Source organism: Pollutibacter soli (genome assembly GCA_029269725.1).
Taxonomy (GTDB): domain Bacteria; phylum Bacteroidota; class Bacteroidia; order Chitinophagales; family Chitinophagaceae; genus Pollutibacter; species Pollutibacter soli.
Genome location: JARJHS010000009.1, coordinates 57,672 through 173,014 on the forward strand (window position 1 = coordinate 57,672; position 115,343 = coordinate 173,014).

At 42.1% G+C, this 115,343-nt stretch carries 85 protein-coding genes, 1 tRNA gene and 1 riboswitch (2 of these 87 cut by a window edge); of the genes, 55 read left to right on the forward strand and 31 right to left on the reverse strand.

Annotated elements, in window-relative coordinates:
- From P2W82_RS19740 to P2W82_RS19755, 4 genes are all read left to right on the forward strand, one after another.
- On the forward strand, nt 1–3,134 hold the 3' portion of the coding sequence (locus P2W82_RS19740; RefSeq protein WP_336517657.1) for a SusC/RagA family TonB-linked outer membrane protein. Its footprint begins 58 nt before the window's first position; the window shows 3,134 of its 3,192 coding nt (coding positions 59–3,192); the start codon falls outside the window, past its left edge; the stop codon is at nt 3,132–3,134.
- Between the two features lie 18 nt (nt 3,135–3,152).
- Nucleotides 3,153–5,015 carry a RagB/SusD family nutrient uptake outer membrane protein gene (locus P2W82_RS19745; protein ID WP_336517658.1) on the forward strand — a complete coding sequence of 621 codons (1,863 nt, stop codon included), beginning with the start codon at nt 3,153–3,155 and terminating at the stop codon, nt 5,013–5,015.
- Between the two features lie 261 nt (nt 5,016–5,276).
- Nucleotides 5,277–5,351, forward strand: a tRNA-Val gene (locus P2W82_RS19750).
- A gap of 396 nt (nt 5,352–5,747) precedes the next feature.
- Complete coding sequence (locus P2W82_RS19755) at nt 5,748–5,969, forward strand: hypothetical protein (RefSeq protein ID WP_336517659.1); 222 nt, start codon at nt 5,748–5,750, stop codon at nt 5,967–5,969.
- Between the two features lie 605 nt (nt 5,970–6,574).
- Here P2W82_RS19755 and P2W82_RS19760 read toward each other — a convergent pair.
- Nucleotides 6,575–7,015 (reverse strand): hypothetical protein, encoded by a 441-nt coding sequence (locus tag P2W82_RS19760; protein WP_336517660.1) that lies wholly within the window; start codon nt 7,013–7,015, stop codon nt 6,575–6,577.
- Nucleotides 7,016–7,154: 139 nt separating this feature from the next.
- Here P2W82_RS19760 and P2W82_RS19765 point away from each other — a divergent pair, with 139 nt between their 5' ends.
- The 12 genes from P2W82_RS19765 to P2W82_RS19820 all read left to right on the forward strand — a co-directional run bounded on the left by P2W82_RS19765 (nt 7,155) and on the right by P2W82_RS19820 (nt 17,727).
- Nucleotides 7,155–7,613, forward strand: coding sequence for a (2Fe-2S)-binding protein (locus P2W82_RS19765; RefSeq protein ID WP_336517661.1), 459 nt, complete (start codon nt 7,155–7,157; stop codon nt 7,611–7,613).
- 5 nt (nt 7,614–7,618) lie between these two features.
- Entirely contained in the window at nt 7,619–9,796 is a 2,178-nt protein-coding gene (locus P2W82_RS19770; protein WP_336517662.1) for a xanthine dehydrogenase family protein molybdopterin-binding subunit, read from the forward strand.
- 344 nt (nt 9,797–10,140) lie between these two features.
- Nucleotides 10,141–10,503: a VOC family protein gene (locus P2W82_RS19775; RefSeq protein ID WP_336517663.1), complete on the forward strand. Its 363-nt coding sequence runs from the start codon at nt 10,141–10,143 to the stop codon at nt 10,501–10,503.
- 111 nt (nt 10,504–10,614) lie between these two features.
- Nucleotides 10,615–11,655 carry a L,D-transpeptidase gene (locus tag P2W82_RS19780; RefSeq protein ID WP_336517664.1) on the forward strand — a complete coding sequence of 347 codons (1,041 nt, stop codon included), beginning with the start codon at nt 10,615–10,617 and terminating at the stop codon, nt 11,653–11,655.
- A gap of 24 nt (nt 11,656–11,679) precedes the next feature.
- Nucleotides 11,680–12,687, forward strand: a complete 1,008-nt coding sequence (locus P2W82_RS19785) for a hypothetical protein (RefSeq protein WP_336517665.1) — start codon at nt 11,680–11,682, stop codon at nt 12,685–12,687.
- Nucleotides 12,688–12,762: 75 nt separating this feature from the next.
- Nucleotides 12,763–13,200, forward strand: a complete 438-nt coding sequence (locus P2W82_RS19790; RefSeq protein ID WP_336517666.1) for a hypothetical protein — start codon at nt 12,763–12,765, stop codon at nt 13,198–13,200.
- Between the two features lie 305 nt (nt 13,201–13,505).
- Nucleotides 13,506–14,066, forward strand: coding sequence for a helix-turn-helix domain-containing protein (locus tag P2W82_RS19795; RefSeq protein WP_336517667.1), 561 nt, complete (start codon nt 13,506–13,508; stop codon nt 14,064–14,066).
- Between the two features lie 75 nt (nt 14,067–14,141).
- Nucleotides 14,142–14,864: a heavy-metal-associated domain-containing protein gene (locus P2W82_RS19800; RefSeq protein WP_336517668.1), complete on the forward strand. Its 723-nt coding sequence runs from the start codon at nt 14,142–14,144 to the stop codon at nt 14,862–14,864.
- Nucleotides 14,865–14,966: 102 nt separating this feature from the next.
- Nucleotides 14,967–15,887: a heparin lyase I family protein gene (locus P2W82_RS19805; RefSeq protein WP_336517669.1), complete on the forward strand. Its 921-nt coding sequence runs from the start codon at nt 14,967–14,969 to the stop codon at nt 15,885–15,887.
- 41 nt (nt 15,888–15,928) lie between these two features.
- Complete coding sequence (locus tag P2W82_RS19810; RefSeq protein WP_336517670.1) at nt 15,929–16,351, forward strand: hypothetical protein; 423 nt, start codon at nt 15,929–15,931, stop codon at nt 16,349–16,351.
- A 100-nt stretch (nt 16,352–16,451) separates the two neighbouring features.
- Nucleotides 16,452–17,312, forward strand: a complete 861-nt coding sequence (locus P2W82_RS19815) for a hypothetical protein (protein WP_336517671.1) — start codon at nt 16,452–16,454, stop codon at nt 17,310–17,312.
- 19 nt (nt 17,313–17,331) lie between these two features.
- Nucleotides 17,332–17,727: a hypothetical protein gene (locus P2W82_RS19820; RefSeq protein WP_336517672.1), complete on the forward strand. Its 396-nt coding sequence runs from the start codon at nt 17,332–17,334 to the stop codon at nt 17,725–17,727.
- 11 nt (nt 17,728–17,738) lie between these two features.
- Here the strand turns inward: P2W82_RS19820 and P2W82_RS19825 are convergent, their stop codons facing one another.
- Nucleotides 17,739–18,104, reverse strand: a complete 366-nt coding sequence (locus tag P2W82_RS19825; protein ID WP_336517673.1) for a winged helix-turn-helix transcriptional regulator — start codon at nt 18,102–18,104, stop codon at nt 17,739–17,741.
- A gap of 119 nt (nt 18,105–18,223) precedes the next feature.
- Between P2W82_RS19825 and P2W82_RS19830 the strand changes: the two genes are divergently transcribed.
- From P2W82_RS19830 to P2W82_RS19865, 8 genes are all read left to right on the forward strand, one after another.
- Nucleotides 18,224–19,099, forward strand: coding sequence for an SDR family oxidoreductase (locus P2W82_RS19830; protein ID WP_336517674.1), 876 nt, complete (start codon nt 18,224–18,226; stop codon nt 19,097–19,099).
- Between the two features lie 92 nt (nt 19,100–19,191).
- Nucleotides 19,192–19,677: a DinB family protein gene (locus P2W82_RS19835; protein WP_336517675.1), complete on the forward strand. Its 486-nt coding sequence runs from the start codon at nt 19,192–19,194 to the stop codon at nt 19,675–19,677.
- 169 nt (nt 19,678–19,846) lie between these two features.
- Nucleotides 19,847–20,116: a hypothetical protein gene (locus tag P2W82_RS19840; protein ID WP_336517676.1), complete on the forward strand. Its 270-nt coding sequence runs from the start codon at nt 19,847–19,849 to the stop codon at nt 20,114–20,116.
- A 115-nt stretch (nt 20,117–20,231) separates the two neighbouring features.
- Nucleotides 20,232–21,074 (forward strand): methylated-DNA--[protein]-cysteine S-methyltransferase, encoded by an 843-nt coding sequence (locus P2W82_RS19845; RefSeq protein ID WP_336517677.1) that lies wholly within the window; start codon nt 20,232–20,234, stop codon nt 21,072–21,074.
- A gap of 60 nt (nt 21,075–21,134) precedes the next feature.
- Entirely contained in the window at nt 21,135–21,338 is a 204-nt protein-coding gene (locus P2W82_RS19850) for an Ada metal-binding domain-containing protein (protein WP_336517781.1), read from the forward strand.
- A complete protein-coding gene (locus P2W82_RS19855; protein ID WP_336517678.1) occupies nt 21,325–21,948 on the forward strand; it encodes an alpha-ketoglutarate-dependent dioxygenase AlkB family protein in 624 nt (207 codons plus the stop codon). The genes P2W82_RS19850 and P2W82_RS19855 overlap by 14 nt, the downstream gene beginning before the upstream one ends.
- Complete coding sequence (locus P2W82_RS19860) at nt 21,941–22,348, forward strand: VOC family protein (RefSeq protein ID WP_336517679.1); 408 nt, start codon at nt 21,941–21,943, stop codon at nt 22,346–22,348. Before P2W82_RS19855 ends, P2W82_RS19860 begins: the two co-directional genes overlap by 8 nt.
- Before the next feature lie 167 nt (nt 22,349–22,515).
- Nucleotides 22,516–23,184, forward strand: coding sequence for a GNAT family N-acetyltransferase (locus tag P2W82_RS19865; protein ID WP_336517680.1), 669 nt, complete (start codon nt 22,516–22,518; stop codon nt 23,182–23,184).
- A 1,098-nt stretch (nt 23,185–24,282) separates the two neighbouring features.
- Here P2W82_RS19865 and P2W82_RS19870 read toward each other — a convergent pair.
- The 4 genes from P2W82_RS19870 to P2W82_RS19885 form a co-directional block, all read right to left on the reverse strand.
- On the reverse strand, nt 24,283–26,088 hold the full coding sequence (locus P2W82_RS19870) for a RagB/SusD family nutrient uptake outer membrane protein (protein ID WP_336517681.1): 1,806 nt from the start codon (nt 26,086–26,088) through the stop codon (nt 24,283–24,285).
- 3 nt (nt 26,089–26,091) lie between these two features.
- Nucleotides 26,092–29,658: a SusC/RagA family TonB-linked outer membrane protein gene (locus P2W82_RS19875; protein ID WP_336517682.1), complete on the reverse strand. Its 3,567-nt coding sequence runs from the start codon at nt 29,656–29,658 to the stop codon at nt 26,092–26,094.
- A 185-nt stretch (nt 29,659–29,843) separates the two neighbouring features.
- Nucleotides 29,844–30,992, reverse strand: a complete 1,149-nt coding sequence (locus tag P2W82_RS19880) for a FecR domain-containing protein (RefSeq protein ID WP_336517683.1) — start codon at nt 30,990–30,992, stop codon at nt 29,844–29,846.
- 81 nt (nt 30,993–31,073) lie between these two features.
- The gene (locus P2W82_RS19885; protein WP_336517684.1) at nt 31,074–31,628 is read right to left on the reverse strand and encodes an RNA polymerase sigma factor; all 555 of its coding nucleotides are present in this window, start codon (nt 31,626–31,628) and stop codon (nt 31,074–31,076) included.
- 606 nt (nt 31,629–32,234) lie between these two features.
- Here P2W82_RS19885 and P2W82_RS19890 point away from each other — a divergent pair.
- The 3 genes from P2W82_RS19890 to P2W82_RS19900 are packed head-to-tail and all read left to right on the forward strand — an operon-like array spanning nt 32,235 to nt 34,957.
- Nucleotides 32,235–33,608: a serine hydrolase domain-containing protein gene (locus P2W82_RS19890; RefSeq protein WP_336517685.1), complete on the forward strand. Its 1,374-nt coding sequence runs from the start codon at nt 32,235–32,237 to the stop codon at nt 33,606–33,608.
- Between the two features lie 11 nt (nt 33,609–33,619).
- Nucleotides 33,620–34,402: a phytanoyl-CoA dioxygenase family protein gene (locus tag P2W82_RS19895; protein WP_336517686.1), complete on the forward strand. Its 783-nt coding sequence runs from the start codon at nt 33,620–33,622 to the stop codon at nt 34,400–34,402.
- Between the two features lie 60 nt (nt 34,403–34,462).
- The gene (locus P2W82_RS19900; RefSeq protein WP_336517687.1) at nt 34,463–34,957 is read left to right on the forward strand and encodes a GyrI-like domain-containing protein; all 495 of its coding nucleotides are present in this window, start codon (nt 34,463–34,465) and stop codon (nt 34,955–34,957) included.
- On the opposite strand, the gene P2W82_RS19905 is transcribed toward P2W82_RS19900, so the two are convergent.
- Nucleotides 34,954–36,075: a T9SS type A sorting domain-containing protein gene (locus tag P2W82_RS19905; RefSeq protein ID WP_336517688.1), complete on the reverse strand. Its 1,122-nt coding sequence runs from the start codon at nt 36,073–36,075 to the stop codon at nt 34,954–34,956. The two genes, P2W82_RS19900 and P2W82_RS19905, sit on opposite strands and share 4 nt — an antisense overlap.
- Nucleotides 36,076–36,084: 9 nt before the next feature.
- Nucleotides 36,085–37,605 carry a hypothetical protein gene (locus P2W82_RS19910; RefSeq protein ID WP_336517689.1) on the reverse strand — a complete coding sequence of 507 codons (1,521 nt, stop codon included), beginning with the start codon at nt 37,603–37,605 and terminating at the stop codon, nt 36,085–36,087.
- Nucleotides 37,606–38,019: 414 nt separating this feature from the next.
- Here P2W82_RS19910 and P2W82_RS19915 point away from each other — a divergent pair, with 414 nt between their 5' ends.
- The 17 genes from P2W82_RS19915 (at nt 38,020) to P2W82_RS19995 (ending at nt 52,974) form a co-directional block, all read left to right on the forward strand.
- The gene (locus P2W82_RS19915) at nt 38,020–38,799 is read left to right on the forward strand and encodes a hypothetical protein (protein WP_336517690.1); all 780 of its coding nucleotides are present in this window, start codon (nt 38,020–38,022) and stop codon (nt 38,797–38,799) included.
- Between the two features lie 16 nt (nt 38,800–38,815).
- Entirely contained in the window at nt 38,816–39,913 is a 1,098-nt protein-coding gene (locus P2W82_RS19920) for a fatty acid desaturase family protein (RefSeq protein WP_336517691.1), read from the forward strand.
- A complete protein-coding gene (locus P2W82_RS19925; protein WP_336517692.1) occupies nt 39,903–40,967 on the forward strand; it encodes a fatty acid desaturase family protein in 1,065 nt (354 codons plus the stop codon). Before P2W82_RS19920 ends, P2W82_RS19925 begins: the two co-directional genes overlap by 11 nt.
- An 84-nt stretch (nt 40,968–41,051) precedes the next feature.
- A complete protein-coding gene (locus P2W82_RS19930; RefSeq protein ID WP_336517693.1) occupies nt 41,052–41,429 on the forward strand; it encodes an iron chaperone in 378 nt (125 codons plus the stop codon).
- A 295-nt stretch (nt 41,430–41,724) separates the two neighbouring features.
- The gene (locus P2W82_RS19935; protein WP_336517694.1) at nt 41,725–42,066 is read left to right on the forward strand and encodes an HD domain-containing protein; all 342 of its coding nucleotides are present in this window, start codon (nt 41,725–41,727) and stop codon (nt 42,064–42,066) included.
- A gap of 339 nt (nt 42,067–42,405) precedes the next feature.
- Nucleotides 42,406–42,858, forward strand: coding sequence for an SRPBCC family protein (locus P2W82_RS19940; RefSeq protein WP_336517695.1), 453 nt, complete (start codon nt 42,406–42,408; stop codon nt 42,856–42,858).
- Nucleotides 42,859–42,927: 69 nt separating this feature from the next.
- Entirely contained in the window at nt 42,928–44,538 is a 1,611-nt protein-coding gene (locus P2W82_RS19945; protein WP_336517696.1) for a M1 family metallopeptidase, read from the forward strand.
- A gap of 229 nt (nt 44,539–44,767) precedes the next feature.
- Nucleotides 44,768–45,283: a GNAT family N-acetyltransferase gene (locus P2W82_RS19950; RefSeq protein WP_336517697.1), complete on the forward strand. Its 516-nt coding sequence runs from the start codon at nt 44,768–44,770 to the stop codon at nt 45,281–45,283.
- Nucleotides 45,280–46,296, forward strand: a complete 1,017-nt coding sequence (locus P2W82_RS19955) for a thioredoxin-like domain-containing protein (RefSeq protein ID WP_336517698.1) — start codon at nt 45,280–45,282, stop codon at nt 46,294–46,296. The genes P2W82_RS19950 and P2W82_RS19955 overlap by 4 nt, the downstream gene beginning before the upstream one ends.
- An 80-nt stretch (nt 46,297–46,376) precedes the next feature.
- Nucleotides 46,377–46,829, forward strand: a complete 453-nt coding sequence (locus P2W82_RS19960; protein WP_336517699.1) for a GNAT family N-acetyltransferase — start codon at nt 46,377–46,379, stop codon at nt 46,827–46,829.
- 25 nt (nt 46,830–46,854) lie between these two features.
- Nucleotides 46,855–47,466, forward strand: coding sequence for a GNAT family N-acetyltransferase (locus P2W82_RS19965; protein WP_336517700.1), 612 nt, complete (start codon nt 46,855–46,857; stop codon nt 47,464–47,466).
- Nucleotides 47,467–47,530: 64 nt separating this feature from the next.
- Entirely contained in the window at nt 47,531–47,986 is a 456-nt protein-coding gene (locus tag P2W82_RS19970; protein WP_336517701.1) for a nuclear transport factor 2 family protein, read from the forward strand.
- A gap of 212 nt (nt 47,987–48,198) precedes the next feature.
- Nucleotides 48,199–48,744, forward strand: a complete 546-nt coding sequence (locus P2W82_RS19975; RefSeq protein WP_336517702.1) for a hypothetical protein — start codon at nt 48,199–48,201, stop codon at nt 48,742–48,744.
- 163 nt (nt 48,745–48,907) lie between these two features.
- The gene (locus tag P2W82_RS19980) at nt 48,908–50,440 is read left to right on the forward strand and encodes a pyridoxal phosphate-dependent decarboxylase family protein (RefSeq protein WP_336517703.1); all 1,533 of its coding nucleotides are present in this window, start codon (nt 48,908–48,910) and stop codon (nt 50,438–50,440) included.
- A gap of 151 nt (nt 50,441–50,591) precedes the next feature.
- On the forward strand, nt 50,592–50,942 hold the full coding sequence (locus P2W82_RS19985) for a nuclear transport factor 2 family protein (RefSeq protein WP_336517704.1): 351 nt from the start codon (nt 50,592–50,594) through the stop codon (nt 50,940–50,942).
- A gap of 184 nt (nt 50,943–51,126) precedes the next feature.
- Nucleotides 51,127–51,480, forward strand: coding sequence for a YciI family protein (locus P2W82_RS19990; protein ID WP_336517705.1), 354 nt, complete (start codon nt 51,127–51,129; stop codon nt 51,478–51,480).
- Between the two features lie 279 nt (nt 51,481–51,759).
- Entirely contained in the window at nt 51,760–52,974 is a 1,215-nt protein-coding gene (locus tag P2W82_RS19995; RefSeq protein ID WP_336517706.1) for an RNA polymerase sigma factor, read from the forward strand.
- 154 nt (nt 52,975–53,128) lie between these two features.
- Here P2W82_RS19995 and P2W82_RS20000 read toward each other — a convergent pair whose 3' ends face one another.
- Nucleotides 53,129–53,527 carry an OsmC family protein gene (locus P2W82_RS20000; RefSeq protein WP_336517707.1) on the reverse strand — a complete coding sequence of 133 codons (399 nt, stop codon included), beginning with the start codon at nt 53,525–53,527 and terminating at the stop codon, nt 53,129–53,131.
- A 524-nt stretch (nt 53,528–54,051) separates the two neighbouring features.
- On the opposite strand from P2W82_RS20000, the gene P2W82_RS20005 reads away from it, so the two are divergent.
- Together P2W82_RS20005 and P2W82_RS20010 are read left to right on the forward strand one after the other, a co-directional pair.
- The gene (locus P2W82_RS20005) at nt 54,052–55,461 is read left to right on the forward strand and encodes a methyltransferase RsmF C-terminal domain-like protein (RefSeq protein ID WP_336517708.1); all 1,410 of its coding nucleotides are present in this window, start codon (nt 54,052–54,054) and stop codon (nt 55,459–55,461) included.
- A 135-nt stretch (nt 55,462–55,596) separates the two neighbouring features.
- Complete coding sequence (locus tag P2W82_RS20010) at nt 55,597–56,634, forward strand: LysM peptidoglycan-binding domain-containing protein (protein ID WP_336517709.1); 1,038 nt, start codon at nt 55,597–55,599, stop codon at nt 56,632–56,634.
- Between the two features lie 427 nt (nt 56,635–57,061).
- Here the strand turns inward: P2W82_RS20010 and P2W82_RS20015 are convergent, their stop codons facing one another.
- From P2W82_RS20015 to P2W82_RS20045, 7 genes are all read right to left on the reverse strand, one after another.
- A complete protein-coding gene (locus tag P2W82_RS20015) occupies nt 57,062–58,498 on the reverse strand; it encodes a TolC family protein (protein ID WP_336517710.1) in 1,437 nt (478 codons plus the stop codon).
- 19 nt (nt 58,499–58,517) lie between these two features.
- Nucleotides 58,518–59,183, reverse strand: coding sequence for an ABC transporter ATP-binding protein (locus tag P2W82_RS20020; RefSeq protein WP_336517711.1), 666 nt, complete (start codon nt 59,181–59,183; stop codon nt 58,518–58,520).
- 14 nt (nt 59,184–59,197) lie between these two features.
- Complete coding sequence (locus P2W82_RS20025; protein ID WP_336517712.1) at nt 59,198–61,663, reverse strand: FtsX-like permease family protein; 2,466 nt, start codon at nt 61,661–61,663, stop codon at nt 59,198–59,200.
- A 445-nt stretch (nt 61,664–62,108) separates the two neighbouring features.
- Nucleotides 62,109–63,143 (reverse strand): DUF4097 family beta strand repeat-containing protein, encoded by a 1,035-nt coding sequence (locus tag P2W82_RS20030; protein ID WP_336517713.1) that lies wholly within the window; start codon nt 63,141–63,143, stop codon nt 62,109–62,111.
- Between the two features lie 387 nt (nt 63,144–63,530).
- On the reverse strand, nt 63,531–65,918 hold the full coding sequence (locus P2W82_RS20035) for an ABC transporter permease (RefSeq protein WP_336517714.1): 2,388 nt from the start codon (nt 65,916–65,918) through the stop codon (nt 63,531–63,533).
- Nucleotides 65,919–66,093: 175 nt separating this feature from the next.
- A complete protein-coding gene (locus P2W82_RS20040; RefSeq protein WP_336517715.1) occupies nt 66,094–68,463 on the reverse strand; it encodes an ABC transporter permease in 2,370 nt (789 codons plus the stop codon).
- A 110-nt stretch (nt 68,464–68,573) separates the two neighbouring features.
- Complete coding sequence (locus tag P2W82_RS20045; RefSeq protein WP_336517716.1) at nt 68,574–70,937, reverse strand: ABC transporter permease; 2,364 nt, start codon at nt 70,935–70,937, stop codon at nt 68,574–68,576.
- A 479-nt stretch (nt 70,938–71,416) separates the two neighbouring features.
- Here P2W82_RS20045 and P2W82_RS20050 point away from each other — a divergent pair, with 479 nt between their 5' ends.
- From P2W82_RS20050 to P2W82_RS20070, 5 genes are all read left to right on the forward strand, one after another.
- A complete protein-coding gene (locus P2W82_RS20050; protein WP_336517717.1) occupies nt 71,417–72,211 on the forward strand; it encodes a helix-turn-helix domain-containing protein in 795 nt (264 codons plus the stop codon).
- A 74-nt stretch (nt 72,212–72,285) separates the two neighbouring features.
- Complete coding sequence (locus P2W82_RS20055) at nt 72,286–72,669, forward strand: VOC family protein (RefSeq protein ID WP_336517718.1); 384 nt, start codon at nt 72,286–72,288, stop codon at nt 72,667–72,669.
- Between the two features lie 596 nt (nt 72,670–73,265).
- Nucleotides 73,266–73,949 carry a DUF2306 domain-containing protein gene (locus tag P2W82_RS20060; protein ID WP_336517719.1) on the forward strand — a complete coding sequence of 228 codons (684 nt, stop codon included), beginning with the start codon at nt 73,266–73,268 and terminating at the stop codon, nt 73,947–73,949.
- Nucleotides 73,950–74,230: 281 nt separating this feature from the next.
- Nucleotides 74,231–74,428: riboswitch (cobalamin riboswitch) on the forward strand.
- A 106-nt stretch (nt 74,429–74,534) separates the two neighbouring features.
- On the forward strand, nt 74,535–75,506 hold the full coding sequence (locus tag P2W82_RS20065) for a ribonucleoside-diphosphate reductase small subunit (protein WP_336517720.1): 972 nt from the start codon (nt 74,535–74,537) through the stop codon (nt 75,504–75,506).
- 17 nt (nt 75,507–75,523) lie between these two features.
- On the forward strand, nt 75,524–77,917 hold the full coding sequence (locus P2W82_RS20070) for a ribonucleoside-diphosphate reductase subunit alpha (protein ID WP_336517721.1): 2,394 nt from the start codon (nt 75,524–75,526) through the stop codon (nt 77,915–77,917).
- Nucleotides 77,918–78,115: 198 nt separating this feature from the next.
- On the opposite strand, the gene P2W82_RS20075 is transcribed toward P2W82_RS20070, so the two are convergent.
- The 6 genes from P2W82_RS20075 to P2W82_RS20100 all read right to left on the reverse strand — a co-directional run bounded on the left by P2W82_RS20075 (nt 78,116) and on the right by P2W82_RS20100 (nt 89,153).
- Nucleotides 78,116–80,500: an ABC transporter permease gene (locus P2W82_RS20075; RefSeq protein WP_336517722.1), complete on the reverse strand. Its 2,385-nt coding sequence runs from the start codon at nt 80,498–80,500 to the stop codon at nt 78,116–78,118.
- Nucleotides 80,501–80,845: 345 nt separating this feature from the next.
- Nucleotides 80,846–83,269 carry an ABC transporter permease gene (locus P2W82_RS20080; RefSeq protein ID WP_336517723.1) on the reverse strand — a complete coding sequence of 808 codons (2,424 nt, stop codon included), beginning with the start codon at nt 83,267–83,269 and terminating at the stop codon, nt 80,846–80,848.
- Nucleotides 83,270–83,447: 178 nt separating this feature from the next.
- Nucleotides 83,448–85,862, reverse strand: a complete 2,415-nt coding sequence (locus P2W82_RS20085) for an ABC transporter permease (RefSeq protein ID WP_336517724.1) — start codon at nt 85,860–85,862, stop codon at nt 83,448–83,450.
- A gap of 240 nt (nt 85,863–86,102) precedes the next feature.
- Nucleotides 86,103–87,323: a hypothetical protein gene (locus tag P2W82_RS20090; RefSeq protein WP_336517725.1), complete on the reverse strand. Its 1,221-nt coding sequence runs from the start codon at nt 87,321–87,323 to the stop codon at nt 86,103–86,105.
- Between the two features lie 447 nt (nt 87,324–87,770).
- Nucleotides 87,771–88,400 (reverse strand): YceI family protein, encoded by a 630-nt coding sequence (locus P2W82_RS20095; protein ID WP_336517726.1) that lies wholly within the window; start codon nt 88,398–88,400, stop codon nt 87,771–87,773.
- 126 nt (nt 88,401–88,526) lie between these two features.
- A complete protein-coding gene (locus P2W82_RS20100) occupies nt 88,527–89,153 on the reverse strand; it encodes a dioxygenase family protein (protein WP_336517727.1) in 627 nt (208 codons plus the stop codon).
- Nucleotides 89,154–89,288: 135 nt separating this feature from the next.
- On the opposite strand from P2W82_RS20100, the gene P2W82_RS20105 reads away from it, so the two are divergent.
- Both P2W82_RS20105 and P2W82_RS20110 read left to right on the forward strand, forming a co-directional pair.
- Nucleotides 89,289–90,308: a sensor histidine kinase gene (locus tag P2W82_RS20105; RefSeq protein ID WP_336517728.1), complete on the forward strand. Its 1,020-nt coding sequence runs from the start codon at nt 89,289–89,291 to the stop codon at nt 90,306–90,308.
- A gap of 9 nt (nt 90,309–90,317) precedes the next feature.
- Entirely contained in the window at nt 90,318–91,037 is a 720-nt protein-coding gene (locus tag P2W82_RS20110; protein ID WP_336517729.1) for a LytR/AlgR family response regulator transcription factor, read from the forward strand.
- Between the two features lie 148 nt (nt 91,038–91,185).
- Here P2W82_RS20110 and P2W82_RS20115 read toward each other — a convergent pair whose 3' ends face one another.
- A complete protein-coding gene (locus P2W82_RS20115; protein ID WP_336517730.1) occupies nt 91,186–93,564 on the reverse strand; it encodes an ABC transporter permease in 2,379 nt (792 codons plus the stop codon).
- A gap of 318 nt (nt 93,565–93,882) precedes the next feature.
- Complete coding sequence (locus tag P2W82_RS20120; RefSeq protein ID WP_336517731.1) at nt 93,883–96,255, reverse strand: ABC transporter permease; 2,373 nt, start codon at nt 96,253–96,255, stop codon at nt 93,883–93,885.
- A 150-nt stretch (nt 96,256–96,405) separates the two neighbouring features.
- On the opposite strand from P2W82_RS20120, the gene P2W82_RS20125 reads away from it, so the two are divergent.
- Both P2W82_RS20125 and P2W82_RS20130 read left to right on the forward strand, forming a co-directional pair.
- On the forward strand, nt 96,406–96,801 hold the full coding sequence (locus P2W82_RS20125) for a transposase (protein WP_336517732.1): 396 nt from the start codon (nt 96,406–96,408) through the stop codon (nt 96,799–96,801).
- A gap of 5 nt (nt 96,802–96,806) precedes the next feature.
- Complete coding sequence (locus tag P2W82_RS20130; RefSeq protein WP_336517782.1) at nt 96,807–97,610, forward strand: IS3 family transposase; 804 nt, start codon at nt 96,807–96,809, stop codon at nt 97,608–97,610.
- Between the two features lie 360 nt (nt 97,611–97,970).
- On the opposite strand, the gene P2W82_RS20135 is transcribed toward P2W82_RS20130, so the two are convergent.
- The 7 genes from P2W82_RS20135 to P2W82_RS20165 all read right to left on the reverse strand — a co-directional run.
- Nucleotides 97,971–100,337: an ABC transporter permease gene (locus tag P2W82_RS20135; RefSeq protein ID WP_336517733.1), complete on the reverse strand. Its 2,367-nt coding sequence runs from the start codon at nt 100,335–100,337 to the stop codon at nt 97,971–97,973.
- Between the two features lie 290 nt (nt 100,338–100,627).
- Nucleotides 100,628–103,066 carry an ABC transporter permease gene (locus tag P2W82_RS20140; RefSeq protein ID WP_336517734.1) on the reverse strand — a complete coding sequence of 813 codons (2,439 nt, stop codon included), beginning with the start codon at nt 103,064–103,066 and terminating at the stop codon, nt 100,628–100,630.
- Nucleotides 103,067–103,287: 221 nt separating this feature from the next.
- Complete coding sequence (locus P2W82_RS20145) at nt 103,288–105,702, reverse strand: ABC transporter permease (RefSeq protein WP_336517735.1); 2,415 nt, start codon at nt 105,700–105,702, stop codon at nt 103,288–103,290.
- Nucleotides 105,703–105,846: 144 nt separating this feature from the next.
- Nucleotides 105,847–108,303 (reverse strand): ABC transporter permease, encoded by a 2,457-nt coding sequence (locus P2W82_RS20150; protein WP_336517736.1) that lies wholly within the window; start codon nt 108,301–108,303, stop codon nt 105,847–105,849.
- A gap of 69 nt (nt 108,304–108,372) precedes the next feature.
- Nucleotides 108,373–110,769 (reverse strand): ABC transporter permease, encoded by a 2,397-nt coding sequence (locus P2W82_RS20155; RefSeq protein ID WP_336517737.1) that lies wholly within the window; start codon nt 110,767–110,769, stop codon nt 108,373–108,375.
- A 69-nt stretch (nt 110,770–110,838) separates the two neighbouring features.
- On the reverse strand, nt 110,839–113,232 hold the full coding sequence (locus tag P2W82_RS20160) for an ABC transporter permease (RefSeq protein ID WP_336517738.1): 2,394 nt from the start codon (nt 113,230–113,232) through the stop codon (nt 110,839–110,841).
- Nucleotides 113,233–113,550: 318 nt separating this feature from the next.
- Nucleotides 113,551–115,343, reverse strand: partial view of an FtsX-like permease family protein gene (locus P2W82_RS20165; protein ID WP_336517739.1) — the 3' portion only. Its footprint extends 589 nt past the window's final position; the window shows 1,793 of its 2,382 coding nt (coding positions 590–2,382); the start codon falls outside the window, past its right edge; its stop codon occupies nt 113,551–113,553.

Sequence of the window (115,343 nt, forward strand, 5' to 3'; positions counted from 1 at the left end):
TGCTGCTTTTTACTTTGTTCCTTGCAGCAATAGCAATAACGCATGCGCAGAATTTGACCATAACAGGTCGTGTCATCCGTGAAAACGGTCAACCGGTTCAAGGGGGATCCGTACTGGTTAAAGGCTCTACTCATGGGACGACAACAGATGACAATGGAAATTTCCGGATCACCGCGGCAAATGATGCGACCCTGGTATTTTCCGGAGTAGGATTTGAGTCACGGGAAGTTCCCGTAAATGGAAGATCTGTAGTTAACACCACTCTTGCATCTGCTGCTGGCAGCCTCGGAGAAGTTGTGGTAGTTGGATACGGAACACAAAGAAAACGCGATGTGACTGGTGCGGTTGTGCGTGTTGGAGGTGAAAGCCTGAGAGAAATGGCATCGCCGAATTTCGCAGATCAGCTGAAAGGTCGCACTGCCGGAGTAAACATCATCAGCAATGGCGCTACTCCAGGTGCCAGCAACCAGATCAGGATTCGCGGAAATCGTTCACTGGCAAAAACATCCAGCGAAGCTGATGGATTGGATAATCCGCTGATTGTACTTGATGGTATCCCTTATGGTGGAAGTTTAAATGATATTAACCCGGAAGATATTTCCAATCTTGAAATTCTTAAAGATGCATCGGCAACGGCGATATATGGTTCCCGCGGTTCCGGTGGTGTAATTCTTATCACCACTAAAAGAGGACGAACAGGAAAAGCAAGTCTTAGTTATGACGGTTATATCGGATTTTCAGAAATTATGGGGAAGCTGGATGTTTTCAACGGAGAAGAATACGCGCAGTTTAAAAAAGATGCGGCAACGTATAACCGAACCGGCTGGCCCACAAGTGCTGGTACAACTTCTTACCCACTTACAGCAGCTGAGCAGGACGCATTATCAAAAGGAATTTCAACTGATTGGCAGGACCTGATCTACCAAAGAGGATTAATAACAAATCATCAGTTGAGCCTGAGCGGCGGCAATGACGATACTCAATTTGGTCTGGGCGCCGGATACTTTAACGAGGAAGGTATTATCCCTAATCAGAATTTCCAACGCTTTTCGCTGAGAGCAACGATCGATCACCGCATTGGCCGCCGGATCAGGATTGGATTGAATACGCTGAATACATTATCATACACAAATACACCTGGCGGCGCTGGTGTTCCGGGTGGTTTAGTGAGAACAACTCCCCTTGCTGCACCGTACAATGAAGATGGTTCCGTGAACCTTCAGCCACAGGTGGGATCTATTGATGCTGCTGCTATCAGTCCGTTAACACTGATTACCAGGGAAGATGCCATCCTTGCCCGCAACAGGAGACTGAGAACTTTCAACAGTCTTTATGGTGAGCTGATGATTGTTGATGGATTAAAATACAGGTTGAATGTTGGGTTGGATTTCAGGCAGGATAATGGATCTGGATATAACGGTCCGGGAACCTACACCAATAATAATTTATCGCAGGCAGCGTCCAATGCATCTATCAGCAATGCAGAAGCATGGACATATACAATCGAAAATCTGCTGATGTATGACAAAACGTTCAAACAAAAGCATCGCGTTGGCGCAACTGCCTTGTTCAGTGTACAAAAGGATCATTTTCAGAACAGCGGTTTTAATGCGGTAGGAATTCCGGCAGATTATATTCTCAATTCCAATTTTGCTCTTGCAAATGCAGTAACGGCTAATACAACGGCTGGTACCAATTCATTTTTTGAAAGAGGATTGGTATCGTATATGGGTCGCGTGAATTATGCATATGATGATCGCTACCTGTTCACCGCAACCGTGCGCACGGATGGTTCATCAGCATTATCCCCCGGCCACCAGTATTTCACCTATCCTGCTTTTTCAGTCGGATGGAATATGTCAAACGAAACTTTTATGCGTAATGTAGAATTCGTCAGTAATCTTAAATTCCGCGGAGGCTGGGGGAAAACATCTAACCAGGGTGTTCCACCTTATGCAACCCTGGGTTTGCTGACAGCAAGTACGTATAATTTTGGACAGGGATCATCTGGCCAGCAACCTGCATATGTTGTAACAACGCTTGCCAACAGCAGTCTCAAATGGCAATCAACTGATCAATGGAATATCGGTATTGATTTTGGATTGTTTAACAGCAGGATCATGGGTAGTGTAGATATCTATGAGCAGAAAACAAAAGACATCCTCCTTGATTTTAATCTTCCGCAAAGTAACGGGGCCGCAACAACGAGAAGGAATCTCGGAAGAACAAGCGGACATGGTCTTGAAATAAATCTGACCACAGTTAACATTCGTTCTGCCGGCGGATTTACCTGGAGTACTGACCTGAATTTCTTTTTCAACAGGGAGAAAGTTGAACAGTTGCAGAATGAAAATATCAAACAGGATATATCCAATGGATGGTTTGTTGGCGAGCCACTGACTGTTATTTACGATCTTAAAAAAATTGGCATCTGGCAACTGGATGATTCTTCAAAAGGAACTCTTGCGCAGCAGCTGTCACCAGTGCAATATCCGGGTCAGATAAGGATTGAAGATTTGAACGGTGATAATAAAATTGATGCAGCCGATCGCCAGATCCTTGGCAATTTTCAACCAAGATGGGAAGCTGGTATGACCAATCGCTTTTCCTACAAGAACTTTGATCTCTCATTTTTGATTTTCGCGAGAATGGGAATGCAGGTATTGGTGCCTTATGTCACGGCGGATGGTGGTGGCAACGGATTCCCATTTTTTATGCAGGGACGCAACAACCAGGTGAAAGTAAATTACTGGACGAGAACGAATCCTACCAATGGATTCCCTGCTCCTGATGCAGGTACTGATCGTATGATCTATTCTTCAACGCTCGGATATCATGATGGTTCCTTTATTAAAATGAGATACATCAACTTCGGTTATACGTTTCCGTCAAAAACGGTCGGCAAGGCAGTCCGATCACTGCGTTTGTATGTTAACATTACCAATCCTTTTGTTTTGTATTCCCCGTTTGTGCGTGACGGTCTTGGTCCTGATCCCGAGGGAAATGGATATGGAGGTGCCGTTGGTACACCTGCTATTTCAGGAAGTGTGCCGCAGCAGGGAAGACAGATCAGCGTAAACGCCAATAACCCGGCTGTGAAGCAATTTATTTTCGGAGTCAATGTACAATTCTAACCTGATAATTTTTACATAATGAAACGAGTTAATCATATAAACAGATTTCTGCTGATATTTTTCATGGTAATCGGAACAGCCGGATGTAGTAAAATTCTCCAGGAGAAACCGCAATCAGGTATCGTTCCTTCATTTTTCAACAGTCCTGCCGGAGTTCTTGGCGGTATTGCCGGAGTGTACAATGATTTGCGCAGCGTGTGGGGTACAGAAGGTTTTAGTCTGCAATCAGTGGGAGGAACGGATGAAACATTAATGGGGGCGAGCAACAGTACTGCGCCATTTTATACTTATAACAATCTCACTACGGGTGCAATGAATAATGGCTGGTGGAATATCGCTTACCAGGATATCAATACGCTTAATGGTGTGCTTGAGTATGGACAGACAGTTGAGTTGCCTGAAGCCACACGACTTTCTTATCTCGCTCAGGCAAAATTTCTTCGTGCTTTCTGGTACTATCACCTCGTAATCACATTTGGAGATGTTCCGTTACACACAACATTTATAACTGTACCGTCATCGGCCGACTCACGTGCGCCCATAGGCGAAGTCTATGCGCAAATAATAAAAGATCTTACTGAGGCTGCCGCAGATCTTCCAAATACACCAACCGCACCGTTTCTGGGAAAGGCAGCTACAAAACCCACTGCGCTTTATCTACTTGGGAAAACCTATCTCACACGTGGATGGTCTTCTGCGGGACAGGCTGGCGATTTCACACAGGCTTATACCGTGCTGAATGATCTTATCAACAACAGGGCGCAATATAACCTTGATCTATGGCCGGACTATGCTGACGTGTTTAAACCTGGCCCTTTCAGTGTCAATACCAATGATTACGGAAGAGAAACTTTGTTTGTAAGTGACCACAGTAGTGATCAAAGATATGGCCAGTATACTTTGGGAGGTGGTGCTTCAGGAGGCAATGCGCAGAATCTCACACCCTGGTTTAATCGCTGGAATTATCCATCCAACAGCGGCATCAATTCCTATAAAGATGCGAATACCGGGGCACTCGTAAATTCCGGTGCCACGAGTATGACCCGTGATGTTGCGAATGGCCGCCCATATATCAGGATAAGACCCAACAGTACCAATCTCACAACAGGACCCAATACCGGCAAAAACTATTTTTATAGCCAGGCATTTTCTGAAAGAGTTTATGATTCGCGTTACGACAAAACTTTTCAGACCGTATGGATTGTAAACACTGCCAATATCAGCAACACGGCCGGAGCTGCAAACAACAGTCGCGGAATCGGTTATTCGATGACGGTAGGTTCAGATACAGCCATCTGGATGCCTGATCATGAAATTACCGGTGCACCGCAATTTGATGGTTCAAGAGCTTTTAAAGGCATCATTATTCCACCCAGTCTTCACTCTAACTCTTATTTTCCTGTGTTGAAAAAATTTGATGATCCGTTCAGGGCTGCTTCTAATTTTAATGATCCTTCAACAAGGCCTGTGGTTATCTGGCGGTTTTCTGATGTATATCTCCTTGCCGCGGAAGCTGCATTTAAAGCAGGTGACAATGTAAATGCGGCAGCAATGATAAACGTAGTTAGAAAACGTGCAGCATTCAGAACGAGTTACCCGGCTGGTATAACACAGGCAATCGCGGAAGCTGCTATGGTGATCAGTCCCGGCGACGTGACGCTGGATTTTATTCTTGATGAGCGTACACGTGAATTTTATGGCGAATGGCTTCGTTGGTGGGATCTTGTAAGAACCAATTCACTCTTGACCCGGGTTGCTGCCTGGAACCCTGTGGAAGCGGGCACCAATATCAAACCATTTCATGTGTTAAGACCAATACCCCAGGATCAGATCGATCGTGTAACAGAAGGACCGGTATTTCCCCAGAATCCTGGCTATTGAGGAATCATTAAAATAATAACCAGGCCTGCAGGTTCTGTTTCGTTTGTTTAATAGTTGGATTAAGAAAGGGGGCTGCCCCGGGAGGATTAACCCATTGGTTTTTCCTCCTTTTTCATTTCAATTAGGATAGCAGATATATAAACGCATTTCTCATTTCATTACCATTGGCTTATTGGTATCATCAATAAATGATATATCGCCTTCATTGATTGATTCTCTTTGAATACTCCCTGTTCATTTCCTATATTTGAGGTTTCGTCAGGACTGCTAGCTCAGCTGGTTCAGAGCATTACTTTGACAGAGTAGGGGTCACTGGTTCGAATCCAGTGCAGTCCACTTTTTTTCGGCTTCTTCATTTCGTCGTTCAACCTTCCGGATCGTTTTCGGAACTTCACAAATACTACCGCTTCGCGTTTGATTCAATAGGCTATCCTCTTACAGCTCTACCTTTAAATATACTATTCTGCAGTACTGGTCGGCCGGTACTTCGGCAAGTCTCAGATTCATGATCTGTTTTAAAACCCATTTTAATTCATTATCAATCTAATCATTGAGAAAAGTCAACTTTTTAAGCACTTAGGTCGACCTCTGATCGAAAAGCCAAATCAGCAATCAATATTTTTTAAAAATTGGGGTTTAAAAGTTGTTGTCATTCAGGAAGTCAGCCTGTAACATTGAGATAATCCAGGTAAAGGTTATCCGGTATCCTTTAAAAAACTCAAAACCCGATCTATGGGAAATACAGTGCGTCGCATAATGGCGGCGATACTGGTTGTTTCCGTTCCGGTGCTATTGTATGGACAACCGGCAAACGATTTGCGTGTTAACACAAGCGTATTAACACCGGGAATAACCTATACACGCCTGACAGGGCAAACGTTGTTAGCGGCTACCTCCACCGCAGGGCTTCCCGGGAATTGTGGGAATGCATGGTTTGTGGTGACCGCAGCATAGCCCACCGTTGCCGTTGCCAACATGGGAACTGGAACTCCCGGTATCACGATGCAGGTATCCGCATTCAGCTTTTTTCAGGAAGCTGCTGATCAATGGCGAGCATCGCCTGCATTAGTGCATACTCGCTGGTTACTCCTTCCGCTTCTCCTTTGATCATTGCCAATACTTAATGTGTAAGGATTATACAAATGCTGAAACGGCTCCATCCGGAGCGAATTTCGGATTCAGCATTGCGTAACAAATCCGCCTTTAACCGATCTCTGCGCAATTGCAACTGTACTAACGTAGTCGGCTACCTGCGGTGGACTCGCCAATGAAACCTTGTTTATGCAAGCGGCATCACCAACAGCAGTTTCGTGCAATTGAGGTAATACATCAACTGCTGATGTGTGGTACCGGTTTGGATCAAATACTGCTTTGACAGTTATCGGATATGTGTATATCGCGTAATGGTTGCAACAGATGTTCTCATTCCTGGCAATTCTTATTGCAGGGTGAATAAAGGGGATTTGCTAACGGGGAAAATACTTAAAGACAGTCGGTGGAGGCATGCGGCAGACTGTAGGAGAAATACAGTTGATAGTAAATAGTGCTTCAGGTTCGAGTCATTTGACGAGGGCCTGAAGCTTGTTATTGTGAGATTGAATAACCAATACACGATATCCTGTTTGCCAGATGATCAATTTTTCGAAAATTTCATCAGCAGTAAAATCAAGTTTTCCATCCTGATCGCTGATTGCTTCCGATGGCGCAGTTCCATCAGCATAACGAATCATAACTTTTACATTGGCGAGGCCACTATCCGATTTGGAATCGAATATTCTACCAGTATATCTATTGCCCGAATTTTCCAGTTCCAATGAAATTTCTTTTAATATCTCGCATCCATCACGTTTACCTGTACCATACACGGGAATCCTGTTGACGATCCATTCATTCTTCGTTTTTCCGTTGTATGAAAACTCCGATAACGGGATCCCGTTGTGTGATTCTGAACAGGATGCAAAAAACAGCAGCAATAGTATTCCCGTAAGGCGATGCGTCATTACACAAATATAGATTTTCAAAACTTTTAATCCCCGCCTAATCTCTTCCGGCTATATCAGATTTCAACTATTGTTAATCTTTACCAACAGAAGCACCGCAGTGATATTTTAAGTAAATTCAAGGATTAAATTGAAGATTATGCCTTTGTACACATTAAACATCAATGGGGAAAAAATGCAGGCTGATGTGGCGGAAGATACGCCGCTGCTGTGGGTTTTGCGTGATCATTTCCGGTTAACGGGTACGAAGTACGGTTGTGGAATTGGTCAGTGTGGCGCCTGTACCGTACACCTGAATGGTAATGCTGTCCGTTCCTGCCTGATGCCGGTTTCATCAGTACAAACCGGCGCTATTACTACCATCGAAGGATTGTCAGAAAATGGCGATCATCCGGTACAGCAGGCCTGGGAAGAGGTAGATGTACCGCAGTGTGGTTACTGCCAGGCAGGTCAGATCATGACGGCGGCCGCACTTCTGAAAAGAAATGCCAAACCCTCAGTAAATGAAGTGGTGAATACCATGAATGCAAATATCTGCAGGTGCGGTGCCTATCATCGTATACGCGAAGCCGTTATTGTTGCAAGTAAAAAAATCTGAAAAAAATGTCAACAGGATATAAAGCATCGAGGAGAAATTTTCTGAAAATTTCCTCCCTTACCGGTGGTGGATTGATTCTTGGTTTCAGTTGGCTGGAATCAGAAGCGGAAGTCACCGCCATTATCAACACATCCAATTTTGCGGGCAATCTTCAGTTCAATAACTATTTGTCCATAGGAACTGATGGTATAGTAACAATCATGTCGCCGAATCCGGAACTGGGTCAGAATATCATGACGTCATTTCCGATGATCGTCGCGGAAGAGCTGGATGCGGACTGGACGAAAGTCAAAGCTGTTCAGGCGCCGTTGGATACAAAGGCATTCGATCGTCAATTAACCGGTGGTAGCGGAGCCGTGCCTCATTCATGGAAAAGACTTCGCCAGGCAGGAGCAGCAGCAAGGCAAATGCTGATTGATGCTGCCGCTAAAAAGATGAATGTGATGAATAACGAATTCACCACAGAAAATGGATTTGTGATTCATAAAAGCGGAACCAGGTTCAGCTACGGGGAACTTGCTGAAGAAGCATCTAAGTTGCCGGTGCCGACCGATGTGAAACTGAAAGAAGTAAAAGATTTTAAACTGATAGGTACCAGGGTTAAAAATGTTGAGAACAGAAAGATTGTTACCGGAAAAGCTGGGTTCGGACTTGATTTTTATCGTGACGGAATGGTGTTCGCAACGATCCAGCGCCCGCCTGCATTCGGAAGTAAAATAAAATCGGTTGATGATACGGCTGCGAAAGCCATGCCGGGAGTAACCGAAGTCGTGAGGTTTGGAAATAATGTTGCTGTGGTAGGAAAATCAACATGGGAAATTTTCAAAGCCAAAAAAGTTTTGAAAATTGAATATGAGCATGATAGTAAACTGGAAAGTACCGCTGATCACCAGGCAATATTTACTGAAATGATGAGCAGCGACAAGCCTCAGGTAAAGCGTAAAGATGGCAATGTGGATGCGGCATTTGCATCTGCAGCGAAGGTAATCCGCAATGAATATCAATGTCCCTTCATTGCGCACAGTCCGATGGAGCCAATGAATTTCTTTGCGCACGTCCGCGAAGATGGAATCGAACTTGTTGGTCCGCTTCAGTTACCTGCTTCTTCAAGGGCCGCTGTTTCCAAACTGCTGAATGTTCCGGAGGAGAAAATCACTGTTGATATTACCAGGCTTGGTGGTGGTTTCGGCAGGAGGCTCAAATCTGATTATGTTCTTGAAGCGGCAGAATTATCATCCATCATAAAAAAACCGGTAAAGCTGATTTGGAGCAGAGAAGATGATATGATGGGGGGAAGTTACAGGCCAGCTGTTCGCTATCGTTTTGAAGCGGCACTTGATGCTTCGGGTAACCTTATCGGTTATAAGCTTCGCGGAGTGGGTATCAATGTTGGAAACGCTGTACGTGAAGATAATTTTCCTAGTGGTGCAGTTGAAAATCTGCTGATTGAGTCAGTGGATTATCAATCACCGATCACTACAGGTGCATGGCGCGCGCCGATCACCAATTTCCTTGCTTTTGCGGAACAGAGTTTTATTGATGAAGTAGCAAAGGCAGCTGGAAAAGATCCATTTACGTTCAGAAATGAATTGCTTGAAAAAGCAAAAACTTCTCCCGTCGGTGCTGTCAAATACAATCCCAACCGTTTCCAGGCTGTGATGAATGAAGTGAAAAAGAGATCCCAATGGGGTGAGAAGAAAGGCGTACACCAGGGTTTCAGTGTTTATTTCTCCCATGCATCCTATGTTGCGCAGGTGGCTGAAGTGGCCATGGAAGCGGGAAAACCTGTTGTTAAAAAAGTAATTGCTGCCTGCGACTGCGGAGTAGTGATCAATAAATCGGGCGCTGAACAACAGGTGAAAGGTGGCATCGTTGACGGATACGGTCACGCGATGTTCGGTAAACTGAGTTTTAAAGATGGAGTACCACAGGAAAGTAATTTCAATAATTACCGGCTCGTGCGTATGAAGGAAATACCGGAAGTGGAAACCTGGTTTGTAGAAAATGAAATTGATCCAACGGGTCTTGGCGAACCTGCACTACCGCCCACTGGAGGTGCTGTAGCTAATGCTATTTTCAAGGCAACAGGTACAAGGATGAAGAATCAACCTTTCATCGAAGAACCATTGTTTAATAAACCGCCAGTGAAGAGTTCGGTGAAACCCTCAGGGAAGCCGGCGTAAACGTGAAACGTAAAACCTAGGATCAGGTAGAATAGATGATCAATCAATACAGCGTTAAATTGCAGCTGAATGATGATCGTGATTTCCATGTGAGTGAATTTTATTTCCCGCTTCTTACCGCAATTTCCGGCTTCCCGTCTATCTCTGATGAATATCATTGTTACTCGTTTAAAATGAAGTAGACGGTAAGCCGGGAAGTTCGGGAATGAAGAAACGGGAAAAATACAGTATAATTATTATTCAAATCCAGACCTGAACGGGTTTGTCAGTATAACTACCTAATCCTACGGAGAATGTTTAACGAACAACGAACAACGATGAACGAACAACGATGATCTCTCCACATGAAAATAAGATTACCCGAAATTGAATCCGGTGTTATGGACCCTGCCAGAAGCAGGGTCTTTTACAATGAGGTATTGGGTCCGGAGATCGTACATCAGCATGATCACCTTGCAGTGTTCAACAGTGGAGTAGGAGGAGTTGATGTAAATATTGCAGCTCATCTTGCAGCAAAACAAATTGTCACCAGTTACATAACTGACGATCTCGGTGCAATGATTGACATTCTGAATGCTAAATCAATTCCCTTTCGCGGACCCGAGCCTTCGCATCTCGGAATGCGCATGATCGAATTCCGTGATCCCGATGGATTTCTGATTAAGGTTAACGAGGCAACCGATGAATCACCGGAATGGTTGAGATAATACGGAAATGAATTATTCCGAAATCAGGTTATAAGTAGCATCCCGAATCCGCATTATAAAAATTTAGTATTTGTATTTCATCGTTTTGTACATTGGATAAATTTTCTGGCGATGAAAAACATACTGGTTGTTGTTTTGATGATGTGTGCGGGCCTGTGTGAAGGGCAATCGCAACGCGTCCCATTCTGGGGGGCGAAAGGACCTTTACCTTTCGAAACACCATCAAAAGATCTTAAGCCGGGTGAATTTACATGGCAGCCGGATATTGCTCCGCAAGGGCCGATACTGGTGGTAGTGAGCCTGGATGAACAACGCGCATATACTTACCGGAACGGAATACAGATTGGAGAGTCTACTGTAAGCAGTGGCAAACCAGGTCATCTTACGCCTACCGGTGTTTTCATTACACTTCAAAAAGATGCGAACCATCATTCCAGTAAATACAATGATGCTGCTATGCCTTACCAGCAGCGGTTAACTTATGATGGGGTTGCCCTTCACGCGGGAGGTTTACCCGGTTATCCTTCATCGCATGGATGTATCCATTTGCCTTCTGAGTTTGCGCGACTTCTTTTCCAGGCCTCGCCACTGGGCATGACCGTCGTAGTGGCGAATTCGAAAACTGCTCCAAAAGAAGTTGACCATCCGGCTTTTCTCGCACCGGTAAATCAAAAAGGAAAAGTGGCCATGGAACTTAAAATGAATATCAACCAGACGTATTACTGGCAACCTGATTTGTCTCCTGACGGGCCGGTGTCCATCGTCCTCAGCCGTGTAGATCAGCGGCTCATTGTGATGCGCAATGGAATAGAAATAGGCAGGTCGATAATTACCATTCAAAACCCTCAGGACTCGATCGGCACCCATATACTCATAGCCCATCAAACACCAAAATCGGCGGTAAATACACAAGATGGAAACGCCATCAGGGAATGGATTGCAATGAGTTTCACCAGCCTGAATTATGAGAATGACAGGTTTGAAAATCCGTTGAACGATAAGCGCATTAGAATTCCTAAAGATTTTATGAAATTTCTGGTTCCCGCAATCAACGAAGGAACTTCAGTTGTGGTTACTGATGCGCCGATTCTGGAAAATACAACCACTGGTGTTCCGCTTACGGTGCTCACATCATCACCAGAAAGCAACTAAAAAATTCAATCGTTTCCCTTTATTATGAGTGCTTACGAGTTGATTGACAATCCAAATTTTATCGACAAAAATTATATTGCCTGTCTTTTGAACCAGGGTGCAACAGTTACTGTTCAATTTTCGGATGCAATTTATACCAGGCAAATGCTTTCTGATCTGAATGAGATCTGCAATGTAAATGACGAGAGATTCAGCATACGTTTTTATGGACATCGATCATCAACATTTGATTGCCATTTATTCCATGATATTCCGGATGTAAAAAGTCTTGTCGTTGATCCCGAAGCAGTGCTGGTGCATACGGATGCTTTCACCCATCTTTCGTCACTGAAATCTTTCTCACTCGATCCGGATGATCTGGATAATAAAAATTTTTTTTCAAATCCGGTTTTTGCAAAACTCGAGAAACTAAGCATTGGAAATACTGCCAGGAACGATATCAACCTGGAGTATTTGGGATCGATGACGAAGTTAAAAATCCTCATTTTGCACGAGCAAACAAAAAATATTGAAGCCATCGGTGGCACTGTAGTATTAGAGAAACTTACCCTCAACAAAATCAAAAAGGTAAAACTTGATTTTGTTAATAAACTTCGCCATCTCCATACACTCCGGTTGCTTCTCGGCTCCAGGGAAGATATTGGGGAAATTGAAGAAAATAATATTGAATGTCTCGAGATGGTTTTGGTGCGGGGATTTAACAATTTGTCGGGTCTTTCTGCATTTAAAAAACTCAGACAGTTAAGGTTTGAAGACCTTGCTCAATTGCAGTCAATAAGTTTTGGAGAGAGTCAGCAAACTTTGGAAGAACTCAAAATTGCAAATTGCAAATCGCTGGAAGAAATCAATGGACTGGCCCAACTCAAAAATCTGAGCTCACTTTTCATCAATGTCACCAGTATTGATTTTGATGATATGCTGAACAGGGGATTACCCTCTTCTTTGAAGAATTTTTCTTTTTACACGGGCAAATCAAAACGCGATCAGCAAATCAAAACTGAATTGAAAAAATCCGGTTATTCTGTATCCTGACATACATCCATTTACCTCATAACATCATCTAAAAGAATCGTCTCAAAAAAGAGATGCGTTTCAGAAATGATACAGGTGAAAACAATTCTGATCAATGGTTATACGCTTAGCGTTTCTTTCGAAGACGGAGCAATACATCTTATGAGCGATAATGCTCTCTGGAATTTGTTGTCTGACAATGTCAAAACAAATGTGGAAATTGTTTCGAACGCAATACTCAATGAGTACAAGGGAATTTTTGGAAAGGCTCTGGATATCAGTTTGAAGTCTTTGTCCGTTGAGATTCTTGGGCATGTATACGCAGAACATATCCTTGCTCTTGTCGATAGGTTTATTCAGAAATTGAATATTGATGTAGACCTGAAGAAAATTATTCGCAATTGTTCTGTTATCGATTGTGGTGAGACAGATAAAGATGGTAATCGTTGGTTCTGGAATATGCTGACTCCCATTTATGATACGATAGTTGCGATGCTGCCTTCCGGCACGAAATTCAGGCAGGGGGGTGGGTGAATGTCTTTACGGTAGAAATAAAATCTGAATTTGGAAATCCTTCGCGTGATTTGGTTTTTCTTGCACTTCTAGATTTGTAATAGTAATTCTTGATGAGACCAAAATTCTAAACAATACTCAGGACACCGGCATTACAGATTATGAGAAATAACGGATTTACACTTTCCGGGTTGTATCCTGCAGGCAAAATCGCCTGGCAATTACATTGAAAGTAAAGCTTTAGGCAAGAATGTCTTTTATTGCATTCTGTGTATAACTTATAACAACGTTTCTTGCAATACATTTGCCTTTCCATTCCATTCATTATGAAATTGTACATCCGAAATATGGTCTGCAGTCGCTGCAAGATGTCTGTTGAAAAAACTTTGCTGGAATCCGGTTTACATCCGCATAATATCGAACTGGGCGAAGTAGAAGTGGAAGAAGAACTCTCAAAAGAGCAACAGAAAGAACTCAATGACGCATTGAGGAAAAATGGTTTTGAGATCATCGACAGCAAGAAAAGTCAGACTATAGAAAAAATAAAGAATCTCATAGTTACGCTGATTCATCATTCAGACGAAACACCGGGCGTTAATTTATCGGAGTACATATCTTCAAACATTCACCAGGACTATCACTATCTCAGCAACCTGTTTTCCGAAGTAGAAGGCACTACGATTGAGAAGTATTATATCCATCAGCGCATCGAAAAAGTAAAAGAACTTTTAGTGTACGATGAACTTTCGCTTTCCCAGATTGCAGATCAACTGGGGTACAGCAGCGTAGCTTATCTTTCAAATCAATTTAAAAAGATCACCGGTTTTACGCCCAGCTATTACAAATCGCTTAAAGAACACAAGCGCCGCAATATCGAAGAACTGTAAATCCTGTAAAAGTTTCCCAAAATTCTGTAACAGCTTCGCCCCGACAGCAGGGTAATTTTGTATGAAAGATTCCTAATGACACATACATACGAAATTACAGGCATGACCTGCGGAGGTTGTGAGTCCAAAGTAAAAGATACACTTCTGAAAATACCTCATGTACAATCTGTACAGATCTCGAGAGCGGATCAATCGGCAATGATTGAAATGGATAAACATATTCCGCTAAAAGAGTTCCAGGATGTGTTCTTAAAAAATGGTGGCCGGTATACTATCCAGGCAAAAGAAGTTACCTTACCAGTAAGGGAGACTAAAGGCTGGTTGAATACCTATAAGCCTGTACTGATGATTTTTGCTTTTATCACAGGAATAACCGTGATCACAGAATGGGTCGCAGGATCATTTCTCTGGATGCGGTGGATGAATCATTTCATGGTCGGGTTTTTTATCATTTTTTCTTTTTTCAAGATGCTCGATCTGAAAGGCTTTGCAGAGTCTTACTCGACTTATGACATCATTGCGAAAAAATGGACGGGCTGGGGTTATGTCTATGCATTTCTTGAGCTTGGACTTGGCCTGTCTTTTCTGGCAGGGTTTCAACCACTGGCGACAAACATCATTACGTTTGTGGTAATGACAATCAGTTTAATTGGTGTACTTCAATCTGTTTTGAATAAAAAGAAGATCCGCTGTGCCTGTCTCGGCGCTGTCTTTAATCTGCCGATGAGCACCATTACTATAGTTGAAGATGGATTAATGATTGTCATGAGTTTAATCATGATCCTGGCAATGATCTAAAAAAAGATGTGACTTTCAATACGGGAAATTAACAGTTCATAGCGTTGACAGAAAAAATGATTAGTAGTATCTTGAATACGGATAATCTTCCCGAAGCCTGGTATGAAATTCAACCTTTCTTTTATTGCAGTATTCTCTTTATTCAATATTGCGTGCGCTCAGTTTACACCCGATAAAATTGTGCAGGCAGACTATGCCGAACAGGTGCCCAGTTTCAACTGGCCTACGCCAAAAAAGCAGAAATCTGGTAAGCCGCCCGGTTATATGATGGTTACCGGTGGTGCAAATCTGGCCACCTTCGGCAAAACAGACCTTGGCTCTTCGATAACTTTGGTATCGGCTGGTGAATTCGGTGCACCGACACCGTTATTCGGGAAGAAATGTTACCGGATGAATATTACAAAACAACCGGGTTATCCTTCATCAAATGACGGGGTACGCTCAGAATTATATACCGGAGAAGATTGCAAAGAAAATTCCGGTGCTGCCTGGTGGATGGTGGGAATTTTTCTCCCGACAGATTGGTGTGATGACAATCGGCCGATCGGTGTCGCGTATGATTTTAAATTTCCAAACGCACAGGGTCCGCCAAGTTTTTACCTGAAAATAGAAAATGCACAATGGCAGGCTACACGGCAATATCCCCAGGGTGGAAGGGAATATCGCCAGTACCTGAATCCAATTCAGAAGGGAGTCTGGACGTACTGGGTAGTACACAGAAATTTTGCAGATGATGATACCGGTTTCATGGAATTGTATCAATGGGTACAAGGAACTGAAGCTGAGTTCAAACAAGTCTACGAATACAAGGGCGCAAATTTCAGCATGGATTGCGGTCCAAAAACAGAAGGATACTGGTTACAGGGCCTTTACAAATGGAGTTGGATGGACAGCACGGGGCAGGGTGAAGGCACAGGGATCTGCAATACCCAATACACCGCTTATTATGATAACCTGATTGTGCTGAATTCAAAAGCCAGCATTGAGGATTTCAATCGCTTCATATCATCTTCTTCAAAATGAAAACGACACTCCGTCCGGAATTTCCTGGTTAATTTTATTACATGAAATTTTTTCTCTGCGCCATTTGTTTACTTTTCTCAATACAATTATCAGCACAGCCACTCGAAGGCCGTTGGAAAGGGTACTTTGTTGAAGACACAGATAAGCGCCAGGGAAACGCCAAACAATTTCTGACGATCGAATTTATCGGGGTGCCTGATAGCGGATACAAGGTATATAGTTATACCAGGTTATCAGGCTTTGAGGCGCAATGTGAACTTTCATTGGTTGTCGGACCGGAAGATTCAGTCTTTCTGGAAGAAGTAAAATTGCTCAATCCCAGAAAGAGGGAATCAACCTGCTTTCAAAGAATGAAACTGAAATTGATGAAAGCAGATAATAATGCTGGCTTGACGCTGGAAGGCAGCTGGGACAGTGAAAAGCCAGCGTGTGGGCATGGCAGAATGTTCTTTAGGAAACAATAGTTCCGCCCACGCAAATCCATTCTTCAATTAATGCTCAATAAGAAAGCATAATTACTCAAAACCCTTGTGCGGAAAAGTTGTACTGAATTATTTTTGAAGGATGAATTACACGGCAGAACAGATAATATCGTTTACGGATGCTTTTCGAAATAAAACGCTTCCGAAAGAACGCTGGACACACGAGATGCACGTCATTGCTGCTTTCCGTTTTTGTTATGAATTTGAAGAAGAAAAAGGGCTGATTGAAATCAGAGAGGCAATCAGAAATTACAATATTGCTGTCGGTACAGTAAATACTGCTCATTCAGGATATCACGAAACCATTACCGTTTTCTGGATGAAGCTGATTCGTGCATGGCAATATTATTGTAGCCGGAAAGAAATCGCATCAGATGTGAATCGTTTTCTGGCCTCTCCATTATCAGCAAAAGATCTCATGTTCGATTTTTACAGCAGGGGTTTGTTGTTTTCTGTTCAGGCAAGAACATATTTTGTAAAACCGGATGTGAAAGCTTTTTCAAAACTGGATGAATATGTTCTGAAATCGATTGGTGACCATAGTCAATTGAATGACAAAAGTTTTCTTTGGTTATTTGAAATATGCAGACTTGATCCAACACTTTTTACACATGAAGCGCATATACGGTTGGCATGGTTAAAAATCAGGGAAGCTGGTGTTGAAAATGCCAGCGAAGATATTTGCCGGATGCTCATCAATTATACAAATGCTCTAGGTGTGAGGTCGAAGTTCAATAAGACATTGACTGTCGCAGCTGTCCGCGCAGTCTGGCATTTCATGCAAAAGGAAAATATTGATGATTTTGATTTGTTCGTTGAACGATTTCCCCGATTGAAAAATGATTTCAGAAAACTGATAGATTCGCATTACGGGTACGATATTTTCAATAACCCGATGGCAAAAATTGAATACATGCAGCCTGATCTCCTTCCGTTTACCTGATGATTAATGACGATCAATAATGAGTGTAACCGCGCCTTATCATATTTTTTTCGATGAAATTAATGGCTATGTCTGCATGGAATGGAAGGGCTATGCAACTTCGGCTCAGTTCCGGCAGGGAACGGAATTGATGCTGGAATCTGTCATTCAAAATAGAACAGGACGTGTTCTTGCTGATATAAAGGATATGGTGCTGATAGGAAATGAGGATCAGCAGTGGCTGTTGCATAACTTTCTCCCGAGAGCCATAGCAGCCGGTTTTCGGTTGCTATGTATTGTGACGCCGGACAATTATTTCAACAAAGTTGCGGTGGAGACAGTTTCTTACAAAGTTGACAAAGAAAAGTTGTCGATTAACTTTTTCGAAAGTCTTGACGATGCAAAAAAAATGCTTAATGATTTTAAAGAGAATTAATCGAAAATCGATCAGCGTTTTGAATTGAAAGTAGATTTCCGGTGTTGCAATCCCCACTCCAGCATTTTGTCGACAACATCACTGAGTAACAGAGCTGATTCCGTAAGCTCATATTCAACTGACACGGGTATACTATCATAAACTACTCTTCTCACTACGCCATTTGCTTCGAGGTCTTTCAGTTCCTTCGAAAGCATACGCGGGGTAATATTGGGTATGTTTCTTTGAATCTCGGTAAATCTTTTCTTGTCAAATAAGAGCGATCCTATTATCGGCATCTTCCATTTTCCATTGAACACATTGAGGGTGTCATTGATTGCCAGCACGTACTGCATAGGGCAGGATTTAACATCTTTCAGGCTTGGTTTTAACTTCATTTTTTTTGTTTTTAATTCAGTATACAAAAGTATAGCGATATACTTAAGTATACGACTTACAAAAGTATAGTAAGTCGGTATAATTTCGCCTTTACATTCAAAAACTAAATACAAAAGATATGATTTTGATAACAGGTGCAACAGGTCAGCTGGGTCAGGCAATAATTGCTTCTTTACGGGAAAAAGGTGTTTCCGCAGCAAACATAGCTGCATTGGTCAGGGATGAGAAAAAGGCAAATGGTCTGAAAGGTTCAGGTATAAATATTCGCGTTGGGAACTATGACGATACTGGCTCGTTGGTAAAAGCTTTCCATGGCGTTGATAAGCTGATGTTCATTTCCGGAAGTGAAATACCCAAACGCGAGCAGCAGCATCTCAACGTGGTTGAGGCGGCGAAGCAAGCCGACGTAAAATATATTGTATATACCAGCTTCATGCGTAAAAATGAAAAGCCTGATTCTCCGATCGCAGCTGTAGCAGCATCACATATTGTAACGGAAGAAAGTCTGCGGAAAAGTGGAATTCCCTATTCGATCATGAAGAATGCACTGTATGCTGATATGTTGCCTATTTTTTTAGGACAGCAGGTATTGGAGAGTGGTGTTCATTTCCCTGCGGGTGACGGTTCTGCAGCGTATACTTTACGTGAGGATATGGCGGAGGCTGCTGCGGCAATTCTTACCGAGGAAGGGCACGCAAACAAAGAATATGATATTGCGTCCGGGGACAATCATTCATTCTCCGATATTGCTGATATTCTTTCGGAGGTATCTGGTAAGAATATTGTTTATGGTAATCTCACAAAAGAGCAATATGTAGAGAGAGCTACCAGGGCCGGATTGCCTTCTGCATATGCAGATGTATTTGCAGGTTTTGGTGAAGCTATCAAACTGGGTGAATTTGCAACTGAGTCGGGACAGCTGGAAGAAATTATCGGCAGAAAGCCGGTGTCTTTAAAATCTTATTTGAAGAATATATATCAGGCTTCGAATTGATTTTTTGTATGGATAATCCTGGCTCAGCGGATGCTTTCGCTGGGCCTTTTTTGCATTTGATCGTGTTTGGTATTAAGTTTTTATTTTGCATCATGCAAAAGAAACAAATACTCGAACATTTCTGGCGCGCAGCGAGCGAGAAAGAAGGTTGGTATCCGCCATATGCAGATGCATTGAAAGATGTTAGTGCCGAAGTGGCTGACTGGCGCGTGGAAGGGAAAGCTTCCAATACGATCTGGGAAACCGTTGTGCATGTGATCTTTTACAAAGAACGCTTATTGAAAAGGTTGAAAGGTGAGAAAGATGAAAAGATTGAAACCAATGATGATACGTTTGTCATTACAGATCATTCTCCGGAAGCATGGCCATTGACAGTTCATAAACTTTTTTCTGTGCAGAAAGAGTTATTGGACGAGCTGGGTAAATTGAGTGAAGAGGATCTTGACAAGCCACTATACAAAGAGCCCATCGGAGCGCAGTATATGAACCTGATCGTACATGATGCATATCATACCGGACAGATTATTATGATACTAAAATTGAAAGGAGACTGGCCGGATCACAGGAGTTTTGCGTGACGTGAAATGGATCAGCACTTCATGAAAAGGTGATTTCTATTTGTCTTTCTGGTTCGTTTCGGTATTACTCTCACCGATAGTTTTTCTTGGATCCATCAGAATAGACGGATTCGGAATCAATTTTTACGTTTGACTGGGAATGATAATTGCCGTGAACTTTAAAAACTTTATGGCAACAAAAAAAAAGGCACCAGCTAAAAAGGCTCCTGCGGAGAAAGCACCGGGGAAAAATTTTCCTGCAGTAAAAGCCCCTGCAAAAAAGAACGGACCTGCAGTAAAAAAGGCCCCTGATGAAAAGAATAAACTGGGTGTGAAGAATTCCCTTGTCAATAACATCAATGCGAAAAAGAAATCCGGGAAATCAAAACCAAAATCAGAGTCAACAATAAGTAAAAAAGCATATAGAGATATGCAGAATAATTGGGGAAGGGAAAAGTAGTGTGTTTATATTTTTACATTTTCCAGGCTTTTGGACTTTCACGTCGGAATTCAGCAAGATCCGGGTTTTTATTTCATGCGATGGATTTGAAATTTGTGTAGTAAATTTTCAAGACATGAAAGGGAATGACCATTTTAACTATGAGCGGATTGCCAAGGCGATTGAATATATCACCACTAATTACAAAGATCAGCCCAACCTGGATGAGGTTGCCGCAAATGTGTTTTTAAGTCCTGCACATTTTCAACGTTTGTTTTCTGAATGGGCAGGAACCAGTCCGAAAAAATTTCTGCAGTACCTGAGTATTTCTCATGCTAAGAAATTGCTGAAGGAAAACCAGTCTACGATTTTTGACACTGCTATTGAAACCGGATTGTCCGGTACCGGCCGATTACACGACCTTTTTATCAGTATCGAAGGGATGACGCCGGCTGAATATAAATATGGTGGTCGCGATCTGAGTATCAATTACAGCTTTGCTGAAACTCCATTCGGAAATATCATTGTTGCTTCAACTCCGAAAGGAATTTGTCATATGGCATTTGCTGAGAATGAAATGGATGCATTTGCTATGTTGAAAAAACAATTTCCTAATGCTTTTTTTCAGCAGAAACTTGATATTATCCAGCAGCGGGCATTGTTTATTTTTCAATACGACTGGTCGAAATTGCAGGAGGTAAAACTACATTTAAAGGGTACGCCGTTTCAGCTTAAAGTCTGGGAGACACTATTAAAGATTCCTCTCGGGCAATTGACAACTTACGGTGAAATAGCCAATCATATCCATCAGCCGGGTGCTTCAAGGGCGGTGGGCACTGCCATTGGAAGCAATCCCGTTGCTTACCTGATTCCATGTCATCGTGTGATACAATCCTCTGGTCATTTTGGTGGCTACATGTGGGGGCCGGTTCGTAAAGCAGCGATCATCGGCTATGAGGCCGCTAACATGGAACGATAACCGAAAAAAAAATACCCGGTGTATAATCATACAGACATCAACGAAGTGCAATTGTTTCGGATGATAAAAAATGGCATTTTGGTTCTTGGTGGAAATAAAAAATTAAAAATATTTGGAACCTTGCAATGCAGTTCCGGCAAGCGGATGATACGAATGAACCGTGTATTTTTCAGATCGGAGGATGAAGCGAAATTGAATGGTTACCGACCTTGCGGTCACTGCCTGAGGGTTTCATATAATTACTGGAAAAATGGAATTATTTGATAGAGAGGCTGACGAATCTTTCAACCTGTTACCATATGATGGTGTGGTGAACTACTATGGCAGATTATTTCCAAAAGATAGGGCCGATGAGTACTATAGAATATTTTTACAATCAATTGAATGGCGTCATGATGAAGTTGTGATTTTTGGGAAAAAACATATCACCAAACGTGAAGTTGCCTGGTATGGAGATCAGCCATTCAATTATACGTATTCCAATACAACAAAATCTGCACTTCCCTGGACGAAAGAGTTGATGGAACTAAAGTCAGCCGTCGAAGCAAGGACAGGAGAAACATTCAATTCCTGTTTGATGAATTTGTACCATGATGGCAGCGAAGGGATGTCGTGGCATAGCGATTCGGAAAAGGAACTGAAAAAGAATGGCGCAATTGCATCGGTAAGTTTTGGTGCTGAGAGAAAATTTTCATTCAAGCATAAAAAGACAAAGGAAAAGGTATCGGTGTTACTGGAGCATGCGAGCCTGTTGATTATGAAGGCAGAGACACAAGAGTTCTGGTTACACAGTATGCCACCCGCCAAGCAGATAACAACTCCAAGGATTAATCTTACCTTCAGAACCATCATCAATTCAATAAACTATGATTGATCATCATTCAGGTTCTGTTGAGAAAAAAGAAATTTCTATCACGCTTGAACCCTGGATACATGTTTCGGACGGATCGAAAGCATTGCATTTTTATACAGCAGCATTTGATGTGGTTGAGACTTTCAGAATGGAGGAAGGTGGATTGGTACTGAAACTGAATATGGGTAGTGCTGCATTCTGGATCAGCGGGCCGGTAACATCAGAAGGAAATGAGTCTGCAAATGCGGAACAGAAAACTATTCGCATGGTACTCACGGTACCTGACCCCGAAGTTTTCTTTGCAAAAGCAATAAAGGCCGGTGCAAAAGAAATTTTTCCTGTCACAGAAGAATACGGATGGCTGCTGGGAAGAGTAGTTGATCCCTTTGGTATTCATTGGGAGATCGGACATCCGCTGTAGGAATGATTAGGAAAAAATATTCCCGCTGATTAGTGCAGATAGACGCAGAAGAGAATTGTTCTTGCGTTGTTGATCTGCGTGAATCTTCGGAGCAAAAGTGGTGAGTGAAATCCGGAGAGAAATTTTGAGAATAACCTTAGGGAGCCTTTTCATTATTTATTGCTGATATGAGAGATTTTTCGATGCTGGATAACCCGGTGTGGTATGCGCTTGATGGGCCACATAAAAATTTTGCAGTCAGAATGGATGCTTTGATGGGCTACCAGGCTGACTATGGACCTTTTGCTGCGTCAATAAATTGCACAGATCTTACAAAAGGGATGGATGACTATCATTTACATGCGGGAGAATTTTTTGTTGTAGGAGAACGCCCGGACTATCATGGTAAGCTTCGGTTAAAACGGGAACTGGTTTGTTTGCAGATGATTTGCGGGCAAAAAGAAAACATAGAGATTACAGAAGATATTATTTCGCTCAAGCGTTACCGTAAGCAAGTGATTGACCTGGTTAATCTCGTACAACCGGGGTTTTTCAGATTGAAGACGATGGATATGGGGGACTACTCAGGAATTTTCAAAAATGGAAAACTTGTAGCTGTCACCGGAGAACGAATGCAATTGGATGGTTTTTCAGAAGTCAGTGCTGTGGTGACCCATCCTGAATATATTGGTAAAGGATATGCGAAACAATTGGTTGGTCATGTAACGAATAAAGTGCTCGGTGAAGATAAAATTGCATTTCTGCATGTATCCGCCAGCAATCAGAGGGCTATTCGTTTGTATGAAAATGCCGGGTACAGGGTAAGAAGAGAAATCAGCTTCTGGAATTTTCATTAAACCGTTTATAGGGTTAGCGAGTTGAGATCGAGTTATTTGACGGAACTTTCTAATCCGTCGATCTTTCATTTCGTTGCCCATTTTTCAGGTGTTCTCTTTTCAAGTGATTCACATGTAATTTTTTGAAGTTTTTCAAATTCCAATATTCGTTTCTCCGCCACCAACTTGTGGGCCCTCCCTCGCCCTCCCCCGCCTCCACCTCCGTTTGGGGAGAGTGGATATGGCAGATTTTCCCGGGCGCGCCCGGTTCGTCTACCATACCCATCCGCCGCAGCGGATGTTAGCTAACATCTTCCATCAGTAGCTGCTGATGATCAGAAAAAATACATGTATCAGATAATGCAAACATAGGTCAACCGACCAGGCGTATCCAAGTGTAAAGCATCAGAAAATGTGGAGAAAATAACATTGAAAAATGCTTGAGTCTATAAATAACAGACAAAGGATTGATCGGCAGAAGTTTAAAACCTAAGACCGGAAGCACTGAAATCGAAAGCTCCTTGAGCTGTGATTTTTTTGTCGCAATATCCCAAAAAGAGGCCGGAATAGAAATTCCGGCCGTGGCTAAGAATATTTGAAAACCCTTAGCTGTGTTGTGTATGAAAAGTTTAAAAAATCAACCTTAAAAATAGTAATATGAATCCGCTTCATTGTCCTGCACCATCCTGATCGTATTTGTCAGTATTTCCCGGTTAATTATACCTGTCGGAGAAAGAATGTACTGGTTTTGTATTGGCATTAGTCAAATCGGGGTTGCGATTTGTTGTACAAATCCTGGTGGCTATTGAACTACAAAAGAAGTTGATTCAAGAATTTGCATGGATTCAAAGTCAAAGCGTGAAAACCTTTGCATCTGGTTGACCTCCACATCAGATTTGCACTTCGAATTCTTTATTCCACATTTCTGCAAACCACGCCTTTTCAACGAACAACCTGCCTTTGCCGCGTGCCTGTCCGGTAGGCAAGGCAGGCAGGCGAGAAACGAGAAACGAAAAACGCCGCTTGCACTAAGCTGCCCATATTCAATTTTGGAACGATACAATTTGCCGGAGATCAATCATTCAGGATATAGCGGTGAAGCTTTTTCGGATGAGCTTGTCAGGGAGTAATGAAGCCATTGCTCAGATCGATCTGGCTCTGAGGAATGGGGTAATAGTCATCCCCAGGCGATTGATAAGGCGGCATCCGGGTAGGAGAGTTAAGTATTTTCGCGTAGGGCATTTTGGATTCGTAGTTAAAAAATTCGTTGATTTCCTGCTGGGCAATACCCCATCTCACGAGATCAAAAAACCGGAACCCTTCCATCCCTAATTCGAGCAATCTTTCCAGGCGGATGGCTTTTATCGCAACTTCCTTTGAATGGAACACCACTGGATATTCAGCTACTTTATAATCGTCTGCGTCTTCGTTGCTAAATCCGGCTGAAGGATTAGCATCATTGAGGTATTTTTTCACACGTGGTGTTGACGCGGCTCTTGCCCTCACTAGATTCACCAGTTGCCACGCCACTGCCAGGCTTCCTCCGGGATCTTCTGCTTCAGCTTCTGCAGCCATCAGCAATACATCTGCAAACCTGATCAGGTTAACATTAAGCGATACACCTCCCGATACAAACCATATATTAACGTCATGTGAGCCAGCAACCTGTGAGTTCCGGATAGTACCTTTTTTGGGATGAAAAGGTCCTGAAGAGTAGGGAGGTGTTGAGCCTGCATCCGAGCGAACCCAGGAATCATCTACTATGCCCCAATCGTGATACGGAATTCCATTTCTTCCAATCGTCCAGTCGAGACGCGGATCTACATTGCCATTATATTTTGTGAGAGTACTCTGTAAGTAAGGGTCAAATACAATGTTGTTTTGCGGATTGCTCAGCGGAAGTCCGCTATCGTCTGTTTTGAAATGATTCGTGAAATAATAGGTCGGCGTGAAGAAACCCGCGCCGCCACCAGCGTTCGGAGGTATGTTCAGCATATCGCCCCAATTGGAATTGTTGGCCCCGGAGTTATCATTCACGGAAGCCTGGAAAGCAAAAACAGATTCCTTGCTGTTGTCATAATCAGCATTGAAATTATCAGCATAGTTGCTGTTCAGATCATATTTGATACCTAGCGGATTCTTTCCTTTTTCAACAACTTCAATAAGTATTTTTCTCGCCTCAGAAAAGTTCTTCGTATACAACAGCACTTTTCCATAAAATGCACCGGCATTCCACTTATTGATTCGCCCGACTGCAGCCTGCAATTCGGGTACATGCTCCCAGGCGAATTTTGCATCCTGTAATATGTCAGGAAAAATTTCGCGATCATTTTTTACACCCATGATTTCACCGGAAATCAGTTGGTTATCAGTATCAACATCGATATAGGCAAATTTTTTAAAAATAATACGACCGAGGAAATGATACCACGCGCGAAGGAATTTCGCCTGCCCTTCTATGTTAGTCTTTTCATCAGCATTAAGATCCTGTACACCTGGAAGCAATCTCAAAACTTCGTTGGTTCTTTTTATACCTTCATACAATGCGCGCCACTGATTGTTCAACGCTTTATTTGTTGAGTTGACTTCATGCCTTTGAACCGGTGCATACAGTTCATTCTGATCGGAAAACTCGCTGCCTTTATTGGCAATCGTTCCTCCGATATCACCAAACAATGCATTAGAAGCGCTTGCGCCAAACTGATTGTATTCTACGGCAGGATCATAGTTATCTAACAAGGCATATGCTCCGATCAGCAGTTGATTTATTCCCTTTGCATCCACCAGGTCTTCACCATCAATTGTACCTCTCGGCTCCGATTGAAGAAAACTTTTTTTGCAGCCGTTCAGTACCAGCAACGGGCCCGCCAGCAGGCAAGCCGCAACCAGTATATTCAGCAAAAAATGTTTTCTCTTCATTTTCATTCATCAGAATTTTACACTGGCGCCAAAGGAAAATTGACGTACAGTCGGATAAGTCCCAAGGTCAATACCTGCAGCACGATCATCATTGGATATCACTTCAGGATCCAGGCCAGAATATTTTGTTATGGTGAAAATATTTGTACCCTGCAAATAGATTCTCGCTTTTGTAATATGGAATTTCTTCATCCATGCTCCCTGCAACGTATACCCTAATTGAAGGTTGCGTAACCTGAAATAGGATGCATTCTCAACAAAATAGGAATTCACCGTCTGGCTGGTACTGAATGATCCCGTGCTGAGTTGAATCGGCACCCTGGCATCGGGTCGACTGCCATCAGGAAGCCAGCTGTTATACAATGCATCCTTACTTTTTCCTCCGGAAAAATTATTTGTGAAGTCGCGGAACCATTTCGACCAGTTGTAATTTTCTTTTCCTGCAACACAATAAAAAAATGCAACTAGGTCAAATGCTTTGTATTCAAGACTGATGTTCAACCCTACATTGAAATCAGGATTCGGATCTCCGATCACTGTCCTGTCCCAGCTGTCTATAACACCATCGGGTTTTCCTGCCGGTCCGCTGATATCTTCGAATATGAAACTTCCCGGGAAGGCAGTGTTGGTCGTTCCTCCGGAATATTGCGGTGGTGCCGCATCCACCTGCGCCTGGCTTTGAAATATTCCGATCACCTTATAACCGTAATAGGTATTCATTGGATAACCTGCAATATTCCTTGTTATCGTCTGACCATTCAAACGGTTGGATTCGTTGCTTGGGCTGTTAAAATCAAAATAGGGAAGCCCTTCAGTAATGGATAAGATTTTGTTCTTGTAGGTAGTAAATGTAAGAGTGGTTTGCAATGAAAAATTTTTTCCGATGTGCGTGTTGTTGGAAAGCAAAAGATCGATACCACGGTTACGCATACTGCCTACATTTTTAAAAGCAGGATTGTAACCGGCGGCTCCAAGTATGCCCTGGCCGATTGGATTATACAACAGTCCGCGTGTTTCTTTCTGATAAATGTCAAAACAAATGCTTACCGCATTGTTGAAAAGTGTTGCATCAAATCCGGCGTTGATGGTTTGGTTTTGTTCCCATCTGCCCTTCGGATTTCCAACAAAGTTGAGATAGAATCCGGAAGCCGGTGAATTGTTGGTGCCATAGATGTCATAAAAAGAACTGCCAGCCGAACTGATATATGTCGTGTACCCGTTGATGCTGCCTAACGCTGCCTCATTTCCTGATATACCCCAACTTGCCCTGAGCTTAAGATCATTTATCCATTGAATATTTTTCATGAACTTTTCTGCGGAGATGCGCCATCCTCCGGAAAGAGCAGGAAAGGTTGCATAGATCTCGTCACCAACAAATTTCGAAGAACCATCTCTTCTCACCAAAGCAGAAAAAAGATATTTATCGTTAAACTTATAGTTAACAGAAAAAAACATCGATGCAGTAGTCACTTCCGCAAAAGGACCGCTGCCACGAAGATTTGGCGTAGTGCCTGTGCCCAGATTGATATAGGGAATATCAGTATACGAATAAAAATTAGAGGCCGTTCCTATAATTTGTCGCCCGCCAGACTTTGATGCCTCATATCCTGCCAATGCATCGATCTCGTGTTTGCCAATCGATTTTTTGTAGGTTAAATGATTTGTCCAGATCCAGTAATTGGTCTTGATGTAATTTTCCGAATACGTTGGTGAATTCTGATTGAGGCTGTTTTCATATTCATTAATCGGATATGAATATTGTGTTCGATTATTTATAGTGCCACCAAAACTCGTTCTGACATTAAAGTCACGAAACAAATCTACTTCGCCATAAATATTTCCAAATAATCCGTGGCTGTTATCCCTGTTGTCTTTTTTCCTGTACAGCAATGCGAGTGGATTTTTTCCTCCCCAGTCTCCCCGCGAGCCGGCCCAGTCACCACCGGTGTTGTATACGGGTACAATGCTCATCAACGACCAGGTTCCGGAAATATCAGCTTCTTCCTGGTTATTGCTTTTGTTTCCCGACGCGCTGTTGCCCTGTACATTACTTTCGCTGAAGTATACCTGCAGATTTTCTCCGATATGGATCTTATCAAATAAAGTAAACTTACTGTTGATGCGCGCATTATACCTTTTATAAAACTGGTATTCTGTTATCGCCTGTTGATTGAAATAATTTAAGCTGAGCAGATAGAAACTTTTTTCATTTCCTGAACCAAAACTGAGGTTGTGATTTTGAATCGGTGCATTGCGGGTGGACTCTTTCCACCAGTTCGTGCCTTCTTTGTTTGCTGGTACAATGATATAGGCTGAATAACCAGGGTCACCGACGCGTTTTGGATTTAAACTATAGAGAGATGGATCTACTGCAGGATTTCCTTCAAACAAAGGGCCCGGTACACCAGATGCACTCTGATAATTTCCTGCAAAAATATAATCGGGTAAAACCGGTTCCGGACCATTTCCATATATCGAACCATCCAATGATTTTCCCTCGTTTCTTAAAACCAATCTTGCCAGCTGTGCATCTTCCATTGGTGATAAAGTGGTTTTCTCAAAGCCTGATCCTGGAAATTGTATACCATAATTCATGTCGTAACTAACCATTACTCCTTTTGTGTTCCTTTTCGTAGTGATTACGATTACGCCATTCGAGCTTCGTACGCCATAGATTGATGCAGATGCAGGATCTTTCAGCACCTGTAAACTTTCAATATCATTTGGATTCAGATTGGAGATATCAAAAGTCTGAACCCCATCGACCACATACAGGGGATTATTGTTCTGAAACGACCCGAGCCCGCGAATACGTACTTTTGCAGCTACCCCGGGAGTTCCATTTAAGGTAACAGTAACACCAGAAGAACGACCCTGCAATTGCGAAGTTGCATTAGCAGAAGGGACCGCTTTCAGATCTGCAACATTTACTATGGAAACTGCCGCTGTAACATCTTTTCTTTTCTGAGCAGAATAACCGGTAACGATTACTTCATTCAGACTCAGATCCATGATGTTCAGCATCACATCTCCAAGGTCTTTGCCTGCCTGGATATCCATTTCTTTTGTCTGGAAACCAACACCGGTAAAAATCAATACACTTGTTTGCTTAGGGAGATCAATTTTGAATCTTCCATCATCAGAAGATTTGGTGGAGATATTTGTATTCTTTACAGAAACAGTAATAGCCGCAATTGGTTCGCCATTGTCACTTACAATTCTTCCTGTAGAAAAAATTGCAGGATCAATTGTAGGTTTGGCTTCTGAAGGATCGATGATGAGTTTTACTTTCCGGACGGAAATATAATTGCCAACGATGGAATAGGAGAGCGGTCGTTCTTTAAATAACTGGTTGAGAGTTTCAGTAATACCAGCCTGCTCAACATGAAGAGTGACGCGTCCTATTTCAGCGATCTGGTCTTTCCCGTATACAAACGAATAAGCACTCTGTTTTTCAATTGCTCTGAAAACCTTTTGAATAGGAACATTGTCCAGGCTCAACGTAATGTTTTGCGAATAACATTTCGTCGACATCTGAAATAAAATTCCCAACACCAGCAGTATTGAAATTTTCATCCTCACCAACATATTCTTATCATTCACCAGGCAACGCCAGGTGTAAAACAACAATCATTAATTACATAACTTTACCATGTTTTGGGATGAAAAAATCAGACAGTCGTGAAGAGATTGTTTTTTTAAAATTCCCGGAATTTGTCCGTCCTGACTTCCACTCAGGGCGGATTTTTATTACGGTTTATTTATTTTTTTACAAGAATCTTTTTTCCGGTTACTTCAAAATGCATCAGGTCAGTTTTCTCGAGGATTTCGAGGAGTTCAGATACATTAACATCGCGTGAGATATCAGCTACGAGTTTTTCCTTAGGTTTTGATTCGAAAACGACTTCCACATCATACCATTTACTCACCTGCCGCATGATCGTTTCGATATCAGCTCCGTCAAATTGAAATTTCCCATCTTTCCACGCCATCACCTGATCAAGATCGATATTCCCTGCGATATTGATTGAGTTATGATGAACCTGCGCCTGCTGTCCGGGTTTCAGCATCTTTTTTTCTTTATCTTCCTGTACCTGCACTGAACCTTCCAGCAGCGTGATTCTCAGCATTTCTTCATCATCATACGCATTCACATTGAATTGGGTTCCCAACACTTTTATTTCAACATCGCTGCCCTGTTTTTTAACCAGGAACGGTTTCGATTGATTTCTGGCTACTTCAAAATAAGCTTCTCCACTGATTTCCACTTTTCGTTCTTCCCCGGGGAAAGCGACCGGATAAGTGATGGAAGAAGCTACGTTCAGCCACACCTTACTTCCATCGGAAAGCATCAATTGCTGAGGCTTACTGCCGCGTGGGACAGTGATCGTATTGAAGCGGGTTTCTCCATCAGTGCCGGCATATTCGATACTTCCATCTTTTCTCTTCGAAATGATCACTGCGCCCTGCAATGCAAGTGTCCCGTGGTTAACGCTATCGAGATCCAGTTTTGAACCATCGGCCAGCTGCAATACTGCCCGGTTATGCCTGGGTGCGGCAACATCATTTGTTGTGGCTGCAGCTGCGGTAGCTGGAACTGTTTTGTCCTTTGTGCTATTGGTGAACACGAAAAAAACAGCGATGCCCAGGACGATTGCCAGCGAAGCTGCAATCCTGAAAGACGATTTTTTATAGAAAGGAATAGTAATGACAGGCTCTTCAGTTGCTGCGAGAAATCGCTGGAAAGCCTTGTTGCGCATAGCTTCCAGCCTGGCTTTCTCGGGTATGGAAAGTTGAGCGGTATTTTCATCAACCGATTCATACCAGGCTTCCACAGCCTTTCTTTCTTCTTCCGAAGCGTTGCCATCAAGATACTTCTGAAGAATTTTCAGAATTCTTTCATTATTCATCTGGATCAGTTAATGTAACTCCTGCTGCTTTGTTATATACTGACAAGCCGGTGGATGTACTATACATGGGTTGCTGACAGCTCAGAATAAAAAGGTGATAAAAAGAAGGACTTTGGATTTGAGTCTTTTCAAAGTGGCTACCAGCGTGTTCTTAACGGTTTGTTCTGATATACGGAGCATTTGTGCGATCTCACCATTTTTCATGTGCTGAACCCGGCTCAGCTGATATATCTGTCGCATCCTGTCAGGGAGTCCCCCGACCTCCTGTTCGATCCTGTTTTTCATTTCCCGGTATTCCAGAATTTCATGGGATTTATCCATCCGGTCTTCCAGCTCAACCACCGACAAGGGCAGTAAGATGCCTTTTTTGGCTTTCTGATGCACGATCTTGATGATTCCGTATTTCAGTGCTGTAAAAAGATAGGGAGCAATAGAGTCCTGTACTTCGATGGAATGGCGGTTTCTCCATAAACTGATGAAAATTTCCTGGACGACATCTTCTGCATCTTCCTCGTTATTCAGTTTTCTGAAAGCACTCTTGAACAGGTCCTCCCAATAACGCTCATACAACATCTTAAAAGCCAACTGCTCATCAGCGCTTTTAAGGAGAGCTTTATCGGTTAAAAACACAGTCATCGGAAGCAATCAGTTTAGAAACAAAAATATAATTTTTCCAGACCTGGCATAATTTACAAGTAACATTGGTGATGCTATTTATTAACATGAAGTAGAAGACGGGAAGTTAATGGTTGAAAGTTACCGTTTGAGCTGGCTGGAGTGTTTACTGGTGGAAAAATTAGTTATAAAATCTGAATTAAAATTGTGAGTTGCTCTTCAATGGTCCGTCAGGCCCGACCGATTTCAAAATGTTCTTACCGACGAGAGACATTTGCCTTGGATGCTGTTTTACAGAGCCGTTAGGCCCGATGATCTTATAACGGCGGATTTCAATCCGCCGGAGTGAGCAGCCTGTCACTTAAAAGAGCCGTCAGGCATGACCGATTTCAAAGTGTTCTTACCGACGAAAACATTTGCCTTGGATGCTGTTTTACAGAGCCGTTAGGCCCGATGATCTTATAACGGCGGATTTCAATCCGCCGGAACAAGCAGACTGTCACTTACAAGAGCCGTCAGGCCCGACCAATTTTAAAGCATTCTTACCGAAGAAACAAAATGTCGCACCCTCAATTATGCGCTTTCAACTTTTAACCTTAAATTTTAAACTGTCTATCTTAGCACACTATGCGTAAGCTTTTTAAATACGTATCGGTTATCCTAGTCATCATTTTGCTGCTCGCATTTGCTGTGGCACCATTTACGATTTTCCCGGTGATTAGTGGATATGGCGCAAAGAACATGTGTTCGGCTGTTTTTCTGCAACATCGCGACCCCGCCGATGTTGTTCGCGAAGATTTTTTCTTCCCGATCTCCCTGGGGAATTTTAAGGTGGATATGAAAGACTCCTCAGTGACCGGTACGGTATGGGGACTTTCAAAGCGAAAAGCCATTTTCAGATGCAATATCGGAAGTACACTGATCAACGACATTCCTGAAGCGACAGTGAGAAAGCAACAGTTCACTCTGGCGCAACCATCATCAAAAAATACAGATTCTCTCTACTGGCCAATGGGGGATAAGTTACGCGATAGCCTACCCGAAGAAATCAACAAAGCAGAACTCGATAAAGTTGTAGCTTCTGTTTTGAATGAAAAAAACAAAGATGGTAAACCGCTCTATACAAAAGCGGTGCTGGTGGTTTATGATGGACAAATCGTTGCAGAAGCATATGGACCCGGTTTTAACAGCAAATCAGTTCACCTCGGCTGGTCGATGGCAAAAACGGTTACAGCGGCGATAACGGGTATACTTGTCAAACAGGGAAAATTGAAAGTTGATGAGCCTGCGCCGGTGGCTGCCTGGAAGGACACAGATAAATCATCGATCACCATAAAAAATCTGTTGCAGCAGACCAGTGGGCTTGATTTTTCAGAAGTGTATTTCAGACCCAGTAGTGCGAATACTATGCTGTGGAGCAAAGGTGATATGGCTGCATATACGGAGTCATTGTCACTCGGTCATCCCCCCGGTACTGTGTTTAATTACTCCAGTGGTAATGTGAATGTGATGAGCCGGATCATCAGGGATATATTAGGCGATGATTATTATGCCTTCCCAAGGCGTGAGTTGTTTAATAAAATCAATGCCGGTAGTTTTTTAATTGAACCTGATGCGTCTGGTACATTGGTTGGTTCTTCATTTGTATATGCGAGTGCGCGTGACTATGCGCGGTTCGGATTGTTGTATTACAATCACGGCAACTGGAACGGCGAACAGATTTTACCAGACTATTGGGTGAAGGAAAGTATACAACCTTCCTCCGCAGATCCGCGCCAACGTTATGGCTATTTCACCTGGTTGAATGGAAAGGACGAAAACCTGTCCGGCAAATGGTTTCCTGATGCACCTGCAGATATGTATTTCGCAAACGGATTTGCTGGGCAGGACATATTCATCATTCCATCAGAAAAATTGATATTGGTAAGACTTGGCATGCGCCAGATTGATAATAATGCATTTATTCGTGATGTGATTAAAACGATCAGGAAGAGAAATTGAGTTTATTACCAATGATTACAAAAGACGAGATTGAAAGTTTTATTCATGATGGCTATGTGAAAATCGAGAACGCATTTTCAAAAGATTTTGCTGCTGAAGCCCGGCGTATTCTGTGGAAAGCAACTGGTTGTGATCCTGATGATCCATCCACCTGGACAAAGCCGGTTATACGTCTGGGTTATTTTACGGAAAAGCCTTTTCAGGTGGCAGCAAACTCACCAAAACTTATCGAAGCATATGATCAACTGACAGGAGCTGGCAGGTGGATTCCAAGAGATAGTGTCGGCAGTTTTCCTGTTCGTTTTCCTTCTGACGAAGATCCCAGGGATTCGGGCTGGCATATCGATGCGAGTTTTCCCGGTGATGATCCACAGGATTATATGAACTACCGTGTGAATATTTTTTCAAGAGGTCGCGGATTATTAATGCTTTTTCTTTTTTCTGATGTCGGTCATGATGATGCTCCCACAAAGATGCGTAACGGATCACATCTTCAGGCGGCCAGACTCCTGGAACTCTATGGAGAAACGGGATTGTCTTTTATCGAATTAAGTGAAACCGTTGCGAATGCGACGGCATCAGCTGAAGAAGTAGTTGCAACAGGAGAAGCAGGAACTGTGTACTTATGTCATCCTTTTGTTGTTCATGCTGCCCAGCCACATCGCGGCAAAAATCCGCGTTTTCTGGCGCAGCCTCCCTTGCACATCAAAGAAGATTTGCAATTGCTGAGGGAAGACAGTGATTATTCCCCGGTCGAGATTGCCATCAGGAATGCAATTTCGAGTCGATCCTAAAAAAGATGACATACGGGTTGCCTGAAACCGTTTATTCAATGTTATTTGCGAAACAAAACTATGGAATACAGAATAGAAAATATAAAAGGCAGGACGCTCGCAGGCATGAACAGGCAAATGAGTTTTGCGGAAGACCAGACAGCAATCTTATGGAGAAGTTTTATGCCGCGCAGAAAAGAGATAGTGAATGCTATTGGTTCAGATCTGTATTCACTCCAGGTGTACCCTGAAGGTTTTTTTGATGAGTTTTCCCCGCTGGAAACATTCACTAAATGGGCGGCAGTCGAAATACCGGAGAGGAATAAAGTTCCGGATGGTATGGAAACTATGCAATTGCCTGCAGGACTTTACGCTGTTTTTACCTATAGAGGGCCTTCCGGGAAAGGGGCTGAAGCATTTGAATACATATTTACAAAATGGCTGCCGGATTCTGGTTATCAATTGGATGACCGTCCTTATTTCGAATTGCTGGGAGAAAAATATAAAAACAACGATCCTGAATCTGAAGAAGAAATCTTTATCCCTGTTCGTCCTGCTGGTACTTCAACTTTTTAATTTTTTATAAAGCTAATCTGCTTACTTTCTCCATTTTTGAATTTTACAATGGCGATGTAGGAGCCACCGGCAAATCCTTTTGTTGAGATGCTGACTGAATTGATACCGGCCGTTAATATTACTGCTTTTCGAATCATTGTTTTGCCTTCCATGTTTACAACAGCAATTTCAGCGCTTTCATTTTCAGGAATACTAATTTTCAACATACCCTGATCATGCACGGGATTTGGTAACAACTGAAACGAAAATCGTTCTGCGACAGGCGGTATAATTTCCCGCTTAAAGATATCCGGAGTACTCAATGTAAAATATCCTGGCACAATTAAATTGATCATTTCAAGGGAATTGTCGGAGGGATTTCTTGTAGAATAACCACGACGCATCCATACTTTTCCTGAGTCAATGCTATTGTACAACTGAAGATTTGTTTCGGTCAGGGTATTCATTTCGCGGTCAAGATAATTGAACCTGATTTTTGCTCTGAAAACAGTTCCTTTCGAGGGTATGATATTGTAATACCGGTTGATGCTCCTGCCCAGGGTTTTACTATACTGTACCTGGTGTCCTCTTGTAATAGTGGTTGTACCGAGAGAAAACACCGGTGTGATTTGTAATCCTATATTACCAGGATTCACGGTTTGCCCTGCAAGTAACTGAACAGTAATTTCAACCTTTCCACCCAGGGTTCCTGTGATGCCGGCGAGGTTTGATTCACCTGTAATTACTGCATTTTTATCAAGTATAATCGTTTGTTTGTTGAGTTCAATGTTGCCTTGTATAAATTGTAATTCCTGAAGAATAGTTATCGGTTGTGCCAATTGAACTTTGCCATCAGCTTTATTAATGATGATTCTGTTTACTATCCATTTGCCACTTCCATTAATTGTTGATATCGCATTGGTTCCTGTAAAACTTACCGTTGCCGAATCTAAGTTGATGATGCCTCTGTTTATAATGCCGCCATTGTCAATCGCCAAAGAAATATTGCCATAAGCATTTAATCTCGCTCCCGGAGATATATTTATGCTTTGTGCAATGCATCGATTCGCAACAGGCGATAATGTTCCTGCAATTAATAAAAGAAAGCTGAACATAAAAAAAATCGATTTCTTTTTCATGCCCGGTCATTATTCAAAATACCCGAATGAAATCTTTCCCGTGCGACGAATTTCGCCCTGGTGTTTTCCCGGAATCCCGATCACGTAGTGACCATTGACAACCGCAGTGGAGTATCCAAAAAACACGCTGATCCCCTCATTAAATAATATCGATTCATCGTCCAGAAGTACACGATAAAGACGGAAAATACCCGAAGCCTGTTCTTTTTTATATACCAATACTTTGCCCTGTACTCCGGGAATGGAAATCGAACCTAACGTCGGAGTGATTCTTCCTCCAGGAACACTGATAAGCAGAAAATTGTCGTCGTGGTTTACACAAAGCCCAAATAAACTATTCGATGCTATCCCCTGTGAATTACTGCTATATATCGTTTGAACAAACTGCCATCGGTTACTGATATTTCTAAAGTAAACAGTTACAGCTTCTGTTGAACCAGCTGAGTAAGGAGCCCAGGGTGCGCCGACAACAAGTGTGTTGTTCTTTATCGAAAGAGATGTTCCGAATCCCGATCTGGCAATATTCCCTGCAAGCCTTTCCTGTAGTGCCCAGGATGTTCCATTAAATGCATAGACATAGGCGGCACCTGCTCCTTCCAGATTAAGCGTTGTGTTCTTTTTACCAGGTGCTCCGACAACCATATAATCACCATGGGCTTCTATACATTCGCCGAACTTGTCTAAGAATTGAAGGTCTTTATAAACGAGTGTCTGACTGATCGTCCACCTGGTGTTTTGTAAATTGTAGATCTCAGCTATCCCACTCTCTCTTGCTGTAACAGAACTTGAGTACTTAGGTGTACCAGCAAACACAAAAGGTATCCCCCCGGTTGTGGTGGTTATCGCAACCGAAGTTCCGAATTGCTCATCAATCGCAGGTTTAGCTCTTGTTATTGCCGTTTGCTGAGACCATGAATCACCTTTCCCGAAATTAAAGACATAGATTTTGCCTGCATTGTTGATGCCCGGCAGGTCAAATGCCGGAGCCCCTACTACAAAATAATTGTCATTGATCGCAACACTCCAGCCAAAGCTGGCATTGGATTGAGGATCAGCGGCAGTTATTTTTGAAACAAAACTCCATCCATCAATCGTTTTTTTGTACAGATACACCACGCCGCCGACTTCGTTGCCCGGAGCTCCTACCAATGCATATTTTTCGTTCATTGCAACATTGGCTCCTGCAAAATTGCCCGCGGTTTTATTGAGGCTGTCGTTAACAGGAACCTGGATGGCCTCATAAGTTGTCGAATTTGCTGTGGCACTTAATCTCACCCATTGGCTTCCATCAAAAAGGAAAAGTGATTTAATATCGGTATCAAAAACAATAACACCTGCTGCTGGCGCAGGTATCGCTTTACGTTGGGCTGTACTCATACGTGGAGGAAGAAATCCTTTCGTGGAAGATTGCAGATCAAGCACTGCAGAATTGTGTGGCGCATTAGTGGATCCGATGGTAATACCCTGGCTCCAGCCCGAAATATGAACCAACAATAGTCCTCCTAAAAGGATTGTACCTATGAATTTCATACCTGTATTTATTAGTTATCCTGAAAGACAGAGAACGATGTTGAACAGAGCAGGATTAATACGTTTTGTGTCAGGGGGAAGCTCAGATTGGAAATGGAGGAAAGTACTTTTGTAAATATATGAAAATTGCTTTAAAACAGAATTTCCATGGAACGGTAAAGTGAAATCAGCCAACGGTGAACTCAGGCATAGTGGGGCAAAAATCTTAATGTAAATAGCAGTATGGATTTTTTGTTAATGCTTCGGTATTATAATTCCTGTAACATTTGATTTGTTAGTTTTAGTTTCCTGACTTGTTGATATGTCGTTTCAACCCTACTTTTCTAATCCCTTACCAAAGCATTTCGCTAAAATCCTCTGATCCGAATTCTTACAGGCTCGCGTGGTAGCGCGTTTTTTATGAAATCATATCGTATGCGTTATAACTATGCACGGATTTTGGCTTTCCTGATCTCTTTCTTCTCTGTTACCACTGTGCTCGCACAGAAGAATATCGTATTGACTGAAGATCTTGCTAAAAATTCGGAAGAATGGAAAGTGAAAATGGGAACACAGATGCCGGGAAAGCTTTTCAAAATGCACTTCTCTGATTACAGCGTTATATCCAGCAAAACAGGTTGGACTACTACAACCACCCATGGTAATTTATTCAACACGGAAACCGAATCAAAAACCAAACAGAAGTTTTCATTCCGTTTCGCAGGAAAATCAACAGATACAGCAAACGTCAATGCTGCTGTTAATATCAGCACCTCAGTAATACGTGCATTGCCCATGTTCCCCATCGTTGACTGGATCATTGATTCAGAAAATGCCAGGAGCTTGTTTGCTACCATTGTTATTAACCAGGACACTGCCAGCATCTGGGCAATGTATTTGCAAATAACCAGCAAGGCGGGGCAGCCGATGCAAAGCAATGGAGTATTATATAGTGCGGGGAGGAGAATTAATTTTTCACCGATCAATTCCAACCGCCATGGGACTGATACGAGATCAATGCCTGCTGAAGGCTACGAGTTTACAGAAAATGATAGAGCAGTTGGTGCCGTCCAGTATTATGGTGGTGGCCTGATGGGTATGAATAAAAATATCGTCTGGATACACAATAGCCTAGATGCGAAAACCAAACTTACAATTGCCTCTGCAATGACCGCTATCCTTGAATCGATCTATACAAATATTCCAACCGAATAATTTCAACCCCTACTTCATGAATAAATTAAAATTTATCAAAGACGAAGGGTCCGTCTTTTATAAAGAACTCACAGCCGAAATTGATCGATATTTTCTTGAAAAGGGAATTGAAAAGTCCGGCAATAGAAAAATGATTTTTAAGATATGCATGTACTTCAGCCTGGTGATTATTTTTTATAGCCTGATGATGACCAGTACTGACAAAGCTGCATTCTTCATTTTCTATCTTTTCATGGGATTTTTTGTGTTGCTTACAGCGTTTAATGTATCTCATGATGCTGCACATGGAGTAGCAGTAAAAAGTAAATACTGGAATAGAATATTGTTTTCGATCAGTTTTAATCTGCAGGGCAATAACGCTTATGTGTGGGGAAAAAATCACAACGAATCACATCACCTGTATACCAATATTGAAGGCAGCGATATCGATGTACTTAATAATCCTTTGTTTCGAATGACCGAAACCCAGCAGTTGAAATGGTTTCATCGGTATCAACATCTGTATGCGCCCTTTTTATACCTTTTGTATTCGCTCAATTGGTTTTTGTTTCGCGAAACATTGATGTTATTTAATTACTCCAGCCGTACGATAAAGATTGCCATCCCGAAAAAAGAAATTGTCAAACTGATTGCATTCAAATTTATTTATATCGGGTATATGATCGTGCTTCCGGCAATTGTATTACCGTTCGGATGGGGAACAGTACTGCTCGCGTTTCTCCTGAATCATTTTATGGTATCCTGGATATTTGTCGGCGTACTTGGTGTGTCACATTTATCCGATTATGTGTCGCATCCCGTTCCGGATAAAGAAAATCAGTTAAACATGAGCTGGCCTAAACTGCAGATGCTAACCTCTGTTGACTACAATGCCTCCAGTGTGTTCTTCAACTGGACGTTGGGAGGATTTAATGCACACGCACTTCATCACCTGTTGCCCAATATATCTCATGTACACTACCTGGACATTCTGCCGATTTTCAGATCACTGGCTAAGAAACATGGAATCGTCTATATGGAAATGAGTTATTCAGAATCATTGAAATCTCATTTTCGATTTCTGAAAGCCATGGGGTCAAAACAATATATTCAACCCATTTCATTTGCGGGATAAACATATTCATATTGCGGAAGACAGTGCACTTCTCAAGCTCCTTTACAAAAAAGTAGAGGGGAGCATTGTTCCTGATAAAGCAAAATTTACCAGGCAATTGCTGGTGAAGTTTATTTTTTATTTCGGAGCAATGATCGCGGGGTACCGGGCAATCGTTGTTACAAAATCCACCTCGTTATTTCTTCTGGCTTTTGTTTTTTATGGATTTGCTGTATTGCTTTTTGCATTTAATTTTTCTCATGATTTTTCACACAATACTATTTTCCGGAACAAAAAATTAAATCATTTCTGTTTTGTTCTGATCTATGCAATAATCGGTGCGCATGGCGAAGCGTGGAAGCAAAGACATATTCAATCCCATCATTATGCCCCCAATGTGCAGGATTATGATTCTGATCTGAATATTACTACGTTGATTCGCGTAATTCCAGGCAGCAAATATTATTGGTTTCATCGTTTTCAACATTGGTATGCACCATTTGCCTATATGACATATTCATTGTACTGGATTTTTATCAAGGACATTGTGATTCTTTATTCGAAAGATGATTTTGTGAAAGGGAAAAACTTTGGGTACCATTTTTCGTTCTGGATACAGAAAATATTTTATGTTGTTCTCATTCTTGTAATTCCGATTCTTTACTCGCAACAGGAGTGGTACTTTGTGCTTGTAGGTTTTTTACTGATGCATCTTTTGCAGTCAATCTTTCTCCTGTTTACTTTTTTCATGACGCATCATGTTGAGTCTACTGCATATCCGTCAACAGATAAAAACGGATACATAAACGCGTCGTGGCTAATGAATCAGGTGAAGAGTTCAAACGACATGCATCCGTTCAGCAAAACAGCCAACTTTATCCTGGGTGGGTTCAATAATCATATAGCCCATCACCTTTTTCCTCAATACCATCATGTATACTATCCTGAGTTAAATAAAATACTTTACAAGACCCTCAGGGATCACAAGATTATTCCCAATCAAACCAGCTATTGGGGCGGCATAGTCTCTCATTTGCGACTATTAAAAAGAATGAGCAGGCCGGAAGCTGCATGATATAATATTACGGAGGTTTTTTATTTTTCTAACTTTAAGGAAGCGGCATTGTTTGTCGTTTTGTTTTTAATTTTAATATTGAAGATGGCGACAAAAACCAAACCGGCAAATGTGGATGCCTATATTTCTTCCTTTCCTGTCGAAGTGCAGGAAAAATTAATGCAAGTCAGAAGGATTGTGCAAGAAGCAGTACCTGATGCAGAAGAGACGATCAAGTATGAAATGCCCACTTATGTACTGCATGGGAATCTTGTATATTTTGCAGCTTATAAAAAACATATTGGCTTTTATGGCGTTCCGTCCGGAGATCCGGAACTCGTAAAAGCTTTGAAGGTGTATAAACAAGGCAGGGGATCAATTCAATTCCCGTTGGATGAACCAATGCCGCTGAAGCTTATTTCGCGAATTGTCAAACAACGCGTGAAAGAGAATCAATCGAAAGCAAAAGAAATATCAAGATAGCGATAGTTGAATTTCCGATGAGGTTTGAAGAAGTATTTAGAGAGACATTGGCGCCGGTTACGCCAGGTGAGAACGTTATTTCAGAAATGTGGGCTGAAATAGTAACTGCATATTCTTCCAGTGAAAGACGCTATCATAATCTTAAACATCTTGATCAGCTGATATCGCATCTTATTGAGTCAAAACTCATATCCGGGACTGGACTGCTGTCGTATCTGCGGTTGCGTGGCATGATGTGGTGTATAACACATCGAAATCGGATAACGAGGAAAAGAGTGCGGAGTATGCAGGCAGGATGTTGAAGCAGACTTCACTTTCAGAAGATCAGAGACAAAAGTGTGTCCACCTGATCCTGGCTACAAAAAAGCACGAGCCTGATCCGGATGAGGATACCAACCTTTTCACTGATGCTGATCTTGCGATATTGGGAGCAGATGAAGATGCATACCTTCATTATGCAGTGCAAATACGAGAAGAATACCGACAATATCCGGATTTCTTATACAAGCCAGGCCGGAAGAAGGTGCTGAAACATTTCCAGGAGATGAAATCCATTTTTAAAACGACTTATTTCAGCAACAGGTTTGAAAAAAGCGCAAGAAGAAATATCGCCGTTGAATTCGCATCACTTAGATAAGTTATAGAAAAAATTACTCTGCGCAGGCCATATTTCCCGCAGATCACAGATCGAATACACGTTGATTCCGCAGATATTATGTCTGCGTTCTTCTGTATGCATTAAAACAATGTCCATCTGCGGAAAAAAGTGAATGGCAAAGCAAAACCAACTGGTTGATTGCAACTGTCAATAAAATTATTAATTAGTTTTAGAATGATGTCTGTTTATAATTTCGCTTAGCACTTGAATATATAAGCTGCCCGCACAATACTGCAGGGACACGCTGTATCCTGAAAACTATAAACTGTCTGTTCATGACAAACTGCCTGCCGGCAGGCAGGCTGAAAACCAACAACTATGTTCGCAACGAACCCTCATTCTACAGAGACCCAAATGCTAATCCGCAAACCTGCAGAAGAAGTTTACAATGCCTTTGTTGATCCTGCTGTGACAACCAAATTCTGGTTTACAAAAAGTACAGGAAGATTGGAATTAAATAAAGCAGTTGAATGGACCTGGGAGATGTATGGAGCTTCGGCTGGAGTAGTCGCAAAATACATGGAACCGGGAAAGCGATTGGTTTTTGAATGGGGAGAACCAGCAAGAACGGTAAACATAGATTTTTCAGCTCAGCCGGATAGCACAACCTATGTCGTGATTACAGAAAGCGGTTATACGGAGACGGGAGATGAGCTCATCCGGGTGATCAAGGACTCGACAGGAGGTTTTACAACAGTGTTGGATGCCATGAAAGCATGGCTGGAACATGGATTGATGCTCAACCTGGTAGGAGATAAGTTCTTAAAGTAACCGGGTATATTGATACGGTTGCTTCCAGCACACAGGTGAAAAGCTTATATTTAGAGATAACCCTCCCGCATGCGTAAATGCTTCCTGTCCCTTGTGTTCATTTTATCATTGTTATTTGTTCGTGGTCAATATTCGGCAAAAAATATGTCGTCGGGTGGTGCATTGCATCCCCTGCAGGCAAATATGGATATCCGGCATTATACATTGGCTTTGCATGTTGAACCCGATAGCCAGACCATTCGTGGTTATTGCAGTATTGAAATGCGCTTGGAAAAGCCCGCTGATACGATTTTGATCGACCTCGCTCCGTTTTATACCATTACTTCATTAACGGTAAATGATAACCGATCTGAATATCACGTAAAAAGTGACCGGATATTTATTGTGAGACCTGGAGGATTTAATTCCGGTAAGAACATTGTTCGTGTCGACTATCATGGAAAACCTCCAATCGCAGAGCACCCTCCATGGGAAGGCGGTTTTACGTGGAAAAAAGATAAATCCGGCAATCCATGGATTGTAATTAACTGTCAGATGCAGGGAGGTAAAATATATTTTCCCTGCAAGGATCATCCATCCGATGAACCAAATGATGGAGTGGATCTGTACATCACTGTTCCGAAAGGCTTGTCTGTAGCAGGCCCGGGGATGCTTGCTGCTGTAAAACGTGCTACACCTGAAACTTCCACATGGCATTGGAAAACGCTGTATCCGATCAGTAACTATTGTGTCTTGTTCAATATCGGCAAGTACAAAGTGTACAAAAGAAACTATACCACGATCGAGGGCAACACTGTACCGATGGAATATTACATACTTGAAGAAGATACTGCTCATGCGAAACAGGTACTGGATATGCGTGCGAGAGATACCAGGATACTGGAAAAGTATTTTGGTGAATATCCCTGGGTAAAAGAAAAAATAGGCATAGCCGAAGTTCCTAACCCCGGAATGGAACACCAGACCATGATCACTTACGCCAATGATTTTAAGGTCGATACGATCAATGGCCAATTGTACAGCGCGAATTTGTATCACGAATTTGGTCATGAGTGGTGGGCGAATAAAGTCACGAACAGGGATTGGGCACATATGTGGATACAGGAGGGAATTAATACTTACGCTGAATCACTTTTCTTTCTTGAAATGGGGGGTGAGAGAGCATACGATTCCTCAATAGGATTAAATAAAAAGTATATCGACAACGAAACGCCCATTGTTCCGGGAGAGGTGGCAGATACGCGCGCAGTATACAATGGAGATATCTATTCAAAGGGTGCCTATTTCATGCATTCGCTTCGTTTTATGCTGGGTGACAGCGTGTTTTTCCCTGCATTGAAAAAACTCGCCACAGATCCCGCATTTACTTATAACAATAATATCATTACCGATGATGTGGAGAAGCATTTCAGTAAAGCGGCACAGAAAAATCTGAAGCCTTTCTTCGATCAGTTTTTAAGAACAACGAACCTGTTTGAATTTACGATAACAAAACTATCTGCAAATCAATACCAGATCGAAGCTGTAAATATCCCCATGGAGATACCGCTGGAAATCAGCACATCAAACGGAATTCAGAAGATCAATTGCACCGCCGGGAAATTTAGTATCGCAAGCAATGATTTTCCTGTAATTGATCCTCGCGCATGGTACCTGAAAAAGGTGAGAAGTGAGAAGTGAGAGAGCAAATACCGTGTACAGAATGCGGAATACAGAATACAGGAAGAAAAATCGAAACTGAAAACCGGTTGTTCGTAGAGACGCGATGCATCGCGTCTCTACGAACAACGAACAACGAACAACGAACAACGAACAACGAACAACGAACAACGAACAACGAACAACGAACAACTTCTATGAACCTTAAACTGTGAACCTATGAACTGTTTTTCCACCGTATTTTTGCCAGATGACCATCTATACCGACCGCCTGGAACTGCGTCCCACTAATGAAAATGATCTTGATATTTTTTTCACGCTGATCACCAATCCTTATGTGAGAAAATATCTTCTTGATGATGAAATACTAAATATGGACCAGGTAAAGGATTTCCTGGATATCAGTATCAATCAATTCAACAGTTCCCATTACGGATTATGGTTGATCGAATCCCGCGAGACGCATCATGCAATGGGTTTTACGGGACTCTGGCAATTTTTTGATGAAGGCCAACCGCAGCTGCTATATGCTCTGTTACCCCAATATACCGGGTACGGATTCGCAATCGAAGCGGCTTCCGCAATTGTCAATTATGTTTTTACAGAACTGAAATTTGAGCAGTTGATCGCAAGTTGCGATGAACCCAATCAGTCATCACAGAGATTGGCAGAAAAGCTGGGAATGACGCGTGATAAAATAGCGGACAGAAAAGACAAACGTTTATATTATTACCGGCTCAACAAAGAGGAATTTCTTAAAAGATGATTTGGGTTGATCCTGTGAAACGATTGTTAATCATATTACTCCTTTTCCTTGCCCGGTCAGTGCAGTCGCAGCAAAAAGATCTGAATGCAGATTTTGTCGTTGAAGTGGAAAACAAAGGCGCAAAATCTGTCGGGCTGCAGTTCAAAGACTATAGCTATAAAATCCCCGCAGGTCACACGAAAGTTATTAAACGAAGAATTGCGGATAAAGATCGACGATTTGTAGTTTTTATTATCCTGCCTGATAGTTCTGCACGCAATGGTTACCGCCAACAGCTGGTCAGGATTTTTTCAGATAGTCCGATGATACGAAAGATTACCATTGATACTCAAAGCAAAGTACGGTACAACGCTGATCCCGGAGAGGAATTGGTTTTTCAGTATCATTCAGCTCTTACGAGATCCAATTTCTGGAAATTGACAGATAGTGTGATCACCGCAAATCCTGCAAATGCAGGAAGTGCGGAAATTATTATGAGTCAGCTCTGTAACGCCGGCTATCCTTTGGACAGAATCGAAAGCAATTTTGAAAAACTGGATCAAAACATCCGGAAATCGTCTACCGGCAAATCGATTGCGGGATATATTTCCAGCAGAAGAAATTTCATGGTCGGCGCTCCCGTGGCCAATTTTTCTTTGAAGGATTCGACAGGGAAACTGACACAACTGACAGACGTGAAATCTGAATACGTGCTGCTTGATTTCTGGTTCTCGTCATGCAAGCCCTGCATCGAATCTTTCCCCCGATTAAAAGAATTGTATTCAGCAGTCGATCGCAACAGGTTAGAAATTGTTGGACTTTCAGTAGATGCGAAATCAAAAGAATGGAAAGCAGCGATTTCCAAATATAATCTTCCGTGGATCAACCTGCACGATTATGCGGAGTCAATCGCATTTTTCACTTTTGCTATAGAGCATTTTCCCTCACAAATTCTTATAAATGCTCAAAGAAAAATTATCAGTATCAATCCCAGCCTGGAAGAACTCAGCAGGATAGTATCAAAACCTGAGTGATTTTTTCAGCCCGCTCCACCGGTAGTGGCAATATTTCAATCTCTTGAATTATCTTTCACTAAAGACCAGATTTTTAGTTTATGGAATTTCAGAGAACAGATTCTGATAACGAAAATTTTATCGCATTGGTAAGATTGCTCGATGCTGATCTTGCCGAAAAGGATGGCGCTGATCATTCTTTTTATGCGCAGTTTAACAAGATTGACAAGATTAAACATGTAATCGTAGGCTTCTACGGCGATTATGCCGTGGCATGCGGTGCGTTCAAACCATTCGATGAAGATTCGGTTGAAGTAAAAAGGATGTACACGCGCGAAGAATTTCGTGGAAAAGGGATCGCTTCAATGTTATTAAAAAACCTGGAAACCTGGGCCGCAGAATTGGGTTACAGCAAAGCTGTACTCGAGACAGGGAAACGGCAACCGGATGCAATCCGATTGTACGGGAATAACGGATACCAGCTCATTCCGAACTATGGCCAGTATGTTGGAATCCAGAATAGTGTCTGTTTTGAAAAGAAATTAAGTTTTTAATTCATCAATTTAAATTCCACTACAGTTGTCTCCCTGGATTGATTATGATACCACACTAAATGGCGAATTTATTGTCCTTTCGCCTTTGATGCCATATCATTTTGAAGATCTGATTTTGCTTGCAAATGATTCCCGTATTTGGGAACATTATGTTTATGATGGTACAAATCCCGAAAAGATGCAATCAACTCTTGATTCAGCCTTGAAGGATAAAGAAAACGGTACTCAGTTTCCTTTTGTAATTATTGATAAGGCGACCAGCAGAATTGTTGGATCTACGCGATTTATGGATATAGTTTCTGCGCATAGGAAACTGGAGATTGGGTCTACATGGCTGCATCCGGACCACTGGGCGAAAGTTGTTAATCTTGAAGCAAAACTTCTTTTGCTGACACATTGTTTTGAACATCTCAAAACGCTTCGGGTTCAACTGAAGACGGATGAAAGAAATATACGTTCGCGAAAAGCAATAGAAAAAATAGGCGGTGTTTTTGAAGGGATACTACGTAATGATATGCTTCGCGATAACGGTACGCATCGGAATTCTGCCTATTACAGCTTCATCGATACAGAATGGCCGGCAAAGAAAAAAGCGCTGCAGGAACTGTATGATGCAAAAAAAACTTCACTACATTGATCCCGGACCGATTATTGCAGGTTTGCCATACATTTTATAGATTTAAAATCAAATTCTGAGAGACATGGCAAAAATCACCACATTAATTGCAGCCTTCGTTTTTATTTGCATTTTCAACTCTTTCGGACAGGACAATTCGGATAAGGTTTCTGAAACTTTCAAATCATATATCACTGCACAGAATGAGCATGATCTTGCTACGCTGGATAAACTTTTTGTTCAGTCGCCGGATTTCCTGATGATCTATGCCAATAAAGAACATTGGGGAACACAGGATGCGATAGAAGCTGCGGAAGTGTTGCACAAGGCAGCGCTCGTTTTGGAGCCTGCATATGATCAGATGAAACTGATCATGATCAATGACCAGTCTGCACAGATTTTTGTTCCTGCTTTGTATACATTAAAAGAAAGCGGACGCACTGTAAAGAAAAACATGATGCTGAACATGACACTTGGCCTGAAAGGAGAGGAGTGGAAAATATTTTCAATACTTAGTATTTCGACAACAGCGCGCAAATAGATCATGTAGAAGCCAGTCGGATTGTTTCTGAGGAATCAAAATCCCCGATCAACCAAATCGGGTCATTCATTTTTGATGTTGAGGTAAGTGTTAAAAATGCACCTGTACCTTTTCTTTTTTTCGGACATATTTAAGGTATGATCGTCAGAAAGGGCACATTATATAATTAGAAAATTCCAAATTATGGGCCGTCCAAATACGCCGGAATTTAAATGAACGAATGTTATCAGATTAAATCAGCCGGGGAACTATCTGAAAAGGAAATTGAACGGATAGTCGATGCATGGTCGATTCCTGAATACAATGATCTTACTAAAGTTGATTTTGCAGAGCGCTTTTCTTATTCTGAATTTCATCTGTTGTATTATGGTGATTCAATATCAGCTCTTGCGAGGATTAATTTTGATTTTGAATTAGAAATGGAGGGGGTCAAATACAAATTTGCCGAATTGGTGGGTCTTGTTGCAGTAGAAAAACAGAAGGGTCGGGGCACTCAGCTGGTAAAACTGATCATGCAAAATATGGTTGAAAGAAATATCCAGGCTATAGGATTTTGTGAAAAATCGCTTAGGGGTTTTTATATACGATGTGAGCTCCGGATTTTTGAGGGTAAGGCCAAATATCTTCTTGAATATGTTGAAAGCAAATGGATTCCTTCTACAGATGATGATATTCTTGAAATAAATCTTTCTTCGGCAAATAGACTTTTATTTGAAAGCCTTAACCAGAATAATCCGGCTTTTTTGTACCTGGCTTAAGATGATGATGTACAGCTCATCTGACCGGGTGACGGTGACTTCACAGACGTGGATGTTTGAAAATTCTGGATTTTCGATTATCACGATTCTAAAGATATTTGACTTTAATTTATTTTAACTTCAGCAACTGATCACCGATCATCATCCATGTAAAAAAGGACTTATGAAAGAAAATCCTTCTTCTCCCATCGAGATTCCTTCATCCGAATTCAAAAAAATGGGCTATGCTCTTGTGGACCAGGTAGCTGATCTTTTTGAACAGATTCGTGAGCGACCTGTAACCACCGGAGAAGACTCTAAAGCAATCAGGAACGTACTTGGTACTGATTCGCTGCCTGAAAATGGAGCTGCTCCTGCAGAAATATTAGGCAAAGCATCAGATTTGCTGATCAATCATTCTCTTTTTAATGGACATCCGAAGTTCATGGGCTATATAACTTCGTCACCAGCGCCATTAGGAGCTTTAGCGGATTTGCTGGCCTCTGCAGTTAATGCAAATGTCGGTGCGCAGATACTGAGTCCGGTGGCAACACAGGTTGAAAAACAAACGATCCGATGGCTTTCGGAGTTTATCGGGCTTTCACCGGACTATGGAGGTATCCTGGTAAGTGGAGGTAATATGGCCAACTTTACCGGATTTCTGGCGGGGCTTACTGCAAAAGCAGGTACGGCATATCGTGAGTATGGATTTTCTCAGAAGGAACATGCGCAGCTGGTTTATTGTTCAAAGGCAACACATACCTGGGTGGAAAAAGCCGCCATTCTTTTTGGACTTGGTTCAAAGGCAGTAAAATGGATCGCAACTGACGAAAACAATGCAATCGACGTCAGTGCATTGGTGAAGGAAATTGAGGCTGATCTTGCTGCAGGTCATAAACCGTTGATGGTAATAGGAACTGCCGGTGATGTGAGTACAGGTGCACTGGATGATTTTTCACTGCTGGCTTCTGTTGCCGGTAAGTATGATTTGTGGTTTCATATTGACGGTGCCTATGGGATACCCGCTGCAGTCTTACCGGAATTGAAAGTTTTGTTTACGGGAATAGAAAAAGCGGATTCACTTGCGCTCGATCCGCACAAATGGTTGTATAGCCCGCTGGAAGCGGGTTGTACACTGGTGAAAAATCCAAAACACCTCACGGATACTTTCAGTACTCATCCGGTGTATTATAATTTCAGTCATGGTGATACTAACCCTGTACATAATTTCTATGAATATGGATTGCAGAATTCCAGGGGATTTCGCGCATTGAAAGTATGGCTCGTATTGCAACAGCTGGGGAGAAGAGGCTATGAAGAATTGATTCGAAAAGATATTGAGTTATCGAAGTATATGTACAATTGTGCTGAAGCCCATCCTGAGCTCCAAGCCATGTCACAACATCTCAGTATTGCCACATTCAGGTTTGTTCCTGGAGGTGCTGCCGAAAATAATGAACTACTAAATAAGCTCAATGAAGATCTGTTGAATGAGTTGCAGGCGGGTGGTGAGTTGTTTCTCTCCAATGCGGTGATCAGGGGTTGCTATAGTTTGCGCGCATGCATTGTAAATTTCAGAACAACAGAAAAAGATATTGATGAAATGATGAGTATTATTTTGAAAAGGGGAAGGGCTTTGTTTGCGAACATGCAGGCCGCAGGCAGTGCTCTGCCTGCCGGACAGGCAGGGCAACAACCAGCAGGTATTACACGGTGAGTTTTTATTCTTTCTGTTCCCGGTTTCTGTTTTACAGGCAGGAGATTGGAGGCAGGAGATTCGGTAGGTGGAATGTAGTATCAAACAAACGGGTGCAGGTTCTTACTGCATAGTGTATTCTGTATTCTTTGTTTTCTCTGTTTCAATATTTATGAAAATCGACAAATCATACTTCCAGCAAGCCTATCGTTTTTTTAACAGGCGCGATATTGATTCGTTATTAGCCATGATGGCAGAAGATGTTGACTGGCCCAACGGATGGGAAGGTGGCTATGTACATGGGCCCGGTGAAATACGCGACTATTGGACAAGGCAATGGAGTGAAATAGATCCACATGTGGAACCGCTGGAGGTGGAAGAGCTTCCTGATGGCAGGTATTCAGTTCTCGTACAGCAGACGGTAAAAGATCTTGCGGGAAAGGTAATGTTTGACCAGCAGATCAGGCATGTGTATACTTTAAAGGATGGAATGATTGCCTTGATGGAAATCCTGCCCGTGTAGTTGAAAATTCTGGATTTTATCGATATTAACTTCGACACAAGTAGAGATAATTGCCTATTTCATTACTTCAACAACAAGTACATTGGAATTATCCGGAAAATTTTTCAGGATACCCGTCCAAAAAATAGAAGCAGGATTGTTATTGGTATGAGTAATCATTTCAATAATGTTTAAATAGAATTTTATGCAGGAATTTATGTTGATTTTCAGGCACGAAAATGCATCCGGAAAAGTATCTCCTGAACAGATGCAGGAATGGATGAAACAAACCATGGACTGGATTGGCGGCATTGCAGCGCAGAATAAATTTGTATCCGGAACGGGATTGCTTTTTGATGATGCAAAGGTTGTGCATCACAGTAAAAAAGTAACGAATGGCCCTTTTGGTGAAATCAAAGAGACGCTCGGAGGATATATCATCGTGAAAGCTGAATCCGCCGATGAAGCGGCAGAGTTTGCAAAAGGTTCTCCGATTTTGCAGGGCGAAGGCAATACTATTGAAGTAAGAAAGATTGCGAAAGACGACGGTGTGCATTGATAATTGGGAGGCAGGAGTCCGGAGGCAGGAAAAAACAGCCAAAGATCAGTCGGGGTAAATTGCAGAGACGCCATGCATGGCGTCTCGAAAAAAACAAACAGGTAGCCGCAGCGGATACATTATTGCAGAGATAACTGTCTCTGCAATTTTTCGTTCGTGCTTTTAAAACGAACAACGAATAACGAACAACGAACAACGAATAACGAAACAGCAACAGCCCGGAAACAACAAAATGACTGCACCCGTTCTGACAGCCGACAACTGAAAACCGACAACTCAATGGATCTCATCCCACATCTGTTTCGTACTGAATCCGGAAAAATCACTACCGTATTGTGCCGGCTTTTTGGTATGGAATATATGGAACTGGCAGAAGATATCACATCTGATACTTTTCTGACTGCGATGGAAACATGGCCATACCAGGGTGTGCCGCCGAATCCAACAGCATGGCTCTATACAGTTGCAAAAAATAAAGCGATCAATCATTTCACAAGAGATAAAATTTTCAGAGAAAAAATTCTTCCCACCATTCACGCAAACAAAAATTCAGAAGTTGAATTCAATATCGATTTTACGGGTGATCATATCAAAGACAGTCAGCTGCGGATGTTATTTGCGGTTTGTAATCCTGTAATTCCTTCCGAGTCTCAGATAGCCCTTGCGCTGCGGATACTTTGTGGTTTCGGAATTGATGAAATTGCAAATGCATTTCTCACAAACAGGGAACTGATATATAAACGAATTTTCCGGGCGAAAGAAAAGCTGCGCGAAGAAAATATCATTATTGATGAATGGCCTGTATCCGGAATCAGCGAAAGAACCACATCTGTTCTGCATACGCTTTATCTTCTTTTTAATGAAGGTTATTATTCTGAATCTGATGAACAAATAATAAGAGAAGACCTTTGCTTTGAGGCAATGCGTTTGCTGCACCTGCTGATTGATAATGAGAAAACTAATACTGCGGAAGCAAATGCGCTGATGGCGTTGATGTGTTTTCATACTTCACGCTTTGCAGCAAGAAAAGATGCAGCAGGAAATATGGTGCTCTACGCGGACCAGGATGAAAGTCTCTGGAACCAGGAACTGATTGCTAAAGGTGTTTTTTATTTTCAGCAATCCTCCGGTGGTGATCGTTTATCCCCATTTCATTTCGAAGCTGCAATTGCCTGTTGGCATACTAACAAGACAGATTCCAGAGAAAAATGGGAGAGCATACTTGATCTTTACAATCGCTTGCTGAAGATGAAGTATTCGCCGGTGGCTGCACTCAATCGCAGCTATGCTATTTTCAAACTCCGCGGCGCGGAGCAAGCGATCATGGAAACAGAAAAACTCAAGCTCGATACAAATCAATACTATTTTTTATTGCTTGGTGAACTTTACAGGGATATTGACCGTGACACTTCAATACACCATTTCAAAAAAGCTATTTCACTTGCTAAAACAGACGCGGAGAAGAAGAGCATTCAGAGAAGAGTTGAAAGTTGAATAAAAGTTGAAAGTGAGAGCATGCGGATGCAACCATCAATTCTGAATGCATACAGCCAATTTATCTTATTTGGTTTTATACTTTTGCTCAGGCTAACTTATAACTTACCACCTGAAAACCTATAACCAATTACTTGAGCTGGTCTTTACACCTTCAACTTGCCAACGTCACTTCAATTCCCTTCCTCAACGTATTATGTATCTCAGCCATCCGGTCTGTTTGCGTTATGAGTTCCGCGACAAGGGACGGTTCGAGATCAGAATCTACAGTAACCTGGTAGGTAATTTTTGAAGCAGGTTCACCATCAGTTCCGAAAACACTTTCGCAGTTGACTTGAACTCCGTTGATGGTCAGGTTTCTTTTCGCAGCTTCCCGATAGATATCATTACAATAACAGGTGGCAAGCGATAACATCAGCAACTCTGCACCGTTAATTGCAGATCCGAATCCGCCGGGCTTTGACGCGATCTGAAGCGTTTTTTGATTTTCGTTGGTTTCAACGGTAACATCGTGACTGTTGTACTTGTTGTGGATTTTTGCACTGACCCGCATAGCGATATTTTATTGGCGCAAATCTAGGAATTCATCGGCTGAGGGAGAAACTGAAAACAGAAAGAATAATGAATACAGGAAACTGAAAATTAAAAACTGGAAGAAAGTGATGGGCGTCGTTCCTTTGTATTTGTTGCCTGCTGCCCTGCAAAGAACAGAATACAAAATACATGAGGCAGTAATAATTTGCAATTGCACGCTTGGAACTATAAACTGTAAACTACAACTCCTGCAATAAAACTTTCTTTTGCCGGAAAGCCTCGGGGGCTCAAAGGTTGCTCAAAGATCTTCTTCGGGCAACCTTCCCGTCTTTGAGCCTTAGTGGGTAATCCAGGTATGATCTATGTTATTTTTTAAACAAACAGTAATGTGGCGCTAACAATGACACTGCCTGACAACTAATTTTCCTGTCTGAAAACAGAAACCAGAGGACAGAAGCAGAAAACAGAAATTCTCACCATGGTATATCTGCTTTCCGCTGCCCTCCGGAGATTAAGAAATATAGTAAAGACTATCTTCGCCCCGTGAATTTACCCGCCGAACTCATCTCATCACTGACTGGTTTACCAGGGTTCGATCCCGTTTCATTTGAAGCCGTTCATAACAATCATACACAGGTAAATTCGATCAGATTGAATCCTTCGAAATGTCCGACGCTTTCTGTTCCTGCATCTTGTTTATATCAGATAGAACAAAGCTATTGGAAATTATCTGCCAGACCTATTCCTTGGAATTCAAACGGTTGGTACCTGAGCGAGAGACCATTATATACACTCGATCCTCTTTTACACAGCGGTGGTTATTATGTACAGGAAGCATCCAGCATGTTTATCAGTTATGCAATTCAGCAATTGTTGAAGGGAAGAGATTCTCTCAAGGCACTTGATCTGTGTGCCGCGCCCGGAGGTAAAACAACTTTACTTGCATCGGAGGCGTGTTTTAGTCTTGTCGTTGCTAATGAGGTGATTTCATCCCGCGTGAATATTCTTTATGAGAACGTTGTAAAATGGGGTGAATCGCATGTATTGGTGAGCCGGAATGACCCTTCTGCTTTTGGTGACCTTCATCAGTATTTTGATGTAATGCTGGTAGATGCGCCTTGCAGCGGAAGTGGTTTATTTCGCCGCGATCCCGATGCGATGGAGGAGTGGTCTGTTCAGCAGGTCGGTTATTGTAGTACCAGACAGCGACGCATACTCGAAGATGCATTGCCTTCCCTCAAATCCGGTGGCTTACTGATTTATTCTACCTGTTCTTATTCGAAGGAAGAAAACGAAGACATTGTGGATTGGCTTTGCGAAACACATGCTTTTATAACGGAATCTTTTAGCGTTCCTTCGGAATGGGGCGTTGTTGAAACCTTATCTCCTAAAGCGGGAGCCAAAGGATTTCGTTTTTATCCCGACAAAGTTGCCGGCGAAGGATTGTTCATTTGTTGCCTGAGAAAGCCGGAAACAAAGAGCGTTATGGGGTGGCGATCGCAGAAAATTCCTGCGGCACCGATAAATATTAAAGAAATTGTAAAAACAAAAATCACTGATGATTCTTTTGTTTTTGTAAATAAGGATGAGCTGGCTTTTGCTGTCCCGGCCGGACTGGAAGAAGAGCTGGGAATCATTGTTTCCCATCTTCAATTGAGAAAGTCAGGGGTATTGCTGGGTTCCGTTATCCGCAATGAATTGATTCCGGATCACGAGCTGGCACTTAGTAACCTTCTGAATCAGGGTATTGCGTCAGTTGAACTTGACCGTGAGCAGTCTATTCGTTTTCTCAGGAAGGAGAATTTGGATAGCAGCGGATTTCCGAAAGGGTGGGTACTGGCTCGTTTTGGTTCAAGACCATTGGGATGGATGAAAGTACTACCTAACCGAGCCAATAATTATTACCCCGCTGCGTGGCGAATAACCACCTCCAAACAGATTGACAATGAGTAAGATCGGTTGTTGTTTTTCCAAAAATTGTTTTGAAAACACGCTTGGTGCCAGGTTTGGTAATCATCTGATTAATGTCGTATTTTTAACACCTGAAAGTAATATCCAACGGCGGCAACTCGCCGGAAAATGAGCCTCATGAAGAAACTGTACTCCTTTATCCTGTCCTGGTTTATACTGATCAACATATTTGCGCAATCTTCGCCGCTTCAGGCCCACCTGGAAGGCGGTAAACCCTATCTCCTTCATACTGTTGTTGCAAAAGAAAACTGGTACTCCATTGGCCGTCTTTACAATATCAGTCCGAAAGACATTGCTCCGTTCAACGGCACTTCCCTTGATAAAGGTTTGTCGATTGGTCAGACTGTGAAAATCCCGTTAGTTGCTGCTAATTTTATCCAGTCCGGCCAGCCAGGGGCAGATGAAGTTGCTGTACCAGTAGTGCATAATGTAAAAGAGAAGGAAAATCTATACCGCATCGGTCAGCAATACAACAAGGTTGGCATTGATCAATTGCGTGCATGGAACGGCCTTTCCGGCGATGAAGTAAGTAAGGATTTGCCACTTGTGATTGGCTATCTTAAAGTTAAAAAAAGTATTTCGCCCCTGGCCGCCACTGGCAAAAGCAAAATAGGTGGATCTGTGGCAATCGCTGCAACCAAACCTCCTGTTACAAAACCCGCAGTGACCGAAGCGAAAAAAGAAGATAAAGCTGTCGTTACCAAACAGGAGACAGCGGCAATACCTCCACCCGGAGCTACCAGGTCTGAGCCATCGCCTCCTGCAGCAAAAACAGAAGCTGTTCCTGTAAGTCAGCCAACAGTGACTAATATAAATACCGGCGACGGCGGGGTTTTTAAAAGTCTTTTTGATGAACAATCAAAAGCTGCCGCGGAGAAAGAAAACCTGAATGGCCAGGCTGCTGTTTTCAAAAGTACCAGCGGATGGAAGGACAGTAAATATTATGCGCTCATGAATAAAGTGCTGCCAGGCACTATTGTCAAAGTTTATAATCCACAAAACAGCAAATTCGTTTATGCCAAGGTGTTAGGCGAAATCCCGCCGGGTAAAGAAAACGAAGGCCTTTCGGTACGTATCAGTAATGCCGCAGCTGCTGAGCTGGCGCTTGCAGAGACGGGTAGGTATGAGCTTCAGTTGAGTTGGGCAAAGCAGTAAGTAGTCTGCCTGCCGGCAGGTAAGAAGTAAGTAGTAAAAATGAGACTAAAGTTCACAGTTTATAATTTACACAGCGGCAACAGATAATTTAAATACGCAACGATTTTGCCTGAAGCCTGAAACTGGTTTTTGGATCCAGTTTTCAGATCCGAAATTTTCCCGCAGATCGCGCTGATCGAATACACGCAGATATGCGCAGATGTTCTTCTGCGAAATCAGGGTGTATTCGATCTGCGGAAATCTGCGGGAAATTTTAAAAACAATAATGCCGGAATATATCCGGCATTATCTGATTTCAAATGTTCAAATTCTAAAAACCAACTGAGATTAACCGGAAACCGGGAACCTGGCAGGCCAGAACAAAACAGCAAATGCCCTGGATTACGGCTACGTTCCATACCACGCTTCGCGGTATTCCGGAAATAGGTTAACGGTTCCTACCCTGGTAGTAGTCAAGTATTTTTGTACGCAGCACATAGTCGTACCGTGCAATAATCAAATTGATCTCTGATGCATCGCGCCTGTTCTTTACCGTTAGGTAGTCAACTGACGTTACAACACCTTCATTAAAACGGATATCAGCTGCACGAAAAGATTCTTCGAATGCAGCTAACTGCTCAAGCAGGGTTTTATGCCTGCCGGCGGCAGTTGTCATATTCAGATAAGCCTGTTCAATGTTCTGTTGTAATCTTGTGCGGATATTTGTTTCCGTTATCTTCCTGCTTTCCAGCAGAATTTTTGCATTTTTCGTCCGGTTATGTGCAACACCCGCATTGAACAGCGGTATATTCAAATTGATAGAAAACGAAGTCGAAATGTTATTTCTCAACTGATTCCCATAGGAAGGTTTCCAGTTGTAAAAATTATTTTGCTCCTTATACACATAAGAGTTTCCACCATTCACGATTACATAATCCTGGGTTTCAACAATCGTTGAGTTGATGAAATTCTGATTGTTTGCTGAACTGGATATCGGCGATCCCGCCTGCGCGTTAAAGCCAATGGTAGGAAATTTCATTCCGACAGTGGCCTTCACCCATTTTTCTGCACTTTTTTTCCTGAGATAAGCTGCACGTATCATTGCAAATTCCTGGAGCGCTGTTGAATATACCTGTTCCGAAGTTTCAGCATAAGGGACCAGGAATTGTTCAGGGCTTATTTTCTGAATGGTCATGTTTTTTGAATAAGTCACATTCAATAACTGGCATAGATTGATCTTTGCAGTTTCGACGTTATTCCGGCCATTGATAATTGCAATTTCATTTCCTGCCATTGCGCCCTTGAGATCAGAGAGCTCGTAAGGCTTTGCCGCACCGCTCGAATCCAGCGTCTCCAGGCGAATCACCTGTTGTCTGGAAAGCTCATATTGATTCTCCAATGCGAGCAGCTGATCTTCGAGACTTAAAATATCCAAATAACCCAGGATCACATTAAGTGTGAGATTATCCTTTGATTGCTGCAGGTCCAGTCTAGATGCTTCATACGCGAGTGACTGTTGCTTCACCTGGTTATGCAGGGAAAGGCCCGCAAAAATGGGCGTATTACTGCTTGCATTATAGTTTGCATAACGTAGTGTCTGGTTAATATACGAGTTGGTAAACGGGTCAATGCTGCGACCTTGCTGAACACCATGACCTATGAATGCATTCAGATCGGGTAATCTGTTCAGCTGTGCCTGTCTCCACAAAATCTTCGAAGACTGCATGTCCAGTTCGCTCTGCTGAACATCAAAATTATTTTTGATTCCAAGTGCGATAGCATTTTCCAAAGTAAGTTCGCCCGGTGGCAAAGCCTCCTGAGCTGAAATCTTCATACAAAAACTTCCCAGCAACATTACTGTTGCTAATAAAAACCTTTTACACATAGCTGTTCTTTTTTCCTCTTTAATGTTGAATATGTCCGTCCAATAAATTGATTATCCTGGATCCGTAAGTTGCGTTCTTTTCTGAGTGCGTTACCTGAATAACGGTTACGCCATTTTTATTCAATTCTGCAAAAAGTTCCATAATCTCTTCTCCCTGTTTCGAATTAAGATTACCGGTTGGCTCATCAGCGAGTAACAATTCAGGTTTTGCGATCAACGCGCGGGCAATACCCACGAGCTGTTGCTGTCCACCAGAAAGTTGTGTAGGAAACAGATCTTTTTTGCCTACGATATTAAACCGGTCCAGCATATCCGCAACCATCGCCTTTCTTTCAGAACCTTTAATGTCCTGGTAGATCAATGGCGTTTCGATGTTTTCATACACCGTCAGTTCATCAATCAGGTGATAAGCCTGGAATACAAAACCGATATAGCGTTTATATAATGCCGTTTTACTTTTTTCTTTGAGCAGATGAACATTTTCATGGAGGAACTGATAGCTTCCCTCGCTTGCATCATCCAGCATCCCGATCACATTCAGAAGAGTTGATTTTCCGGAACCTGATGGTCCCATGATCGAAATAAATTCTCCTTTCTCAACAGTCAGGTTGATGTCTTTCAGAATAAAATTTCTTCTTCCTCCCTGTTCGATCCATTTAGAAATTCCCTTTAATTCGAGTAACATGTATTATTATTTGTTTATTCACTTCTTAAAGCGTTCACCGGGTTCTCGCTCGCACTTTTAATTGTACGCAAACTTAGCGTGAGCAAAGCAATCACCAGCATTCCGATTATGGTTGCTGCAAACACCCACCAGCTCATATCCGTCCTGTACGAATAATCCTGCAACCAACTGTTCATTACATAAGCTGCAACAGGAGATGCAATCACAAATGCCAGTACAACCAGTAATAACAGGTCTTTTGATAATAGAGTAATGATTTGTACAACTGTTGCACCGAGTACTTTTCGAACGCCAATCTCTTTCACACGCTGATTGGTGGTGAAGATAACGAGACCCAGCAATCCAAGGCAACTGATAAAAATACAAAGTCCGGTTGCCCATCTCAGCAGCCTGGAAATATTCTGTTCAGATTTATAAAAAGCAGCTATCGTTTCGTCGAAGAAGCTGAGATTAAAATCTTCTTCAGGATATACCGCTTTATACTCTTTTTCAATTTTTGCAATCGTATTCTTCCATTTATTGCCGCCCGCTTCATTTTCCGGCAAAAGAATATGAATAACACGACTCATACTTCTTGAAGAAGAAAATGCAAGTGGTTTTATTGCAGACTGGGTAGATCTTGGATGAAAATCTGCAACAACACCTACGATAGGTACTTTCCAGTTTCTCTCGATAAACTGACCCACAGCATCAGCAGGATTTTTAAAGCCGAGAAACTTCGCATAGGTTTCGTTGATTACATATTCCCTGATGGTATCACTTGGAGCCAATGTTCTTCCTGCAATCACTTTAATGCCGTATAGATTGAAGAAATTACTATCTGCGGTTTTTACTTCCACCATTGTTTCAACAAGCTTCTCTGGTGTCTGTACTTTAAATGTAGAAGATGAAGTGCTATTTGACGCCGGCGCATTTCCTGCAAGGCTCACCTGCTGAATTTCAGGAATGGCTCTCAGTTTATCCAGCAGCACAAATCTCCGGTTATCTTCTTTATCAGAGAAGAAATCCCAACGTGTATTGAACAGAACAATAGCGTCTTTGTTGTAACCAAGATCCTTATTCATTGAATAATGAATCTGCTTGCCAACGATCAAAGTGGCAATCACTAAAAATTGTGCGATGGTAAACTGTGCAGTGGTCAGTACTTTACGCAACCACGCTTTGCTTCCCGTATTGCTGTTGATGACCTGGTTCTTTAATACTGCTACCGGCTGAAACCTGGTGAGGAAGAATGCAGGATAAATCCCGGCGATGAACGTCACCGCTATCATCAGGAGAATGATGAATGCAATTACATGCGGCTGTGTCAATGATTCAAAGCCGATACCTTCAGGAATAAAATCTGCAAATATCTTCAGGATAAACGGAGTCAGTGCAACACAAAACAGGGTGGCGATCAACGTTAGTATAAATGATTCGCCAAGAAATTGCCTCATCAATGCCGGTCTTGAACTTCCCATCGTCTTCCTGATCCCGATTTCTTTTGCACGCTTGGAAGCCTGTGCTGTAGTCAGATTGATGAAATTGATACAGCCCAGCAATAGTAAAAATGCTGCTACAGCCAGTAAACCGTATAGTGTTGGTTTATGTGCCAGGCGATTGTTGAATGCATCAAAATCTGCATTGAAATGAATGTCAGCAAGTGGCTGAAGATTATGTTTGGTGTCGTCTTTTTTATTAGGATTTTCCTTGTCTTTTGTTCTGTACCTCTCGCGTATTACTGCCAGTTGTTTTTCCAGTTCAGCAGGCTTGTGTCCCGGCAACAGTTTCACAAACAATTGAGAGGACGAATTAATATTGCCCCATTCATCCCAACCATATTGGTTACTGAAATTTTTTTGCTGGATGGTGGCCAGTGATAAAAATTCCTGGAAAATAAAATCGGTATTCCCTTGTAAACTTGTTACAATTCCGCTAACTGTTGCCGTCACACTATCATCGTAAATAATCGTTCTGCCGGGGAGTTCTGAAACGGGGATATTACCGAAATAAACTTTTGCGCGATCTGCTGTCAGAACGAGCTGGTTTGGATTGCTGAGGGATGATTTTTCAGATCCAGCCAGCCATTTATACTTAAAAATTTTGAAGTAATTGTTGTCGGTAGCAATTCTCTCTTTTTGTTTTTTGAAACTGACGTTTGATTTACCGTCATTTGAAACGACAGTTACTTTCGCCTCATTCAATGTTTCAAAATGCGCTGCTGCCTCGTACCCGGTTGCTTCGTTCAGAACAGCTTTGTAGGTTGGCAGAGGCAGGCCGGAGTTATTGATAGTCAGGTCAGGGAATTTAATAGTAGATGTTACGCGGTAGATCCGGTCGCCATCTTTGTGAAATTTGTCATAGGAAAAATCATGCTGAACGATCAGGTAAATAACCAACGCGGCACTCAGGCCAATGGCCAAACCAGAGATATTGATCAGGGAAAAAATTTTATTCCGCTGAAAACTTCTCAGTCCCGTTTTGAAGAAAGTTCTGAACATGGTTTTAGTTGTTAGTTGTCTGTTGTCATTAGTCAGAACGATCGCTGAATTGCTGACTACATCGGGGTCTGCGTTTTTGGCATAGAGCTTTTGAACTGTGACTTCGTGCCTTTAAAATCCTAATTATCAGTTTTCCTGGCCCTTGACTTCCGAAACCCGAGTACTGACTCCCGACTGCCTCACATGTCCTGAATTATGCCAGATTCTAAATCCTTTACTGGCAAGGGTTTTGGCGGAATGTAAGGGGTATGGGTGTACGAAAACGAACACCTTGTGTACGGTAGTGAGAGACGGAATAAGTTTAATGTCGACAGTGCAAAGTTGCAAGTATTTCCGGCGATAAAAAGATCCGGCCCCAAAACTATACGGGCATAAAAAACCCGGAGTAAGCCTTAGCGTTCTCCGGGTCTGCTAAACTTTAAACTTTATACTTTAAACCGTCAACTTATTTCATAGTTACAGAAACTCTTCCGCTGCTGGCCCTTACCGTAACTGCCACACCGCCGCCATTGATGGTCCCATCAATTTCATCTTCTTCAATATCTCCTTTGAAATTGGCGAAATTTTCAGTCTTGATCTTTGAACCGGACAGACGCAGATCATAGCCTTTACCTGCAGGCAGGCTGAGCGCGATATTTCCGCCTGAATTGCTCAGTTTCACAAATTTTACAGGTTCCACAATCGCGATATCAATACTTCCGCCGCTGGTTGATGCAGAAAGGGCACAAGCCAATCCGTCCAAACGAACACTGCCACCGGAAGTATGGGCTTCGAGTTCACCGCTGATTGAGCCGCCTTTTACGTTGCCACCGCTGGTTGTAGCGTCGATATTTCCTTTGAGCTGATTCAGACTTACATTTCCGCCTGAAGTGGAAAGTTTGATCTCACCACTGCAACTTTCGGCGTCGATATTACCACCGCTGGTAGTAAGATCGAGATAGTCTGTTGCATTTTTTACGTTGATGTTTCCACCTGAAGTACGACCGTTCAGTTTACCACCCACCTGGTCGATATTAAGATTACCGCCGCTGGTGGTGAAGTCCTGTGTTCCGTTGAGGTTGTTTAAAGAAACATTACCACCGCTGGTTGTAAGATTCGTATTGGTCGCTTTTGCAACAGTAATTTTGAAAGAAATGGAAAGAGCGTCGTTCCAATCCATATTTCTTTTTTTAGGTTTCGCTATTGCAATAAGTTTTGATCCCTCCATTTCAACACGTAGGTCGTAGTCATCATTCAGTTTTTTCTGAATTTCATCTTTCGAATAATTCTTTCTGCTGTTTCCGGGCTGGATGTAAATTTCTACGGCAGCCTGTCCTGTAGCAGTTCCGCTAACGGAAATGTTCCCCCCCGAGGTTGTGGATTCCACTGATTTTATAGCCGATGCAGAAAAGTTTCTTGTAGAAAATGGCGTTTTACTGTCTTGCGCTTTCGTTGTTGCGGCTGCTGATAAAATCAGCAGGCTCATCAGGATTTTTTTCATTGTCTTAGTGTTTATAAAAGTTTTAGTCTGACGTGGTATTTCCTACCAGATCAATTAATACGATTCATTTCAAAAAACGTTACAAGACCTGGCAGGTCTTTTAGACCTCGCAGGTTTTTAAGACCTGGCAGGTCTCAAAGACCTCGCAGGTCTAAGAGCTTGAAGGTTTTTAAACCTAGGAGGTTTTAAACCTAGGAGGTTTTAGACCCCCTAGGTTGGGTATTGTCGCGAAAATCAATCTATCTATAATCCGGACTGATTTCTCTTATTCGTTAATTATCAATGGCTACTTATAGTACCTCGCAACTTCTAAGACCTGCCGGGTCTTTTAAACCTCGCAGGTTTTATAGACCTGGGGGGTCTTAGACCTCCCAGGTTGTACCTCTACTACTCACTTCTCAAACTATCCACGGGGTTATTCCTGGACGTCCGAAACGTAAGTACGCCGATGGTTGCGAGGGCAACCAGCAGCGAAATAACACCTGCTAATGGAAAAATGTACCAGCTGATATCAACCCTGTACACATATTGCTGAAGCCACGCATGCATCGCATACCAGGCAAGCGGACTTGCAATCAGAAACGCAATGACCACCGGCCGAAGCTGATCTTCTGACAACAGTTTTGCAATCTGGAGTGATGATGCCCCCAAGACTTTTCTTACTCCAAGTTCTTTCTTCCGCTGTTCCGTACTGAAAGCGGAAAGGCCAAACAGTCCGAGACAGGAAATGATTATTGCAAATACGGAAAGGATCGTAAACAGTTTTCCTGTCCGTTCTTCCGACAAGAAGAGTTGATGATATGCTTCGTCAGTAAAAGAATAATTCAGGGGCATTCCCGGCGCTTTGGCTTTCCAGAGCTTATCGAGCTGCTGAATTACTTTATTAATTGATTTCGGTTCAACTGTAATACTTATAAAGGTGAAAAAAACAGGCTCCATGCGAAATGTCAGCGGCCTGATCTCTTCCTGGAATGAATGGAAATGAAAATCTTTTACTACACCGATGATCAATCCGCTTCGCGACATCTGACTGAACTTTTTTCCGATGGCATCTTTCGGGCTGCTATATCCCAGTGATTTCACTGCCGCTTCATTGATGATCATTGCTTCTGTTGAATCTGATGAAAGATTTTTATCAAAAGCCCGACCGGCAACGATTTCCATTCCATACTGTTGCAAATAATCATCGTCGACGCTGTAAAAATCTGTCTGCGTACTTTGCATGACATTACTACTGTTTTCAATCGTCGTCATCCTTTTTCGGTTGGCCTTTCCAGGTATGCAGTTCGCGTAGCTCACTTTGGTAATGCCAGGTATTTCCAAAAGTTCCAGCTTAAACGAACCCGATTGTCCGTAGAGGCGTTGATCAAAAAAATAATCGATGGAAATCAGGTGATCTTTTTTATATCCCGGGTCGTTGTCGCGCATAAAAAACAGTTGCATATATACAATCAGCGTAGCAATGATCAGCACAATTGAAATTGAAAACTGGGTAACTACAAGAACGCGTCTTAATGAAGTTCCTTTTTTTCCGGAAACCATCTGGCCCTTTAAAGTCTTTGAAGGCAGGAATGATGAAAGGGATAGAGCAGGATAGAGGCCTGCAATGAATCCTGTCACTAAAGAGATTCCCCATAATACCGCAACCAGGTAAGGAATGCTCAATAGTGAATCTGCAACAATTTTTCCTGCAATTGCATTGAAAGCCGGCAATAACATGGCGCAACAAATAATCGCCAACACAAAAGCCACCTGGCTCAGTAAAAGAGCATCAGTCATGAATTGTATGACCAGTTGCTTTTTTGATGCGCCAAGGACTTTTCGTACACCGACCTCACGGGCACGCTTCAACGAATATGCCGTGGTCAGATTAATAAAATTGATTATTGCAATCGCAAGTATAAATGCAGCAATAATACAGCACATGATGATCTCGTTGAGGTTTCCTGTAGACGTTGTGCCTGTACGTGATCCGCGGGCCTTTCCCTGGAGATAAACTGTTTTCAGTGGCTCAAGCTGAAGAGCATATTTGATGCGGGTCTGATCATAGTGCTTGTCAACGAACGCTGGTAAAGTTTTTTGAATCTGATCCGCAGACGACTGATCCTGCAAAAGGAGATAGGTGTAAAAGCCGGTAAAAGTCCAGCTGTTTCCAATGGACGGATTCCAATGCTTTGTCAGTGTTGAAATGGAAATCAGGAAGTCAGTACGGAAATGAGAGTTGTACGGAATGTCTTTCATCACTCCCGTTACTGTAGCTGGTTGTTTATCGATCTTAAGTATCTGACCTACGGGATGCTGATCCTTAAAATATCTTTTCGCTGCTGATTCAGAAATCACCATCGTCATAGGAGTATTCAACACTGAACCAGGATTACCTTCAATCAAAGGGATGCTGAATACTTTAAATAGCGATGAATCGGCATAGGCAATATTTTCCTGCCCGAAAATGGATTCATCTTTTTGAATAATCATGTAATCCATAAACAGGCGTGCTGCTGCTTTCACCTGCGGATATTCAGCTTCTATTGCTGGTGCAAGCGGAGCAGGTGCACTCTGGTAGTCAACACCTGTTTCCGATCTGACATCTGTTACGAGTCGATAAATCTGATCGTAATGTTCGTTGTATTTATCATAGTTAAGTTCAAAAGAACTATACAATAGCGCGAAAAATACAGCAGTCAACGCCATTATCATTCCCATAAGATTCAATGATGTGAAGAATGGCTGACGCTTTAAGTAAGTAATTGTAGTTCTAAGAATATTCCGGATCATCAGTTTTCTCCTGTGCGTTTTACGTTAAACGTTCAACGTTGAATGTTTAACGTTGGCTATTGTGATTTAATCGTTCTTCCCGAAACGTATCGGAAAATCTCAATGCTCAAATATTAAAAAGTATCCTGCCTTATTTTAGGTAAGCGTCCTGCGTTCTACGTTCAACTTTTCACGTTTACTCGCTTCTCAAACTCTTCACCGGATTTGCCACCGCCGCTTTTATTGCCTGGAAACTTACAGTGATCAGTGCTATTAGTACTGCCAGCAATCCGGCAATTGCATATATCCACCAATTTACCGGCGTCCGATAGGCGAAATTCTTCAGCCACCCGGATGTTGCCAGTACCGACAGGGGAGTAGCAATTACAAATGCAATACCCACCAGGATCAGGAACTCACGAGATAACAGGCTGAAAACTTTTGTCGTACTGGCTCCCAGCACTTTTCTTATTCCCATTTCTTTTGTACGTTGTTCAGCTGTGAACATTGCCAGACCAAGAAGTCCGAGACAGGAAATAAATATAGCGAGGAACGCAAATGCGTTGGAAAGACGTCCGATAATCTCTTCACTTTTATATAGTTTCTTATACTCCTGGTCTGAGAAATCATACGTGAACGGAAACTGCGGATTTAGTTCCTTAGAAATGCTTTCAAGGCTTGTCAGGGCCTGTTTTGTTTTGCCTGGCTCGGTGCGAACGAGAATCCAGCCCCAATTGATTTCTTCGCCGAGGCGAATAACTAAAGGCCTGATAGGTTCATGCAAAGAAGTAAAATGAAAATCTTTCAACACTCCAACGATCGTTCCTTTCTTCTGCCAGAACGTGAGCCATTTTCCAACAGGCTGATCATACTTAATAATTTTTGCTGCGGCTTCATTGATAATATACCCAACGGAATCTGTTGCAAAATCTGCAGAAAAATCACGACCATCAATCATTTTCAGTTTCATCGCTTTTACAAAATCGTAGCCTGTTGCAGCCTGTACAAACTGGTGCATCGCATTGGGATCTTTTCCTTCCCATTGTACACCGCCGGTGCCGTTATTGATGCTTGTTGGATTTTGCGTAATGCGTGTCACCATCTGAATTCCCGGTGATGCCAGTGCTTTTGTCTTGAAGGTTTTATACTTCGCCGCCAGATCACCTTCTACAGGGATATAGATCAGGTTTTCACGATCATAGCCAAGGTTGATATTCTGAACATAGTTGATTTGCATGCTGACTACAATGGTTCCGATGATCAAAAGAATGGAAAGCATAAACTGGAAAACAACCAGTCCCTTTCTGAACCATGTAGCACCCGAACTGAATTTCAATGTGCCTTTTAAAACACGTATAGGTTCAAAATTCGAGAGGAACAATGCAGGATAACTACCGGAAACCAGTCCGGTTATTGCTGTTAGCACAATCAATATTATCCAGAAACCCGGTTGTGAATACGGCAATGAAATCTCTTTGCCTGTCACATTATTGAATGCAGGTAACAGCAGCAGTACAATTCCTAACGCAAGTATAACGCTAAATGCAGTGATCAGTAAAGCCTCGCCCATGAATTGCCTGATCAACAACGCCCGAAAAGCACCGGCAACTTTTCTGATCCCGATTTCTTTTGCACGTTTCACAGAGCGCGCTGTTGTCAGGTTCATGAAATTGATACACGCGATCAGCAGGATGAAAATGGCTACAATACTGAACATTCGCACATATTCTATACGACCACCAACAATTTTTCCATCTTTGAAAGTTCCATGCAGATAAGTTTGTGCAACAGGTTGCATACCGAGTTCGATGTAAAAATTCTTGTTCATGTCGGTGTTCAATCCCTCAAGAAATTTTGTGAGTTTGAGCTCAACTTTTTCCGGATCAGCATCTTTCCTGATCTTAAAATAGGTTGCCGGGCCATTGTTGCCCCATTCTTTTGCCCATTCGTTCTGAAGAAGAAATTCCTCCCAGGTAAGAAGAAAATCAAATTTTGAAGAACTGATATCGGGGACATCCGCAAAGACGGCAGAAACTTTCAGGTCTTTCCTGTTTTCATAACGCAGGGTTTTTCCCATCGCTTCATCTGCAGATCCGAAAAAGTCTTTTGCCATTTTTTCGGAAATGACAATATTGAGCGGATCGTTCAACGCGGAATTTTTATCGCCTTTGATGAGGGGATAGTTGAACATCTTAAAGAAATCCTTTCCCGCTGAGTTGCCTTTCTCTTTCAGTATCTTATCGCCAACCTGGAAAGTATTCGTATTCTCCCAGGCAAATGCACTGGCCATTTCAATCTCCGGGATTTTCTTTTTCAGTTCTTCAGCAAGTTGGCCTGGAGTATAATATCCCGCATCAATCTGTCCGTCATGATATTGACGCTCATAAATAACAAAAAGCTGATCGCTGTCGGAATGAAAAGCATCAATTTTCATTTCATGCTTTACCCAAAGCAGGATCAGTAAACTACAGGCTATGCCCAGCGCAAGTCCGGTAATATTTAAAAAGGAAAAAGCTTTGTTTTTCCAGATTTGTCTGATGGCGGTTTTGAAATAATTCCGGAACATGCAGTTGAATTTTGAATGAGATCACCTCATTAAAGTCTGATTCCTTTTAAAAATGTTGCATCATAGACAGCAGACGTCAGATAGTACAGCCGGCTGTTTACGTTGAACGTTCATTCCGACCTCAAACTTTCCACCGGCTTAATCCATGCCGCCCGGATTGCCTGGATGCCAATCGTAATTCCCGCCACAATCAGCACCGTACCCCCTGCAATTACAAACAGCCATCCGTTAATCGAATACCGGTAGGCGTATTGGTTCAGCCATTCATTCATATAATACCAGGCCGGGAAAGAAGCTATTAATATTGCAATCAACACCAGCGCAAGAAACTGTTTTGAAATCAAAGAAACGATATGACCTTCTGATGCACCTAATGCTTTCCTGATGCCGATCTCTTTTACTTTTCGTTCAATCGTAAATGTTGTTAATCCCAGCAATCCCAGGCAGGAAATAAATATGGCAAAAAATGCAAACCAGTTCACCAGCATACTCACTTTTGTTTCCGTACGATACAAGCGTTCGTATTCTTTATCCTGGAATCCATAATCCAGTGTATATCCCGGTGCAAAACCGGTATATACTTTTTCAAGTCCTTTAATTGTTTCGGCGGTATTTTTCCCATCTGTACGAACATAGAAAACCCAGGTCCAATCGGGTCTGCATTCTATGATCATTGGTCCCACAGGAGTATGTAATGATTCAAAATGAAAATCTTTGGCAACGCCAACAATCTTTCCTTTTCCGCTGTACAATTCAATTTCCTGGCCTACGGGATCTTTTAATCTCATCCTTTTCACCGCTTCTTCATTCAGTATAAACGCTGCCGTGTCTGTTGAATAGGATCTTGAAAAGCTACGTCCTTCCTTCATCTCGATGCCCATCGTTTTGATGATATCCTGATCCGCAGCAAGAAAATTGAAAAAGATTTCTTCTCCATCATTTTTACCCTGCCAGCTCACTTTTGTTCCTCTGTTATTAGCTCCGGTGAAAGTCATCGACGCTCTTGAAACACTTACAACACCAGGGACTTTCATAAATTCCTGGTAAGCAGTTTCTCCTTTTTCAGTGGGAATATTATTTGGAAACCAGATCAGGTGTTCACGATTTATGCCCAGGTTTTTATTCTGGATATAATCAATCTGTTTGCTCACTACCAATGTTCCGATAATCAGCAATACTGAAATAGTAAACTGCGCAACAACAAGTGATTTCCTTATCCAGGCGGTATGGCTATCATTGGTTAGCTTGAAAGCTTTCAATACTTTAACAGGTCTGAATGCAGACAACACCCAGGCAGGATAACTGCCGGCCAGAATTCCAGTGATGGTTACGATGGCTATGTAAACAGATATCTGCGGGATATTTCCAAAAGGTATTTTCAGTTCTGTACGCAGAAATGTATTTAATGGCGGCAATGCAAGTTGCACAAGAAACAATGCAAATATTCCCGCGATAAATGCAATCAATATGGATTCAGACAAGAACTGCGTTATCAATGATCGTCTGCCCGCACCCGTTACCTTACGAACGCCAACTTCTTTTGCTCTTTGCGTTGCCCTGGCAGTTGAGAGATTCATGAAATTAATGCAGGCAAGCAATAGAATGAAAATCGCGATGATAAAGAATAGCCGAACGTAAACGATACGCCCGCCGCCACCGTATTGCCCTTTCTTGAAATCAAAACGGAGATACCAGTCGTCCAGTTTCCACAACCATAAACTCGCATGTGGTTGCTGATCTGTATATCGTTGAGTAATGAGTTTCACCTGGCTGCTGACTCCAGCCATGTCAACCCCAGGTCTTAATTTGACAAATGTTTTAATGTTGTTGATCGTCCAGTTTTCCATTCCGCCCATCGCAAAATCAACATAGTCCTGGAACGGCATCAGGTAATCAAACTTTATTGTTGAATTGTTGGGCACCTCTTTAAATACGCCAATAACCTTGCAGGAGTAATTTTTTTCAACAGTCAATTGTTTTCCGAGCGGATCCTGATCGCCGAAATATTTTTTTGCCAGTTTTTCTGAGAGTAAAATAGTATGCGGCTCTTTTAATGCATTTTCCTTATCGCCTATAATCAGCGGAAATGAAAACATTTTCAGGAAATCATTATCAACAAAAAGGCCGTATTCAACAAAACCTTTATTATCCAGCGAAAGCAATCTTGTATCACCCCAGGAAACTCTTGCGGCATATTCGATTCCAGCGATATCTTTTTTAAGCGCTGGTGCGAGATTGGAGGGAACGGCGGGGTAAGTCTGGATTTCCTTGTCCGACATTTCCTGGTTGGTCATCACTTCTGCGATCCTGTCTTTTCCATCATGAAACCGATCAAAGCTCATTTCGTTTTTGATCCAGAGCATAATAATCGTGAACACCGCCAGACCCATCGCCAGACCTGCAATGTTCAGAACTGAAAAGGTTTTATTCTTGAATAGAACCCTGAAAGCGACTTGCAGATAGTGCCTGATCATACAACTGATTTTAATTTGGCTGAATACCCTGCCGGAAGTTCATGAACTGTACCAATTTCAGAAAGCCTTACCTGGCAAGGGTTTTGGTGAAGATAGCGGGAAATGTTGTGTTCGGAAACGGACAGTTTTGTTCGGAACAGGTAGCACGCAGCGGGCAGCAGTGTGGTTGAGTAATCGCTGTAACCGAAAGTGAAAAAACTGAAAACTGAAACTGAAAACTTGCCAATCGGGCAAGCAGGCTGGCTGTTTCAACGAACAACTGGCTTTTCAAACTGTGCACATGAACTTTGACCTGAAAATAATTTGCCTGGAAACAACGCATGCGTTGTCTCTGCTAAATGTTAATTTACCATCAAAAAATCTGAGGGAAACCATTAATGTATTCACTGCTATTTATCAGCAACGCCAAAATTTCAAACTATGAACTAAGAACTATGAACTAAGAACTAAGAACTAAGAACTATTAACTATCTTTCCCTATGCTCTTCCTCACATATCCGCCTGCTGAGCAATTAAAAAAATGGGTTCGTTTTTACTGGTCGCTGGAAAGTGATGAGCCGTATACTCATTTCGGAATGGCAAGTGTTTGTCCTGAAATGGTATTTCATTATAAGGGCAGATTTAATGAAACGGATGCTCATGGAAATGTTTTCTCATCATTCACTGCAGGACTGCAGGCACAAAGCCGGAATACAAAAACATTTATAACGGATACTGCTTTTGGAATATTCGGTGTTTACTTTTTCCCGCATACGATTCCAATGCTTTTTGGCTTTTCCGCCTCTGATTTAAGCGATCGAATGGAAGATCTTGAAACATTAAGTGGCCGGCAGGGAATAGTTCTCGAAGAACGCATTGCTCTTGCAAATGATCATGCACAACGTGTGCACATATTGGATGAATACTTTTCCGCGGAATTAAACTCCTGCAAAAGCGTCTCTTTGCCTGTATTTGATGCAATACATGAACTGATTTCAAATAACGGAATGATGTCAGTGAAAGAATTGGCTGGAAATTATTACTTGTCTGAACGTCAGTTGGAAAGACAGTTTTTTCAATATGCGGGTTTTAGCCCGAAACTGTTTACACGTATATTAAGATTTCATAACACCATGGGATATTACGGTGCAAAAGAAAAGTCCCTGACCGACATTGCGCTTGAATGCGGTTATTACGACCAGTCGCATTTTATTCATGATTTCAAATCTTTTTCAGGCCAGCACCCGCGTCATTATTTCTCCGGAAAATCCCCTGCAACCAGCTGGCGCGACTAAGTTGTCGGTTTTTTACAATTTGCATATGTACGTTGATCTTAGTTTTGACTCATTACAAAATCAAAACGGTTATTATGAATATTCCAAAGAATCACCAGACGGTAATGGTTTATCTCATTCTTGATAATCCTGAACAGTTCATCAGTTTTACGAAGGAAGTTTTTAATGCAGAACTTACCCATAAGGGTATGCGGGAAGATGGAAGAATAATGCATGCAGAGATCAGCGTTGGTGAGAATACCATCATGTTTGCGCAGGTGTCCGATCAATGGAAATCAATGACAGCAGGGATTTTTGTGTATGTTCCATCGGCTGACAAGGCATTTGATATTGCAATTAAAAACGGCGCGACTGTCATTACAGAATTAACTGATCAGCCTTATGGACGTACATGCGGAGTGAAGGACACGAATGGAAATGTTTGGTGGATGACAGAGGCTATAGTGCGTAGTAAGTAGGATGTTACGTTCTTTGGTTCATAGTTCATGGTTCATAATTTAACAGCCGACGGTTGAGATTAGAGGTCGCAAAGCTGGGGCGGTGCGGGTGTTTTAGGCAACAGCCGCCGACGCATTGCGTGGCAGCAGGCTGAAGCAGTTAGCTCACAACATTTCCACCTGTTTACATAAGGTTATTTTAAGATTAACTTTTTCAATTATTCCAATGCTTAAAAAAATTGGTTAATGAAAACTATCTGTAACCCAGGTCAACAACACTGCTATAAGAAAATCTGATTGCTTCAGTCTGCTGCCCGCTGCCTGCCTCCCAACTAACAACCCATCACTACAAACTATCAACCCCTGTGGTATAATTACGCACCTCACCAATGCAATCATATAATTTTCCCGCCTGTCAGTTCTAATAAGTATACAATTGCATTTTTCAACCATATTTTCCTGATCAAATTAAAACTCTGAACTAAAATCATTATTTTGGCATTTCAGGATTGTCACCTGTTGTCTGTTTCTGTTTTGTGTTTCTATCTTTCCGATTGCTCCCATAGTTAATGCTAATCTGCTGAGTAGTTTTATTTAACCTGAATTACCTGATTATAATGATCAATTACGACCTACTGCTGATCGTACATGTAATCTGTGGCGGTATTAGTCTGTTGCTGGGGCTCGGTGTGATGATACAACGGAAAGGAGGCAGGCTCCACAGACGTGTAGGCACTACTTATTATTACACTATGTTGTTGGCAGCTTTTTCTGCGCTACCGATGTCGTATATACGAAATAATTATTTTTTATTCACTTTAGCAGTTTTGACATTGTATATGGTGATTACCGGTCGCCGGTATATCCGCAAGAGGAAGAATCAAAAGCCTACTCCATTTGATTGGCTGATGACCTTCATTATCGTATTGGCAGGACTCTCATTTATGTCATTTGGTATTTATAAGTTTTCGCAGAATAGTTTATTCGGTATAGTATATGTGAGTTTCGGATTTGCCGCATTGTTTTTTGCATGGCAGGATATCCGTAATTTTCTTAACAAATCACCGATCGGAAATTACTGGCTTACTACACATCTGCAAAGAATGATTGGTAGTTATATCGCTTCTGTGACGGCATTTCTTGTTGTAAATAATAATATCATTCCAGGGATAGTTGCATGGTTACTTCCTTCAGTAATTCTCGTCCCTCTGATTGTAAAATGGACCTGGCGTTATCGAATGAACAAGATGTATCGTAATCCGGATCCGGATGTACAGTATCGGAAGTTTTCGAATACCTGAGGAGTTCATAGCCTGCCTGCCTACCGTCATTTGTCAGGCCTCCGCAATGATGGTGATTGTTCGGGTACTCTAATGCCAACACTTAATTTAATTCATCAAGGCTCATTAAAGTTGTCAACAATTACTCCGCGGCTTTGGGTCTATAAATGTATATGTTTCCTATTGCCTGTTGCCTTCTATGAACCTGCCGCCGGCCGGCAGGCTATCAACTATCAACTATGAACTATTTTTTTTCAACACCCGGTGCATAACAAGTTCCCCTTATATTAAGATTAGGTTATTACTTTGACTCAGAATTTGGTTGCCGGTGCCTTCGGTACTGCATTAAAAGGGAACCAGGTGTAAACCCCGGACTATCCCCGTAGCTGTAAGCTCCACCGTATTTGTTCAGACCACAAGCCACTGTCCCGATCTTATCGGCATGGGAAGGCATTGAACAGGGAGTAAGTCAGAAGACCTGCCAGATCAGAATGTATGTAACAGCTTTCGGGTGAAAAGCAATGGTACTGATAGATACCGCCTCTTTTAAACTGGCTATTATCTTCAGCACTTTTCTTGTCTCCTGCCGGCTCTAAAATAATAGCTATGGATGCTTCAGAAGAAATTCTATTGAAAGAGAACAAAGACCGCTTTGTGATCCTGCCGATCAACTATCCAAAGATCTGGGAACAGTATAAACGTCACGAAGCAAGTTTCTGGACAGCAGAAGAAATTGATTTGAGTGGTGATCTGAAAGACTGGGAGAACCTGAATGACGGTGAGAGGCATTTCATCAGTCATATACTCGCATTCTTTGCAGCGAGCGATGGTATCGTGAATGAAAACCTTGCCGTGAATTTCATGAGTGAGGTGCAGCTGCCTGAAGCAAGGTGCTTTTACGGATTCCAGATCATGATGGAAAATATTCATAGTGAAACTTACGCTTTGCTGATCGATACCTATGTTAAAAATGAGGCTGAGAAATACAAACTCTTTCACGCAATCGATACTGTGCCTGCAGTAAAGAAAAAAGCAGAGTGGGCACTGCGCTGGATCACCGGTGGAAACTTTGCACAACGTCTCGTCGCATTCGCAGCTGTGGAAGGGATATTCTTCAGCGGAAGTTTCTGTTCGATCTTCTGGCTGAAAAAACGTGGTCTTATGCCAGGTTTAACATTCAGCAATGAACTGATCAGTCGTGACGAAGGTTTACACTGTGAGTTTGCGTGTCTTTTATACAGCATGCTCAATAATAAGTTATCGGTGGAAGAAATCACTTCAATTATCACAGAAGCTGTAACGATTGAAAAAGAATTCATCACAGAAGCATTACCTGTAGACCTTATCGGAATGAATGCAAAGCTGATGAAACAGTATATCGAATTTGTTGCAGACAGGTGGATATCAGAATTGGGTTGCCCTAAGGTATATAATGCATCAAATCCCTTTGATTTTATGGAGATGATCTCACTGCAGGGTAAGACGAATTTCTTTGAGAAAAGGGTGGGTGATTACCAGAAGTCGGGCGTGATGTCTTCAAAAGAAACACAAACATTTTCACTGGAAGAAGATTTTTAATTTTTTAAGATCAGATCATGTACGTCATTAAAAGAAACGGAAAAAAAGAATCAGTAAAGTTTGATAAGGTAACTGCACGCATCGAAAAATTATCCTACGGGTTAAATCCGATGGTCAATGTGATTGATGTGGCAAAAAAAACGATTGAAGGGATTTATGAAGGCGTTCCGACGACTGAACTGGATAATCTTGCAGCGGAAACAGCGGCATCATTAACCATTACGCATCCCGATTATGCCATTCTCGCATCACGTATCGCAGTAAGTAACCTGCATAAGAATACAGTAAAGAGTTTTTCGTCCACCATGCGTAATCTGTATGAGTATACAGATGAAGCGACAGGAAAAAAGCTACCATTGATTGCTGATGATGTAATGGCAATTATTGAAGAGAATGCTGATCTGCTCGACAGTACAATTATCTATGACCGGGATTTTGGCTTTGATTATTTCGGATTTAAAACACTCGAGAAATCATATCTGCTTCGCATCAATGGCAGAATTGCTGAACGTCCGCAGCATATGTACATGCGTGTGGCTGTCGGTATTCATAAAACGGATATGGACAGTGTGATAAAAACCTATCATCTGATGAGTGAGCGTTGGTTTACGCATGCAACACCAACGCTGTTCAATGCAGCAACGCCAAAACCGCAGATGAGCTCCTGTTTTCTGCTGACGATGAAGGATGACAGCATCGATGGTATTTATGATACTTTAAAACAAACTGCAAAAATTTCACAGAGTGCCGGCGGTATCGGCCTCGCAATTCATAATATCCGTGCAACCGGCAGTTATATCGGAGGTACCAACGGTACCAGCAACGGGATCATTCCAATGCTGCGTGTATTTAATGATACTGCGAGATATGTCGACCAGGGTGGTGGGAAACGCAAGGGAGCGTTCGCTATTTATCTCGAACCATGGCACGCAGATATATTTGAATTTCTTGATCTGCGCAAGAATCATGGTAAGGAAGAATTACGCGCAAGAGATTTGTTTTATGCGTTATGGATATCTGATCTCTTCATGAAACGCGTGGAGGCGAACGGAGAGTGGAGTTTGTTCTGTCCGAATGAAGCTCCTGGTTTGAGTGATTGCTGGGGCGAAGAATTTGAAAAGCTTTTTGAAAAGTATGAAACGGAAGGACGTGCAAGAAAAACAATCAAAGCGCAGGATCTGTGGTTTAAAATATTAGATGCACAGATCGAAACCGGAACGCCTTACCTGTTGTACAAAGACGCTGCGAACAGTAAGAGCAATCAGCAAAACTTAGGTACTATTAAGAGTAGTAACCTGTGTACCGAAATTCTTGAGTACACTTCTCCGGATGAGGTTGCTGTTTGTAATCTTGCCTCCATCGCGCTGCCTCGTTTTGTAAAGGATGGAGCATTCGATCATAATAAATTATTTGAAGTCACCTACCAGGTTACAAAAAACCTGAACAAAGTGATCGATGAGAATTATTATCCTGTCGAAGAAGCGCGCAGATCAAACCTGAGACACCGGCCTGTCGGTTTGGGCGTTCAGGGGTTGGCTGATGTGTTCATCATGTTGCGTTTGCCTTTCGAAAGTGAGTTTGCAAAACTGCTGAATAAAAATATTTTTGAGACGATCTATTTCGCTGCAATGACTGCGAGTAAAGATCTCGCGAAAGTGGAAGGGACTTATGAAACATATGCCGGATCACCGGTTTCAAAAGGAATATTCCAATTTGATGCATGGGGGGTGACTCCATCTGACAGGTGGGATTGGGAAACTTTGAAAGCCGAGGTGAAGGAATTCGGCGTCAGAAATTCATTGCTGGTGGCTCCGATGCCAACGGCTTCAACATCACAGATTTTGGGAAACAATGAATGCTTTGAACCCTATACGTCAAACATATATACAAGAAGGGTATTGAGTGGTGAATTTATCATCGTAAATAAACATTTGCTTAAAGACCTGGTAAACCTGGGACTGTGGAATAATACAATGAAGAACAAAATCATTGCAGCCAATGGTTCTATTCAGCAGATCATGGAAATTCCTGCCGACATTCGTGAACTCTACAAAACAGTTTGGGAAATCAAGCAGCGTAACCTGATCGATATGGCAGCTGATCGCGGAGCATATATCTGTCAGAGTCAGTCATTGAATTTGTTTGTTGATAATCCGACAACATCAAAACTGACATCGATGCATTTTTACGCATGGAAAAAAGGATTGAAAACAGGTATGTATTATCTGCGTACAAAAGCTGCGGCACAGGCTGTTCAGTTTACCGTCGAGAAACAAGGTGAGGTGGCAACTGTTCCGGTTATCACGCAAACTCCTGATAACATAAATAACTCTTCAGATCCCGTTGATCCTGCTTTCTCCGAAGGCGCCGTGTGTACGATGGAAGATGGGTGCATTAGTTGTGGATCCTGACGTTGAACGTTAAACGTAGAACGTGAAACGTAATACCCTGCAGTTCAGGAGTCGGTCCGAATTGCAGGGTATTTTATTTGTAAAGGTTTTTGTTAGTTATTGATTAAAATCCTGACTCAAATTGCGTTCTTATTGTTTCGTCAAACATATCCTTGACGCAGAGGTTAACGTTTAACGTTAAACGTTTTACGTTCAACGTTACTCGGAACGCAGGCTCCTCACCGGGTTAATCAGCGCTGCTTTAATGGCCTGGAAACTAACGCTGAGAAGAGTGATCACAACAGCAATCAGGGCGGCAAATCCAAAGATCCACCAGCTGATGGTGATGCGATATGCAAATTCCTGCAGCCACTGGTGCGTTGCCCACCAGGCGACCGGGAATGCAATAAGTATGGCGACCAATGAAAGAACTAAAAAGTCTTTTGATAGCAATCTCACCAGGCTGAATACGGAAGCTCCCATCACCTTGCGAATTCCTATTTCTTTTATGCGTTGTTGTGCTGAATAAGTTGAAAGGCCGATCAGACCAAGACAAGCCAACAGTATCGCCAGGCCGGAAAATATTTTCAGTACATTTCCAAGTCGGGTTTCAGAGTCGTACATTTTCTGGTAATCTTCATCCAGGAAACGATATTCAAAAGGACGATGTGGCGCAATGGTTTTCCATTTTGCCTGTATTGCACCAATGGTTTGTGAGATGTTGGCGCCGTCTGTTCTGACTAAGAGGCGGCGAGCCCAGTTGCCGGGGAAGAGTACCAACGGTCCGATCGGATTGTGCAATGATTTATAATGGAAGTTTTTAACTACCGCTTTTATTGTACCATGCCGGGCATCCATGTACAATGGCTTGTTGATGGCCTGTTCAGGAGTATATCCCAACATGGCTGCAGCTTTTTCATTCAGAATAAAATGATATGTCGAACTGTCCATGTCTTCATAGTCGATATCCTTCATATCCTGCAATGTGAAATCTGAACCGGCAATAATCTCTAGATCGCTGGTTTTTATGAAATCTTCGTCGACGGGATTAGCAGTTACAGCGATATTCTGGTTTTCCCCCATCTCAGGTAAACGCATGGAATATCCTCCCGCAATCTGCACCGGTGTTGATACAGTCGCAGATACCGAACGTACACCCGTAACCGATTTCAATTCGGTCTTGATCGCCTGTGCATTTCCTACCATCTTATTGTCCATAGGAAGTACCAGCACCTGGTCAAGTTTGTAACCCAGTTTTTTATCTTGAATAAACTTCAATTGATGACTGATGATCAGAGTTGCGGCAATAAGGAAAATGGTAATACTAAACTGAAAAACTACAAGTGATTTCCTGAGAAATACTCCGGAATTGGTATTCTTGAATTTTCCTTTCAGGACAAGTATAGGTTGAAAGCCGGAAAGGATCAGTGCTGGATAACTTCCGGCAAACAGGCTGATGGAAAAAACAAATAAGAGGCATACAACTAAAGTTGCTGGTGTAAAGATGGATGAAACAGAAAGAGTCTTACCGGACAACTCATTAAATCCGGGCAGCGCGAACGCTACAATCACCACACCAATAATTAAAGCGATGATAGAAAGTGTCGTGGACTCAGCAATGAATTGCCAGAATATCTGGTTCTTCATCGCACCAACAGTTTTCCGGATGCCTACTTCCTTCGCTCTTTCGAGTGAACGCGCTGTTGCGAGATTGATATAGGTAAAGCACGCGATTACGAGTATCAGCAACGCAACTGCAATGATGATATAGATATAAGTAATGCTGTTGTTGGGTTCGAACCCGTCATAAGTGGAATGAAGATGAATGGAGTTAAATGGTTCGAGGGAGAACGTGATATAACTTCCATTTTCCGGCGGCACTTCTGTTTTCATAAAAGTCTGGATTTTTTTCTCCATTGCTTTCATTTCAATGCCGGGTTTCAACATCAGAAATGTTGTATAGTTCGCGTTGAAATAGTTAGGATGAATGCCTAAACGCAGCGAAGAAAAAGAAGCTATAAAGTCATACTTAATCTGAGAATTAGAAGGGCAGTCTTCAGTGATCCCGGTTACCTGGTAGGGTTTACTATCGATATCTACAAGTAATACTTTTCCAACCGGATCCACATCGCCGAAATATTTTTTCGCCATCGATTTCGTCAGTACAACTTTATCGGGAGCATCAAGGACTGTTGAAGGATCACCTTTCAAAAGCGGGAATGTGAAAATGTTGAAGAAGGTTGAGTCCGCAAAAACAAACCCTTCTTCCGTAAACACTTTATCGCCATTCTTTACAACACGGGTGGCGTCTGCAAAACGGATGGTGGATTCAACTTCAGGGAACTTCTCCTGGAAAGTCGGGGCAACTTTTGTACTCGTAAAATTTCCTCTCACCGGTTCCTGCCCAAAACTGTATTCCATGATCAGCCTTCCAATCCGGTTTCCATTCTTCTGGAAATTATCATAGTTGAGTTCGTGCTGCACATATAACCCGATCAATAAACAACAGGCAAGACCTGCGCTCAGACCGATGATATTGATCGCGGTGAAGAATTTATTCTTTCTCAGACTTCTTGCAGCAATGGTGAGAATGGATTTGAACATTTTTTTTGTATTTAGGCAAAAGGCAAAAGGCAAAAGTAAGGAGGCATAAGGAACAGCCCGGTTTCGCTTGTGTTGGAAGCATTTGCTGTGCATGTTACCTTCGTTTTTACAAATCCCTTGAGTTAAACATTTCTAATTTATTTTTTGTAAAGACTGCACAATTTGCCTTGTGCCACAATTCTTTTAACCAGTTGATCCGGGTACAATACAGGCCGGAATAAAGTCAAACAACAGAGGAACGGCCGAGATAACAACACACAGAGAAATACATAGGACAAGCGTATTTGTAGTTTCCCCTGTATTCTGTATTCTCTTCTGCCTTCTGCCTCCTTACTCCTGCCTCTATCATTCGCTCCTCAAACTACTCACCGGATTTCTCCACGCCGCTTTTATAGCCTGGAAACTAATTGTTCCCAGGGCGATAAGGCCTGCAATTATTCCTGCAAGTACAAAAATCCACCACTGAAGGGACGTACGATACGCAAAATCCTGTAGCCAGTTATACATGAAATATCCGGCGACCGGGAAAGCGATAACCGCTGCTATAGCCACCAGTTTCAGGAAATCTTTTGAAAGCAATGTGACTATCGAAGAAGTGTTCGCTCCAAGTACTTTTCTTACACCAATTTCTTTTACACGCTGTGTGATAGAAAATGCTGAAAGTCCGAATAAGCCCAGGCATGCAATAAAAATCGCTATGCAGGCGAATATGGTAAATATTTTTCCTTGTCTTTGTTCTGCCTGGTAAAGATTATTATAATCGTCATTAACAAAATTGAACTGGTATGGAAACTCAGGTGTATACTGAATCCATTTTTTCTCAAGATGAGCAAGAGCGTCAGGTATATTACCGGTAAGCTTAACCGAAATATAATTATAGCCCGGCCCTGAAGATGCAGGTAACAATAAAATCATCGGAGCGATTTGTTGATGAAGGGATTCAAAATGGAAGTCCTCCATCACCCCGATTATCTTTCCACGGGTTACGCCGTAGGCAAAATTTTTTCCTATAGCGCTGTTATCATCTTTCCATCCCAACGCTCTTACAGATGCCTGATTAAGAATAAATGCACTCGTATCTGTACCAAACTCACGCGAGAAATTCCTGCCTGCCGCCATTTTTATTCCATAGGTTGGAATGAAATCATAGTCAGCAGCAACATTTTTTAATACCGCAGTAACAGGTACAAGCGAATCTCCAACTATTGCCGATGAGCCTTGTGAATCCAGCAACCTTCCGGTTGGAATTCTTGACGATCTTCCTGCGTTTTTTATTGCCGGATTCTGCAACAGATCATTTCTGAATGCGTCATAAGTAGTACCCATGGAATTTGGATATACCAATGTCACCACCTGGTCCTTATCATAACCAAGTTTTGTTTTCTGCAGAAATTTTAACTGTTGAGCAACAACCAGCGTGGTAATAATGAGAATAATTGAAATTGAAAATTGTGAAACCACCAGCGCCTTTCTCAAGGAGATATTGCTGCCATCTGTTTTAAACAAGCCTTTCAGGGTTTTCACGGGTTGGAACGATGAAAGAAAGAGTGCAGGGTAAATCCCCGAAATAATTCCGATAATAAACGGTGCAATTATTAAGCCTGTGATGACTCTGCTATTCAATAAAACGCTCCTATCAATTTCCTGGCCCAATAGTTTTCCCATTGATGGTAAAAGAAAGTATACCGCCACCATCGATAATATGATTGCAAGCCATACCATCATTACAGATTCGGTAAGAAATTGCCCGATCAATGTTTTCTTTCCAGCGCCCACAACTTTACGAATGCCAATTTCTCTCGCACGTAGTGCCGATCTCGCTGTAGACAAATTCATGTAGTTGATACATGCGATGAGTAATATAAACAATGCTACGGCAGAGAAAATGTATACACGATTGATATCTCCATTGACTTCCGCTTCATAGTCTGTATGTGAACGCAAATGAATATCAGTAAGTTTCTGAAGCTTTAATTTGGTGAATTTTGAAGGCTTGTTGGTTCCGTACTGATTAACCATCTGTTTATCAAGGAAAGCAGGGAAACGGGCCTCCATCGTCTCCGGTTTGTAATTTACCGGAAGTTGTATGTAAGTGAAGAATGAATTGTTTCCCCAATTGGTGCGAAGTGCTTCTTCTCCATAAACATTATCATCTTTCAAAGTATTGAATGAAACAAGCGTTCCCGGATGCAGGTGTGTGTTTGAAGGAAGCGGCTCATAGATGCCCGCGATCTTTGCATCAAATTGATTGTTCACCCTTACAATCTTATTCATCGGATCTTCATCACCAAAATATTTTCTTGCCGTTTCACTTGTCATCATGATGGCGAAAGGTTCAGCAAGTGCTGTTTTAGGATTTCCTTTCAACACTTTTACGTTGAACATTTCTGTGAAATTCGAATCGGCGAAATACACATCGTGTTCGGTGATCAGTTTTTCTCCGTATTTGAAAACGATATCGCCTGTACTCAGGAGGCGCGTCATTTTTTCAATCTCCGGAAAATCAGATGGCAGGTAATGACCGAATGGCGGTGATACGGTGGCGAGGTTCAGTGATTGTATTCCTTCGGAATTATTAAAACTCCTCGTCACACGATAGATCCTGTCAGCATTTTCCGGTTTTCGATCATAGCTCAGTTCGAAAAGAATATATGCCAGTATCAACAGGCAACAGGTAACACCAGCCGTCAATCCAAACAGATTAATAAACGATATCGCCGGATACTTTACCAGGTTGCGCCATGCCAGCTTGAGGTAGTTGATGAGCATCTTTAAAAGTTTAACGTGATACGTTCAATATTGAACGTAGGCCTATGATTACTTAAGGCGCTTGCTTAAATATGATACGCTTTATTCTTCGGATAGTTACAGATTTTAATTACAAATGAATTATTTGAGTTTAGTGCTCTTACGTTCTACATTCTACGTTCAACGTTTAACGTTAAACCTACTCCGTGCGTAGCGTCTTTACCGGATTCGTCAACGCAGCTTTAATGGCCTGGAAACTAACGGTGATTATTGCAATCAACAAAGCTGCCAGACCAGCCAAGGCAAATACAACCCAGGTGATCGGAATGCGATAAGCAAAGTCCTCCAGCCATTTTGAGATTGCCCACCACGCCAAAGGAATCGCAATCAGATTTGAAATAATTACCAGTTTCAGGAAGTGACTGGACAACATCATCACCAGTTGATTTACGCTCGCGCCTAATACTTTCCTGATACCAATCTCTTTTATTTTTCTTTCGGCAGCATATGAAGCGAGACCGAATAATCCAAGACAGGAAATAATAATCGCCAGTACAGCCAGGGCCGCCACCACGCGGCTTACCTGACTGTCTGCACGATATAACTCTTCGAAATGATCGTCAAGGAATTTGTACTCGAAGGGAGTTTCCTTAATCAGGGACTTCCATGTTTTTTCAATTGCAGCAATCGATTCCTGCGCTTTTTGTCCGTTAATCTTAACTGACATTTCACCAAATCCCCAATCGGACTGATTGAAAATGCAAAGCGTCTCAATTTTATGATGAAGAGAATTGAAATTGAAATCCTTAGCTACACCAATGATAGTTCCGGTAGAATCCATTCCGCCAAAGCCAAAATTTCTTCCGAGCAATACATCGTATTCCGCTTTTGGGTTATCCTTCAGCAATTCTTTTGCAAGAGTTTCATTGATGATATAAGTCTTCGCATTATCTGCGGCATAATCGTTTGAGAAATTTCTGCCTGCAATAATGGGTATCTTATAGATCTCAAGATAATCAGGATCAACTACTACCTGCGATGAAGTAAGATCGCGAGCCGGACCACCCGGTCCATGAAATGTAACACCTGTCTGATGGAGATTATTCCCCAGCCTTTGTTGTGATGCTGTAACACCGGAAATCAGGCTGTTGTTCTGTAATTCTTTTTTCAGCTCACTGTAATGACCGTTCGCGTTTCTGTCCAGCGGAATTACAGCGACCTGGTCCTTGGTAAAACCCGGGTCTTTTTGCTGCATGAAACGCAATTGTTTCACTGCAAAAACAGTTGCAATAATTAAAAAGATCGCGCCGGTAAACTGACCTACAACAAGAATATTTCTTAATGTGGTTTTATTATTTCCTCCCTGAATACTACTCTTTAAAACTTTAATAGGCTGGAATGATGAAAGATAAGCAGCAGGGTAAAGACCTGAAATTACTCCTGCCAATACCGTTCCGGCAAGGATCGTAATAAGGAAAGAAGGGTCAGTTAAAAACGGAATTTCCAATGTGCGCTGACTCAGGTTATTCACCGCCGGTAAAAACAGGTAGGCCAGACCGATAGCCAGCACAAGTGAGATCAGTGCAAGCAACACCGACTCGCCTATAAATTGCAGAGAGAGTTGCAAACGTTCTGCACCAATAGTTTTGCGTATTCCTACTTCTTTTGCTCTTTCTGCTGAACGTGCAGTAGAGAGATTCATGAAATTAATACAGGCAATCACCAGGATCACGAGTGCAATCACTGAGAAAATATAAGTGTATCGTTTATCGAATTTCTGAAAATTGTTATAGTCGTGTGTAATATTGGTAGATCCTGAATGAACTTCACTCAGCGGCTGAAGGAAAAGTTCATAGAATTTCCAGTTGTCATTCCGGGCCATGTATTTTTTCAGGTACGCCGGAAATTTCGATTCAAGTGACTTGATGTTGGTATTAGGTGCTAACTCAAGATAAGTGTTGAGCCAGTTTCCACCCCAGTTCTCCATATTTCTGGGGCCCGCGATGGTGCTGAAGGTAACCAGCGCATCAAACTGCAAATGTGAATTGGCCGGAATCTTATCGATTATGCCAGTAACAGTAAGGGTTACAGTATCGCCGCCGAATCGCTGGAATGTTTTTCCTACAGGATTGTCAACACCGAAGATCTTTTTGGCAGATTCTCTTGTAAGTAACGCACTATTTTTTGTTTCCAGTGCAGTGGAGCGATTACCCTCAAGCAACTTGAAATCGAAAATCTGTAAGAAAGTTGAATCGACATAAGCCAGTTTGGGGATATAGATTTTTTTGCCGCTGTATTCAACCGCTACTTTGTCATTCGCTCGAAAACGGGTGAAGTTTAGTATTTCCGGAAAATCGTTTTTTAAAGTCGGACCCATTGGGTACATAGATAGCGCCACATTCTGCGGAGCCACCATGCCTTCAAATTTCTGAACTTCATCCAGGCGATAGATGTTTTTGGTATGTATCGCATCAAACCCTTTTTCATATTTGACAAAGAGCATGATCATGATACATGCGGCCATACCAATCGCCAGTCCGGCGATATTGATTGCTGAAAAAACTTTGTTCTTTCTGATGTTTCGCCAGGCAGTCCGGAAATAGTTTTTAAACATCTTGTTGTTTTTATGAATGGGCAGAGGGCAAAAGGCAATAGCCAGTATTAGAGTCAAAGGTCAAGAGTGGTTTAACCTACTCCTGGCCAATTACTAATCTTTTTCCTGAATCATATTACCTGTTGTGCCGTTTTTATACTAAATTTTAAAATTTCAACTTACATAGAATCACTTCAACCTTTATTCATTTTTCCTGCACACTCATGAGCTAACGTTCAACTTTAAACGTTAAACTTTCAACTATTTCCAGTCCACCGCCTTCATCACATTCGAATACTCATGTTCTGATGTCAGCGTTTTTGCTGCTGTACCATAAGCAGATCTCACGTTATCTGTTTGCGACATTTTCGGAGCGACCTTTACCAGCACATTTGCTTTCTCGTATTCAGAAGAAATTTTGCTTATAGAATTTATGATAGCGATCCACTGGTCCTCGCCTGCGAAATTCTGATCGAGAAGATCTTTATATACATTCGCTTTGTCATAGTCTGATTGCACAGATTCAATGGCAGGGATTAAATCTGAAAGAATTTCTCCGGAGTTCTCCGTGCGCTGAATCATTTCTTTCAGCACGCCGGACTTATCATAATCAGATTGGATAGTTTTGATAACCTTCAATGTTGCTTTTGCTTCCCCGGCAGAAAGCTTTCTTTGCTGAATCCCCTCTTTGATCGCATTGGATTTGTCGTAATCAGAGTTTACGTTTTCCACCATACTTATAACATAGACAAATTGTTCCGTGTTAAGTTGCTGACGGAGTATGGACTTAAGCACATTGGATTTGTCATAATCGGAATTGATACTCTTTAGTGCTACCAGGTACGCCTGCAATGTTTCGCTATCGGTATAAAATACCTTTGCATTTTTTTCCAATAGTTGCGATTTGTCGTAATCCGACCCGATGAGCGTACTGATCTGCTGAGCAGCAATCAGCAACTCATTTTTTGTCATGGTATTTTTAGAAAAAAGATATTCGAGATAAAGACGTCTGATATAATCGGACTGCAACTCTTTCACGTCTTCCAGCACACGCTGACTTCCCCCTTGCGCGTAACTTCGTTGTACACGGCCTTGCGCATCTATTCCCTGGTTGATCATGATTTTAACTGCACTGGCCAGGAATTGCTTTCCGTTTTCGTCAAGTTCAGTCATTACACTGCCGCTGTTCACTTTGTAAACCATGCCACCATCTCTTGGCTCAATCACCAGTTTTTCCCCGTCACGGGTATATCTTACATATCCGCCATCAGAAATAAATGCGATGGCTTTATCATCATCGGTAAACCTGACATCTCCTTTGCATTCAATTTTAATAGATCCGGATTCATCATTAATCCTGATGGTCGTCTTTTTATTGCCGTCGTCGCTGAATACATGTCTGCCGAAAGAATTGTTGTTGCGGCAGGATTGAGTCAATAAAATAGCAGTAAAGAATACCACGGGCATTAGTACTTGTTTCATCTTGTTTATTTTTCCTGTTTGAAAAAAAGTTACAGATGTTCGTTTCCCGTGGCGTTAGGGACACAATATCTGTAATTTTTTCTACTCTTTTTTATTTTTTACCTATCCAAAGAAGTGAAATATTATAAATCGACAGGTTTTTGGCCTCAAGCCTTGTGCCATGAATGGAACCGTTGCCTGGCAAGGGTTCCAGCGATTCGCTAAATTAAAGGTGTCCGAAAACGGACGCATAAGCGGACAGTGCTCAGTCATCACACCTGCCAGGTCTTAGACCTGGCAGGTGTGATGAAGGTTTCCGGCATCCGGATCAGCATTAAGTGATTTGCTGACAGTTTGTTACAAGCTTTTGAACCTTGTAACCGATTTTGTAAGGTGTAGAAATATATCCAGGTGAAAGAGGTGGACTTTGAAGATGGACCTGGCAGGTCTTAGACCTGCCAGGTGTTTTCATTGCACCGCCTTTATAAACACATTCAACGTCACCTGGTCGTGAACCATTTCGTCTCCGATGCCTTTGAATGCCACGCCCCATTGCTGACGATTAAAACGAATATCTGCGCGGCCGATAAATAAATTATCATTCCGCTTTTCTGTTTTTATTTCAACGTCGATGGGTTTTGTTGTGTTTTTGATTGTGAGGTCTCCCGTGGCTATTAATACATTTTCGACGTCGGGTGAGGGCTTCACAGCTGTAATTACAAATTTCGCGGTAGGGTAGCGACCGACGTCAAAGAAATCCGGATCTTTTAAATGATTTTCAAGTCGACGTTTAGGCACCGGCTCATGATCAGGAATATCGGTGCATTCGATGCTGTTCATATCAATCACAAAAAATCCGCCATCTAACTGCTGATCTTTCATATGGATTTTCCCCTCGCTTATCCTGACTACGCCCTGGTGTTTGCCCCACACTTTTGTACCCGTCCATACTATTAGGGAATCATCAATTGAAACAGTCAGTTCTTTTGTTTCTGCGAGCAAGAGCTCTGCAGTAAATGCGAGCAGGAAGAAGGAAATAATTTTCATCGTGATCAGTTTTGCTTTTAATACCACTGGTATATCAAGTCTGTCGCACATTGCCGGTTTTCACCCACATGTTTCGGTTAAAAATTTTCCGGCGATCTATTGACCAGAAAGCTCGTCTTTCGCCATGTCGTTTTATTCGCTCTGCTTTTACCCAAAGGCAGGAATTTATTTTAGTAATTAGTATCCAGGTACATTTTTACCAAGTACGATATCCCTTGTTCCAATCCATACACCCTTATCATTTTTTGAAAGCTTTATAATTCCGCTGCCACCACGATTGCGTGATTGCGATCTGTCTTCCTTAGAGAGCAATGGATCATCTTCAAATACATATTCATCAATCCAGTAGTAGCCTTTTCCTGGCTCGTCAATGATTGGATGAATGTGCTGTGGATTTTTGCTGTTGGGGTATGAAGCAGGTCGGATAGTATTCAATTCATAGTGTCCATTGGCGTCAGTCTTTACCCAGCCGCGCAAATGGCCATGTCGTTTTGCATATTTCTGATCTGGTGCCGGGGTATATTCTCCTGTATTGTCTGTCTGATATACATAAAGAATAACTCCCGGTGCAGGGGTTTTCCCATCATTCTTAAAAATAGTTCCTGTGATGATCATCCGTTGCCCGGGTTCTTTCGGACCTGCTATATTGGCGGTGGCGCCGATGTGTGGAGGCATGCCATCAAACATCATTTCACATCCTTCGCAGCCTCCAAGCAATCTGCGGTCCCCGGCAGATGTTTGTGAGCAGGCAGCCAGGATCATGCTTGCCAAACTGAACAGCAGCAGTGAATATTTCTTTTTCATTCTGATTGTTTTTCTTCAATAAAATTCGCGTCGCCGAATGTTAAAATGACCGCGATCTGACGTCGGGTATTTTTTTCTTGATGAACTGCGAGTACAGCGTTTTTATGCAGGCCGGAAAGGACTTACTTTTAACCTGTGAATAAGTTATTCAAATACAGGATTGATCATGTTGCCTTCTGGGTGTTCACGATTATTTTTCACGCCTATACAAAACTGGATATACTTCAACAGGCAGGCCTGTCGCAATTTATATCGGAGGTGGTATTAAGGAATGTTTTGCTGGCAGCAGTAATATATTTCACGCTTCAGATGGTCATTCCGGGAATTGTCAGTGAGAAAAAAGTTTCGCGATCGGTGTTGATATTAGGCGTTGCCATCGCAGTGTATGTAATTATAAAAGATGTTCATGATATCTACCTGGATAATGAGATATTAAAGAAGGCGGATCCTCCCGGTTTACTCCGTCGCTCCTGGTACAACTTTTCAATCGTCATTTTCTATTTGTCCTTTGCTTCTGCAATGCATTTTACAAAGCAATGGTATCTGCAACGCGAACATATCCGGCAGATAGAACTTGAAAAGCTCAATACTGAACTGGAGTACCTGAAAGCACAGATCAATCCACATTTTCTTTTTAATTCCCTCAATACAGTTTTCTTCCAGATCGATAAACAGAATAGCGCTGCAAGAGAAACACTTTCTCGTTTTTCGGATATGCTGCGATACCAATTGTATGAATGCAATGGCAATGAGATTGATGCAAAAAAAGAAATTGATTACCTGAGGAATTACGTCGAATTGCAAAAGCTGAGAACGGGGGATAATTATTCAATTGAATTTAAAAACAATGGCGGGCCTGATAATTTCAAATTACCTCCGATGTTGTTATTGCCATTTGTGGAAAATGCTTTTAAACATGTTTCTCATTTTAATGATAAACAGAACAGTATTTCTATTGAACTGACACGACTCAATGGCACGTTTCATATGCGGGTTCAGAATACAACAGATCCAAAAACTCATTCAGAGAATGGTGGTATCGGATTGAAAAATGTGCGGCGCCGGCTGGAACTACTGTACGAAAGTAATTACGCGCTCGACATAAATGACAGGGGAGAACTGTTTGAAGTAAATCTGAATCTGAAAGTTCATTAATGAATTTATATGAAAATGAAATGCCTAATCGTGGATGATGAGCCTATGGCCCGTAAGGGCCTTGAGGAATATGTGCAGGAGGTCGATTTTCTTCAGCTTGCCGGAAGCTGCGAAAATGCAGTAAAAGCTGCGGGCTGGTTAAAAGAAAATGATATCGACCTTATCCTGCTTGATATTCAGATGCCAAAGATCACGGGGATTGAGTTTCTTAAAACTTTAAAAAATCCGCCGATGATTATATTTACGACAGCCTATTCCGAATATGCGCTCGAGGGATATGCTTTGGATATTATCGACTATCTGGTAAAACCTATTCCACTGGAGAGATTTTTAAAAGCAGTACAAAAAGCCCGCGATTATTTTTTACTGAAACAAAAAGCTGATGCATCAGCCGTTTCCGGCACAGGATATTTTTTCATCAAGTGTGAAAATAAATTTGAGAAAGTAAATTATACCGATGTACTGTATGTCGAGGCGATGCAGAATTATTGCATGATACATACGATCAACGGAAGAATGATTACCTATATCACGTTCAGCGGACTTGAAAGTCAGTTACCTCCTGATCTTTTTTTGAAAGTACATAAGTCATTTCTTGTTTCAATTGATAAAGTGAAATCTCTCGATGGAAATGAAATTCATATCGGCAATACACAGGTGCCTATCAGTCGTAGTCTGAAGGATGAAGTAATGAGCAGGATTATGAGAAATAATTTGTTGAAGAGATGAACAAAGGAGAACGTATAACGTAAAACGTATAACGTATAACGTATAACGTATAACGTATAACGTATAACGTAAAACGTTTAACGTAAAACGTTTAACGCCGCAGTTGTCGAAACTAAAAGCCGGCTGTTTCCTGCTTACTATTTACTACTTACTCCGACCGCAGACTGGTTGCCGGTTTCGCCAGTGCGGCCTTAACGGTATGCGTAATCACTGTCAGCAAAGTGATCAGCAATACAGCAATTGCCGCAAAAATAAAAGTGGAAACATGCAGGCCCGTATTGTACGGAAATATCTTTAGCCACTTGCTCATGAAATACCAGGCAACGGGGAAAGCAATGATGCAGGAGATCCCTACAAGAGCAACAAAATTTCTTGTAATAAGGTTGACCAGTTGCGGTGTGCCTGCTCCCATCACTTTCCTTATGCTGATTTCTTTTTGTCGCTGCTGCGTTGTAAATGCGATCAACCCTAGTAAACCAAGACAGGTTACAGCAATTGTTAGTATTGAAAAGATGGTAAAGATCTTTCCGCGCTTTTTATCTGCTGCATATTGTGAGTCGAAATCCTGATCGAGAAATGTATATTGAAAAGGCAGATCAGGAAACATGGATTTCCATGAGTTCTCCATGGATTTCAAAGTACCTGTAATATCGCCTGGTTCCAGCTTTGCCTGGATATTTGAATTATCATTCCGGTAGGCAAGAATCAACGGTGCAATCGGATTGTACAATGATTTCTGATGGAAATCTTTTACAACACCTACTACTTCCAGATAGGCTCCACTGGTGTCGCCCGGGAACTTAACCCGTTTTCCTAACGGCTCATCCCAACCGAATTCTTTTGCCATACTTTCGTTTACGATTATTCCATGAAGCGTGTCTGATAAACCTGTAAAATTCCGGCCTTTGGCGATTTTTATTGCGAGCGTGTTGAGGTAGTTCTCATCTATATTATAAACATCTACACCTTTATCCACAAAACCATTTTTTGATTCTACTGAAAACAATTGAAAATTGATATTTCCTCCGGGGATCGTATTGGCCGTACTCACGGATCTTACTTTGGAATTTTTTCGAAGCTCATCGGTAAATGCATGGATCTTGCTGTTGGCATTGTTGCCATCAATATTCATTGAGATCACCTGTTCCTGGTTGAAGCCAAGGTCTTTGCTTCGCAGATATTTCAATTGTCCGTACACCACCCATGTACAGATCAGCATAATGATGGAAATAGAAAACTGGATGACTACCAGGACGCGACGAAGATTTACATTACTTGAACTCTTTGATAAATTTCCTTTTAATATGGCAAGAGGATTAAAGCCCGAGAGATACAACGCTGGGTAACTTCCGCCCAGAAATCCTACAAAGAGGATGATGCCGAGCATCAGCGCAAGGGTGGAGGGTTCAAACAACGACTTTAACGAAATAAATTTACCTGCGATGTTGTTAAACGATGGCAGAAGCAAAGCCACAAAGCCAATACTCAGTACCAATGCAATAGACGCTGTCACTGTAGATTCCACAAGGAATTGCGCAATCAGCTGAGAACGTTTAGATCCGGAAACTTTTCTTATTCCGATTTCTTTTGCTCTTCGTGCAGATCTTGCTGTTGTCAGGTTCATGTAGTTAATACAGGCGATGATCAGCATGAATAATGCGACAGCGGAGAAAATATAGATGTAAGATATACTTCCTAATTCTTCAGGTTCACCCTGAAAATCCGAATGCAGGTGAATATCCCTGATGGGTTGTACTCCGTATTTAATATCGATATTGTATTGTTTGAAAATCGAAGCCATGTATTTGTCGTACATGGGTGCCAGTTTTTTCTCGAACGCAACCGCGCTGGTATTGGGTTTCAGCAGCACATAATTGTAAAATCCGAAACTGCCCCAGTTATTTGCAAAATCTTTAGGAAGCGTGTTGCGTGAGATGAGAATATTGTAAAGTATATGTGAGCTTTTTGGGATGTCTTCCATCACTGCAGTTACTTTGTACACTTCGTTATTGCTGTTCTGCAATGTCTTTCCAACGGCTTTTGTATTTTTTCCAAAGAACTTTTCAGCAACAGATTTTGTAAGTACCAGTGAATTCGGTTCTGTAAGGGCTGTTTTTGCATTTCCTTCGATGATGTGATGAGTGAAAACATTGAAGAAGTTGCTATCAGTAAAATAGACTTTGTCATCATAAATTTTATTGTCACCATTTTTAAACATGGTGCGGCCGCTGTTGACCATACGGACGGCATCTTCAACTTCGGGATAGTCCAGTTTGAGTGTCGGGCCTAGAGGAAACTGCGTATTTGCCCATTTCATTTTGTTGGTGGGCTCACTGATGTAAGCAACAATACGATTAATGCGATCGGATTTCAGGTGATGACGATCAAAACTCAATTCATCAAGCACATAAAAAATCAGGAACAGGCTGAAAGTAATTCCGATGGTCAGGCCAAGAATATTGAGAAAGCTGTATCCCCGGTCTTTTTTGAGGTTGCGAAGTGCTACGACGATCAGATTTTTAAGCATAAAGTTGAGGTTGAATGGAGTTCCGCTATCGAATCTTTACCGAACCAACATCGGCCTGTTCAATTTCGTGTTTTCTACAGGGAAACAGGATACCGTTCATAAATAAAAAAGGCAGTGGGATGCCTGTTCGGTATTCTGTTTTTCATGAAAATCAAACCACAAAGGAGCCACCGGGTAAACAGCCCACGGCGAAATACATGAGAATTTTCAAAGCAATCTCCAGAATTAGTATACATCTTTTTTCCCTGTATTCTGTATCCTGGCTGTTTCCCATCGCCCCCTGCAATATTGTGTGAGCCTGCTCACTGTTGCCTTTAGCTATTCCGTCCTCAGGCTCTTTGCCGGTCTCGCCATCGCTGCTTTCAATGATTCAAAACTCACCGTCAGCCACGCGATCAGCAATGAAGTAACCGAAGCAGCAACGAACGCTTTCCAATTGGGATTTACCCGGTATGCAAACCCCTTGAGCCAGCTGTTCATTGCAATCCATGCGAGCGGAACCGCGATGAGCATCGCAAGAAAAATTAATCTTGTAAATCCTGTAGAAAGCAGGTAGATGACATTGTATATCGATGCCCCTAACACTTTTCTTACACCGATTTCTTTTGTACGCTGTTCGGCCATGAATGCAGAAAGGCCATACAACCCCAGACAGGATATGAATATGGCCAGTGTTGCAAACACATTAAACAAACTGCCCATCTGCTGTTCACCACTGTATTGCCTGTTCAGATCCTGGTCGATGAAACCATACGAAAAAGGATATTGAGGATTGATCTGGGTCGTGATTTTTTCGAGTGCTTTTAGCGTTGCTTCCGTTTTGCCGGGATGTGTCCGTATGACAACGGTACCACCCCAACTGTTAAAGCCGATAAGCAAAGGTTCAATAACATTTTGTACGGGCTTATAATGAAAATCTTTTACCACTCCGATTACCGTACCCGTGTGATCCCAAAGTTTGACAGATTTTCCAACAGCATTTGCCGTTGTCATTCCCATCTTTTTCACCGCAGTTTCATTGAGAACAAGATTAAAAGTATCAGCAGAAAATTCTTTTGAAAAGCCACGGCCATTCAACAACTTCATACCGAATACATCGAAAAAGCCAGGGTCTACATGCATCGTTGGAAATATCGTTTTGTCGTTCGGATTTTTTCCTTCCCATTCAACGGAGAGTGTACCGCTGGAGAGATTAGCAGGCAGGTTATTCGTTACAGCAAAATTGCTGGTCAAAGGATTACTCGTAAGCGCTGCTTTGAATGCCTGTTGTTTCGACCATATCTCACCGCTCATAGGAACATACACCAGGTTCGATTTATCAAATCCCAGGTTCATGTTTTTTATGTAGTTGAGCTGGCGGTAAACGATCATCGTACCTGCAAGCAATACGATTGATACTACAAATTGCACGACGACCAGGCTGTTACGGAAGACCAGGTTTCCACCCATTTTTTTCATATTGGATTTCAACACCATTGCCGGTTGAAATCCCGAAAGGAAAAAAGCTGGATAACTTCCTGCGATCAGCCCGGTGAGTATAGCAATGCCAACCAGGCTTAGGATCATTTTTGTGTCAAATAAATTAACAGCAAGCTTTTTACCTGCGAGATTATTGAATGCCGGCATCAGCAGAAATACAAGGCCGATGGCAATCAGTAATGCAACAAAGGTGATCAACATAGATTCACCCAGGAATTGTGAAATCAATTGCCGACGACGGGCTCCGACCACTTTTCTCAATCCGACTTCCTTCGCACGTCGCGCAGAACGTGCTGTTGACAAATTCATGAAATTGATACATGCTACGATGATGATGAAAATGGCAACGATGAAGAAAATATTTACATATTGAATATTCCCATGACCGGATAGATCAGCCTGGAATTTTGAATGAAGGTGAATATCTGTCAATGGCTGCAACTGAAATTCGGCAGGGATGTCTTTGGCTGGAATATGCTCCTGGTAGAGTCTGGTCATTCTTCCATTGAAATCCGCAATCCCCGCTTTATCTGATTTAAAACTTTTATCCATCTGGAGATATGCGAAAAAATCGAAATTATCCCAGGTCTTTTCTCTCAGATCCCTGTTGGTCTGCGCAATGGCAGACATGGGCATGATGAAATCAAACTGCAGATGAGAATTTGCTGGTATGTCTTTCAGAATACCGGTAATCAACACATTTTCTTTTGCATTTTTCAGCAGCACTTTTCCCAATGCATCTTCTCCTCCAAAATATTTTTTCGCCATTGATTCTGAAATCAGAATGGCATCCGGCCTGTTCAGTGCAGTTTTGGGATCCCCTTTCACCAGATGATAAGTGAATACCTGGAGGAGTGTCGAATCGGCATAGAAAACCCTTTTCTCTTCGAATCTTCTGTCGCCAACTTTGAATACATCCGTACTTGGATTTGTGAGTCGAACGAAATTTTTTACACCGGGTAATTTTTCCAATATTTCCGGCGCCATCGGTGCAGGATTGATGGCAACTTTAAAGTCGCCGGCATTTGCAACTACCCGATAAATTTCTTTACGGTTTATATTGAATTTGTCGTAACTGGTTTCATTCTGCACCCAAATCAGGATGAAGATGCTGCATGCCATTCCAATAGCAAGACCAGCAATATTGATGAATGAAAATGCCTTGTGCCGCACGATATTTTTTATCGCAACCTTGATGTAGTTTTTGAACATTAGATTCAGTTGTGAATCTGTGGGACGGCTTGCCTGCGGGAAAAGTTACAGGAAGTTTATAGTTTTGAGTTGATAGTTTATAGGAGGCAACAGACTGTGTCCTGTCCTGAAATAGGTTGACAGATTTTCAAACTAAAAATCTGTCAGAAAATGAGATTCAGATCAAGAACAGTTATCCGGTATAGTATTAGCTTTAAGCAAAAAGTGGTGAATGAAATAGAGCAAGAGGGATTAAGCATAGGTGCGGCAGCGAGGCGGTATGGCATTGGTGGAGGCAGTACGATACAGAAATGGTTACAGGATTTTGGCAAGAATCAATTATTAAATAAAGTTATACGCGTGGAAACGAGAGGAGAAAAAGACCGTCTTAGAGAGTTGGAAGAAGAGAACAGGAAATTAAAAATTGCATTGGCGGAAAAGACAATGCAAAAAGATGTTCTGGAAACTATAATCGATCTGGTGAATGAACATTACCAGACGGATGTAAAAAAAAATTTAGGACAGAAGGCATCGAAAGGATCAGGGAGAAAAAAGCCTGGCCGGTAAAGGAACTGAGCTATTTTTTAGGATACAGTCCTCAGGCTTACTATAAGTCAGTAAAGGTGGAGATGCGGGTGGACCAAAGAGACAAACAGATCCTTTATCATATCCACAGGATACGCAGCAAAATGCCCAGGATTGGTGGTAAGAAGCTTTACCGGCTGATGTACAAGGATGTTCAGAAGATGGATCGTCCGCTGGGACGTGACAAGTTCTTTGATATTTTAAGGAAGCATAATCTGTTGGTTAAACGAAGAAAACGATATGAAAAAACGACCAACAGTTACCACCGTTTCCATACGTACAAAAACAAACTTAAAACAAGGGTACTAACGGGTCCTGATCAGGCCTACGTGAGCGATATTACCTACATCAGGACAGGATTAAAATTTGTCTATTTGTTTTTGATTACGGATGCGTATTCACGCAAGATTGTAGGCTGGGATTTGTCAGCCCACCTGGGCATTGAGGGTGGAATAAAATCGCTGACGATGGCTCTCAGACAAAGCAAAGGAAAACGGGGTATTATTCATCATTCTGATCGTGGCATACAATACTGCTGCAAGGAATATGTAAGGCTGATGAAGAAGTATCACATGGAAATCAGCATGACGGAAGAAAACCACTGTTATGAAAATGCGATAGCAGAGCGGATAAACGGCATACTGAAAGATGAATTTCTTTTAGGAGAAAACTGGAGCGATATTGGACAGGCGAAAAAAGTGGTGCGGGAAGCAATAGACACCTACAACAGCCTTCGTCCCCACATGTCACTGGAATTTTGCACACCGAATGAAATACATCGAGCGGCGTAAACCCCAGTAAAATCAATTGTTTTAAACGATATCCACAAAAACAATGTGGATTGTAAAAAGAAAAAAAGAAGCAAAAAAAGAAAAAGGTAATAGTAGTAATAGTGTCAACTTTTTTTAGGACGTGACACTGCAGGCAGCAGATCGGTGCAATCAATTATTTTAAAAAGTTGTCGGTTTTTAAATCACAACCATTCAAAATTTAAGCTTCTTAAATTTTAATCGTTTTGCATAAGTAGTTTGCCGATTAAAATTAAATGTGGCCTGCTGCCTAAACATCGGCTTATCAAATAAGCAGCAAGTTGTTATCCTCAGCCTCCGGCTGTTCCCAACTTGCCTGCCTGTCGCAAAGCAGGCTACTTACTACTCACTCCTCAGACTCTTCACCGGGTTCGCTCTCGCCGACTTAACTGCCTGGTACACGATTGTCAGCAACGCAATTCCTAAGGCAGATAATCCTGCCCATAGAAATATCCCCGGTGAAACCGGTTCATGATAAGAATAATTTTCCAACCATTTATTCATCAGCAACCAAGCAATAGGTGCCGCAATTAAAATAGCTATCCCGATTAATTTTAGGAAACTGCCTGATAACAAAGTGATGATATTTGAAATTCCGGCGCCGAGAACTTTGCGGATGCCGATTTCTTTTGTTTTTTGTTCGGCAGTAAAAATCACGAGGCCTAATAACCCAAGACAGGAAATCGAAATAGCGAGAGCAGCAAAATACATAGACAGTTTTTTTGCAACTTCTTCATTAACGTAAAGTTCCCTGTATTCTTCATCAGCGAACTGATGCGCAAACGGAAATGCCGGATTGATTTGTTTGTGTAATTTTTCGAGGCTTGTAATTACTGAAGCGGTTTTCGCAGCTTCATGACGAATTAATGCATAGCCCCAGTGTTGTTCTTTGTCAAGACGAATAATGAGTGGGGTGATAGGAACATGAAGTGAATTGAAGTGAAAATTTTTAACCACTCCGATGATCGGTCCTTTCGTACCCCAGAATGTAATTTCCTTCCCTACCGGATCCGAATACCCGATAGTCTTGAGCGCGGCTTCATTAATGATATAGGAATTGCTGTCTGCGAACTCGTGAGAGAAATCCCTGCCCGCTATCAATTCTGCCTGCATTGTTTTTATAAAATCGTAATCAATTGCTACCTGTGTGAAATTGGGCCGGCTATCAGGTGACTTCCCTTCCCACTCAACACTTCCTGTGGTATTACCGATCAGAAAAGGTCGTTGAGAACTAAAGCTGACCGAACTGACTCCGGGAATTCGCCCGGCCTGCTGTTTAAACAGCTCAAAGTTATCAGCCAGAGTACCGGTTGTTGCTATGAACAACAGATTATTTTTCTCATAGCCGAGGTGTTTGTTCTGTATATAACTAACCTGTTTCGAAACAACCATCATGCTTACAATAAACACCACTGACAAAGCAAACTGAAACACCACCAACCCCTTGCGAAAAGCTGCGGAGGAATCGCCGGATTTGATTTTGTTCTTCAAAACAGCTATTGGCTTAAATGATGAAAGTAATAATGCCGGATAGCTGCCAGCAATTATAGCAGTGATAACGGTGAGTGCAAACATCCCCAGCCAGAAATTGCCCGACAATAGTGGAGATACGATGGTTTTTCCGGTAACTGAATTAAACTGCGGAAGTAAAATCTGGATAAGTACAACAGCCAATGTGATGGATATCGATGCCATTACAAATGCTTCGAAAAGAAACTGGAATACAAGCGAACGTTTTGCTGCACCAACCACTTTTCTTACGCCGATTTCTTTCGCTCTTTTTACTGAACGTGCTGTGCTCAGGTTCATAAAATTGATGCAGGCAATTAATAAGATAAAAATGGCCACCAGTTGAAAAATCTGCACATATTCAATCCGTCCGCCTGATACATACCCATTTTTAAAATTACTGTGCAGGTATTGATCACCGTAAGGTTGAATATCCAATTCCAGTCGGTCTAGATCAGAATATTGTTTATCATAATTTTTTATGAAATGCTGAAGCCTTTTTTTGAATGCAAGGGCATCAGTATTCGGTTTTAGTTTCAAAAAAGTTGTTGGTCCACTGTTGTGCCAGTCTTCGATCCAGCTGTTTCTTTCTTTAAACAGATTCCAGTTGATGACGTATTCAAATTTTGATGACACGTTGTTTCCAGGGTTCTCAAAAACTGCGGTTACTTTCAAATCCCGATAGTTTTCAAAGCGAAATGTTTGATTCATGGCTTTTTCAGGGCTTCCGAAAAATTGCTCTGCCATCTTTCTTGATATAGCGATACTGACCGGGGAATTGATAGCTGTTTCTTTAGTGCCAAGGATCAGGGGATAGCTGAACATAGAAAAAAAATCTTTCCCTGCAAAATTGCCTGGAATTTTCATCAGCTTATCGCCTGCAGCGAATGTGTGCCATGAGTTCCATGCATAACTACTGGCGTACTCTATTTCAGGAAATTTTTTCGGTAGTTCTTCGCCCAGCATTCCGGGTGTATCGTAACTTCCGGTAAGTTCGTTGCCGGAATACTCACGACTGGTCACTACATAAAGCAGATCAATGTCTTTATGAAATGAATCGACGGCATATTCATCGCGCACCCAGAGTGAAATGAATATGCTGCAGGTAAGGCCCAGGGCTAAACCGAAAATATTGATGAAGGAGAATATTTTGTTTTTCGAAATATTTCTCCAGGCAATATTGAGATAGTTTTTGAGCATGGTTGTCAGTTATTAGTTGTTAGTTGAACAGCCAGTTTTTAGTTTATATGTGTTTGTTCATAGGAGGCAGCGGGCAGCAGGCAGGAGATCTGTGCGATAATCATCTGCAAAATGGCGTCAGGTTTTATTTTTAACTAACTTCATTTTTAAACCGCCACTTTGCTGATTTTCGGCATTTGGCTTCAGATGTTTGGTGATTAAAATTATCTGTTCCCTGCTGCTTCAAACAAAAAACAGAATCAGACAACAGAAAAAGTTTTCCAATCTCAGTGGCTGGCTGTTCCTACTTACTACTCACTTCTCAAACTTTTCACCGGATTCACCATTCCCGCCCTGATCGCCTGGAAACCGACAGTAAATAATGCTACAACAAATGCCAGCATTCCTGCAAGAATAAATATCCACCAGGAGATATTAATCCGGTATGCAAAATTCTGCAGCCACTGATTCATATAATACCATGCGATCGGAGTTGCAATAATTAATGCAATCAATACGAGTAAAAGAAAATCTTTTGATAGCAAACGTACAATGCCTGTTAATGAAGCGCCCATCACTTTACGGATACCGATTTCTTTTGTTCTGTTGATAGCGGAGAGCGCCGCAAGTCCGAATAATCCAAGACACGCAAGGAACACGCAAATACTTCCTGCCCAGCCAATGATCCTGCTCCAGGTTTTTTCTGCATTATAAAAATTATTCAGACTCTCATCCAGGAACCGGTATTTGAATGGAAGATCGGCAACAATATTTCTCCAGGCTTTGTCCATTGCTGCAAGCGCCGGCGTTGGATTTCCGGGTTTCAATCTTACAAAAAATTTAAATGGTGCATAGTCATGAAACTGGTGAAACAATTGCGGCATCAGTTTTTCTTTCATCGGCCGGAAATGAAAATCTTTTACGACGCCAATTACAACAGGTGTCAGATTTTCCGCGTATCCTGTGAGTTGCTGACCGATAGCAGTTTCATTTGTCCAGCCAAAATCACGGGCCATGGTTTCATTTATAATTACTGATTTCAATGTGTCGTCAGCAAAATCGGAACTGAAATTTCTTCCGCTGGCCATCTGCATTCCCATGACAGGTATGTATCCGGTGTCGATAAAATATTCAAAAACTTCTTTTGGTTTTCCATTGTATTCAAAGCCCTGGCGGCTCCAGCCTGTTCCTTCGCCAAGGCCGAGTTCTGCGCCAGCTATTCCTTCGATATCTGCACGGGATGCAAGTGCCTGTTTCAACAAAGGGAATATTTCCTTTGATTTGGTTTCACTTGCATCGATTATCACCACATTTTCTTTATTGAATCCCGGATTCTTTTCACTCATGTAATTTGTTTGAAGAAGAATGATGATGGTGCTGATGATTAAGCCTATCGATAATGCAAACTGAAATGTCACAAGCGATTTTGTAAAAATATTTGAACCGTTCACGCGGATCTTGCTTTTCAAAACCTCAACTGGTCGGAAACCGGATAATATCAAAGCCGGATAACTGCCGGCCAGCAATCCAACCAACAAAATTAATCCCGCAAACATCCAGATCATTTCAGGATATAGTTCAAGTGAGAAGGTCAGTTTTCGTCCGGACAATTCATTGAAATAAGGAAGCATTAATCTTGCGAAAATCAATCCGAGTACTGCGGAAAGAATGCTAAGCAGGATCGATTCTGCAAGAAACTGGAACATGAGTTGGCTTCTTTCACCGCCAATTACTTTTCTCACACCTACTTCTTTCGCACGACGGGCGGAATGACCGATGGCCAAAGTTGTAAAATTGATACAAGCAATCAGAAGAATCCCTGCAGCTATACTCAGCAAAATCCAGATCGTGTTTGGATTGATGCTTTCCACTGTGCCACTGTAAACTGATGTATCTGTATGTCCTGTTTTCAGAGATTGAAGTGCATATCTCACGGGCGGCTCATTACCTTCCCATTTATTGCCGCGTTCTTTCAATGCTTTAATCTCATCAGGATAATATTTTGAGCGAAACACAATCAATCTTGAAACATCATTAGCGAGTCCACTGCCTTCTTTCAGTTGTATATAAGTCTGATATGCAGATCGGCGCCAGTTGTTTACTCCACGTTTGCCACCCGCCGTTGTTTCCCAGTATTCAAAATTTCCCATCATCGCAAACTGGATAGATGAATTCGCAGGAATATCTTCAGCGACGGCGGTGACAGTAAATGGCGTGAAGGTTTCTCCGATTTTAATTTCGATCGACCTTCCCAATACATTATCACTCCCGAAAAATTGCATTGCCTGGTCTCTTGTGATAACGATATCCTGCAAATTTTTCAATGCTGTTTGTCGCGAGCCATATTTCAAAGGAAAATCGAACATGGTGAAAAACTGCGGATCGGCAAACTGAACAATCGCTCTGGTGACCTTACCATCTGCTTTTACAAAACTTTCGCCCCAGCCGGTTTGCAGTCTGGTGAAATTTACTACATCTGGTAAATCCTGTTTCATTGCCGGTCCTAAGGGTGATGGGAGATAGGAGTCGCCTTCCGGAGCTTCGCCGTTCATGGCGGTTGTCCATCTGTACACTCTAAAGATCTGATCGGCATTCTTATGGAAGCGATCGAAGTTAAATTCATTTACAGCATATAAAAGAAATAGTGCAAAGCAGGCTAACCCCAACGACAAGCCGAGAATATTGATCAGGGATAAGCCTTTTTGACGGGCGAGATTTCTGAGGGCTATTTTGAAGTAGTGGCGGAGCATGGTGGGAGTTTAAAGTGGAAAGTTAAAAATTGAAAGAAGTTCATAGTTCATAGTTCATAGTTCTTAGTTGGAACAGCCGAAGAAAGTTCACCGTACACGGTTCATTGTGACAGTGGGTTCAGAATTGGAAGAGTCGGCTGTTTTTTGTAGAGACAAGGCATGCCTTGTCTCTACAAAAACAGTAAATATTATGAGTCGCAGACGCCGGCTGTTCCTCCTGCCTATTCAGTCCTCAGGCTCTTCACCGGATTCGCCAGCGCTGCCCTGATCGCCTGCATACAAACTGTAATCAATGTAATCAGCATCACCACTATTGCCGCTACAACAAAAACCCACCACTGGATATTCACCCGGTATGCAAAATCCTTCAGCCAATCCTTCATAAACCACCAGGCCAGCGGCGAAGCAATAACAGCGGCTATGCATGTCAGCCTGATAAAATCTTTCGCCAGTAATGCCACAAGAGTTGAAACCTTTGCACCGAGTACTTTTCTTATGCCAATCTCCTTTGTACGTTGAATTACCGTCAGTGTTGCCAGCCCAAACAATCCCATACACGCAATGAAAATGGAAAGCAATGAAGCAACACGCACAATATCACTTGTCCGTTTTTCAGTTGCATAAAGAGTAGCAATCTTGTCATCAAGAAATGCGTAGTCAAAATCCTGGTTAGGGGCCAGCTCTTTCCAGGTTTTTTCGATGATAGAAATATTTCCTGCAATGTTGCCAGGTTTCATACGAATTGTAATCCGCGGCTGTGTAGAATATTGTACGGATATATTTTCTGTTCTTCTGAATACGGTATCCGGCAGAATCGTCAATAATAATGGAGCAACAGTCGAATGCAGTGATTGAAAGTTGAAATCCTTCACTACACCAATAATCTGTTGTTCAAATTTTCCAGGCAGTTTCCTGCCGATGGGGTTTTCAATTTTAAATTCTTTAAGGAATGCTTCGTTTACTACCGCTGCAGAAGTGACATCTGAAGGATTGTCTTTTGAAAACAACCGGCCCTCCTTCACTTTTATATCCATCAGCTGCATCCATTGTGCATCAACAGCGTTGAATTGAAAATTGTGATAAACCTTGCTGTCATCTGTAAACCCGAGTCCGATCCAGCCTGGTTCCGCCATACTGTACATGGACACCGCTGCATCTTTTATTTCCGGATGTTTCAGCAACTCATTACGAAAACGTTCACCGAACTGCATCCCTTCACCACGTTGCATATGCGTTTGTACGACAACCAGTTGCTCTTTATCATAACCAAGATTTTTGTTTTTCAGAAAACTCATTTGTTCACCTATAATCATAGCCGAAACTATCATTACGATGGAAGCTACAAATTGACCGGTGACTAGACTTTGCCGCAGCCAGTTGGTATTGGTGTTCAGTTTGAGTTTCCCTTTTAATACCTCAACTGGCCGGAATGAAGAAAGAATAAAAGATGGATACATTCCTGCAATCAATGCTACGATCCCGATAAGAAGAAAACAGAATCCGACAAAACTAAAGTCAGGACTTAAAGAAAGATTTCTGTTGGTCAGGCTATTAAATGGTTTTATAAATAATGCTGCCAGCAGAATCCCAACAGCAACAGAAATGCAGGTGAGCAAAAATGCTTCACCCCAGAACTGTCGTATGAGTTGTTTTTTTTCAGCACCCAGTACTTTCCGAACCCCCACTTCCATCGCGCGGGTTGCAGACCTTCCGATCGATAATGTTATAAAATTGATACAGGCGATCAGTAAGATCAGTATTCCGATTGTTCCAAGGATGTAAGAGTATTTCGGATTGCTGATGGGTTCGTTCCCGGCAGGCAGGGATGAATTGAGATGGATATCGGTGATGGGCTGAAGGTGTATGAGAAAAGCTCCTTCTTTATAATCTTCACCCAGCACCTGTTTCAGCATCTCTGGAAATTTCTTTTCAAGAGCAGCTGGCTGCGTTCCTTTTTTCAGCTGTACATACGTTTCGTTGTATACGTTAAACCAGCTGTTGAAAAGGCCGGGACGAAAAATGAATTTTGCATTGGAGTAGGGGATCAGCATCTTGTATTTGATGCTTGATTCTTCCGGTGCTGGTTTTGCAATTCCACTTACGGTAAAGATTGTCTTTTCGTCGCCCACCTGCATTTCGAAAGTCTTTCCTACCGCATCAGAACTGCCAAAGTATTTTTTTGCAAGTTGTTCCGTAAGAATTGCAGTATTATTTAACGGAAATGGATTTTCACGGTTTCCTGAAACGAGTTTGAAATCGAACATCCGGAAGAAACCGGAATCGACCATCAGCACATCTTCACTGAATGAGTTGTTGTTTAGTTTGATCACAGGATTCATCGCATAAACGCGACAGCTGTTTTCCACTTCAGGATAATTGGCCTGCAAAGCTGCGCCCATTGGAAGTGGTGTAACAGTATTAATGAAATCCTGTCCTTCATATTTTTCATGTTGCCACGCGCGATATACCTGATCTGATTTGCTGTGAAATTTGTCGTAGGTAAATTCACTTTTTACAAACAGCATGATCAGGATACAGGCGGCGATGCCCACTGCAAGGCCGGTGATGTTGATTGCAGTGTAGGTTTTGTAGCGGAATAAGTAGCGAAGGGCGACTTTGAGATAATTGCGTATCATGAGTTGTCAGTTAGTTTATAGCCTGCCTGCCCTGCCTACCGGACAGGCGGCAGGCAGGTTCTTTGTTCATAGTTCTTAGTTTGATCAGCCGGTTCACGGTTTCTACTTCCTCTAGGTCTTGCGTTCAACGTTAAACGTTCAGCCTTATTCCGTTCGCAGACTCTTCACCGGATTCGCCATCGCGGCCTTAATCGCCTGGAAGCTGATCGTAAACAGCGCAACAAAAACTGCAGCAATTGCTGCCACAATGAAAATCGAGATACTGAGATGTGTACGGTATTCGAAATTGTTCAGCCAGCTGCTCATCATCCACCAGGCCACAGGAAAAGCGATCAGTGTAGCGATCAGTACCAGCTTCAGAAAATCTGCTGACAGCATCGTTACTATATTTCCAACATTTGCACCCAGGACTTTCCTCACACTGATTTCGCGTGTGCGCTGCTGTGTGGCATAGGCAGCAAGACCCAGCAGTCCAATGCAAGCGATGAAAATGGCCAGCAATGAGAACACCGTGAAAATCTTCTGCATGATCTGTTCTGAACGATACTGCTTCGCCAGGGTCTGATCTAGAAAATCATAAGAGAAAGGCCTGTCTTTAACGAACTGCTGCCATGTTTTTTCCACCTGCGCAATCGACCTTGAAAAATCTGCTGCTTTAATTTTCACTGCTATTACCGGTGAGGCCTGACCGAAGCGAATGGCATTATTAAAGATGAGCGGATTGATTTTTTGATGCAGCGACTGGTAGTGAAAATCCTTGATTACACCGATGATGGTGTATTCAATTTTGCTGCCGTCGGGTCTGTTCAGGAAATCTTCCGGTGTAGTAACCTTTGTGCCTACAGGATTTGTTAAGCCGAGATCGTGTACCGCTTTTTCATTCAATACAACTGCGAAACTGTCGGTGGTAAAAGAAGGATTGAAAAATCGACCTTCTTTTAATTCAAGTCCAAGCAGAGAAGCATAATCTTCATCAGTGAAACTAGCGCGACCCGTTACTGTTTTGTCGGTTCCTGGTACATCATAACTGATTCCAAAATAGTTCTGCTGGCCGGGAAGAGAAGTAGTTCTCGTAGCATTTTCAACACCGGAAATTCTCTTTAAAGAAGTTTTGAATGCATTGGTTTGATCACCAAGCGAACCGGTGTTGTTGATGACAACAATATGATCTTTCTGGAAGCCGAGCTGATCGCCCATCACGTATTTCATCTGCCTGTTTACAACGATGGTGCAAACGATCAATACAACAGAGATTGCAAACTGGAAAACAACTAATCCGTTACGTAGCCAACGTCCCTGCAGGTTGGATCGAAACCTGCCTTTAAGAACCATGATCGGTTTAAATGAAGAAAGAATGAATGCAGGATAGATGCCTGCAATAATTCCGATCAATATTGAAGATACAATGATCAATGACAATTGTGATGGCTCAAGAAAATACCGGATGGTCAGTTCCTTTCCTGAAAGTTGATTGAACAGCGGAAGAAGTGCTGCAATGAGAAAAATTGAAACTAAGATACTGATCAGGCTTATCACCACAGATTCCAGCAGAAACTGTGCGATGAGGTATTTTCGTTCGGAACCAAATGTTTTTCTTAGTCCGACTTCTCTTGCTCTTTCCACTGATCTCGCCGTCGACAAATTGATGAAGTTAATACATGCCAGGGCAAGAATAAATACGGCGATGATACTGAAAATGGTAACTCCTTTCCGACTACCATTGACTCCAAGTTCACTTTCCAGGTCTGAATCGAGATGGATTGAATACAATGGTTGCAGATAATAGTAATATCCGTTTCCTGCTTTCTCGAACTGTTCAAGGCTCATTCCAAATCCCTTCTCCACTCCTCCAGCCACATATTTTTTTACGATAGATGGAAATCCTGCTTCCAGTTTTTTCGGAGATGCATCAGGATTCAACAAAAAATACGTTGCAGCGGCAAAATTGATATAGTTGTCTTCACGAAGGAAAGGCTGGGCCGTAGAAGACAACAGCATATTAAAACGGAAGTGGTTATTTGCCGGCCAGTCTGCACAAACCGCTGTGATTTGAAAGACATTATCTTCAGGTGCATCTGTCAGAAATGTTTTTCCGATAGCGTCAGCAGGGGATCCAAACAATCTTTCAGCAGTAGATTTATTCAATACCACCGAATGTGGTTTATCAAGCGGAGTTTTTACATCGCCGGCGATGATATCAGAACTGAATACTTGGAAGAAGTTTGAGTCAGCCATGACCACACTCTTTTCTTCCCACGTTTTATCACCGATTTTTATATAGAAGCCACCATCATCTCCGGTGAAATCAAAAACACGAACCATTTCTTTCACTTCCGGAAATTCAGACTTTACAGCTTTTCCGATGGAAGGAGGAATTATTGCATAGGAGTTGGTTCGCCCCGGGTATTTCCGATCGAGAACCATTCTATAGATATGATCTCCTCTTTTATGATAAGTATCAAAGTTGAGTTCGCTTTTTACGAAAAGCACTATCAGCAGACATACCGCCATTCCCGATGCAAGACCAAGAATATTGATCAGCGTAAATCCTTTTTTTCTTGAAAGGTTTCTGAATGCGATTTTGAGATAGTTTTTGATCATAGTTTTCTGTTAGTTGATCGTTGATCGTTCATCGTTGTTCGTTCAACGTTCAACGGTTAACGTTGAACGTTACTCCGTCCGGAGTGATTTCACAGGGTTTGCCAGTGCAGCCTTTATCGCCTGGAAGGAAACTGTCAAAAGTGTAATAACCATCGAGCCGACAGCAGCAACGACAAATACCCACCATGAAATACCTACACGATAATCGTATTTCAGGAGCCAGCCATGCAAATAGTAATACGCAAGCGGCGCTGCGATTACGCAGGAGATGCCCACGAGTATCACAAAATCTTTCGACAACAATGCTGATAAATTAAATACGGATGCGCCCACTATTTTCCTTATACCAATTTCTTTAGTGCGCTGTTCCGCCACAAAGGAAGCCAGACCAAAAAGGCCCAGACAACTGATGATGATTGCAAGAACTGTAAAGAAGGCAGCCAGCTTACCGATGCGAACCTCATCAGAGAATTTTTTTCCATACTCCAGGTCAGCAAAACGATAATCGAATGGTGCAGCAGGGATTACCTGTTTGAATACTTTTTCAGTTATGGCAAGAGATTCCGATGTGCTTTTTTGTGGATTTAGCTTCAGATTAATAACACTTACATTATTATTGGTCAGGATATACACTGCCTGTTTAACCGGCTCATAAGGTGAGCTCATTACCATATCTTTCACAACACCAACAATCGTAAAAACATCCGCATCCGGACCATTTCCCCATCGCACTATTTTACCTACAGGATCTTTGATGTTCATAAATTTTACTGCTGCTTCGTTGATCAATAGTGAAGCACTGTCACCCTTGAACTCCCGGGAAAAATCACGCCCTTCCTTAACTTCAAAACCTACTGTTTTGCCATATTCGGCAGTTACCCAGATAGTGGCAAAGTCGGCGGTGAGATCAGGGTCTTTCCCTTCCCAGTTAAAACCTCCGTTGTTACTCCAGACATTCGTAACCGGACTGGACGATTCCGCCATTTCAACGATGGCATTCTGCTTTTTAAGTTCGGTCCTCAGTATATCATATTTACCGTAGAAGTCCGGTGTTTGCATATATATCGTTACAAGATTATTTCTGTCATAACCTACAGGGCGATTTTTAGTATGCTGAATCTGCTGATAAACTATAATTGTACTGATGATGAGTGCAACCGATACTGAAAACTGGGTAACCACCAGTACTTTTCTTGGTAGGGCTGCAAGTTTCCCTGCCTTGAATGTTCCTTTGAGAACTTTGACGGGTTGAAAAGAGGAAAGATAGAATGCGGGATAACTACCGGCAATTATTCCTGTAATAAATGAGAAACCCAGGCCTGCTAACCAGAACCATTTGTTATCCCATAATATTTTCATTTGTTTGTCCGCCACCTGGTTAAACCATGGCAATGCGAGTTGTGTCAGTAAAACAGAAAAGACGAAAGCGATAAAGGCAACCATCAGGGATTCGCAAAGAAACTGACCGATCAGTTGTGTACGGAATGAACCTACCGTTTTCCGGATACCTACTTCTTTCGCCCTTTTTTCAGAACGCGCAGTGCTCAGGTTCATAAAGTTGATGCATGCCAGTAGTAAAACAAACACGCCAATAATTGCAAACATCCATACGTACTCAATTTGCCCACCCGTTTGTATGCCTTCTTTCCAGGCAGACCGCAGGTGCCACTCCTTCATCGGATGCAGGAAAATGGTTGCTTTGAATTTTTTATCTTCCTCATCTACTTTGTTCAGCTTTGATTTTTCGATGCTCCTGTTGACGGCTGCAAAATTTGTGTTGTCATTAATCTGGGCAAAACACTGGAATGAATTATTGTCCCATTGTGTTGCGGCGCGGGACAGCCAGTCTTCGGAGGTTTTATATAAGTCCCAGGGTGCAATAAATTTGAGTTCACGAAAAGTTGTACTGTAGGGTAGATCTTCAAATACACCTGTAACTTTTACATTGAGCTTGTTATCTATCTTCATGGATTGATTCAACGGATCCGCGTCTCCAAAAAATGCTTTAGCTGTACTTTCTGAAATTAAGATGTTGTTAGGTTCGGAAAGACCGTTCCGACTGCCTTTCAACATTTTTAAAGAAAGGATGAAGGGACCATCTTTATCTATGTAGATTCCGTTTTTGTACAAATGTTTGTCATCCTTGCTGAGCATATGATCACCCTGCCAGGAAGCCATTGCGATATACTTAAAATTATTGCCATAGCTGTTTCGCAATTCTTCGCCCATAGGAAATGGCAACGCCTGCTGCGTATAAATATGGCCATTGGAAGTTTGTTGCTGATATACCTGGGCTACGTGCTCAGCGTTAGAATGATACCGGTCAAAGGTTATTTCGTCCCATATCCATAAGCCTATCAATGTAGCTACCGCCATACCAATAGCCAGTCCACCAATGTTAATCATGGAGGATTTTCTGTTCTTTAATAAATTACGCCAGGCGATTTTAAGATAGTTTTTGATCATAGTTGTCAGTTAGTTGATCGTTCAACGTTTAACGTTTAACGTTGAACGTTGAACCTTGAACGTTGAACGTTACTCCGTCCGCAAACTCTTCACCGGGTTCGCCGAAGCTGCCCTGAGCGAACGATAGCCTACGGTAACTGTTGCAATCACTATAGTTACTCCTATGGCCATCAGGAATATCCCTGGCCCTATATGAGTACGATATGTAAATTCTTTCAGGTAATTGTTCATTACCCACCAGGCTAACGGCGCAGCCACAACGAAAGCAACCAGGAGCAAACGGGCGAACTCTTTTCCAAAGATCCAGAGGATATTACCCATTCCTGCACCGAGAACTTTGCGTACACCAATTTCTTTGGTTTTCCGGACGGCCATGAAGGATACAAGCCCATACAATCCAAGGCAACCGATAACAATGGCTATCAGGGAAAATGCGCGGATGAGATTATACATCACGGTGTCCATGCGATAGAATCTTTCTATTCTTTCATCAAGGAATTCCCTTGAAAAGAGATAATCGGGATATGCACTGTTCCACAATTTTTCTATTGCTGCAAGGGATGACTGCATAGAATTCGCATTCAGTTTTACAGCGAGATTGCTGTAGCTGTCATTATTCGGCATGATACAGATCGCTGCGATCTCACTGCGGAAGGAATAATTGTAAAAGTCTTTTACCACACCTACGATGGGTGCTTTTATGTTATCCCCATTCACTGCAATCATTTTTCCCAATACCTGGTCAGGATCGGTGATGTTGAGTTTTTTTACAAACGTTTCGTTAACTAAAAATTCTTTTGTTGTATCTGAAGGGAAGAAGTTACGACCGGCAACAAGCGGAATATCAAAGGTGGAAAGATATTTATCGTCTGCCTGCTTCATATTGATAGACCAGTGTTCGGTTTCAGCTCGATTATCGTAACGAACTCCCGTGTTGCTATTGGAACCGGAAGCTGGTGCCTGGTAGCATAGTGTTGTTTTTTCTACACCCGGGATTTTTGCAATTTCATTTTTTAACGTCTGCTTGGTAATGAAATTATTTCCCGGCATGGGCAACATCACAATCGCATCCTTGCTGAATCCCAGGTCCGTTGATTTTGAATAATTCATCTGCGCAGCTATGACTATGGTACCGATAATCAGCAATTGAGAGATGGCAAATTGTGTTACTACCAGCACGCGGCGCAGTGAAAATCCGCCGATACTTTTTTGCGATAGCTTGCTTTTCAGTGCAGTGATCGGAGCAAATCTTGCGAGAACAAGTCCAGGATAGGAGCCGGATAAAAAAATGATAAATAATGTAGTCAATAAAAGGAACAGCGGAACCTTATAGCTGCTGAAAAATTCCAGGCTCATATTGGACTCCAGTAATGTGTTCAATGGTGGCAGTCCAAGTTTTGCAACGCCATAGGCGATGAATACAGCAATCATACTGATGATGGCGGTTTCTGTAATGAATTGCCAGAATAGTTGTGATTTCATACTTCCCAGAACTTTGCGTACGCCGATTTCTTTTGCACGATTCAATGCCTGGGCAGTAGCGAGGTTAATAAAGTTCACACATGCAGTGATGATCAGGAAAATACCGATGATGGAGAGTGCCCAGAGATAATTTTTATCGGCGGCGCCATCCAGGTCCTGGTTGAAATGAATATCCGCAAGGGGCTGTACAACAAAATTCCATTCCTTCTGATCTCTGCCTTCATAATTTTTGTTAACGATCAGTTTTAATCCTTTATCTACCTGCGCTTTGTTGATATTTGGTTTCAGTTTGGTATAGGCCTGTGACCCGCTGTATACACCGCCCCAGCTGCTATCGCTGGCGAGCCACCTGTTTTCATCTTTCAGGTTATCATAGGAAAGATATATCTCCTGCCGACGATCAGAATTGCCAGGAATATTTTTGAGAATTCCCTTGATGGTGAAATTGGTATTGTTATTCACCTTGATGACTTTCCCGATCGGATCTTCGGTTCCGTAATATTTCTTCGCGATGTTCTCTGTAATCAGCGCTTCGTTTGGATTGCTAAGCAGCCTGGCTTTATCGGATCTTAAAACAGGGTAGTTGAATATTTCGAAGTATTCCGGCTCCGTATAAACAACACCATCTTCTTCAATGAATTTCCGGTTCTGTGGATCGTTCTGTAATGAAACAAGCCTGTTGCGATAATGAACAACGCGCGCTGTTTTTTCTGCAAAATCAAATTCGTTACGAAATGCTTTGCCCAGCGGCTGTGGTACAGCAGGAGAATAGTTCGTTGTTTCCCCAGTCCATTTAGAAGTTAAACGATAGATGCGATCACTGTCATTGTGAAACTGATCGAAGTTGAGATGAAAACTGACGATAGTAAATATCAAAATACTACAGGCAAGACCCATGGCCAATCCGATAACATTGATTGTCGTATACGATTTGTGCTTCCTGAGGTTTCTCCACGCTACTTTGAAATAGTTCCTGATCATGATAAGTAATATGTTGTAGGTTATAAGTGTTAAGTTAAACGTTTGCGTCTAGTGCTTAACGTTAGGATTCGTTAGTTTGTGAATTATTTACAATATGTTTTATAGTTCATTGCTTGTTGTTTGGGACAGCCGGTTCACCGTTGTTCGTTCATTGTTTTTCGTTGTTCGTTTGGAGCTGCAGCTTTTTTATTTTTTTATGTATGTAAGAATTGATCCTGCCTTCCTGAATTATCCGCAGTTCACTATTATGTTTGATACTTAAAACAATCTGTTGCCTGGCTGTTCCCTTTTGCCTGTTGCCTACTTACTATTGCCTGATTATTCAGCCCGCAACGAATTCACGGGATTCGCATTCGCCGCCCTGATACAATGCCATGCAATCGTTGCTGCTGCAACAAGCAACGTAGCAATTGCAGAAATAGCAAATACACTCCATTGCACATCCGTTTGATATTTGAACGACTCCAGCCATTTATGAGTGGCATACCATGCGATGGGCCAGGATACAAGATTCCCGATCAGTACCAGGATGAAAAAATCTTTTGACAGCAATTTTACCAATCGTGCATTGCCAGCTCCAATCACTTTCCTGATCCCGATTTCTTTGGTTCGTGTTTCCGTTGAATGTGCAGCGAGTCCGAAAAGTCCAAGGCAGGATATGAAAATGGCGAGTCCTGCAAAAATTTTCATAACCTCACTGATCTGGTCTTCCTTCTTATATAATCCTGAAATTTTTTCATCCAGAAACCCATAACGGAAAAGTGTACCCGGGGCGAGTGCATTGATTTTTTGCTGAATGAAGGGTATCGCTGCTGCGGTCTGGCCAGCCGCAATTTTGATCATGAGATTATCGCCCCAAGTAGGTCTGTATTCCAGCACCAGTGGCTCGATCTGATTATGTAACGATTGAAAATGAAAATCTTTTATTACGCCCACTACAGTTCCCTGCAGATTCATAGTCTGGTTATTGATGCGCGATCCGATCGGATTTTTTAAACCCATCAATGCAGCTGCTTTTTCATTGATGATAAAACTGGCTGAATCATTATAGTCTTTAGAAAAATTGCGACCTGCCGCGAGCTTAACCTTCATTACATCAAGGTAATTTTCATCTATTCTGAACACACGTACGGAAGGAAAATTATCACCCACAACAGAATCCACCGGTACTACACTTTCCACACTGAGATCATCGCCGATCAGGTTGGAAGATTGGCCGATGGCTAATATTCCCGGTCCGGAAAGCAATTCTTTTTTTACAGTTTCCGGCTGCTTTACCAGTTTATTTTTCAGTTCACCGTAGGATTTTACCACGAGTACCTGGTCTTTGTCAAAGCCCAATTGTTTATTGTGAAAGAGGGTCAGCTGCTGATAGATCACAACTGTGCTTATGATCAGAAATGCCGCCATCGTAAACTGAAAAACGACAAGACTTTTCCTTACGTATCCTGCGCCGGAGCCGGGTAATCTCAATCCTTTGAGTGATGATGACGGATCAAATTTTGTTACGAAGAGTGCAGGAAAAATACCCGAAATAAGACCTGTACCCAGGATGATCAAAAAGAAGATCAGCATATTTCCTGGCTGGAAAACATCAGTAGCCGGTACTTGTTTACCGGTTAAACTGTTGTACACTGGCAATGTGGCCTGGTAAATTACTATGGCCAATAGTCCGGCGATAAGAGTCAGTAATAGTGCTTCCCCGAGAAACTGAACGATCAATTGCTTTTTCTGTGCGCCGAGTATTTTACGAACTGCAACTTCACGAAGTCTTTTCATTGATTGTGTTGTGAAAAGATTAATAAAGTTGACACAGGCAATCAACAGAATTAATATTTCAACAGCGATAAGAATATAGATGTACACATCACTGCTGTTGGGTCCCATTTCCTGGATGAGGTTTGATTTCAGGTGGATATCTGTCAGCGCCTGAAATTTATTACTGGCTGCTTCTGCTGCAAGTCCGGTAGTATCTGCGTTTCCACCGCGATAAATTTTCCAGAATTCGTTGAATTTTGCTCTCGCCTGGTTGACGCCGGATTCATTTTTGAATTTTACATAGGTCCAGCCAAACATCCAACCGCGATTATTCAACCAGTTGGGTGGGACAA

Excerpts from the sequence above, each read along its gene's own strand:
- P2W82_RS19745 (WP_336517658.1), top strand. The coding sequence starts at position 3,153 with ATGAAACGAGTTAATCATATAAACAGATTTCTGCTGATATTTTTCATG.
- P2W82_RS19755 (WP_336517659.1), top strand. The coding sequence starts at position 5,748 with ATGGGAAATACAGTGCGTCGCATAATGGCGGCGATACTGGTTGTTTCC.
- P2W82_RS19760 (WP_336517660.1), bottom strand. The coding sequence starts at position 7,015 with ATGACGCATCGCCTTACGGGAATACTATTGCTGCTGTTTTTTGCATCC.
- P2W82_RS19765 (WP_336517661.1), top strand. The coding sequence starts at position 7,155 with ATGCCTTTGTACACATTAAACATCAATGGGGAAAAAATGCAGGCTGAT.
- P2W82_RS19770 (WP_336517662.1), top strand. The coding sequence starts at position 7,619 with ATGTCAACAGGATATAAAGCATCGAGGAGAAATTTTCTGAAAATTTCC.
- P2W82_RS19775 (WP_336517663.1), top strand. The coding sequence starts at position 10,141 with ATGAAAATAAGATTACCCGAAATTGAATCCGGTGTTATGGACCCTGCC.
- P2W82_RS19780 (WP_336517664.1), top strand. The coding sequence starts at position 10,615 with ATGAAAAACATACTGGTTGTTGTTTTGATGATGTGTGCGGGCCTGTGT.
- P2W82_RS19785 (WP_336517665.1), top strand. The coding sequence starts at position 11,680 with ATGAGTGCTTACGAGTTGATTGACAATCCAAATTTTATCGACAAAAAT.
- P2W82_RS19795 (WP_336517667.1), top strand. The coding sequence starts at position 13,506 with ATGAAATTGTACATCCGAAATATGGTCTGCAGTCGCTGCAAGATGTCT.
- P2W82_RS19800 (WP_336517668.1), top strand. The coding sequence starts at position 14,142 with ATGACACATACATACGAAATTACAGGCATGACCTGCGGAGGTTGTGAG.
- P2W82_RS19805 (WP_336517669.1), top strand. The coding sequence starts at position 14,967 with ATGAAATTCAACCTTTCTTTTATTGCAGTATTCTCTTTATTCAATATT.
- P2W82_RS19810 (WP_336517670.1), top strand. The coding sequence starts at position 15,929 with ATGAAATTTTTTCTCTGCGCCATTTGTTTACTTTTCTCAATACAATTA.
- P2W82_RS19815 (WP_336517671.1), top strand. The coding sequence starts at position 16,452 with ATGAATTACACGGCAGAACAGATAATATCGTTTACGGATGCTTTTCGA.
- P2W82_RS19820 (WP_336517672.1), top strand. The coding sequence starts at position 17,332 with ATGAGTGTAACCGCGCCTTATCATATTTTTTTCGATGAAATTAATGGC.
- P2W82_RS19825 (WP_336517673.1), bottom strand. The coding sequence starts at position 18,104 with ATGAAGTTAAAACCAAGCCTGAAAGATGTTAAATCCTGCCCTATGCAG.
- P2W82_RS19830 (WP_336517674.1), top strand. The coding sequence starts at position 18,224 with ATGATTTTGATAACAGGTGCAACAGGTCAGCTGGGTCAGGCAATAATT.
- P2W82_RS19835 (WP_336517675.1), top strand. The coding sequence starts at position 19,192 with ATGCAAAAGAAACAAATACTCGAACATTTCTGGCGCGCAGCGAGCGAG.
- P2W82_RS19840 (WP_336517676.1), top strand. The coding sequence starts at position 19,847 with ATGGCAACAAAAAAAAAGGCACCAGCTAAAAAGGCTCCTGCGGAGAAA.
- P2W82_RS19845 (WP_336517677.1), top strand. The coding sequence starts at position 20,232 with ATGAAAGGGAATGACCATTTTAACTATGAGCGGATTGCCAAGGCGATT.
- P2W82_RS19850 (WP_336517781.1), top strand. The coding sequence starts at position 21,135 with ATGATAAAAAATGGCATTTTGGTTCTTGGTGGAAATAAAAAATTAAAA.
- P2W82_RS19855 (WP_336517678.1), top strand. The coding sequence starts at position 21,325 with ATGGAATTATTTGATAGAGAGGCTGACGAATCTTTCAACCTGTTACCA.
- P2W82_RS19860 (WP_336517679.1), top strand. The coding sequence starts at position 21,941 with ATGATTGATCATCATTCAGGTTCTGTTGAGAAAAAAGAAATTTCTATC.
- P2W82_RS19865 (WP_336517680.1), top strand. The coding sequence starts at position 22,516 with ATGAGAGATTTTTCGATGCTGGATAACCCGGTGTGGTATGCGCTTGAT.
- P2W82_RS19870 (WP_336517681.1), bottom strand. The coding sequence starts at position 26,088 with ATGAAAATGAAGAGAAAACATTTTTTGCTGAATATACTGGTTGCGGCT.
- P2W82_RS19875 (WP_336517682.1), bottom strand. The coding sequence starts at position 29,658 with ATGAAAATTTCAATACTGCTGGTGTTGGGAATTTTATTTCAGATGTCG.
- P2W82_RS19880 (WP_336517683.1), bottom strand. The coding sequence starts at position 30,992 with ATGAATAATGAAAGAATTCTGAAAATTCTTCAGAAGTATCTTGATGGC.
- P2W82_RS19885 (WP_336517684.1), bottom strand. The coding sequence starts at position 31,628 with ATGACTGTGTTTTTAACCGATAAAGCTCTCCTTAAAAGCGCTGATGAG.
- P2W82_RS19890 (WP_336517685.1), top strand. The coding sequence starts at position 32,235 with ATGCGTAAGCTTTTTAAATACGTATCGGTTATCCTAGTCATCATTTTG.
- P2W82_RS19895 (WP_336517686.1), top strand. The coding sequence starts at position 33,620 with ATGATTACAAAAGACGAGATTGAAAGTTTTATTCATGATGGCTATGTG.
- P2W82_RS19900 (WP_336517687.1), top strand. The coding sequence starts at position 34,463 with ATGGAATACAGAATAGAAAATATAAAAGGCAGGACGCTCGCAGGCATG.
- P2W82_RS19905 (WP_336517688.1), bottom strand. The coding sequence starts at position 36,075 with ATGAAAAAGAAATCGATTTTTTTTATGTTCAGCTTTCTTTTATTAATT.
- P2W82_RS19910 (WP_336517689.1), bottom strand. The coding sequence starts at position 37,605 with ATGAAATTCATAGGTACAATCCTTTTAGGAGGACTATTGTTGGTTCAT.
- P2W82_RS19915 (WP_336517690.1), top strand. The coding sequence starts at position 38,020 with ATGCGTTATAACTATGCACGGATTTTGGCTTTCCTGATCTCTTTCTTC.
- P2W82_RS19920 (WP_336517691.1), top strand. The coding sequence starts at position 38,816 with ATGAATAAATTAAAATTTATCAAAGACGAAGGGTCCGTCTTTTATAAA.
- P2W82_RS19930 (WP_336517693.1), top strand. The coding sequence starts at position 41,052 with ATGGCGACAAAAACCAAACCGGCAAATGTGGATGCCTATATTTCTTCC.
- P2W82_RS19935 (WP_336517694.1), top strand. The coding sequence starts at position 41,725 with ATGTTGAAGCAGACTTCACTTTCAGAAGATCAGAGACAAAAGTGTGTC.
- P2W82_RS19940 (WP_336517695.1), top strand. The coding sequence starts at position 42,406 with ATGTTCGCAACGAACCCTCATTCTACAGAGACCCAAATGCTAATCCGC.
- P2W82_RS19945 (WP_336517696.1), top strand. The coding sequence starts at position 42,928 with ATGCGTAAATGCTTCCTGTCCCTTGTGTTCATTTTATCATTGTTATTT.
- P2W82_RS19950 (WP_336517697.1), top strand. The coding sequence starts at position 44,768 with ATGACCATCTATACCGACCGCCTGGAACTGCGTCCCACTAATGAAAAT.
- P2W82_RS19955 (WP_336517698.1), top strand. The coding sequence starts at position 45,280 with ATGATTTGGGTTGATCCTGTGAAACGATTGTTAATCATATTACTCCTT.
- P2W82_RS19960 (WP_336517699.1), top strand. The coding sequence starts at position 46,377 with ATGGAATTTCAGAGAACAGATTCTGATAACGAAAATTTTATCGCATTG.
- P2W82_RS19970 (WP_336517701.1), top strand. The coding sequence starts at position 47,531 with ATGGCAAAAATCACCACATTAATTGCAGCCTTCGTTTTTATTTGCATT.
- P2W82_RS19975 (WP_336517702.1), top strand. The coding sequence starts at position 48,199 with ATGAACGAATGTTATCAGATTAAATCAGCCGGGGAACTATCTGAAAAG.
- P2W82_RS19980 (WP_336517703.1), top strand. The coding sequence starts at position 48,908 with ATGAAAGAAAATCCTTCTTCTCCCATCGAGATTCCTTCATCCGAATTC.
- P2W82_RS19985 (WP_336517704.1), top strand. The coding sequence starts at position 50,592 with ATGAAAATCGACAAATCATACTTCCAGCAAGCCTATCGTTTTTTTAAC.
- P2W82_RS19990 (WP_336517705.1), top strand. The coding sequence starts at position 51,127 with ATGCAGGAATTTATGTTGATTTTCAGGCACGAAAATGCATCCGGAAAA.
- P2W82_RS19995 (WP_336517706.1), top strand. The coding sequence starts at position 51,760 with ATGGATCTCATCCCACATCTGTTTCGTACTGAATCCGGAAAAATCACT.
- P2W82_RS20000 (WP_336517707.1), bottom strand. The coding sequence starts at position 53,527 with ATGCGGGTCAGTGCAAAAATCCACAACAAGTACAACAGTCACGATGTT.
- P2W82_RS20010 (WP_336517709.1), top strand. The coding sequence starts at position 55,597 with ATGAAGAAACTGTACTCCTTTATCCTGTCCTGGTTTATACTGATCAAC.
- P2W82_RS20015 (WP_336517710.1), bottom strand. The coding sequence starts at position 58,498 with ATGTGTAAAAGGTTTTTATTAGCAACAGTAATGTTGCTGGGAAGTTTT.
- P2W82_RS20020 (WP_336517711.1), bottom strand. The coding sequence starts at position 59,183 with ATGTTACTCGAATTAAAGGGAATTTCTAAATGGATCGAACAGGGAGGA.
- P2W82_RS20025 (WP_336517712.1), bottom strand. The coding sequence starts at position 61,663 with ATGTTCAGAACTTTCTTCAAAACGGGACTGAGAAGTTTTCAGCGGAAT.
- P2W82_RS20030 (WP_336517713.1), bottom strand. The coding sequence starts at position 63,143 with ATGAAAAAAATCCTGATGAGCCTGCTGATTTTATCAGCAGCCGCAACA.
- P2W82_RS20035 (WP_336517714.1), bottom strand. The coding sequence starts at position 65,918 with ATGATCCGGAATATTCTTAGAACTACAATTACTTACTTAAAGCGTCAG.
- P2W82_RS20040 (WP_336517715.1), bottom strand. The coding sequence starts at position 68,463 with ATGTTCCGGAATTATTTCAAAACCGCCATCAGACAAATCTGGAAAAAC.
- P2W82_RS20045 (WP_336517716.1), bottom strand. The coding sequence starts at position 70,937 with ATGATCAGGCACTATCTGCAAGTCGCTTTCAGGGTTCTATTCAAGAAT.
- P2W82_RS20050 (WP_336517717.1), top strand. The coding sequence starts at position 71,417 with ATGCTCTTCCTCACATATCCGCCTGCTGAGCAATTAAAAAAATGGGTT.
- P2W82_RS20055 (WP_336517718.1), top strand. The coding sequence starts at position 72,286 with ATGAATATTCCAAAGAATCACCAGACGGTAATGGTTTATCTCATTCTT.
- P2W82_RS20060 (WP_336517719.1), top strand. The coding sequence starts at position 73,266 with ATGATCAATTACGACCTACTGCTGATCGTACATGTAATCTGTGGCGGT.
- P2W82_RS20065 (WP_336517720.1), top strand. The coding sequence starts at position 74,535 with ATGGATGCTTCAGAAGAAATTCTATTGAAAGAGAACAAAGACCGCTTT.
- P2W82_RS20070 (WP_336517721.1), top strand. The coding sequence starts at position 75,524 with ATGTACGTCATTAAAAGAAACGGAAAAAAAGAATCAGTAAAGTTTGAT.
- P2W82_RS20075 (WP_336517722.1), bottom strand. The coding sequence starts at position 80,500 with ATGTTCAAATCCATTCTCACCATTGCTGCAAGAAGTCTGAGAAAGAAT.
- P2W82_RS20080 (WP_336517723.1), bottom strand. The coding sequence starts at position 83,269 with ATGCTCATCAACTACCTCAAGCTGGCATGGCGCAACCTGGTAAAGTAT.
- P2W82_RS20085 (WP_336517724.1), bottom strand. The coding sequence starts at position 85,862 with ATGTTTAAAAACTATTTCCGGACTGCCTGGCGAAACATCAGAAAGAAC.
- P2W82_RS20090 (WP_336517725.1), bottom strand. The coding sequence starts at position 87,323 with ATGAAACAAGTACTAATGCCCGTGGTATTCTTTACTGCTATTTTATTG.
- P2W82_RS20095 (WP_336517726.1), bottom strand. The coding sequence starts at position 88,400 with ATGTGCGACAGACTTGATATACCAGTGGTATTAAAAGCAAAACTGATC.
- P2W82_RS20100 (WP_336517727.1), bottom strand. The coding sequence starts at position 89,153 with ATGAAAAAGAAATATTCACTGCTGCTGTTCAGTTTGGCAAGCATGATC.
- P2W82_RS20110 (WP_336517729.1), top strand. The coding sequence starts at position 90,318 with ATGAAAATGAAATGCCTAATCGTGGATGATGAGCCTATGGCCCGTAAG.
- P2W82_RS20115 (WP_336517730.1), bottom strand. The coding sequence starts at position 93,564 with ATGCTTAAAAATCTGATCGTCGTAGCACTTCGCAACCTCAAAAAAGAC.
- P2W82_RS20120 (WP_336517731.1), bottom strand. The coding sequence starts at position 96,255 with ATGTTCAAAAACTACATCAAGGTTGCGATAAAAAATATCGTGCGGCAC.
- P2W82_RS20125 (WP_336517732.1), top strand. The coding sequence starts at position 96,406 with ATGAGATTCAGATCAAGAACAGTTATCCGGTATAGTATTAGCTTTAAG.
- P2W82_RS20135 (WP_336517733.1), bottom strand. The coding sequence starts at position 100,337 with ATGCTCAAAAACTATCTCAATATTGCCTGGAGAAATATTTCGAAAAAC.
- P2W82_RS20140 (WP_336517734.1), bottom strand. The coding sequence starts at position 103,066 with ATGCTCCGCCACTACTTCAAAATAGCCCTCAGAAATCTCGCCCGTCAA.
- P2W82_RS20145 (WP_336517735.1), bottom strand. The coding sequence starts at position 105,702 with ATGATACGCAATTATCTCAAAGTCGCCCTTCGCTACTTATTCCGCTAC.
- P2W82_RS20150 (WP_336517736.1), bottom strand. The coding sequence starts at position 108,303 with ATGATCAAAAACTATCTCAAAATCGCATTCAGAAACCTTTCAAGAAAA.
- P2W82_RS20155 (WP_336517737.1), bottom strand. The coding sequence starts at position 110,769 with ATGATCAAAAACTATCTTAAAATCGCCTGGCGTAATTTATTAAAGAAC.
- P2W82_RS20160 (WP_336517738.1), bottom strand. The coding sequence starts at position 113,232 with ATGATCAGGAACTATTTCAAAGTAGCGTGGAGAAACCTCAGGAAGCAC.